At 67.4% G+C, this 111,215-nt stretch carries 105 protein-coding genes (2 of these 105 running past the window's edge); 62 read left to right on the top strand and 43 right to left on the bottom strand.

Features of this window, described 5'->3' with window-relative positions; genetic code table 11:
- Positions 1-273: the final stretch of a glutathione S-transferase gene (locus ACAM55_RS07015; RefSeq protein WP_369655316.1), read on the top strand. 384 nt of this gene lie to the left of the window's left edge; the window shows 273 of its 657 coding nt (coding positions 385-657); the start codon falls outside the window, past its left edge; the stop codon is at positions 271-273.
- Here the strand turns inward: ACAM55_RS07015 and ACAM55_RS07010 are convergent, their stop codons facing one another.
- Genes ACAM55_RS07010 through ACAM55_RS07000 form a run of 3 tightly spaced genes read right to left on the bottom strand, consistent with a single transcriptional unit; the run spans position 274 to position 1,888 of the window.
- Positions 274-1,071 carry an enoyl-CoA hydratase/isomerase family protein gene (locus tag ACAM55_RS07010; protein WP_369655315.1) on the bottom strand — a complete coding sequence of 266 codons (798 nt, stop codon included), beginning with the start codon at positions 1,069-1,071 and terminating at the stop codon, positions 274-276.
- 60 nt (positions 1,072-1,131) lie between these two features.
- Positions 1,132-1,563, bottom strand: a complete 432-nt coding sequence (locus tag ACAM55_RS07005) for a hypothetical protein (protein WP_369655314.1) — start codon at positions 1,561-1,563, stop codon at positions 1,132-1,134.
- 52 nt (positions 1,564-1,615) lie between these two features.
- Positions 1,616-1,888 (bottom strand): DUF2164 domain-containing protein, encoded by a 273-nt coding sequence (locus ACAM55_RS07000; protein WP_369655313.1) that lies wholly within the window; start codon positions 1,886-1,888, stop codon positions 1,616-1,618.
- 98 nt (positions 1,889-1,986) lie between these two features.
- Here ACAM55_RS07000 and ACAM55_RS06995 point away from each other — a divergent pair, with 98 nt between their 5' ends.
- Complete coding sequence (locus ACAM55_RS06995) at positions 1,987-3,183, top strand: lactonase family protein (RefSeq protein WP_369655312.1); 1,197 nt, start codon at positions 1,987-1,989, stop codon at positions 3,181-3,183.
- 41 nt (positions 3,184-3,224) lie between these two features.
- A complete protein-coding gene (locus ACAM55_RS06990) occupies positions 3,225-3,428 on the top strand; it encodes a hypothetical protein (protein ID WP_369655311.1) in 204 nt (67 codons plus the stop codon).
- A 33-nt stretch (positions 3,429-3,461) separates the two neighbouring features.
- On the opposite strand, the gene ACAM55_RS06985 is transcribed toward ACAM55_RS06990, so the two are convergent.
- Complete coding sequence (locus tag ACAM55_RS06985) at positions 3,462-4,370, bottom strand: DUF808 domain-containing protein (RefSeq protein ID WP_369655310.1); 909 nt, start codon at positions 4,368-4,370, stop codon at positions 3,462-3,464.
- Between the two features lie 92 nt (positions 4,371-4,462).
- Positions 4,463-4,981, bottom strand: coding sequence for a GNAT family N-acetyltransferase (locus ACAM55_RS06980; RefSeq protein ID WP_021008309.1), 519 nt, complete (start codon positions 4,979-4,981; stop codon positions 4,463-4,465).
- A 94-nt stretch (positions 4,982-5,075) separates the two neighbouring features.
- Here ACAM55_RS06980 and ACAM55_RS06975 point away from each other — a divergent pair, with 94 nt between their 5' ends.
- Genes ACAM55_RS06975 through ACAM55_RS06965 form a run of 3 tightly spaced genes read left to right on the top strand, consistent with a single transcriptional unit; the run spans position 5,076 to position 5,808 of the window.
- Positions 5,076-5,225, top strand: coding sequence for a hypothetical protein (locus ACAM55_RS06975; protein ID WP_015866429.1), 150 nt, complete (start codon positions 5,076-5,078; stop codon positions 5,223-5,225).
- Entirely contained in the window at positions 5,222-5,530 is a 309-nt protein-coding gene (locus ACAM55_RS06970; protein WP_369655309.1) for a VF530 family DNA-binding protein, read from the top strand. The genes ACAM55_RS06975 and ACAM55_RS06970 overlap by 4 nt, the downstream gene beginning before the upstream one ends.
- Complete coding sequence (locus ACAM55_RS06965; protein ID WP_369655308.1) at positions 5,527-5,808, top strand: 2Fe-2S iron-sulfur cluster-binding protein; 282 nt, start codon at positions 5,527-5,529, stop codon at positions 5,806-5,808. Before ACAM55_RS06970 ends, ACAM55_RS06965 begins: the two co-directional genes overlap by 4 nt.
- Positions 5,809-5,830: 22 nt before the next feature.
- Here the strand turns inward: ACAM55_RS06965 and ACAM55_RS06960 are convergent, their stop codons facing one another.
- Positions 5,831-7,027, bottom strand: a complete 1,197-nt coding sequence (locus ACAM55_RS06960; RefSeq protein ID WP_369656349.1) for an MFS transporter — start codon at positions 7,025-7,027, stop codon at positions 5,831-5,833.
- A 139-nt stretch (positions 7,028-7,166) separates the two neighbouring features.
- Between ACAM55_RS06960 and ACAM55_RS06955 the strand changes: the two genes are divergently transcribed.
- Positions 7,167-7,835, top strand: a complete 669-nt coding sequence (locus ACAM55_RS06955) for an RluA family pseudouridine synthase (protein ID WP_369655307.1) — start codon at positions 7,167-7,169, stop codon at positions 7,833-7,835.
- On the opposite strand, the gene ACAM55_RS06950 is transcribed toward ACAM55_RS06955, so the two are convergent.
- From ACAM55_RS06950 to egtB, 5 genes are all read right to left on the bottom strand, one after another.
- Positions 7,822-8,262, bottom strand: coding sequence for a universal stress protein (locus ACAM55_RS06950; protein WP_055799091.1), 441 nt, complete (start codon positions 8,260-8,262; stop codon positions 7,822-7,824). The genes ACAM55_RS06955 and ACAM55_RS06950 overlap by 14 nt on opposite strands.
- A gap of 105 nt (positions 8,263-8,367) precedes the next feature.
- On the bottom strand, positions 8,368-9,117 hold the full coding sequence (locus ACAM55_RS06945) for a 2OG-Fe dioxygenase family protein (protein WP_369655306.1): 750 nt from the start codon (positions 9,115-9,117) through the stop codon (positions 8,368-8,370).
- A complete protein-coding gene (locus ACAM55_RS06940; protein WP_307576779.1) occupies positions 9,114-9,398 on the bottom strand; it encodes a DUF427 domain-containing protein in 285 nt (94 codons plus the stop codon). The genes ACAM55_RS06945 and ACAM55_RS06940 overlap by 4 nt, the downstream gene beginning before the upstream one ends.
- 183 nt (positions 9,399-9,581) lie before the next feature.
- Positions 9,582-10,592 carry an L-histidine N(alpha)-methyltransferase gene (egtD, locus tag ACAM55_RS06935; RefSeq protein WP_369655305.1) on the bottom strand — a complete coding sequence of 337 codons (1,011 nt, stop codon included), beginning with the start codon at positions 10,590-10,592 and terminating at the stop codon, positions 9,582-9,584.
- A gap of 3 nt (positions 10,593-10,595) precedes the next feature.
- Positions 10,596-11,852, bottom strand: coding sequence for an ergothioneine biosynthesis protein EgtB (gene egtB / locus ACAM55_RS06930; RefSeq protein WP_369655304.1), 1,257 nt, complete (start codon positions 11,850-11,852; stop codon positions 10,596-10,598).
- 165 nt (positions 11,853-12,017) lie between these two features.
- Here egtB and ACAM55_RS06925 point away from each other — a divergent pair, with 165 nt between their 5' ends.
- Positions 12,018-13,364 carry an NAD(P)/FAD-dependent oxidoreductase gene (locus ACAM55_RS06925; RefSeq protein WP_369655303.1) on the top strand — a complete coding sequence of 449 codons (1,347 nt, stop codon included), beginning with the start codon at positions 12,018-12,020 and terminating at the stop codon, positions 13,362-13,364.
- A 57-nt stretch (positions 13,365-13,421) separates the two neighbouring features.
- Here ACAM55_RS06925 and ACAM55_RS06920 read toward each other — a convergent pair whose 3' ends face one another.
- The 3 genes from ACAM55_RS06920 to ACAM55_RS06910 all read right to left on the bottom strand — a co-directional run bounded on the left by ACAM55_RS06920 (position 13,422) and on the right by ACAM55_RS06910 (position 17,721).
- Positions 13,422-15,347: a PhoX family phosphatase gene (locus ACAM55_RS06920; RefSeq protein ID WP_369655302.1), complete on the bottom strand. Its 1,926-nt coding sequence runs from the start codon at positions 15,345-15,347 to the stop codon at positions 13,422-13,424.
- A 78-nt stretch (positions 15,348-15,425) separates the two neighbouring features.
- Positions 15,426-15,944: a thermonuclease family protein gene (locus tag ACAM55_RS06915; protein WP_369656348.1), complete on the bottom strand. Its 519-nt coding sequence runs from the start codon at positions 15,942-15,944 to the stop codon at positions 15,426-15,428.
- Positions 15,945-16,020: 76 nt separating this feature from the next.
- The gene (locus tag ACAM55_RS06910; RefSeq protein ID WP_369655301.1) at positions 16,021-17,721 is read right to left on the bottom strand and encodes a long-chain fatty acid--CoA ligase; all 1,701 of its coding nucleotides are present in this window, start codon (positions 17,719-17,721) and stop codon (positions 16,021-16,023) included.
- A gap of 223 nt (positions 17,722-17,944) precedes the next feature.
- On the opposite strand from ACAM55_RS06910, the gene ACAM55_RS06905 reads away from it, so the two are divergent.
- The 11 genes from ACAM55_RS06905 to ACAM55_RS06855 all read left to right on the top strand — a co-directional run bounded on the left by ACAM55_RS06905 (position 17,945) and on the right by ACAM55_RS06855 (position 25,732).
- Entirely contained in the window at positions 17,945-18,385 is a 441-nt protein-coding gene (locus ACAM55_RS06905; RefSeq protein ID WP_369655300.1) for an OsmC family protein, read from the top strand.
- A gap of 41 nt (positions 18,386-18,426) precedes the next feature.
- On the top strand, positions 18,427-19,419 hold the full coding sequence (locus tag ACAM55_RS06900; protein WP_369655299.1) for a Bug family tripartite tricarboxylate transporter substrate binding protein: 993 nt from the start codon (positions 18,427-18,429) through the stop codon (positions 19,417-19,419).
- 183 nt (positions 19,420-19,602) lie between these two features.
- Complete coding sequence (locus tag ACAM55_RS06895) at positions 19,603-20,373, top strand: GntR family transcriptional regulator (RefSeq protein WP_369655298.1); 771 nt, start codon at positions 19,603-19,605, stop codon at positions 20,371-20,373.
- Positions 20,370-21,170, top strand: a complete 801-nt coding sequence (locus ACAM55_RS06890; RefSeq protein ID WP_369655297.1) for a transporter substrate-binding domain-containing protein — start codon at positions 20,370-20,372, stop codon at positions 21,168-21,170. The genes ACAM55_RS06895 and ACAM55_RS06890 overlap by 4 nt, the downstream gene beginning before the upstream one ends.
- A gap of 32 nt (positions 21,171-21,202) precedes the next feature.
- Positions 21,203-21,859 carry an amino acid ABC transporter permease gene (locus tag ACAM55_RS06885; RefSeq protein ID WP_369655296.1) on the top strand — a complete coding sequence of 219 codons (657 nt, stop codon included), beginning with the start codon at positions 21,203-21,205 and terminating at the stop codon, positions 21,857-21,859.
- A 17-nt stretch (positions 21,860-21,876) separates the two neighbouring features.
- Positions 21,877-22,530: an amino acid ABC transporter permease gene (locus tag ACAM55_RS06880; protein WP_369655295.1), complete on the top strand. Its 654-nt coding sequence runs from the start codon at positions 21,877-21,879 to the stop codon at positions 22,528-22,530.
- On the top strand, positions 22,514-23,281 hold the full coding sequence (locus ACAM55_RS06875; protein ID WP_369655294.1) for an amino acid ABC transporter ATP-binding protein: 768 nt from the start codon (positions 22,514-22,516) through the stop codon (positions 23,279-23,281). Before ACAM55_RS06880 ends, ACAM55_RS06875 begins: the two co-directional genes overlap by 17 nt.
- A 138-nt stretch (positions 23,282-23,419) precedes the next feature.
- Positions 23,420-23,986, top strand: coding sequence for a DUF1439 domain-containing protein (locus ACAM55_RS06870; protein ID WP_369655293.1), 567 nt, complete (start codon positions 23,420-23,422; stop codon positions 23,984-23,986).
- Entirely contained in the window at positions 23,983-24,975 is a 993-nt protein-coding gene (locus tag ACAM55_RS06865) for a glycerophosphodiester phosphodiesterase (RefSeq protein WP_369655292.1), read from the top strand. The genes ACAM55_RS06870 and ACAM55_RS06865 overlap by 4 nt, the downstream gene beginning before the upstream one ends.
- Positions 24,972-25,253: a hypothetical protein gene (locus ACAM55_RS06860; RefSeq protein ID WP_369655291.1), complete on the top strand. Its 282-nt coding sequence runs from the start codon at positions 24,972-24,974 to the stop codon at positions 25,251-25,253. Before ACAM55_RS06865 ends, ACAM55_RS06860 begins: the two co-directional genes overlap by 4 nt.
- An 11-nt stretch (positions 25,254-25,264) precedes the next feature.
- The gene (locus ACAM55_RS06855; protein ID WP_369655290.1) at positions 25,265-25,732 is read left to right on the top strand and encodes a DUF411 domain-containing protein; all 468 of its coding nucleotides are present in this window, start codon (positions 25,265-25,267) and stop codon (positions 25,730-25,732) included.
- Positions 25,733-25,753: 21 nt separating this feature from the next.
- Here ACAM55_RS06855 and ACAM55_RS06850 read toward each other — a convergent pair whose 3' ends face one another.
- Positions 25,754-27,052, bottom strand: a complete 1,299-nt coding sequence (locus ACAM55_RS06850) for an NAD(P)/FAD-dependent oxidoreductase (RefSeq protein ID WP_369655289.1) — start codon at positions 27,050-27,052, stop codon at positions 25,754-25,756.
- A 40-nt stretch (positions 27,053-27,092) separates the two neighbouring features.
- Between ACAM55_RS06850 and ACAM55_RS06845 the strand changes: the two genes are divergently transcribed.
- From ACAM55_RS06845 to ACAM55_RS06820, 6 genes are read left to right on the top strand one after another with little or no spacing between them, the layout of a single operon-like run.
- Positions 27,093-28,130, top strand: coding sequence for a P1 family peptidase (locus ACAM55_RS06845; RefSeq protein WP_369655288.1), 1,038 nt, complete (start codon positions 27,093-27,095; stop codon positions 28,128-28,130).
- Positions 28,131-28,140: 10 nt separating this feature from the next.
- Complete coding sequence (locus ACAM55_RS06840; protein ID WP_369655287.1) at positions 28,141-29,535, top strand: TAXI family TRAP transporter solute-binding subunit; 1,395 nt, start codon at positions 28,141-28,143, stop codon at positions 29,533-29,535.
- A 34-nt stretch (positions 29,536-29,569) separates the two neighbouring features.
- On the top strand, positions 29,570-30,064 hold the full coding sequence (locus ACAM55_RS06835; RefSeq protein ID WP_369655286.1) for a MerR family transcriptional regulator: 495 nt from the start codon (positions 29,570-29,572) through the stop codon (positions 30,062-30,064).
- Positions 29,979-30,401: a carboxymuconolactone decarboxylase family protein gene (locus ACAM55_RS06830; protein ID WP_369655285.1), complete on the top strand. Its 423-nt coding sequence runs from the start codon at positions 29,979-29,981 to the stop codon at positions 30,399-30,401. Before ACAM55_RS06835 ends, ACAM55_RS06830 begins: the two co-directional genes overlap by 86 nt.
- Positions 30,398-30,931: a hypothetical protein gene (locus tag ACAM55_RS06825; protein WP_369655284.1), complete on the top strand. Its 534-nt coding sequence runs from the start codon at positions 30,398-30,400 to the stop codon at positions 30,929-30,931. The genes ACAM55_RS06830 and ACAM55_RS06825 overlap by 4 nt, the downstream gene beginning before the upstream one ends.
- Positions 30,931-31,227 carry a hypothetical protein gene (locus ACAM55_RS06820; RefSeq protein ID WP_369655283.1) on the top strand — a complete coding sequence of 99 codons (297 nt, stop codon included), beginning with the start codon at positions 30,931-30,933 and terminating at the stop codon, positions 31,225-31,227. Before ACAM55_RS06825 ends, ACAM55_RS06820 begins: the two co-directional genes overlap by 1 nt.
- A gap of 85 nt (positions 31,228-31,312) precedes the next feature.
- On the opposite strand, the gene ettA is transcribed toward ACAM55_RS06820, so the two are convergent.
- The gene (gene ettA, locus ACAM55_RS06815) at positions 31,313-32,974 is read right to left on the bottom strand and encodes an energy-dependent translational throttle protein EttA (protein ID WP_369655282.1); all 1,662 of its coding nucleotides are present in this window, start codon (positions 32,972-32,974) and stop codon (positions 31,313-31,315) included.
- Positions 32,975-33,273: 299 nt separating this feature from the next.
- On the opposite strand from ettA, the gene ACAM55_RS06810 reads away from it, so the two are divergent.
- Positions 33,274-35,079, top strand: coding sequence for a DEAD/DEAH box helicase (locus ACAM55_RS06810; RefSeq protein ID WP_369655281.1), 1,806 nt, complete (start codon positions 33,274-33,276; stop codon positions 35,077-35,079).
- A gap of 170 nt (positions 35,080-35,249) precedes the next feature.
- Positions 35,250-36,263, top strand: coding sequence for an endonuclease/exonuclease/phosphatase family protein (locus ACAM55_RS06805; RefSeq protein WP_369655280.1), 1,014 nt, complete (start codon positions 35,250-35,252; stop codon positions 36,261-36,263).
- A 16-nt stretch (positions 36,264-36,279) separates the two neighbouring features.
- Here ACAM55_RS06805 and ACAM55_RS06800 read toward each other — a convergent pair whose 3' ends face one another.
- From ACAM55_RS06800 to ACAM55_RS06780, 5 genes are all read right to left on the bottom strand, one after another.
- Positions 36,280-37,347, bottom strand: a complete 1,068-nt coding sequence (locus ACAM55_RS06800; protein ID WP_369655279.1) for an ABC transporter ATP-binding protein — start codon at positions 37,345-37,347, stop codon at positions 36,280-36,282.
- Between the two features lie 19 nt (positions 37,348-37,366).
- Positions 37,367-38,218, bottom strand: coding sequence for a carbohydrate ABC transporter permease (locus tag ACAM55_RS06795; RefSeq protein ID WP_369655278.1), 852 nt, complete (start codon positions 38,216-38,218; stop codon positions 37,367-37,369).
- An 82-nt stretch (positions 38,219-38,300) separates the two neighbouring features.
- Positions 38,301-39,176 carry a carbohydrate ABC transporter permease gene (locus ACAM55_RS06790; protein ID WP_369655277.1) on the bottom strand — a complete coding sequence of 292 codons (876 nt, stop codon included), beginning with the start codon at positions 39,174-39,176 and terminating at the stop codon, positions 38,301-38,303.
- Between the two features lie 36 nt (positions 39,177-39,212).
- Positions 39,213-40,598 (bottom strand): ABC transporter substrate-binding protein, encoded by a 1,386-nt coding sequence (locus ACAM55_RS06785; RefSeq protein WP_369655276.1) that lies wholly within the window; start codon positions 40,596-40,598, stop codon positions 39,213-39,215.
- A 76-nt stretch (positions 40,599-40,674) separates the two neighbouring features.
- Positions 40,675-41,418: a FadR/GntR family transcriptional regulator gene (locus ACAM55_RS06780; protein ID WP_369655275.1), complete on the bottom strand. Its 744-nt coding sequence runs from the start codon at positions 41,416-41,418 to the stop codon at positions 40,675-40,677.
- A gap of 150 nt (positions 41,419-41,568) precedes the next feature.
- On the opposite strand from ACAM55_RS06780, the gene ACAM55_RS06775 reads away from it, so the two are divergent.
- The 5 genes from ACAM55_RS06775 to ACAM55_RS06755 all read left to right on the top strand — a co-directional run bounded on the left by ACAM55_RS06775 (position 41,569) and on the right by ACAM55_RS06755 (position 46,172).
- A complete protein-coding gene (locus ACAM55_RS06775) occupies positions 41,569-43,305 on the top strand; it encodes an IlvD/Edd family dehydratase (protein WP_369655274.1) in 1,737 nt (578 codons plus the stop codon).
- Between the two features lie 42 nt (positions 43,306-43,347).
- A complete protein-coding gene (locus ACAM55_RS06770; protein WP_369655273.1) occupies positions 43,348-44,256 on the top strand; it encodes a 2-dehydro-3-deoxygalactonokinase in 909 nt (302 codons plus the stop codon).
- Positions 44,253-44,894 (top strand): 2-dehydro-3-deoxy-6-phosphogalactonate aldolase, encoded by a 642-nt coding sequence (locus tag ACAM55_RS06765; RefSeq protein WP_369655272.1) that lies wholly within the window; start codon positions 44,253-44,255, stop codon positions 44,892-44,894. The genes ACAM55_RS06770 and ACAM55_RS06765 overlap by 4 nt, the downstream gene beginning before the upstream one ends.
- A 47-nt stretch (positions 44,895-44,941) precedes the next feature.
- Positions 44,942-45,679: an aldolase gene (locus ACAM55_RS06760; RefSeq protein WP_369655271.1), complete on the top strand. Its 738-nt coding sequence runs from the start codon at positions 44,942-44,944 to the stop codon at positions 45,677-45,679.
- 169 nt (positions 45,680-45,848) lie between these two features.
- Entirely contained in the window at positions 45,849-46,172 is a 324-nt protein-coding gene (locus ACAM55_RS06755; protein WP_369655270.1) for a hypothetical protein, read from the top strand.
- A gap of 83 nt (positions 46,173-46,255) precedes the next feature.
- Here the strand turns inward: ACAM55_RS06755 and ACAM55_RS06750 are convergent, their stop codons facing one another.
- The 3 genes from ACAM55_RS06750 to ACAM55_RS06740 are packed head-to-tail and all read right to left on the bottom strand — an operon-like array spanning position 46,256 to position 49,420.
- Positions 46,256-47,662 (bottom strand): MATE family efflux transporter, encoded by a 1,407-nt coding sequence (locus tag ACAM55_RS06750; RefSeq protein ID WP_369655269.1) that lies wholly within the window; start codon positions 47,660-47,662, stop codon positions 46,256-46,258.
- Between the two features lie 35 nt (positions 47,663-47,697).
- On the bottom strand, positions 47,698-48,933 hold the full coding sequence (locus ACAM55_RS06745; RefSeq protein WP_369655268.1) for an MFS transporter: 1,236 nt from the start codon (positions 48,931-48,933) through the stop codon (positions 47,698-47,700).
- Positions 48,926-49,420 carry a MarR family winged helix-turn-helix transcriptional regulator gene (locus tag ACAM55_RS06740; RefSeq protein ID WP_369655267.1) on the bottom strand — a complete coding sequence of 165 codons (495 nt, stop codon included), beginning with the start codon at positions 49,418-49,420 and terminating at the stop codon, positions 48,926-48,928. Before ACAM55_RS06740 ends, ACAM55_RS06745 begins: the two co-directional genes overlap by 8 nt.
- A 52-nt stretch (positions 49,421-49,472) precedes the next feature.
- On the opposite strand from ACAM55_RS06740, the gene ACAM55_RS06735 reads away from it, so the two are divergent.
- From ACAM55_RS06735 to ACAM55_RS06695, 9 genes are all read left to right on the top strand, one after another.
- Positions 49,473-50,018: a PaaI family thioesterase gene (locus ACAM55_RS06735; protein ID WP_369655266.1), complete on the top strand. Its 546-nt coding sequence runs from the start codon at positions 49,473-49,475 to the stop codon at positions 50,016-50,018.
- Positions 50,019-50,032: 14 nt separating this feature from the next.
- A complete protein-coding gene (locus tag ACAM55_RS06730; protein ID WP_369656347.1) occupies positions 50,033-50,728 on the top strand; it encodes a nitroreductase in 696 nt (231 codons plus the stop codon).
- Between the two features lie 147 nt (positions 50,729-50,875).
- Positions 50,876-51,937: a Fe(3+) ABC transporter substrate-binding protein gene (locus ACAM55_RS06725; RefSeq protein WP_369655265.1), complete on the top strand. Its 1,062-nt coding sequence runs from the start codon at positions 50,876-50,878 to the stop codon at positions 51,935-51,937.
- A gap of 136 nt (positions 51,938-52,073) precedes the next feature.
- On the top strand, positions 52,074-53,738 hold the full coding sequence (locus tag ACAM55_RS06720) for an ABC transporter permease (RefSeq protein ID WP_369655264.1): 1,665 nt from the start codon (positions 52,074-52,076) through the stop codon (positions 53,736-53,738).
- Positions 53,735-54,418: an ABC transporter ATP-binding protein gene (locus ACAM55_RS06715; RefSeq protein WP_369655263.1), complete on the top strand. Its 684-nt coding sequence runs from the start codon at positions 53,735-53,737 to the stop codon at positions 54,416-54,418. Before ACAM55_RS06720 ends, ACAM55_RS06715 begins: the two co-directional genes overlap by 4 nt.
- A 104-nt stretch (positions 54,419-54,522) precedes the next feature.
- A complete protein-coding gene (locus tag ACAM55_RS06710; RefSeq protein ID WP_369655262.1) occupies positions 54,523-55,200 on the top strand; it encodes a glutathione S-transferase family protein in 678 nt (225 codons plus the stop codon).
- Positions 55,201-55,243: 43 nt separating this feature from the next.
- Entirely contained in the window at positions 55,244-55,681 is a 438-nt protein-coding gene (gene gloA / locus ACAM55_RS06705) for a lactoylglutathione lyase (RefSeq protein ID WP_369655261.1), read from the top strand.
- Positions 55,682-55,983: 302 nt separating this feature from the next.
- Positions 55,984-57,150 carry a hypothetical protein gene (locus tag ACAM55_RS06700; RefSeq protein WP_369655260.1) on the top strand — a complete coding sequence of 389 codons (1,167 nt, stop codon included), beginning with the start codon at positions 55,984-55,986 and terminating at the stop codon, positions 57,148-57,150.
- Positions 57,147-58,208, top strand: a complete 1,062-nt coding sequence (locus ACAM55_RS06695) for an acyltransferase family protein (RefSeq protein WP_369655259.1) — start codon at positions 57,147-57,149, stop codon at positions 58,206-58,208. The genes ACAM55_RS06700 and ACAM55_RS06695 overlap by 4 nt, the downstream gene beginning before the upstream one ends.
- 9 nt (positions 58,209-58,217) lie before the next feature.
- On the opposite strand, the gene ACAM55_RS06690 is transcribed toward ACAM55_RS06695, so the two are convergent.
- The 4 genes from ACAM55_RS06690 to ACAM55_RS06675 all read right to left on the bottom strand — a co-directional run bounded on the left by ACAM55_RS06690 (position 58,218) and on the right by ACAM55_RS06675 (position 62,129).
- Complete coding sequence (locus tag ACAM55_RS06690) at positions 58,218-58,946, bottom strand: haloacid dehalogenase type II (RefSeq protein ID WP_369655258.1); 729 nt, start codon at positions 58,944-58,946, stop codon at positions 58,218-58,220.
- A gap of 2 nt (positions 58,947-58,948) precedes the next feature.
- Positions 58,949-59,593 (bottom strand): bifunctional 4-hydroxy-2-oxoglutarate aldolase/2-dehydro-3-deoxy-phosphogluconate aldolase, encoded by a 645-nt coding sequence (eda, locus tag ACAM55_RS06685; protein WP_369655257.1) that lies wholly within the window; start codon positions 59,591-59,593, stop codon positions 58,949-58,951.
- Positions 59,584-61,410, bottom strand: a complete 1,827-nt coding sequence (edd, locus tag ACAM55_RS06680; protein ID WP_369655256.1) for a phosphogluconate dehydratase — start codon at positions 61,408-61,410, stop codon at positions 59,584-59,586. The genes eda and edd overlap by 10 nt, the downstream gene beginning before the upstream one ends.
- Positions 61,411-61,577: 167 nt before the next feature.
- A complete protein-coding gene (locus tag ACAM55_RS06675) occupies positions 61,578-62,129 on the bottom strand; it encodes an OmpA family protein (protein WP_369655255.1) in 552 nt (183 codons plus the stop codon).
- Positions 62,130-62,252: 123 nt separating this feature from the next.
- On the opposite strand from ACAM55_RS06675, the gene ACAM55_RS06670 reads away from it, so the two are divergent.
- A complete protein-coding gene (locus tag ACAM55_RS06670) occupies positions 62,253-62,957 on the top strand; it encodes a gamma-glutamylcyclotransferase (protein WP_369655254.1) in 705 nt (234 codons plus the stop codon).
- Entirely contained in the window at positions 62,954-63,496 is a 543-nt protein-coding gene (locus ACAM55_RS06665; RefSeq protein ID WP_369655253.1) for a superoxide dismutase family protein, read from the top strand. The genes ACAM55_RS06670 and ACAM55_RS06665 overlap by 4 nt, the downstream gene beginning before the upstream one ends.
- 4 nt (positions 63,497-63,500) lie before the next feature.
- Here the strand turns inward: ACAM55_RS06665 and ACAM55_RS06660 are convergent, their stop codons facing one another.
- Positions 63,501-64,073, bottom strand: a complete 573-nt coding sequence (locus ACAM55_RS06660) for an NTP transferase domain-containing protein (protein WP_369655252.1) — start codon at positions 64,071-64,073, stop codon at positions 63,501-63,503.
- A gap of 64 nt (positions 64,074-64,137) precedes the next feature.
- On the opposite strand from ACAM55_RS06660, the gene pdxH reads away from it, so the two are divergent.
- Positions 64,138-64,791: a pyridoxamine 5'-phosphate oxidase gene (gene pdxH, locus ACAM55_RS06655; protein ID WP_369655251.1), complete on the top strand. Its 654-nt coding sequence runs from the start codon at positions 64,138-64,140 to the stop codon at positions 64,789-64,791.
- A 107-nt stretch (positions 64,792-64,898) separates the two neighbouring features.
- Here the strand turns inward: pdxH and ACAM55_RS06650 are convergent, their stop codons facing one another.
- Positions 64,899-66,107, bottom strand: coding sequence for an OmpA family protein (locus ACAM55_RS06650; RefSeq protein WP_369655250.1), 1,209 nt, complete (start codon positions 66,105-66,107; stop codon positions 64,899-64,901).
- A gap of 18 nt (positions 66,108-66,125) precedes the next feature.
- Here ACAM55_RS06650 and ACAM55_RS06645 point away from each other — a divergent pair, with 18 nt between their 5' ends.
- Positions 66,126-66,509, top strand: coding sequence for a hypothetical protein (locus ACAM55_RS06645; protein ID WP_369655249.1), 384 nt, complete (start codon positions 66,126-66,128; stop codon positions 66,507-66,509).
- Between the two features lie 130 nt (positions 66,510-66,639).
- Here the strand turns inward: ACAM55_RS06645 and ACAM55_RS06640 are convergent, their stop codons facing one another.
- From ACAM55_RS06640 to msrA, 4 genes are all read right to left on the bottom strand, one after another.
- Positions 66,640-67,590: an AEC family transporter gene (locus ACAM55_RS06640; RefSeq protein WP_369655248.1), complete on the bottom strand. Its 951-nt coding sequence runs from the start codon at positions 67,588-67,590 to the stop codon at positions 66,640-66,642.
- Between the two features lie 72 nt (positions 67,591-67,662).
- Entirely contained in the window at positions 67,663-69,765 is a 2,103-nt protein-coding gene (locus ACAM55_RS06635; RefSeq protein WP_369655247.1) for a TonB-dependent receptor, read from the bottom strand.
- Positions 69,766-69,846: 81 nt separating this feature from the next.
- Positions 69,847-70,254: a hypothetical protein gene (locus ACAM55_RS06630; RefSeq protein WP_369655246.1), complete on the bottom strand. Its 408-nt coding sequence runs from the start codon at positions 70,252-70,254 to the stop codon at positions 69,847-69,849.
- 24 nt (positions 70,255-70,278) lie between these two features.
- Positions 70,279-70,830: a peptide-methionine (S)-S-oxide reductase MsrA gene (gene msrA, locus ACAM55_RS06625; RefSeq protein WP_369655245.1), complete on the bottom strand. Its 552-nt coding sequence runs from the start codon at positions 70,828-70,830 to the stop codon at positions 70,279-70,281.
- 101 nt (positions 70,831-70,931) lie between these two features.
- Here msrA and ACAM55_RS06620 point away from each other — a divergent pair, with 101 nt between their 5' ends.
- From ACAM55_RS06620 to ACAM55_RS06605, 4 genes are all read left to right on the top strand, one after another.
- The gene (locus ACAM55_RS06620; RefSeq protein ID WP_369655244.1) at positions 70,932-71,609 is read left to right on the top strand and encodes a TetR/AcrR family transcriptional regulator; all 678 of its coding nucleotides are present in this window, start codon (positions 70,932-70,934) and stop codon (positions 71,607-71,609) included.
- Between the two features lie 89 nt (positions 71,610-71,698).
- Positions 71,699-72,376, top strand: a complete 678-nt coding sequence (locus ACAM55_RS06615) for a protein-L-isoaspartate O-methyltransferase (RefSeq protein WP_369655243.1) — start codon at positions 71,699-71,701, stop codon at positions 72,374-72,376.
- Positions 72,377-72,390: 14 nt separating this feature from the next.
- Positions 72,391-72,729, top strand: coding sequence for a rhodanese-like domain-containing protein (locus ACAM55_RS06610; RefSeq protein ID WP_369655242.1), 339 nt, complete (start codon positions 72,391-72,393; stop codon positions 72,727-72,729).
- Between the two features lie 21 nt (positions 72,730-72,750).
- Positions 72,751-74,295, top strand: coding sequence for a TolC family outer membrane protein (locus tag ACAM55_RS06605; RefSeq protein ID WP_369655241.1), 1,545 nt, complete (start codon positions 72,751-72,753; stop codon positions 74,293-74,295).
- A gap of 33 nt (positions 74,296-74,328) precedes the next feature.
- Here the strand turns inward: ACAM55_RS06605 and ACAM55_RS06600 are convergent, their stop codons facing one another.
- Both ACAM55_RS06600 and ACAM55_RS06595 read right to left on the bottom strand, forming a co-directional pair.
- On the bottom strand, positions 74,329-75,705 hold the full coding sequence (locus tag ACAM55_RS06600) for a 3-deoxy-D-manno-octulosonic acid transferase (protein ID WP_369655240.1): 1,377 nt from the start codon (positions 75,703-75,705) through the stop codon (positions 74,329-74,331).
- Positions 75,706-75,710: 5 nt separating this feature from the next.
- On the bottom strand, positions 75,711-77,093 hold the full coding sequence (locus ACAM55_RS06595) for a phosphomannomutase/phosphoglucomutase (RefSeq protein WP_369655239.1): 1,383 nt from the start codon (positions 77,091-77,093) through the stop codon (positions 75,711-75,713).
- Between the two features lie 112 nt (positions 77,094-77,205).
- Between ACAM55_RS06595 and ACAM55_RS06590 the strand changes: the two genes are divergently transcribed.
- The 3 genes from ACAM55_RS06590 to ACAM55_RS06580 are packed head-to-tail and all read left to right on the top strand — an operon-like array spanning position 77,206 to position 80,309.
- On the top strand, positions 77,206-78,810 hold the full coding sequence (locus ACAM55_RS06590) for a DNA-3-methyladenine glycosylase 2 family protein (protein WP_369655238.1): 1,605 nt from the start codon (positions 77,206-77,208) through the stop codon (positions 78,808-78,810).
- Positions 78,807-79,301, top strand: coding sequence for a methylated-DNA--[protein]-cysteine S-methyltransferase (locus ACAM55_RS06585; RefSeq protein ID WP_369655237.1), 495 nt, complete (start codon positions 78,807-78,809; stop codon positions 79,299-79,301). Before ACAM55_RS06590 ends, ACAM55_RS06585 begins: the two co-directional genes overlap by 4 nt.
- Before the next feature lie 36 nt (positions 79,302-79,337).
- Positions 79,338-80,309 carry a DMT family transporter gene (locus ACAM55_RS06580; protein WP_369655236.1) on the top strand — a complete coding sequence of 324 codons (972 nt, stop codon included), beginning with the start codon at positions 79,338-79,340 and terminating at the stop codon, positions 80,307-80,309.
- Here the strand turns inward: ACAM55_RS06580 and ACAM55_RS06575 are convergent.
- Entirely contained in the window at positions 80,284-80,937 is a 654-nt protein-coding gene (locus ACAM55_RS06575; protein WP_369655235.1) for a DUF1345 domain-containing protein, read from the bottom strand. The two genes, ACAM55_RS06580 and ACAM55_RS06575, sit on opposite strands and share 26 nt — an antisense overlap.
- Before the next feature lie 221 nt (positions 80,938-81,158).
- On the opposite strand from ACAM55_RS06575, the gene ACAM55_RS06570 reads away from it, so the two are divergent.
- From ACAM55_RS06570 to ACAM55_RS06550, 5 genes are all read left to right on the top strand, one after another.
- Entirely contained in the window at positions 81,159-81,998 is an 840-nt protein-coding gene (locus tag ACAM55_RS06570; protein WP_369655234.1) for a hypothetical protein, read from the top strand.
- A gap of 98 nt (positions 81,999-82,096) precedes the next feature.
- Positions 82,097-82,984: a phosphate/phosphite/phosphonate ABC transporter substrate-binding protein gene (locus tag ACAM55_RS06565; protein WP_369655233.1), complete on the top strand. Its 888-nt coding sequence runs from the start codon at positions 82,097-82,099 to the stop codon at positions 82,982-82,984.
- A 46-nt stretch (positions 82,985-83,030) separates the two neighbouring features.
- Positions 83,031-83,735, top strand: a complete 705-nt coding sequence (locus ACAM55_RS06560) for a glutathione S-transferase N-terminal domain-containing protein (protein ID WP_369655232.1) — start codon at positions 83,031-83,033, stop codon at positions 83,733-83,735.
- Positions 83,736-83,986: 251 nt separating this feature from the next.
- Positions 83,987-84,601 carry an RNA polymerase sigma factor gene (locus tag ACAM55_RS06555; RefSeq protein WP_369655231.1) on the top strand — a complete coding sequence of 205 codons (615 nt, stop codon included), beginning with the start codon at positions 83,987-83,989 and terminating at the stop codon, positions 84,599-84,601.
- A gap of 10 nt (positions 84,602-84,611) precedes the next feature.
- Positions 84,612-84,827, top strand: a complete 216-nt coding sequence (locus ACAM55_RS06550) for an iron dicitrate transport regulator FecR (RefSeq protein ID WP_369655230.1) — start codon at positions 84,612-84,614, stop codon at positions 84,825-84,827.
- Between the two features lie 11 nt (positions 84,828-84,838).
- Here ACAM55_RS06550 and ACAM55_RS06545 read toward each other — a convergent pair whose 3' ends face one another.
- Entirely contained in the window at positions 84,839-85,078 is a 240-nt protein-coding gene (locus ACAM55_RS06545; protein ID WP_369655229.1) for a hypothetical protein, read from the bottom strand.
- Between the two features lie 9 nt (positions 85,079-85,087).
- Positions 85,088-86,779, bottom strand: a complete 1,692-nt coding sequence (locus ACAM55_RS06540; protein WP_369655228.1) for a cyclic peptide export ABC transporter — start codon at positions 86,777-86,779, stop codon at positions 85,088-85,090.
- Positions 86,780-86,963: 184 nt separating this feature from the next.
- Here ACAM55_RS06540 and fhuF point away from each other — a divergent pair, with 184 nt between their 5' ends.
- From fhuF to ACAM55_RS06515, 5 genes are all read left to right on the top strand, one after another.
- Positions 86,964-87,692, top strand: coding sequence for a siderophore-iron reductase FhuF (gene fhuF, locus ACAM55_RS06535; RefSeq protein WP_369655227.1), 729 nt, complete (start codon positions 86,964-86,966; stop codon positions 87,690-87,692).
- A gap of 49 nt (positions 87,693-87,741) precedes the next feature.
- Positions 87,742-88,593: a formyltransferase family protein gene (locus ACAM55_RS06530; RefSeq protein WP_369655226.1), complete on the top strand. Its 852-nt coding sequence runs from the start codon at positions 87,742-87,744 to the stop codon at positions 88,591-88,593.
- Entirely contained in the window at positions 88,590-89,624 is a 1,035-nt protein-coding gene (locus ACAM55_RS06525) for a GNAT family N-acetyltransferase (protein ID WP_369655225.1), read from the top strand. Before ACAM55_RS06530 ends, ACAM55_RS06525 begins: the two co-directional genes overlap by 4 nt.
- Before the next feature lie 13 nt (positions 89,625-89,637).
- On the top strand, positions 89,638-90,963 hold the full coding sequence (locus ACAM55_RS06520) for a lysine N(6)-hydroxylase/L-ornithine N(5)-oxygenase family protein (RefSeq protein ID WP_369655224.1): 1,326 nt from the start codon (positions 89,638-89,640) through the stop codon (positions 90,961-90,963).
- Between the two features lie 197 nt (positions 90,964-91,160).
- Complete coding sequence (locus tag ACAM55_RS06515) at positions 91,161-93,335, top strand: TonB-dependent siderophore receptor (RefSeq protein ID WP_369655223.1); 2,175 nt, start codon at positions 91,161-91,163, stop codon at positions 93,333-93,335.
- Between the two features lie 78 nt (positions 93,336-93,413).
- On the opposite strand, the gene ACAM55_RS06510 is transcribed toward ACAM55_RS06515, so the two are convergent.
- The 4 genes in view from ACAM55_RS06510 to ACAM55_RS06495 are tightly spaced (each overlapping or abutting the next) and all read right to left on the bottom strand, a layout consistent with a single transcriptional unit that may run on beyond the window.
- Positions 93,414-97,502 carry an amino acid adenylation domain-containing protein gene (locus ACAM55_RS06510; RefSeq protein ID WP_369655222.1) on the bottom strand — a complete coding sequence of 1,363 codons (4,089 nt, stop codon included), beginning with the start codon at positions 97,500-97,502 and terminating at the stop codon, positions 93,414-93,416.
- On the bottom strand, positions 97,502-105,367 hold the full coding sequence (locus ACAM55_RS06505; protein WP_369655221.1) for an amino acid adenylation domain-containing protein: 7,866 nt from the start codon (positions 105,365-105,367) through the stop codon (positions 97,502-97,504). The genes ACAM55_RS06510 and ACAM55_RS06505 overlap by 1 nt, the downstream gene beginning before the upstream one ends.
- Complete coding sequence (locus tag ACAM55_RS06500; RefSeq protein WP_369655220.1) at positions 105,367-108,705, bottom strand: amino acid adenylation domain-containing protein; 3,339 nt, start codon at positions 108,703-108,705, stop codon at positions 105,367-105,369. Before ACAM55_RS06500 ends, ACAM55_RS06505 begins: the two co-directional genes overlap by 1 nt.
- Positions 108,702-111,215 carry the 3' portion of an SDR family NAD(P)-dependent oxidoreductase gene (locus ACAM55_RS06495; RefSeq protein WP_369655219.1) on the bottom strand. The gene runs 2,070 nt beyond the window's last position, so 2,514 of the gene's 4,584 nt are visible here — the last part of the coding sequence; its start codon lies off the right edge, out of view; the stop codon is at positions 108,702-108,704. The genes ACAM55_RS06500 and ACAM55_RS06495 overlap by 4 nt, the downstream gene beginning before the upstream one ends.

Genomic DNA, 111,215 nt, shown 5'->3' with positions numbered 1-111,215 from the left:
GAGCGGGGCGCGCAGTTCCTGCTGCGGTTGGAGGCGCGGCTCGCCGGTTCCGGGCAGCTTTTCGGCGCACGGGCCTCGCTGGCGGATGCGGCCGTCATGCCCTTCGTGCGGCAGTTCGCAATGGTCGAGCCCGCATGGTTCGAAAGCCAGCCCTGGCCCTCGCTGCGCGCCTGGCTCGCGGGCTGGACCGCTTCGCCGCTGTTCGAGCGTGCGATGTGGAAGTACGCGCCGTGGGTCCCGGGCGAAATTGGCGCCGCCTACCCGCCGGCCTGATCAGCCGAAGTTCGGCGCCCGCCGCTCGCGCAGCGAGGCCACGCCTTCGCGCACGTCGGCGCCCGCGAAACCCATGAATTCGAGCGCCAGCGAAGCGTCGAAGGTCGGCCCGGCCTGGCGCAGCCAGTTGTTTAGCGCGTACTTGGTGAGGCGGATCGCGCTCTGGCTGCCGGCCGCGAGCCGGCCGGCCACTTCGTAGGCACGCGGCAGCAGATCGGCCTCGTCCACCGCGAGCGACACCAGGCCGATGCGCTCGGCTTCTTCGCCGCTCACTGGCTCGCACAGCAGCAGGTGGTACTTGGCCTTGGCCATGCCGCACAAGAGCGGCCAGACAATGGCTGCATGGTCGCCCGCGGCGACGCCCAGGCGCGTGTGGCCGTCGACGATCTTCGCGCCCTTGCTGGCAATGGAGATGTCGGCAAGCAGCCCCGCCACCAGCCCCGCGCCCACGGCCGGTCCATGCATGGCACTCACGATGGGCTTGTCGCAGTTGATCAGGTTGTAGACGAGGTCGCGCGCTTCTTTCCAGACGCGCTGGCGCACCGCATCGTCGGTGGTCATGTCCTGCACCATGGCCAGGTCGCCGCCGCCCGAGAAACCCAGCCCCTCGCCCCGCAGCACTGCGCAGCGCACCGTGTCGTCGGCCGACACGTCGCGCCAGATTTCGGCCAGTTCCCGATGGCCGTCATGGCCCGCCGTGGGCAGCTTGCCGTTGGCCGCGCGCATCTGGATGTCGAGCACCGTATCGTCGATGCCGCGGCGCGTGATGGCAAGGGTCTGGTAGCGGGTGTAGTCCATGGCGTGTCTCCACCTCGCAATACGTGCGAGGATTTTCTTTTTCGTCGAAAGACGGGACGCCTATTTTCGCGCGGCGACCTCGCGGCAGCGCTGCACGTTCGCCTCGAAGCGCGACGCCAGCCCGGGCTCGCACCCGTCGCCCGAGGGATTGAGCTTGCACATGCCGACCACCACGTAGTCCATCACCGCCTCGGTGCACATCGGGTACTTCGCAAGGTCGGGATTGGCCTGCGCCTTGAAGCCCCAGCGCTCCGAAAACTGCACCGTGCGGGCCATCGCGCCCTGGAAAAAGCTGCGATCCCTGGCGGCGATGGCCGCCTCCATGCGAGGCAGCTCCTCGTTCAGGTAGCCGACGGAGTCCAGCGGAAACCCGGACGGCTCCTGCTGCGCACTGGCGATGGACGCGGCGAGCATGAACAGCGGCAAGGCGACGAAGGTGCGCAGCCGCGAGGACGAAGGCGCGAAACGGTTGAGCGTGCGGTGTGGTTGCATGGCTTGGGATTTTGCAACGTCTGGAAGCATCTTTTCGTGGCGGGCGCCACGTCTACTTGCCTTTTTTCTGCCGGTCGAACTTGCGCCAGTACTGGAATTCGTCCTCGTGCACTTCGAGATCGACCTCCGAGATGCGCGACTGGAGGCGCTCCTGCACGTCGGCCACGGCCTTGTTGTAGACGATGGGGCCGACCTCTTCAAGAAAGAACCCGAGCAGCGCGCCGGCCGCGATGTTGCCGATCTTCTCTTCCATGTTCTCGTTGAAGTAGCGCTCGATCGAGGCGATGGCCTGCTGGCGCGCTTCCTTGGATATCTCGATGGTCATGGGGCTGCTCTCGATGGTGGGTTGATCGATTGTGCCGCTACCATGCGCTGCGGCCGCAGGGCCGGCACGACAACAACGCACAACACGGAGACCGACCCATGAAGTTTCGCCCCGCCGCGCTGGCCACCCTTGCCCTGGCCGCTCTCGCCGCCATTTCGGGCTGCACCAACCTCACCCCCACCGTGCCGCAGCGCCAGCTGATGCTGGTGGCGAACGACGAAAAGCAGTCGTGGAGCGACGCCGGCGCCGTGATCCTCGGGCCGATGGGGCGCGACACGGTGCAGGTGCTCGACATCGGCACCGACCCGCTCGCACCGAAGCTCGTCGGCACGCTGCAACTCGACAACACCATTGCCGGCCCGCCGACCAACCTCGCGATCACGCCGGGCGAAACGCTGGCGCTGGTCGCCAACTCGCTCAACGTGGTGGAAGAGAACGGCGTGCGCAAGCAGGTGCCCGACAACCGCCTCTTCGTGATCGACCTGACCACCACGCCGCCCAAGCTGATCGACACGCTCACCGTGGGCAAGCAGCCTTCGGGCCTGTCGATCAACCGGACGGGAAACCTCGCACTGGTGGCGAATCGCGCCGACAACTCGGTCAGCGTGCTGCGCATCGCGGGCAAGAAGGTCACGCTGATCGACACCGTCGCCATGAACGATTCGGTGGCGCACGTGCGCTTCACGCCCGACGGCAAGCGCGCGCTCGCAGCCAAGTTCCCGACCCACAAGATTGCGCTGCTCGAGGTGAACGGCGAGAAGGTGAGCTACAGCAAGGTGGACCTTGCGGCCGGCCTCTGGCCCTACAACGTCGACGTGACGCCCGACGGCAAGCTCGCGCTCACGGCCGACAACGGCAACTCGGGCGCATCGGACGGGCAGATCGACACGGTCAGCGTGATCGATCTGGAGGCCACGCCGCCGCGCGTGGTCGACAAGGTGGTGGTGGGCGACGGCCCCGAGGGCCTGGCGGTGAGCCCGACCGGCCGGCATGCGGCGGCCGTGCTCCTGCGCGGCAGCAACGCGGCGAAGAACGCCTACTTCTACAACCGCAACGGCTCGGTAGTGCTGCTGAAGATCGAGGGCAAGAAGGTGACGCTCGCCAACGAGGTGGTGGTGCGCGGCCTGCCCGAAGGCGCCGTATGGAGCGCGGACGGCAAATACCTGTACGTGGGCAACTTCATCGATCAGGACATCACGATCCTGCGCGTGGACGGCGACACGCTGGTGCCGACGGGCAAGTCGTTCCCGCTGCAGGGGCATCCGGCGGCGATGCGCGGGACAATGTCGCACTGACCGAACAAACGATCAACGCAAACTGACCTGAACGCAACGCCATGGCGCAACCCAAACGACAACTCCGCACGCTCGAACGCGGCATTCTCTGCCTCGCAATCGGTGCCGCCGTTCTGCTGGCGCCGCGCTTCCTGCAAGGCACGCGCTGGTTCGACATGGTGGCCGGCGCCTACGTGGTCGGCTGGTTTGCGCTGGCGCTTGGCGTGGCGCTGGTGGCGGTCGGCCTCTTTCAGCGCGGCAGATAACCGGGCAAGAACCGGCCCGCAGCCCGCGAGGACTCAGGCCTTCTTGCCGCGCAGCTTGCCCACGAGTTCCACGCCCGCCAGCACGATGGCGCCCGCCACGATGCCGATGCCTGCGTTCACCCCCATCGAGCCGAGCGCACCGACCACACCGCCCGCGGCCTTGGCCCAGTCCTCGACCGCATGGCCGAACGCGGGCACGCCGTGCACCAGGATGCCGCCGCCGACCAGGAACATGGCCGCGGTGCCCGCAACCGACAGCCCCTTCATGAGCCACGGCGCCGCAGCGAGAATGCCACGGCCCAGGGCCTGCGCGGCCTTGCTGGCTTGCTGGCTCAGGTACAGGCCCGCGTCGTCGAGCTTCACGATGCCGGCGACCAGGCCGTAGACGCCGACGGTCATGATCAGCGCAATGCCCACGAGCACCGCGAGCTGCGTGGTGAAGGGCTGGCCCTGCACGGTGCCCAGCGTGATGGCGATGATTTCGGCCGAAAGGATGAAGTCGGTGCGCACCGCGCCCTTGATCTTGTCCTTCTCGACCGCCACCACGTCGACGCTCTCGTCGGCCACGGCGCGCTCGTGGCGCGCGGTGTCGGCCTCGTGCTCCTTCTTGTGCAGGAACTTGTGCGCGAGTTTTTCGAAGCCTTCGAAGCAGAGAAAGGCGCCGCCGATCATGAGCAGCGGCGTCACCAGCCAGGGCAGCCACGTGCCGATGGCCAGCGCCGCCGGAACCAGGATGGCCTTGTTGATGAATGAGCCCTTGCACACCGCCCATACCACCGGCAGCTCACGGTCGGCCTTGACGCCCGAGACCTGCTGCGCATTGAGCGCGAGGTCGTCGCCGAGCACACCGGCCGTCTTCTTGGCGGCGACCTTGGTGAGGATCGAGACGTCGTCCAGGACGGTCGCGATGTCGTCGAGCAGCAGAAGCAGGCTGGTGGCCATGGCAAGGGTCGGTATGAAAAAGAACCGGCGAGCTTAGCCGCAAGCGCCGCCCGCGCCGGCAATACCCGTACGCGGTGGGCGCGTCGTTGGCGTCAGGCGACGCTGCGCTTGAGGCGGATTTCTTCGACCCGCACGGTGCCGAGCGCGGTGGTCTTGGCGGTTTTCATTTCGCGCTTGAAGCCGGCCAGCTCGTGGAAGCGCATGGCGCGGTCGTTGCGAATGGGCACCCACACGGTGACCGTGGTGCAGCCCTCTTCCTCGAGGCCTTCGCGCGCGGCGTCCCAGAGAGCGACGCCGATGCCCTTGCCCCAATGCTCGGGCTTGACGTAGATGGCCCAGATCTCGCCCGTGGTGGACGGCGTCTTGGGATCGCGCGAGCGGTCGAAACCGACGAAGCCGACGATCTCGCCGTCAAGCACCGCCACCTGCACCTGCGGCTCGCTGAACTCGATGGCTTCGCGCCACTTGGCTTCGCGCGAGGCGGGAGCCAGCACGCGCAGCTCTTCTTCGGGCAGGATGCCTTCGTAGGCAGCCTTGGCGGCCAGGGCGTGGACTTCGGCGACGGCCTTGGCGTCGCGCATGGTGGCGGGGCGAACTTCGTAATCTGACATGGATGCGGGGGAATCAAATGGAACCGCGTATTGTCGCCGCACCGCTAAACTTCCCATTACATACGCCGCATACGCAGCATCAAAAGGAGTCGATATGGCAAAAGGTCAACAACGCGCGAACAAGGAAGCCAAGAAACCGAAGAAGGACACCTCACCGCCCAAGCCGGTAGGCACCGGTGGCATCGAACCCGTCCGCACGATCACCACGGCGGTGATTCCGCGCGGCAAGCTCAAGAACAAGTGACCGACGAGGCACCCGCCGGGCCGGCAGCGGCACCCGCCAAGCCGGCCCAGCCCCGCAACCCGCTGCACGGGCTCACGCTGGAGGCCATCGTGACGGCGCTGGCCGATCACTACGGCTGGGAGCAGCTCGGCGAGCTGGTTCCCATCCGCTGCTTCGCGATCGACCCGAGCGTGGGCTCCAGCCTCAAGTTCCTGCGCAAGACGCCATGGGCGCGCGAGAAGGTCGAGAGCCTTTATCTCTTCATGCTGCGCGAACAGCGCCGCGAGCAGCAACAGCAACAGCAGCAGCAGCAGCCCCAGCGATGAGGGTTCGACTCGAGCCGTCGGGCCTCGGTTTCGAGGCCGAGGCCGGCACCACCCTTTTGAACTCGGCCGAGGCGGCCGGCATCGAGATGCCGAGTTCCTGCCGCAACGGCACCTGCCGCACCTGCATCTGCCAGCTGGTGTCGGGCGCCATCCGCCACAACATCGAATGGCCGGGCCTGAGCGCCGACGAAAAGGCCGAGGGGTGGATCCTGCCCTGCGTGGCCGAGGCGCTAGGCGACCTGACGATCGATGCGCCCAAGGCGTTTTCGGTCTTCTGAGAAAAGACCGCGCTGTTCCGCCCTATTTGATGGCCCCCGCCGGCATCGCGACCACCAGCCGGTCGCGCTGCGCCAGCGACGGAAACAGCTTGAACCAGCCCAGCGCCACCATCATGGTGCCCACGCCGCCCACCACCACCGAACCCACCGGCCCCAGGAGCGCCGCGGTGGCGCCCGATTCGAACTCGCCCAACTGGTTGCTCGCGCCGATGAAGATCGAATTGACCGCACTCACGCGGCCGCGCATGGCGTCGGGCGTCTCGAGCTGGACCAGGGTCTGGCGGATCACCACGTTGACCATGTCGGCGCCGCCCGACACCACCAGCGCGATCAGCGAGACGATGAAGCTGCGAGAAATTCCGAACACCACCATGCACAGCCCGAAGAGCCCCACGGCCATCAGCAGCGTGCGGCCGATGTTGCGCTCGATGGGCCGGCGCGTGAGCGCGATCGACATCACCAGCGCCCCCACCGCCGGCGCCCCGCGCAGCAGGCCGAGCCCCCAGGGCCCCGTGTGCAGGATGTCCTTGGCGTAGATCGGCAGCAGCGCCACCGCACCGCCCAAGAGCACCGCGAAAAGATCCAGCGAGACGGCGCCAAGCACGGGCTTGCGCTTCCAGATGAAATCGACGCCGGCGAACACGGTGGCCAGCGTGACCGGCTCGCGCGCGGCTGGCGTATGGGCGTAGCGCAGCCGCAGTACGAGCGCGCAGGCCACCGCGAAGCACAGCACGCTGGCGCCGTACACCACCTGCATGCCGGCCACGAAAAGAAGGCCGCCGAGCGCCGGCCCGCCGATGATCGCGCCCTGCATGCCGGCCGAGCTGAAGGCCATGGCACGCGGCAGCATGGTGGGCGGCACCAGCAGCGGCGTCAGCGCCTGCTGCGCGGGCATCTGGAACGCCCGCACCGCACCCAGCACCAGCGAGAGGCCCAGCAGCAGGCCGCGCGTGTCGAAGCGCTGCAACACCGCGAGCAGCAGCACCAGCGCCACCAGCCCCTGCACCGCAAAGCAGGCCGCCACGATGCGGCCCCGGTGATGGCGGTCGACCACGTGGCCGGCCAGCAGCGCGAGCAGCAGCGCGGGAACGAATTGGTAAAGGCCCACGAGCCCGAGGTCCCAGGCACTGCTGGTGAGCTCGTACATGTGCCAGCCGATGGCCACCAGGAGCATCTGCGAGGCCGCGGTGCCGAAGAGGCGCGCCACCCACATCCGCATGAAGGGGCGCTCGCGCGTGAGTTCGGAAAAGCTCGGGGGTGGGGAGACGGAAACGGGGGCGGGGCCGGACATTCGTTCGAGGATAGCCGAGGCATCATGAGCCGCGCATGAGCGTGGGCTCTCTACACTCTCGACACCCATGCCGGACACCGACCCCATCGACCTCATCTACCAGGACGCGCACCTGCTCGTGCTGAACAAGCCCGCCGGCCTGCTCTGCGTGCCCGGACGCGGCGAAGACAAGCAGGATTGTTTGAGCGCGCGCGCCATGCGGCAATGGCCCGACGCGCTGATCGTCCACCGGCTCGACATGGCCACCAGCGGACTCGTGCTGATGGCACGCGGCGCCGCCATGCAGCGTGCGCTGGGCGACGCCTTTGCCAACCGCCTGGTGCACAAGCGCTACGAGGCCATCGTGGATGGCGCGATGCCTCTGCGGGACGAATGGTCGGTCATCGATGCGCCGCTGATGGCCGACTGGCCACGGCGCCCGCTGCAGAAGGTCGACGCGGCGGGCAAGCCCAGCCTCACACGCTGGCGGGCATTGCATTCATCGCCGCCCGGCGAGCCCGCCGCTGCCACGCACGTGCTGCTGGAGCCGCTCACGGGCCGGTCGCATCAGCTGCGGGTGCATCTGCTCTCGATCGGCCATCCGATCCTGGGCGATGCGCTCTACGGCAGTGCCGAGATTCAGGCGCGCGCGCCGCGCCTGCTGCTGCATGCGAGCGAGCTGGGCTTCATGCATCCGGCGACGCAGCAGACCCTTCGATTCGAAAGCCCTCCGGACTTCTCGCTCAGCCGCCTTTGACCACCAGCACGGGCATGGGCGCATCCTGCAGCACGCGCTGCGTGACGCTGCCGAGCAGCAGCTTCTCGATGCCGCTGCGGCCATGCGAACCCATGACGATCAGGTCGGCCGCGATGGCAATGGCTGTGTCGACGATGCCTTCGTGCACCACGTGGCCGTCGATCACGCGCTGGTCGCTGTGCAGGCCCTCGGCCGCAAGTGCCGCAACGCCGCGCGCCAGGGCCGCATTCGCGCTTGCGGTGGCCGCCGCCAGGTATTCGTTCTGGCCGAGCGCGTAGTCCGCGCCCACGCCGATGAAGGGATAGTTGTCGATCACGTGAATCAACGTGATGCGGCTCCCGAAAGCCAGCGCCAGGCCGCTGGCCTTGCTGACCGCGAGCATGGAAGTTTCGGAGCCGTCGATCGGAACCAGGATGTGATTGAACATGGCGGACCTCACTTTCGTTCGCAGACAGGCGCGGCTCGAAACCGAACCGGCCCTCGAATTTAACCCCTGCGCGGAGGCGTGACTGTAGGACTCAAGCCAGCGGGCTCAATCCCCCTGGAAACCCTGAGCGCGGCAAGTGACCACAAGGGTATCGCGCCAGCCGGCGGTACCCTCTTCGAGCGGCTGGATGGGCGTGGACTCGTGGATCACGCGCGCATCGTCGAGCAACAGCAGCGTCCACGGCTCGGTCATGGTGAAGCGCTCGCCGCGCCGCCCATTGGCTTCGAACACGCGCGTCTCGCCGCCCTTGACGCCGCTGCGCCCGACCAGCGCCACCGCCACCAGGTCGACGCCGTCGCGGTGCGCGCCTTCGGGCGTGGGCCGGCCGATGCCGCCCGCCGTGTCGATGCGGAACTGATGCGCTTCGACGAACCATGGCTGCGCCGAGGTGCCGCGCATGTTGCTGGACGCTTCGCCCAGGCGTTGCAGCAGGCGCTGCCACACCGGCTGCCCCACGGTGGCCTCATGCATGGGCGCAAACCAGCGCTGCATGCCGCCGTGCAGCGCGTTGTATTCGACCGGCTGCCAGTGCGCACGGTGCGGCACTTGGGAGATCGCCTCGCCCTCGACCGTGAAGCACGCGTGGCGCCTCGTGCGGTAGCGGCCACCGTCCTTCAGGTATTCGTCCGGTGGAAGATCGTTCCAATCGGCATGCAGTGCCTCGAGCTGCGCGAGCGGCACGCCGAGCCAGTCGCTCACGCCTTGCGGGCTCAGTACTGCATAGCCTTGTTCGCGCAGGGCGGCCGGCAGTTCGGCCGGCTGGATGAACGGCGGTGCGAACGCGGCCGTGGTCACGACGCGCTGACTTTCACGTCTTTCCAGAACGCCACGCGGTCGCGGATTTCCTCGGCTTCGGGCTTCGGGTCGGCGTAGTACCAGGCCGCGTCGGTGTGGAGCTCGCCGTTGACCAGCAGCGAGTAGTAGCTGGCTGTGCCCTTCCAGTGGCAGGTGGTCTTGTGGTTGCTGAAGGTGACGTGGTCGCGGTTGAGCGAGCTCATCGGGAAATAGTGGTTGCCTTCGACGAGCACGGTGTCGTCGCTTTCGGCGATGGTGACGCCGTTCCAGGTTGCTTTCATGTCTTGCTCTCTCCAAGGGAGGATGCGGGGGGCGCTTGGCTGTATTGCGGCTGCCGCACGGGGAAGGGATATTGTGCCCTCTGCCCTTGGCGTGTTTTTTGTCCGGGTTACTTGGGGCTTTGTTTGGTTTCCGAGGCCGGGTCTCGCCCCGGCCTCGGGAAGCAAAACAACCCAACCAACAAATCAGGCCCCCAGCCAATGCACGCTGAAAAGCCTCTCCGGATCCGTCCAAACCGCCAAAGGCCGGAACCCCGCCTTCACAGCCAAGGCTCGCAACCCCTCCACAGTGAACTTGTGCGAGTACTCGGTATGAATCGTCTCACCTTCCTCGAACCCGAACCGCTCGCCATTCAATGAAACCATCTGGTCCCGCAGGCTCACCAGGTGCATCTCGATGCGCTGCTTCGGCGCGTTGTAGAACGCCGCGTGTGCAAAGCCGTCGAGGTCGAAATCGGTGTCCAGTTCGGCATTTGCACGCCGCAACAGATTGAGGTTGAACGCCGAGGTTACGCCTTGCGCGTCGTTGTATGCCGCATGCAGGCGATCCGGGTCCTTCACCAGATCGACGCCGATCAGGAGCCCTCCGCCGCGCAGCATCCGCGCTGCCAGCTGCAGAAACGCCAAGGCTTCGTCGGGTTCGAAGTTTCCGATCGTGGAGCCAGGAAAAAACCCGACGCGCTTGCCAGCGCCGGGCAATGGCGCGGGCAGCACCAGGGGCATCGTGTAATCAGCCGCAATCGGCTGCACCGCGAGCCTGGGGTAGTCGGCCTTCAGCCGCTCGGCGGCCGCCTCGAGGTGTTCGCCCGAGATGTCGATGGGCAGGTAGCGCCGGGGCGAATCGAGCGCATCGAGCAGCAGCCGCACCTTGGTGAGGGAGCCGGCGCCGAACTCCACGATTTCCGCACCGGGACCGATCTGCCCGGCGATCTCCCCGGCGCATTCGCCGAGGATGCGCAGCTCGGTGCGCGTGGGGTAGTACTCGGGCAATTCGCAGATGCGGTCGAACAGCTGCGAGCCCGCCGCGTCATAAAAATACTTGGGCGAAATCCGGCGCGGCTTGCGCGCAAGGCCCGCTTGCATTTCGCGGCCGAATTCGGAGAGCGGCACGGCCGCGGCGGCGGGCGCCGCGGGCTGGCGCTGCTGGTGCTGCGCAGCGGCAAACGAAATGGAGGACGAAGATGTTGGATTGCGCATGATTCAGACGTCTTTCGCGAGCCGCAGCCCCGAGAACTGCCAGCGCGCGGCCGGCGGAAAGAAGTTGCGGTAGCTGGGCCGCGCGTGCCCGGCCGGAGTGGCCACGCTGCCACCGCGCAACACCAGTTGACCCACCATGAACTTGCCGTTGTATTCGGCCGCGATGCCCGGCATGGGCCGGAACCCGGGGTACGGGTCGTAGGAGGAACGCGTCCACTGCCAGACATGGCCGGCCATCTGCGAGATGCCGGGCGCGTCGAAGGCGGCCTCCCATTCGAACTCCGTGGGCAGCCGCGCGCCGGCCCATTCGGCGTACGCGGCGGCTTCGTAGAAACTGAGTTGCGACACCGGCGCATCGGCTTCCATGGGCCGCACGCCGTGCAGGCCGAACACCTGCCAGCCGCCCTGTTGCTGCTGGGCTCCGAGCCGCGGGTCGTCCGCCGCGAGCCAGTACGCCGGATGCCGCCAGCCCTGCGCCTGCACGGCGGCCCAGCCGTCGGACAGCCAGAGCTCGGGCCGCTGGTAGCCGCCATCGGCTATGAACTGCGCGTAGTCGCCGCAGTTCACCAGCCTGTCGGCAATGGCATAGGGCTGCAGCAGCGCCGCGTGGCGCGGGGTTTCGTTGTCGAAGGCGAAGCCCTGCTGCGGTCCTTCATGCCCCACCTGGACCACGCCGCCAGGCCGGGGCAGCCAGCGCATCGCCGGCGGCAGGGCGGCGAGCCGCAGCGCGGGCCCCGAGGCAGGCTTGTAGGCCGGCAGCAGCGGGTTGCATGACAGCGCATGAAGAATGTCGGTGAGCAGCAGCTCCTGGTGCTGCTGTTCGTGGTGCAGCCCGAGCGTGACGATGGGCCCGATGGCGGCCCAGTCCTGGTCGCCGATGTCGCCGTCGAGCAGGGCCAGCACCGCCTCGTCGACGTGGCTGCGGTAGGCATGCACCTCGTCCACCGACGGCCGCGTGAGCAGCCCCCGCTGCGGCCGCGGATGGCGCGGGCCGAGCGCCTCGTAGTACGAATTGAAGAGGTAATGAAAACGGGGATCGAAGGCCCGGTAGCCCACGGCGTGCGGCTGGAGCAGCACGGTCTCGAAGAACCACGTGGTGTGCGCCAGGTGCCATTTGGTCGGGCTCGCGTCGGGCATCGACTGGATGCACTGGTCTTCGGCGGAGAGCGGCGCGGCGAGTGCCAGGCTGGCGGCGCGCACTTCGCGGAACTTGTCGCGCAATGCGCTTGCCGCCTGGGTGATCGGCCGGGAAAGCGTCATGGTGTCTCCAGTCGGGTCAACCGCAATTTGTAGCCGATCGGTGTTGCCGCAGTACGTAGGACAAGTGCTCGCCCTGCCCTGTGTCGCGGGGCCGCCCGATCGGCGGGGGAGCCACTTTGGCACAAGATGGGCCGGCGTGCAGGGCGCCTGCGTATCATCCGCTCGATGCAAACGAACAACGCCTCCGCCCGCCCCCGTGTCGTCATCGTCGGCTGCGGATTCGGCGGGCTCGAAGCCGCCCGCAAGCTCGAAGGCGCCGACGTGGACGTGACGGTGATCGAGAAGACCAACCACCACCTGTTCCAGCCCTTGCTCTACCAGGTGGCGACCGCCGGGCTGGCCGCACCGTCGATTGCGGCGCCGGTGCGCGCCCTGTTCCGCCAGCAGCCGCGCATCACCACGCTGCTCGGCGAAGTGAGCGCCATCGATACCTCGGCGCGCGCGGTGCAGCTGGCCAACGGCAACCGCGTTCCGTACGACCACCTGATCGTCGCGGCGGGTGCCACCCACAGCTACTTCGGCCACGACGAATGGGCGCCCGTCGCGCCCGGCCTCAAGACGCTGGCCGACGCCTTCGAGATCCGCCGCCGCGTGCTGATGTCGTTCGAGGCGGCCGAAACCGCCACCGACCCGGCGCGCCGCCGCGCCCTGCTCACCTTCGCGGTCATCGGCGCCGGGCCGACCGGCGTCGAAATGGCCGGCACCCTGGCCGAAATTGCCAAGCACACGCTCTCCGGCGAGTTTCGCCACATCGACCCCGGGAGCGCGCAGGTGCTGCTGATCGAAGGCGGCCCGCGCGTGCTGCAGGCCATGCCCGAAAACCTGAGCCAGAAAGCACTGGAACAACTGGAAAAACTCGGCGTCGAGGTGCGGCTCAATGCGCGCGTCACGGCCATCGACGCCACCGGGCTCGAAGTGCAATCAGGCGGCGGTGCGGACGGCGCGCCGGCCACCGGCTACCGTATCGACACCAGCTGCGTGGTGTGGGCGGCGGGTGTCGCCGCGTCTCCGCTGGGCCGCATGCTGGGCGAAGCGACCGGTGTCGAGTGCGACCGCGCCGGCCGCATCAAGGTCGAGCCCGATCTGAGCCTGGCCGGCCGTCCCGAGATCAGCGTGGTGGGCGACCTTGCGGCGGCCCTGAGCCACGCGCCCGGCAAGCCGCCCAAGCCCGTGCCCGGCGTGTCGCCCGGCGCAAAGCAGATGGGCCGCGCGGCGGCCGCGAACATTCTGCGCCGCATCAAAGGCGAGCCGACCGTGCCCTTCCGCTACCGCGACTACGGCAACCTGGCCACCATCGGCCGCAACTCCGCCGTGGTGGACCTGGGCACGCCCTTCGGACCGCTGCGCTTCAGCGGCCGCCTGGCATGGCTCTTCTGGCTGTTCGCCCACGCCTACTTCCTCATCGGCTTCCGCAACCGCGTCGTGGTGATGATGGACTGGGCCAGCGCCTACTGGAGCTTCCAGCGCAATGCACGTGTGGTGGCCGACGTGCAGGGCAAGAGCGAGTCGTAGCGGCGGGCCGGGGGCGTCTCCAGAGCCGTCTTCCGAGCGCCCCCGCCCCTTCCCGCATCAGGTTCCGATCACGCCGCCGTCGTTCTTCGTGATGACCACGGTCGCCGAGCGCGGACGGCCCGCGCCGTCCGGCCACTTCGACACCGCGAGCGGACGGTCCGGATCGCTGCGCTCGTTGGCCGGCTCGCCCGGATGCTGGATGTTGATGAAGAGCGTGCGCAGGTCCGGCGTGGCCGTCAGGCCCGTGATCTCGCAGCCGGCCGGGCCGAGCAGGAAGCGGCGGATCTCGCCCTTGGTCGGGTCGCAGGCCAGCATCTGGTTGTTGGGCAGGTTGCCGTATTCGCCCTTGCCGAGCGTGGAGGTCGAGACGTCGGTCTCGATCCACAGCACGCCGCGCGCGTCGACCATCAGGCCATCGGGGCTGCCGAAGGCGTCCCCCTTGATATTGCCTTGCGCCTCGTAGCGCGTCTGCTTCGGATCGCCCGCGAGCACGAGATGGTTCCAGGCGAACCTGGTCGCATCGAGATCGCCGCTTTCCTTCCAACGGATGATCTGGCCCATCGTGTTGTTGGAGCGCGGATTGGCCGCGTCCATGAAAGGCTGGCCCGGCGCGCCGCGGTTGCTGTTGTTGGTGAGCGTGCAGTAGACCTCCTTCGTCAGCGGGTCGACGGTGGTCCACTCGGGGCGGTCCATCTTGGTCGCGCCCAGCAGGTCGCTGGCCTGGCGCGCCTTGATGAGCACGTCGCCCTGGCTCGCGAAGCCCTTGTCGGCGACGAGCCCGTTCCTGCCCTGCACCAGCGGCAGCCATTCGCCGGTGCCGTCCACGTCGAAGCGGCCCACATAGAGCGTGCCGTGGTCGAGCAGTTCGCGGTTCGCGGCGGCGCCGCCCGGCTGCACCTTGTCGCGGCTCACGAACTTGTAGATGTATTCGAAGCGCGAGTCCTCGCCCATGTAGATCACCGCGCGCCCGTCGCTGGTGAGCGCGGTGGCGGCGCCTTCGTGCGCGGCGCGGCCGAGCGCGGTGCGCTTGCGCGGTGTCGAGGCCGGGTCCTGCGGGTCGATCTCGACCACCCAGCCGTAGCGGTTCGATTCGTTCGGGTGCTTCGCCACGTCGAAGCGCTCCTCGTGCTCGTGCCAGCGGTACTTGGCGCCGTTGCCTTTCTTGATGCCCCAGCGCTTCTGGTGCGCGTCGGGCGTGTCGGTGCCTTCGAAGTAATCTGCGAAGTTTTCTTCGCAGGTCAGGTAGGTACCCCACGGCGTCTGGCCGTTCGAGCAGTTGTTGTAGGTGCCGAGCACCTGCGTGCCCGTCGGATCGCCCGCGGTGCGCAACATCGGGTGGCCTGCGGCGGGGCCGGTCAGCGTCATCGGCGTGAGCGCAGTGATGCGGCGCGCGAAGCGCGAAGGCAGCACCTGAGACCACCTGGCGCCTTCGCGCTGCAGTTCGATCACCGAGACGCCGTGCGCGTTCATGGACTTGCGCACCTTCTCGGGGGTCCACGTCTTCATGCCGTCGGTGTGCAGCAGGCCGTCGTCCACGTATTCGTGGTTCAGCACCAGCAGGCCGCGGTTCGATCCGTCGAGCGGAAAGAAGGCCATGCCATCGTGGTGCATGCCGGCCTGCAGGGCCTGTTCGTCCGCGGTGTTGGAGCCATCGGCCTTGAAGGCGGGCATGCGGCCCGCGATGCCGGTGGCGTCGCCCCAGCGGTAGATCACCTGCGTGCTGTAGCCCTCGGGCACGACGACCCGGTCGACAGCCGCCATGGGCACGCTCTTGAAGCCGATGGCCCGGCCCAGCGAACTCACCGAACTGCCGGTGGTGGCGCAACCGGCCAGCGTGCCGGCCGCCAGGGGACCGAAAAGGCCCGCCACGGCCGCCGCCAGGCCGCCCCGCACGAACACCCGGCGCGTGGGGTCGGACACCTCGTGGATCGTGGGGTTGGCGGAGGGGTTGGAGTCCTCCATCTGCTCGAAATCTTTGGCCATCTTCTTGTCGTCAGGGGTTGCGAGAACCCGCGATGGTCCCGCGTCCGCATGAATCCCCCATGACAGCGGACCGGAGGCTCAGAAGAAGGCGTCGCTCCAGTGGGGCTCGCGCCGCTCCCGCCGCCAGTCCCAGGGCGGTGTCGGCTTCGAATCGGCCCACAACCCCAGGCCCTGCCTGCGCGCGGCATCCTGCAGCTTGAAGAGCCCGCCGCCGCGCTTGGTCGCGATACCGTTGTAGTCGTACACCCAGGCCCAGCCCTCGGACACCATGCGGCTGCCCGCGTCCTCGCCGTTGCAACTCACGTCGGCCACGGTGCGGCCATAGCGGTCGGTGTCGCGCTCGGTGATGAGCGCCTTCTCGGCATGGCAGAGGCGGCTCAGGGCCTGCCGGCTGCGCTGGCCATAGGGCTGTTTCCTTTCAGGCGCATCGATGGCGGCGATGCGCACCTTGACCCGCTCGTAGGCGCCGGCGCGGCCGCAGCGCGCGGTGAGCGTGTCGCCGTCGCTGATGCCGACCACCAGGCAGGTTCGAGGGGCGGCCTGCGACAGCAGAGGCAGAAGCGCAAGACAGATGGCGGAGAGAATGCGCAGGCGCATGAGCGGAGAAACCGTGGCGGTCAAAGGCACGGATTCTCGGTGCGAAGTGCCCTGGCGCCGGGGCAGGAACCCGCTGTTACGCGGCGCTGCCGTTCTCGTCTTCCTGCAGCAGCCGCCACATCACCTTGCCGCTGCCGCTCTTGGGCAGCGCGTCGACGAATTGCACCTTGCGCGGGATCTTGTAGACCGCCATGTTCTCGCGGCACCAGTCGATGATGTCCTGTTCGGTGGTGTCCTTGTGCGTGGCGCGCAGCACCACCACGGCCTTGACCGATTCGCCGCGGTACTCGTCCTTGGTCGAGATGACGCAGGCTTCCTGGATGGCGGGGTGGCGGAACATCAGCAGCTCGACCTCGGCCGGCCACACCTTGAAGCCGCTCGCGTTGATCATGCGCTTGAGGCGGTCGGTGATGAAGAAATAACCGTCCTCATCCATGCGGCCCATGTCGCCCGAGCGGAAGAAGCGCTTGCCTTCGAATTCGACAAAAGCGGCACGGGTGGCGTCGGGGCGCTTCCAGTAGCCCTGGAACACCTCGGGGCCGTGGATGATGATCTCGCCCGATTCGCCGATGGGCATTTCGGCCAGCGTATCGGGATCGACCACGCGCGCATCGGTGCTCATGAACGGAATGCCCAGGCACTGCTGCTTGGGGTTGTCCGACGGGTTGGTGTGCGACGGCGCCGCGGTTTCGGTGAGGCCGTAGCCTTCCTGGTATTTGAGCCCGTATTGCTCGAAGAGGCGCTGCGCCACGGCCTGCGGCATGGCGGCGCCGCCGCCGCCGATATGCGTGATGCTCGACAGGTCGTAGCTCGCGAAGTTGGGGCTGGCCATCAGGTCGATCACCATGGTGGGAATGTTGGTCCAGCTGGTGACCTTCCAGCGCGAGATGAGCCGCCCGGCCACGTCGCGGTCCCAGCGCGGCATGATGACCAGCGTGCCCGCCGCGAGGATGGATGTGTGCATCATGCTCACCACGCCGGTGATGTGGAACATGGGCACCACGGCCAGCACCACCGCTTCGGACGTGGCCTGGCCCCAGAGCTGGCTGGCCACGGCGTTGTGCATGAGGCTCGAGTGATGGTGCACGCAGCCCTTGGGCAAGCCGGTGGTGCCGCTGGTGTAGGGCAGCAGCGCCATGTCGTTGGCGCCCACCACGTGCTCGGGCGCGGCATGGCCTGCGGCCAACGCGTCGGTCCAGGCCATGGCTTTGCCGCCGGCCAGCTCGGGCAGCGGATGACGCGTGGTGAGCCAGTCTTTCCATGCCGGTGCGGGAGCGTCGTCGCCGGTGGCATCGGCGTCGAAGGCATCGGTGAACTGGGTCACGATCATGTGGGCCAGCTGCTGCTCGGGCGGGAGCGCATTGCTGGCCTTGGCGAGTTCCCCGGCCAGGTCGCCGGTGGTGATGGCCACCTTGGCGTCGGGGTCGACGATGTAGTGCTTGAGCTCCTCGGCCCGGTTCATGGGGTTGACGGGCACCACCACCGCATTGGCGCGCAGGATCGCGAAATGCGCGATCACGAGCTGAGGGCAGTTCTGCATGTTCAGCACCACGCGGTCGCCGCGCTTCACGCCCATGGCATGCAGCGTGCCGGCCAGGCGCTCGGCCTGGGCGGCGAAATCGCGGTAGTTCACCACGCGGCCGAAAAACACCAGCGCGGCCTTGTCGGGGTAGCGCGCCGCCGATGTCGCAAGGTTGTGCCACAACGAGGTTGCGGGCACGGTGATCGAATGCGGGAGGCGCTTGGGCCAGAACTTGTGATGCGGGCGTTGTTGCATGGTGGGGGGGCGGTCGGTCGGAGGGGAGAAAAAGGGACAGTCCGCAGCCTAAGGCGACCCGTGCGCCGCTCCCATCGGGGAAGCCCCCGGGGGCGTCACCTTGGCGACGCCCTTTTGTTTCAACCCCGAGACCTTCATCGCACGCGCTCTGCGACTACAGACAAGCCCGGCGTTCCGCGCGAACCTTCGGCTCCCCACCGTCACCCGAATGAAGGAGAGTTTCATGGCAGCAGACAAGCACGCAAGCGTTCACTGGGAAGGCGCCGGCAAGACCGGCAAGGGCCAGGTCAGCACCGAGACCGGCGCCCTCAAGGACTACCCCTACGGCTTCGCGAGCCGTTTCGAGGACGACAAGCGCGGCACCAACCCCGAGGAGATCGTCGGTGCGGCCCATGCGGCCTGCTTGACGATGGCCTTTGCCTTCGCTCTTGAGAAAGAGGGCTTCACCGCCACCCGCATAGACACCAAGGCCGCGGTGCGCCTGGCCAAGGACGGCGAAGGCTTCAAGATCGACCGCATCGCGCTGGAGCTCGACGCCGCCGTGCCGAACCTCGACGAAGCCAAGTTCCACCAGATCGCGGCCGCCGCCAAGGCCGGCTGCCCGCTGTCGAAGGCGCTGGCCAGCGTGCCGGAGATCACGCTGAAGGCCACGCTGGCCGGCTGAGCGCTGCTTATGATCGTCTCCACTACAAGAGGAGACGATCCATGGCCCACCGCCGCCCGGTCCGCGCCGCCATCCTGGCGGCCTTTTCAATCGCGTCGTTCGCATTGTTCGGCATCGGCGGCCTTGCACAGGCCGCCTATCCCGACAAGCCCATCAAGGTCGTCATCGGCTTTCCGGCCGGGGGGCCGCTCGACCAGCATGCGCGCCTTCTGACCGACAAGCTGCAGGCCGTGCTCGGCCAGCCGCTGATCGTCGACTACAAGCCCGGCGCGGGCGGCTCGGTGGGCGCCGATGCGGTCGCCAAGAGCCCCGCCGACGGCTACACCCTGCTGCTGGCCAACACGGGCGTGGCCGTGATCAACGGCGCGCTCTACAGCAAGCTGCCCTACAACACGCAGCGCGACTTCGTGCCGATCGCGCGCACCGCCATGCAGCCCCTCGCCCTGCTGGTCACGCCGAAGCTGCCGGTGCAGAACCTCAGGCAATTCGTCGATTACGCCAAGGCGCGGCCCGGCCAGGTCAACTACGGCTCGGCCGGCAACGGCGGCATCAGCCACCTGGTGCCCGAGATGTTCAAGACCGCGACCGGCATCTTCATGGTGCACATCCCCTACCGAGGCAGCGCACCGGCCTTTACCGACCTGATGGCCGGGCAGGTGCAATTCATGGCCGAATCGATTCCCCAGGCCGCCAACTACCACAAGCAGGGCAAGGTGCGCGCCCTGGCCGTGACCAGCCGCGAGCGCAACCCCGCCCTGCCCGACGTGCCGACCGTGATCGAGTCGGGCATCAAGGGCTTCGAGGTGGTGGGCTTCTACGGCTTTCTCGCGCCGAAAGACACGCCCAGGGACGTGGTCGCCAAACTCAGCGAGGCATTCAAACAGGTGCTGACCAGCCCCGAGGTGCGCGAGCGCATGGTGAGCCAGGGCGCGGACCCGGCCTTCCTGGGCGGCGAAGACTTCGCGCGCTTCCTGGCGACGGAAACACCGCGCTGGGAGAAGGCGGTGAAGGCTTCGGGCGCCCGGATGGACTGACGCCCCAGGGGTCGGTTCAGCGCGGTGTGGCCGCGTGCCGCTCCAGCCGCTCGCGGTCGAGCAGTTCGATGCTGCGGCAGGCTTTTCGGCACCTGAATGGACTGAGCCCGACGCCGGCTTGACCCATTTCGGTGCACATCGCTTGCATACCAGTTGGCACAGAAGCTGCTGGTATGCAGGCCTATGGCCATTTCCGCATCCGAAATCAGTGCACGCATCGTCGAGGCGGTGATGGCGCAGAAGCTCGCGCCGGGTTCGCGCCTGGGCGAGCAGCAGCTCGCCATGCTGTTCGACTGCAGCCGCACCATCGTGCGGGAAGCGCTCACCCGCCTGGCCGCGCGCGGCATCGTCACCGTGAGCGCGCGCCGCGGCTGGTTCGTGATCGAACCCTCCCAGGACGAGGCGCGCGAAGCCTTCGAAGCCCGGCGCGTCATCGAGCTGGGCCTCATCCGCAGCGCGGGCAGCACCGGCAAGATCGACAAGACCGCACTGCGCCAGCTGAAGGCGCACCTCCAGCGTGAAAAAGCAGCGCTGAAGGAAAGCGACGTCGGCAACCGCAGCTTCCTGCTCGGCGACTTTCACGTGTGCCTGGCCGAATGCCTGGGCAACTCCCTGCTGGCGGACACGCTGCGCGACTTCACGGCGCGCACCACGCTGATCGCCATGCTCTACCAATCCACGCACGACGCCGTGCAGTCCTGCGAGGACCACGTGCAGATCGTTGCCGCACTCGAACGGGGCGACCACGCCACGGCCGAGGCATTGATGGCCGCGCACATCGGCACGGTGCAGTCGGCGCTGCGCGTGCAGGCGCCCACCGATCCGCTGGCGCAGCTGCGCGACGCCCTGGCACCGCTGCATCAGAACGCCGCGGCCAAGCCCAAGCGGCGCAAGGCGGCCGCAACCTCCCCCGACGACACCGATTCAACGACTTACCTAGGAGCCCTGCTATGACCTTCTCTTCGTCCAAACGCCACCTCGCGCTCGCGCTTGCTTCCGTCGCCATGCTGGCGGCGGCCGGCGCCGCCCAGGCCCAGAACGCACTCGAAAACGTGCTCAAGGCCAAGACCATCAAGATCGCCGTGCCGACCGACTATCCGCCCTACGGCTCGGTGGACAAGAACATGAAGCCGCAAGGCCTCGACATCGAAATGGCCGAGCTGATCGCCGCCAAGCTGGGCGTCAAGGTCGAGCTGGTGCCCGTGACCAGCGCCAACCGCATTCCCTACCTGCAGACCCGCAAGGCCGACCTCGTGATCTCCACGCTCGGCAAGAACGCCGAGCGCGAGAAGGTGATCGATTTCTCTTCGGCCTATGCACCCTTCTTCCAGGCCGTGTATGCGGCCAAGAGCATGAAGCTCGCCAGCTTTGCCGACATGGCCGGCAAGACCGTCGCCGTGACGCGCGGCGCCATGGAAGACCAGGAACTGAACAAGGTGGCGCCGCCGAACGTCGACTACCGCCGCTTCGAGGACAACAACGCAACCATCGCGGCCTTCGTGGCCGGCCAGACGCAAACCATCGCGACCAGCGCGGCGGTCGCCGGCGACATGCTCGCCAAGAATCCGAAGGTGAGCGCCGAGTTCAAGCTGCTGCTGAAAGACAGCCCCTGCTTCATCGGCGTCGCAAAGGGCGAAACCGCACTGAAGACCAAGGTCAACGAGATCATCGCCGCCGCCAAGAAGGACGGCACGCTCGATGCCATGTCCAAGAAGTGGCTCGGCAAGGCAGCCGGCGACCTGCCCGTCTGACCCCACGCTGAACCTCGAATAAAGGCGCCGCCATGGAATTCGACTTCGGTGCAGTTCTCGTCGACTGGCGGCTGCTCGCCAAGGGCATTGCCTGGACGATCGGCCTGACGGCCATTGCCACGGTCATCGGCATGGCCGTGGGCGTGGCCTGCGCCTGGGCGCGCGCCCACGGTCCGCTGTGGCTGCGCTGGGTGGCCGGCAGCTATGTGGAGCTGATCCGCAACACGCCCTTCATCGTCCAGCTCTTCTTCATCTTCTTCGGGCTGCCCGCGGCGGGCGTCAAGCTCACGCCGGAGACGGCATCGATCATCGCGATGGTGATGAACCTCGGGGCCTATTCCACCGAAATCATCCGCGCCGGCATCGAGGCCACGCCCAAGGGGCAGATCGAGGCGGCCGTGAGCCTGGCGCTCAACAAGGTGCAGGTGTTCACCCGCGTGGTGCTGCCGCCGGCACTCAAGAAGGTATGGCCCGCCATGGTGAGCCAGATCATCATCGTGATGCTGGGCTCGGCCGTGTGCGGACAGATCTCCACCGAAGAGCTGAGCTATGCGGCCAACCTCATCCAGAGCCGCAATTTCCGCGCTTTCGAGGCCTTCATCATCGCCACGCTGATCTACCTGGCGCTGGCGGTTGCGCTGCGCAGATTGCTCAACTGGGCCGGGCCGAAATTCTTCTTCGGCCGCTGAACGCAGAAAGCCACACCATGGTCGATTTTTCCCTCTGGGACATCCTGCGCAACCTCCTGATGGCGCTGCGCTGGACCGTCGTGCTGTCGTTCATCGCCTTCGTGGGCGGCGGGCTGGTCGGCGCCTTGCTGTTGTTCCTGCGCCTGCGGGGCGGCAGACTCATGGACCGCGCCGTCGGCCTTTATGTGCAGCTGTTCCAGGGCACGCCGCTCCTGATGCAGCTGTTTCTCGCCTACTTCGGCATCGCTCTGTTCGGCGTCGACGTGTCGGCGTGGGCCGCGGCCAGCGTGGCGCTCACGCTCTACACCAGCGCCTTCCTCACCGAGATCTGGCGCGGCTGCGTGGCCTCGATTCCCAAGGGCCAGTGGGAGGCGTCGGGCAGCCTGGCCCTGAGCTTCTCCGAACAGATGCGCCATGTGATCCTGCCGCAGGCCGTGAAGATCGCCATCGCGCCGACGGTCGGGTTCCTGGTGCAGGTCATCAAGGGCACGGCGCTCGCCTCGGTGATCGGCTTCGTCGAACTCACCAAGGCCGGCAGCATGATTTCGAATGCCACCTTCAAGCCCTTCGTGGTGTTCAGCTGCGTGGCGCTGCTTTACTTCGTGCTGTGCTTCCCGGTAAGCCTGTACGCCAAGAATCTAGAGAGGAAATCCCATGGCCGCCGTGCTTGAATCCCCCACCTCCGCCGCGCCCATCGTGCGCGTAACCGCGCTGCGCAAGTCGTACGGCGCGAACGAGGTGCTCAAGGGCATCGATCTCGACGTGAAACGCGGCGAGGTCATCGCCATCATCGGCAAGAGCGGCTCCGGCAAGAGCACGCTGCTGCGCTGCATCAACGGGCTCGAGGTGTTCCAGGAAGGCTCGCTCACGGTCGACGGCAAGCCGCTGCTGCACGAGAGCGCCATGGCCATGCGCGAGCTGCGCCAGCGCGTGGGCATGATCTTCCAGAGCTTCAACCTGTTTCCGCATCTCACCGTGGGCAAGAACGTGATGCTCGCGCCCACGCTGGTGAAGAAGCGCGGCGGCCTGGAGGCGGCATCGCAGGCGCGCAAGCTGCTCGAACGCGTGGGCCTGGCCGAGAAATTCGACGCCATGCCCGACCAGCTCTCCGGCGGACAGCAGCAACGCGTGGCCATTGCCCGCGCGCTGGCCATGGAGCCCGCCGTGCTGCTGTGCGACGAGATCACCTCGGCGCTCGACCCCGAACTGGTGGGCGAGGTGCTGCGCGTGGTGGAGTCGCTGGCCGACGAAGGCATGACGCTCCTGATGGTCACGCACGAGATGAGCTTTGCGCGCAAGGTGAGCGACCGAGTGATCTTCATGCACCAGGGACGCGTGCACGAGATGGGGCCGCCGGCCGAGCTGTTCGGCAACCCGCAGACGGCCGAGCTGAAGCAGTTTCTTTCGTCGCTGCACGACTGAGGCACGCCCGGCGGCGCCGCGGCGTAGGAAATATTCCCTTCCGCGTAGCGGCATGGGGAACTTGCAAGGCCGGTCGGCCCCGAGTGGCCGGAACCCTGCGGCCTGTGGCAAGCTCCGAGAAGTATGCAAATCCGCCCCATGCCTTTCACCTCCCGTCGCTGGATGCTGCGCGCGCTGCTTGGCGCCGCGGCCCTGCAGTCGCCGCTTTCGGCCCTGGCCGGTTTCAATTTCTTTACCAGCGAATACACCGCCACCCGCGACGAGTTGCAGGCGCAGATCGCCAAGCGCTTTCCGGTGGCCGAGCGCTATGCCGAGATCTTCATGGTCGGCCTGCGCGATCCGCAGCTGGGCCTCGACGCCCGCGGCAACCGCGCGGCCATCACGGCCACGCTGACCATTGCCAGCCCCCTGCTGGCCGCATCGCCGGTGCAGGGCGTGGTCTCGGTCAGCAGCGCGCTGCGCTACGACGCCCCCACGCGCGCGCTGCGGCTCGACCAGCCCAAGGCCGAGCGCCTCGAATTGCAAGGCGTGCAAGGCCGCGATGCCGAGCGGCTGCAACAGATCGGCGCGGTGGTCGCGCAGGAACTGCTGCAAGGCCAGGTGCTGCGCAGCTTCACCGCCGAAGAACTCACCGTCGGCCGCAAGACCTACGAAATCGGTGACATCACGGTGCAAGACGACGGCATCAAGGTGCAGCTCAAATGAAATACCCCCTGCTTGCCGCCGCATTGCTGATTGCAGGTTGTGCGGCCATTCTGCCCAAGGCAAAGCAGCACTTCGACCTGCAGGCCCACCGCGGCGGGCGCGGCCTCGCGCCCGAGAACACGCTGGCGGCCTTCTCCAAGGCCATCGACCTGGGCGTGAACACGCTTGAACTCGACATCGGACTCACGGCCGACGGCGTGGTCGTCATTTCGCACGATACGGCGCTCAACCCCGACCACACGCGGGACTCGAACGGCGCGTGGCTCGCACCGAAGAGCGGTGCCACCGTCCGCTCCCTCACATTGGCGCAGCTTCAAAGCTACGACGTGGGCCGGCTGAACCCCGCGAGCAACTACGGCAAGCAGTTCGCGCTGCAGCAGCCGCAAGACGGCGAACGAATTCCCACCCTGGCCGCCCTGTTCGACCACGTGCGTGCACGCGGCGCCGCAGCCGCCACGGTGCGGTTCAATATCGAGACCAAGATCGATCCGACCAAACCGGAGGAGACCGCCGCGCCCGAGCCGATGGTGCGCGCCCTGCTCGCCGAAATCGACAAGGCGCAGATGGGCAGCCGGGTCACCGTCCAGAGCTTCGACTGGCGCACGCTCGCGTTGGTCGGTCAACTGGCGCCCCAGTTGCCGCGTGCCTACCTCAGCTCCGCGCGCACGCTCAAGGACAGCCGCTGGACGGCCGGGCTCGACGCCGCCGATTTCGCTTCGACGCCGCAACTGGTCAAGGCTGCAGCCGGCAAGACCGGAGGCCCCGTGACCTGGTCGCCGGCCTACAACGACCTGACCCAAGCGGCCATCAAGGAGGCGCAAGGCCTCGGCTTCAAGGTGCTGCCCTGGACCGTGAACCAGCGCGCCGACATGCTGCGGCTGATGGACTGGGGCGTGGACGGCCTCATTACCGACTACCCCGATGTGCTGCGCGACCTGGTGCGCGAGCGCGGCCTGTCGCTGCCGCCGCCCGGAAAGGCCGCGCCATGAACGCCGCCGCACGGCAACTCGAGGCCCTCGGCGGCCGCATCGCGGCGCTGCAAAAAAGCGGCGGCGGCTCGGCCGCTGCGCTGTCGAACGAGGCCCGCGCCAGCACGGACCTGCTCGGCGCCCTGCCGCCGCGCTACGGCGAGGTGCTGCTGAACCTGCTCGACCGGCTGGAATCGAGCGCGCTGTTCAGCGAGGAGAGCTGCTCGTTCAGCCAGAAAGACCTGCTCGACAACCTGCAAGTGTGGGTCGACAAGGCCCGCGCGCAGTTGTCGTCCTGAGGAGAACCCGCATGCACAGACGCACCCTTCTTCTGCGCGCAGCCCCCGTGCTGGCGCTCGCATCGACGGCGGCATGGCCGCTGGCCGCGTCGGCTGCCGCGCCGATGGTCGAGATCTGGAAAGACCCGAATTGCGGGTGCTGCCAGGATTGGGTGAAGCACCTCAACGCGAACGGCTTCGCAAGCCGCGTGCACGACGACGGCAACGATGCCGCGCGCGCCCGGCTCGGCGTTCCAGCCAAGCTGGGCTCGTGCCACACCGGCATGGTCGGCGGCTATGCCCTCGAAGGCCACGTGCCCGCACGCGAGGTGCGCCGTCTGCTGCAGGAAAAGCCGAAGGCGATAGGCCTTGCCGTGCCAGGCATGCCCGTCGGTTCGCCCGGCATGGACGGCGCGGCCTACGGGAACCGGCGCGACCCCTACGACGTCTTGCTGGTGCTGGCCGACGGCGGCACTCGCGTCTACCAAAGCTACCGCTGATCCGAACACGAAACCGGCCGGTCAGCTGAAGCGGCCGGGATCGAACGGGGCAAGCGCCGTATCGGGCGTGCTGCCCGCGAGCAATTGCGCCGCAAGCCTGCCGGTGCGCGCCGAGCCGCACAGGCCGACATGGCCGTGCCCGAAGGCCAGCACGATGTCCGCGCTGGCCGCGGCCGCGCCGATGCAGGGCAGCCCATCGGGCAGGCTGGGCCGGTGGCCGAGCCAATGCTTCACCGCCACCGCATCCGGCGCCTGGCCGGCCAGGCCTGGAAACATCGATTGCAGATGGCGGTGCAGGATCTCGGCACGCCGCCAGTCCGGCGCGGCCTCGAGCCCGCCGATCTCGACCTGGCCGGCCGCGCGCAGGCCGCCGTCCATCCAGTGCGCGATGAGCTTGCCGTCGGCCACCATCGTCGGCGTGCGCGGCCCCACCGCAGCGCCTTCGACCACCACGTGGTAGCCGCGCTCCGATTCGAGCGGCACCGCAGAGCCGGCCGCAGCGGCGAGAGGGGCCGAGCGCGCGCCGGTGCAGATGGCGGCAGCGTCGCAGGCGATCTCGCCGGCCTCCGTCTGCACCGCGCGCAGCCGTCCGCCTTCGATGCGAAAGCCCGTGGCGCGCGCCGCCACGCGCTGCGCACCGGCCTCCAGCGCATGGCGCGCCAGCGCGGCCACATAGGCGCCAGGGTTGCGGCAGTGGCCGGCCTCGGGCACGAAGATGCCGAGCGTGTAGCGCGCGTCGAGATCGGGCTCGCGCTGCCGAAGTTCCGGCTCCGGCCATTCGTCCCACTGCACGCCGGTGCGCCGGCGCACGCGCCAGCCGAGTGCGTCGCCTTCGAACTCCTCGCGCGAGCGGTAGGCATGCAGCAGCCCGCGCTGCTCGATGAGTTGCGGCACGCCGGCCTCGGCGGCCAGCCGGGCATGCAGGGCCGGCGCATCGGCAAGCAGCGTGCGCAGTGCGTCGGCCGTGCGCTGCACGCGCGCTTCGGTCCAGCCCGAGGCCAGGTAGCGCAGCAGCCAGGGCAAGGCCCTCGGCAGATAGCGCCAGCGCAGCGCAAGCGGCCCCAGCGGATCGGCCAGCCAGCCGGGCACCTTGCGCCAGGCACCGGGCAGCGCGGGCGGCACCACGGAATGCGACGACAACCAACCCGCATTGCCGTAGCTCGTGGCCTGCGGGCCGCCCGGCTCGCCGGGCTCCACCACCGTCACGCGCAGGCCGGCGCGCAAGGCCTCGATGGCGGTTGCGCTGCCCACGGCACCCGCGCCGATCACGACCGCGTGGCGTCCGGTGCCGCCCGCAGAGAAACTTCTTGCAACTGTCATGGGGCCTATCGTAGAGGGCGCGGTCCCATAATCGGCCGCCATGCCCGCTCCGTCTTCTGCCTTCTCTTCTCCTTCGCCGTCTTCAGGCGCCATTACCGATGTCGCCGGCATCGAAGTCGGCCATTTTTCCGACACGCGCAGGCCCACTGGCTGCACCGTGATCCTTGCGCGCGAAGGCGCCGTGGCCGGCGTCGACGTGCGCGGCGCCGCGCCCGGCACGCGCGAAACCGACCTGCTCTCGCCCGGCAACCTGGTGCAGCAGGTGCACGGCATCATGCTGGCAGGTGGCAGCGCCTGGGGCCTGGCCGCGGCCGAGGGCGCGATGCGCTGGCTCGAGGAGCGGAACATCGGCATGGACGTGCGCTTCGGCATCCTGCCCATCGTGCCGGCCGCCGTGCTGTTCGACCTGCCCGTGGGCGATGCGCGCATCCGCCCCGACGCCGCAGCCGGCTATGCGGCCTGCGACGCGGCAAGCAATGCAGCCCCGGCCGAAGGCAACGTGGGCGCCGGCAGCGGTGCGCTCGTGGGCAAGCTCTTCGGCGTGCATCGCGCCATGAAGGGCGGCATCGGCACGGCTTCGGTCACCGTGGGCGGCGTGACGGTGGGCGCGCTGATCGCGGTCAACGCGCTGGGCGACGTGATCGACCCCGACACCGCGCAGCCGGTGGCCGGTGCGCGCACCGAAGACGGGCTTGCACTGCTCGACACCCGCCGCGCCCTGCTGCGCGGGGAGCCGCCCAAGCCCCTGCTTGCGGGCACCAACACCACGCTGGGCGTGATCGCGACCGACGCGGTATTGACGAAGGTGCAGGCCAACCGCCTCGCCAGCGTGGCACACGACGGCCTTGCGCGCGCCATCAATCCGGTGCACACGATGAGCGACGGCGACACGCTCTTTGCGTTGGCCACGGGCCAGGTGCCGCTCGAGGGCGATGCCCCGGGCATGACCGTGCTCGGCACCATGGCCGCCGAAGTGGTGGCGCGCGCCACCTTGCGCGCGGTGCTGGCGGCGCGTTCCGTCACCGTGGGCGAGCTGCACGTGCCGTGCGCGTCCGACCTCGCCGCAACCAAAGCTTGAATTGATCCCCATGTCCATGCCCAAGACGCTGAAGCTGATCCTGCTGTCGATCCGCGACCTGATCGCCTCGGCGGGCCCGATCGTGTTCCTCGTGATCGGTCTGCTGATTGCCGCCTACTGGTGGCTGCAGCCGCAGCCGCCCAAGCATGTGACGCTGGCCACCGGCCCCACCGGCAGCGCCTATTCGCAGTTCGGCAAGCGCTATGCCGAGCTGCTCAAGAGCAGCGGCATCGAGGTGGAGCTCAAGGCCACCACGGGATCGTCCGAGAACCTGGAACTGCTTCGCAGCGGCGGCGCCGACGTGGGCTTCGTGCGCGGCGGCAGCGCCGACCCGGTGTCCGACGAGGAAGCCGGCCTCACCTCCCTCGGCAGCCTGTTCTTCGAACCGATCTGGCTCTTCTACCGCGCCGACAGCGCGCAGAAGATCGACCGCAAGACAAGCACCCTGACCTCGCTCGCCCAGCTGCGCGGCTTGCGCGTGAACGTCGACCTGGCGGGCAGCGGCCTGCCCGAGATCATGGAAAGGCTCTTCAAGGCCAACCACCTGGACTCCAACGCGCTGCAGCTTTCCAACCTCGAGCAGGCGGCCGCGGCCGAAGCGCTCCAGGCCGGGCTGCTCGACGCCATCGTGCTGGCCTCCGCGCCGCAGTCGCCGCAGGTGCAGCGCCTGCTGCGTGCTCCTGACATCAGGCTGATGAACTTCGGCCAGGCCGATGCCTATACGCGGCGCTTCCCGTTCCTCTCGGCGGTCACGCTGCCGCGCGGCGTGGTCGATCTGTCGCGGGACCTGCCGCCCTCCGACGTGTCGCTGCTCGCGGCCACCACCTCGCTGCTCTCACGCGACGAGACGCACCCGGCACTGCGGCAGCTCTTTGCGCAAGCCGCGCAAGGCGTGCACAGCGACGCCGGCTGGTTCAACCGCGCGCGCGACTTCCCCAACACGCGCACCAGCGAACTGCCCGTGAGCCCCGAGGGCGACCGCGCAATCAACGGCACGCCGCCGTTCTGGCAGCGCTACCTGCCGTTCTGGGCCAGCAATCTGATCGAGCGCATGTGGCTGGTACTCGGTGGCCTGCTGGTGCTGATGCTGCCGCTGAGCCGCGTGGTGCCGCCGCTCTACCAGTTCCGCGTGCGGCGGCGTGTGTTCCGCTGGTATGCGCGGCTGCGCGACATCGAGGCCAAGGTCGATGCACGGCAGGGCGGGCGCGACGAGTTGCTCGACGAACTCGACGAGCTCGACCGCGTGGTGAACAAGGTGGCCGTTCCGCTGTCGTATGCCGACGAGCTCTATGCGCTGCGCAACAACATCCACGCGGTGCAAAAGCGCGTGCAGATGCGCTGGCCGCAGCCGGGCGATTTCGCGCCTCGAACGCCGCTGCCGACAGAAGCCACAGAAAGCGCTTGACTTGGAGCGCGCTCCAACTTCGAGAATTCCCGCCATGGAAGCCAGCTTGACCATTGCGGAAGTCGCGCAGCGCACCGGCCTCACGGCCCACACGCTGCGTTACTACGAGCGCATCGGACTGATCGCCGCAGTGCCCCGGGCACCGGGTGGCCAGCGCCGTTACGCGCGAGCCGACATGGACTGGTTGGCCTTCCTGTTGCGCCTGCGCGAAACCGGCATGCCCATCCAGGGCATGCAGGCCTTCGCCAGGCTTCGAAGCCAGGGGGACGCCAGTGTCGGGGAGCGGCGCAAGATGCTCGAACAGCATCTTGCCGAGGTCCAGGCCAAAGTGGTGGCGCTGCAGCAATCCATGCACGCGCTTTCGCTGAAGATCGAGCACTACCGTGCCATCGACAAGAAGCGTCCCTCGTCACCGGGCACTGCCCCGGAAAGGAAGACGAGCGATGATCAACACACAAGCAAGCCAAGACGGCAACGACAACCTGCGCTACGAGCGCGGGCTGGCCAGGCTGCAGCAAATCGACGGTGAAGGCGGCATCAAGGTCGTCGAAAGCCTGGCCGGCATCGCCCCCGATTTCGCCCGCCTCCTGATCGAGTTCCCGTTCGGCGACATCTACTCGCGCCCCGGCCTCGACCTGCGTTCACGCGAGATCGCGGTGGTTGCCGCGCTCACGGCCATGGGCAATGCGGCACCGCAGCTCAAGGTGCATATCCAGGGCGCGCTCAATGTCGGCGTCACGCGCACCGAAATCGTCGAGGTCATCATGCAGATGGCCGTGTACGCGGGCTTTCCGGCAGCACTCAACGGCCTGACGGCGGCGCGCGAGGTGTTTGCCGCGGACGCCCCGCAGGGAGAGCCCGCATGAAGCACCGCAGTTTTCGCATCCGCCTGCCGCTGCTCGGCCTGGCGCTGCTTGCGGCTGCGATGAATGCGCCCGCCTCGCCCGCCTTGCCGAGCTGGACGGTGGAGAAACGCGCCGTGCATGACGACCTCTCCTCACCGGTCGGCATGGCCTACGACGCAGCCGGCCATCTCTATGTCGCCAACTGGTCGGCCGGGACCGTCCTGCGCTTTGCGCCAGATGGGGCCCGCTCGGTGTTCGCATCGGGCCTGAACGGCCCCAGCGGGCTGGCGATCGGCGCTTCCGGCGACATCTTCGTCGCGTCCTACAGCCAAGACCTGGTGTGGCGCTTCACGCCCGACGGCAGGCAGAGCGTGTTCGTGCGCGGCCTGGCAACGCCGGCGGGCCTGAGCTTCGATCGCAAGGGCCGATTGCTGATCGCCAACCGACGAACCAATCAGATCCTCGCCGCGCATCCCGACGGCAGGATCGAAGTCGCCGCGCAGGGACTGCAAACACCGTCGGCGCGGTCGAACTGGCGGGCGGCGAGCTGATGGTCAGCAACATCGCAGGCGGCATCTCGCTGGTCGGACAGGATGGACGCGCGCGAAACATCCACGGCGGGCTGCGCAGCCCAGGCCCCGGCATCGTCGCGGATCCGGAGGGTGCAGCCGCCTATGTGGTCGACTACGGCGGCACGACAGTCAGCCGCATCGACCGCGAAGGAGGCCGCGTCGTGGTGGCGGACGGCCTGTCCAGCCCGGTCGGACTCGTCCGCACACCCGACGGGAACCTGCTGGTCGCCACATGGGGGGCGAATGCGGCCTTTCGGCTGGTGCGGGCGCGTTGAAACGCCGGCCTGCCGCCCATGAAAAAAGCGCGCCGCCCTCCAAGGGTCGGCGCGCCGTTCGCGTTCCGGAAGAACCGGTTCAGGCTTACTTGAGGGCCTTGTAGCGCATGCGTTTCGGCTTGGCGCCTTCTTCGCCCAGGCGCTTCTTCTTGTCGGCTTCGTACTCCTGGTAGTTGCCGTCGAAGAAGGTCCATTGGCTGTCGCCTTCGGCGGCGAGGATGTGCGTGGCAATGCGGTCGAGGAACCAGCGGTCGTGGCTGATGACCATGACGGTGCCGGCGAACTCGAGCAGCGCGTCTTCGAGCGCACGCAGCGTTTCCACGTCGAGGTCGTTCGACGGTTCGTCCAGCAGCAGCACGTTGCCGCCCGCGATCAGCGTCTTGGCCAGGTGCAGCCGGCCGCGCTCGCCGCCCGACAGCGTGCCGACCTTCTTCTGCTGGTCCGCGCCATTGAAGTTGAAGCGGCCCGCATACGCGCGGCTCGCCATCTGGAACTTGCCGACATTGATGATGTCCAGGCCGTTCGAGATGTCTTCCCACACGGTCTTGTTGTTGGCGAGTTCGTCGCGGTGCTGGTCGACGAAGGCCATCTTCACGGTCTGGCCGATGATGACCTCGCCCGAATCCGGCTTTTCCTTGCCCGCGAGCAGCTTGAAGAGCGTCGACTTGCCGGCGCCGTTCGGGCCGATGATGCCGACGATCGCGCCCGGCGGCACGGTGAAGCTCAGATTGTCGATCAGCATGCGGTCGCCGAAGGACTTGCTGACGCCGTGGAACTCGAACACCTGCTGACCCAGCCGCTCCGCCACCGGAATGAAGATCTCCTGCGTCTCGTTGCGCTTCTGGTATTCCATGTCGCTCAGCTCTTCGAAGCGGGCCAGGCGGGATTTGCTCTTGGCCTGGCGTGCCTTCGGGTTCTGGCGCGACCACTCCAGTTCCTTCTTCAGCGCCTTGGCGTGGGCCTCTTCGCTCTTCTGTTCCTGCGCCAGGCGTTCGCCCTTCTGCTCGAGCCAGGTGCTGTAGTTGCCCTTCCAGGGAATGCCGCGACCGCGGTCCATTTCCAGGATCCACTCGGCCGCGTTGTCGAGGAAGTAGCGATCGTGGGTGATGGCCACCACGGTGCCCGTGAAGCGCTGCAGGAACACTTCGAGCCACTCCACCGATTCGGCGTCCAGGTGGTTGGTCGGCTCATCGAGCAGCAGCATGTCGGGCTTGGACAGCAAGAGGCGGCACAGCGCCACGCGCCGCTTTTCGCCGCCTGACAGCAGGCCGATCTTCGCGTCCCACGGCGGAAGGCGCAATGCGTCGGCGGCGATTTCCAGTTGATGTTCGGAATCGGTGCCGGCGGTGGCGATGATGGCTTCGAGCTGGGCCTGCTCGGCCGCCAGCGCGTCGAAGTCGGCGTCTTCGGCACCATAGGCGATGTACACCTCTTCGAGGCGCGCCTTGGCCGCAAACACCGCGCCCATGGACTCTTCGACCGATTCGCGCACCGTGTGCTCGGTGTTGAGCTTGGGTTCCTGCTCCAGATAGCCGATCGTCATCCCCGGCATGGGCAGCGCCTCGCCCTCGAACTCCTTGTCCACACCCGCCATGATCTTGAGCAGCGTGGACTTGCCCGAGCCGTTCAGGCCGAGCACGCCGATCTTGGCGCCGGGGAAGAAAGAGAGCGAAATGTCTTTCAAGAGCTGCCGCTTGGGCGGCACGGTCTTGCTGACACGGTTCATCGAATAGACGTATTGAGCCATCTCTGGATAGTTACCTTGGGTAGCGGAAATTGGGGGAAAAGCGCGGGCGCCGAATGAATCATTCGGGCGCGGCAAACCACAGATTATCGACTCATGCGACAATAGCCACCGTTGCCGGGTCCAGTTGCCCGCAACACCGGCTCTCTGCCGGGGACGAAGAAAGCCCTTTTCAACCCTTTTGCGAGGGCGGACTTTCCGGCTCCCACCCCTGACCTTCATCTGCCTTGACTGGCTCGGCGTTGCCAAAAACGCCAAGCGGGCCGATGCCACTGCGCCGTGTATGGCGCTTATTGTTTCCAATGAATTTTGACGAACTGAAGCTGGCTCCCGCCATCTTGAAGGCTGTGCACGAGCACGGTTACGACACCCCCACCCCCATCCAGGCGCAAGCCATTCCCGCGGTTCTCGAAGGCCACGACCTGCTCGGCGGTGCCCAGACCGGCACCGGCAAGACGGCCGCCTTCACGCTGCCGATGCTGCACAAGCTCAGCACGGGCGCGAGCGCCACCAACAAGTTCGGCGGCATCGGCATCCGTGCCCTGGTGCTCACGCCCACGCGCGAACTCGCGGCCCAGGTCGAAGAGTCGGTCCGCACCTACGGCAAGTACCTGGAGCTCGACTCCACCGTGATCTTCGGCGGCGTGGGCATGAATCCGCAGATCAGCAAGCTCAAGAAGGGCGTCGACATTCTCGTGGCCACCCCCGGCCGCCTGCTCGACCTGCAGCAGCAAGGCATGCTCGACCTGAGCCAGGTCCAGATGCTGATCCTGGACGAAGCCGACCGCATGCTCGACATGGGCTTCATCCACGACGTGAAGAAGATCCTCGCCCTGGTGCCCAGGGAAAAGCAGAGCCTGCTGTTCTCGGCCACCTTCAGCGACGAAATCCGCGACCTCGCGGCCACGCTGCTCAAGAACCCGCAGAGCATCCAGGTCACGCCGCGCAACACCACGGTGCAGCGCATCACCCAGGTGATCCACCCCGTGGGCCGCGGCAAGAAGAAGGCACTGCTCGCGCACATCATCAACGAGAACAAGTGGAGCCAGGTGCTCGTGTTCACGCGCACCAAGTTCGGCGCCAACAGCGTGGCCGAATTCCTGACCAAGAACGGCATCCAGGCGATGGCGCTGCACGGCAACAAGAGCCAGAGCGCGCGTACGCAGGCGCTGGCCGGCTTCAAGAGCGGCGACATCCGCGCGCTGGTGGCCACCGACATCGCGGCCCGCGGCATCGACATCGACGAGCTGCCGCACGTCGTGAACTACGAAATCCCGAACGTCAGCGAAGACTACGTGCACCGCATCGGCCGCACCGGCCGCGCCGGCTCGAGCGGCGAAGCCGTGAGCTTCGTCTGCCTGGACGAAGAAGGCTTCATGCAGGAAATCGAACGCTTCACGAAGCAGACGATTCCGGTGCAGTTCGTCGAGGGCTTCGGCCCTGAAGACGGCGAACGCGCCGAACCGATCGCCATGGGTCGCCAGACGATCTGGGGCGGCGCCGGCCGTCCGCCGAGCCGCGACGTGATGCAGGCGGCCGCCAAGGCTGCCCGCACCGAGATGCTGCAACGCATTCGCGAGAACAAGGCCGGCCAGGGCGGTGAACGCGCTGGCGGCGGCGGCGGCAACGGCGGCGGTCAACGCCGTGGTGGCGGCCAGGGCGGTGGCGGTCAAGGCCGCAATGCCAATGGCGGCGGCCAGGGCCAGGGCCCGCGTGGCCAGGGCGCCCGCCCGGCCCAAGGCCGCGGACCGCAAGGCCCGGCACGCACGCCGCACCATGCGCCCCAGCATCATCAGCAAAATCACCTGCCGCACGATGAGCGCCAGCCGCGCCATCACGGCAACAGCCACAGCCCGACGCAAGCCAACCAGGTGGCACACCTGCGCGCCGAAGCGGTCGCAGGCGGCGACGGCCAGCCGGATCCGTTGCGCACGAGCGTCGACCACATGGGTGGCGGCCGCGGACGCGGACGTCCCGGCGGCGGTGGTGGTGGCGGCTACGGCGGCAACCGTTCGGGCGGCGGTGGCCGTTCGGGTGGCGGTGGTGGCTACGGCGGCGGCGGCAACCGTTCCGGCGGTGGCGGCGGTGGCCGCTCGTTCGGTCGCTGAGCGACACCACGGGTAGAGCACCTACCCGCAAATGAACAAGGGCACTTCGGTGCCCTTTTGTTTTTTTCCGGGTCGTCCCACCGTGCAACACAACGGCATCGAAGCCTTTTCGTCGATGCGTGCCAAGGCATCATTCCGTGCTGCACGCCGCCCGGACACAATCGCGAGTCATGCAATACATCCCGCCCAACTACGCCACGCTCTTCGTCGCCACCTGCAACCTGCTGAATCTCGCGAACCCGCACCGCGTGTACTACGAGAACCAGGACCCGTACGACGAACGCGAATACGAGCGCAAGATCGACTGGACCGGCGAGCGCTTTCGTGCACTCAATGCCGACGTGCTCGCGGTGCAGGAAGTCTGGGACGAAAGCGCGCTGAAAGCCGCCATTGCGCGCAGCGGCTTGCGCTACGACTTCGTCGCGGTGCCCGGTGCCGAGAACACGCCGCCGCACAACGGCGCAGAGGGCACGCCGCGGGTCGGCATTGCCACGCGGCTGCAGGTGGACCGCGTGCAATCGTTTGTCGACTTTCCGCCTGGCTTCGGGGTCGAGGTGCCGGGCCTCGGCCCGCATTCGCGCTTCGAGCGCCCGCCGCTTCTGGTCACGCTGCGCATGAAGCACGGGCAGCAAGTGCACGTGCTCACGGTGCACCTCAAGTCGAAGCGGCCCAAGTTCCTGCAGGATGCGCAAGGCAATGCCTTGGAAGACCGCGAGGACCGGAAAGTCGGCGTGATGGCGTCGCTGCGCTCGCTCGTCATGCGCGGCGCCGAGGCAGCTGCCCTGCGCTGCATCGTGCTCGATCTGCTGCAGGGCACGAACACGCCGCTGGTGGTGATGGGCGACTTCAACGACGACCCGCACAGCGTCACCACGCAACTGGTGGCCGCCACCTCCGAAGTGGCCTACGACAAGGCCGCGCGCGACGTGGCGCTTTTCAACGCCTACGAGATGCAGGGCGAATCGGCGCTCAAGAAAGACGTGGCCTACTCGCACATCCACCAGGGCTTTCCGGCCGTGCTCGACCAGATCTTCGTGAGCGAAGAGTTCGTGACCACGAGCCGCAACAGCCTGGGCGACGTGCGCAGGGTCGACTATTTCAACGACCACCTGCACGAAGGGCGCGACCGCTCGCGCTCGGACCACGGCTTTGTGCGCGCCCTGCTCCGGCTGCGCACGGACTGAGCCGAAAGCCGAAAGCTCAGGGCATGCGCCGGCCGCTCTGGCGATCGAACAGATGCACGCGGTCGGCATCGATTGCCAGGCCCACGGTCTGGTCGGGCAGCGCGTCGACGCGGCCATGCACCGCCAGCACCAGCTTTGCCTCGCCCACCTGCACCAGCAGTTCGGTCTCGGCGCCCGTGGGCTCGACCACGATCACCTGCGCATTGACGCCGCTGCCGCCGCCGAGTGTGATGTCGCCGGGGCGGATGCCGTAGTGCACCGGCTGGCCGTCGGGTGCCGAGGTGCCCGGGGGCACGGGCCAGCGCGCGCCATGCGCCTCGACGTAGCATTCAGCGCCCGAGCGCCGCACGGTGCCTTCGATCACGTTCATCGACGGCGAGCCGATGAACTGCGCGACGAACAGGTTGTCGGGGCGGTCGTACAGGTCGAGCGGCGTGCCGATCTGCTCGACGATGCCGTCGTGCATCACCACGATGCGATCGGCCATGGTCATGGCCTCGATCTGGTCGTGCGTCACGTAGACGGTGGTGGTCTTCAGGCGCTGGTGCAGCGCCTTGATCTCGGCGCGCATCGCCACGCGCAGCTTGGCGTCGAGGTTGGAGAGCGGCTCGTCGAACAAAAACACCTTCGGGTCGCGCACGATGGCGCGTCCCATGGCCACGCGCTGGCGCTGGCCGCCCGACAGCTCGCGCGGATAGCGTCCGAGCAGTGCATCGAGATTGAGGATCTTCGCGGCCCGCGACACGCGCTCGTCGGTCACCGACTTCTCGGCGTTGCGCAGTCGCAGGCTGAAGCCCATGTTCTCGCCCACCGTCATGTGCGGATAGAGCGCATAGCTCTGGAACACCATGGCGATGTCGCGGTCCTTCGACTCGAGGTCGTTGACCACGCGGCTGTCGATCATGATCTCGCCGCCGCTGATGTCTTCGAGGCCCGCGAGCATGCGCAGCAAGGTCGACTTGCCGCAGCCCGAAGGCCCGACCAGCACCACGAACTCGCCGTCGGTGATGTCGAAGCTCAGGCCCTGGATGATCTGGACCTTGCCGAAGGATTTCTGGATATTGCGAAAGGATACGGAAGCCATTTTTATTCCCAGGGTTCGCTCAACTCTTGACGGCACCAGCGGTGAGCCCGCCCACCATGTAGCGCTTGAAGGCGTAATAGATCGCCGCAGGCGGCAATGCGTAGATGAGGCCGGTGGCCATCAGCAGCTCCCACGGCGAATCGTCGGCCGAGAGGAAGTTGCCGAGCGCCACCGCCAGCGTCACGCTCCTGTCGTTGGACAGCAGCAGGAAGGCGTAGAGGTATTCGTTCCACGCCAGCAGCAGCGAATAGGTGCCCACCGCCACCAGCGACGGCACCATCAGCGGCAGGTACACCAGGCGGAACAGCTGCAGCGGCGAGGCGCCGTCCATGCGCGCGGCCTCGTCGAGCTCGTAGGGCAGCTTGTCCGACGCCTGCTTCAGCACCCAGATGCAGTACGGCGAGGCGATGGTCACCATCGCGAGGATCAGTGCCCACTGGCTGTTGAGCAGGCCATAGTTGCCCATGGTCTTGTACATCGGCACCGCGAGGAAGGCCGCGGGAATGAAGTAGGTGAAGAGCGCCAGATTCATCACCGTGCGCCCGCCCCGGACGCGCAGCCGGCTGATCGCGAACGCGGCCGTGGTCGCGACGAACAGCGTGAGCGCGCCGACCGACAGCGCGATCAGCAGCGAATTCCAGAGCTGCAGCCAGAAGTGGTCAAGGTAGAAATGCTTCTGCTGGAACACGATGCGGAAGTTGTCCAGCGTCGCATTCTTGGGCCACAGGTGGCCCGAGGTCGCGGAGTCCTTCGACGAGATGGCGAAGAGCACCATGTGGTAGACCGGGATCAGCGTCCACAGCAGCACCGGAATGCCGATGAGCAACAGCTTGGCCTCGGTCGCTATGGCCTTGGGGGTCCAGCGTTTCATATCGTCCTCCGACGAGCCGCCTCTAGGGGGGCGAGCGCCCCCGCGGGGGGCAGCGAACACACGAAGTGGTGAGCGTGGGGGCTCATTTCGAGAGCCTCTTCATCATGAAGTACACAAGGGGCAGCACGAGAGGCAATGCCACCACGATGGAAGCCATCGACAGATCGACCTGGTCGAGCCGCAGATAGCGGATGCCCAAGGTTGCGAGCACGTGCGTCAAGTCGGCAGGTCCGCCGCCGGTCAGCAGGTAGACGCTGTTGAAGTCGCCCAGCGTCCAGATCATCGAAAGAATGAGGGAGGTGACGTAGAGCGTCTTCAGCGCAGGCCAGCTCACGAAGCGGAACTTCTGCCACGAGGAGGCGCCGTCGACCGAAGCGGCTTCATACTGTTCGGTGGGAATGGCCAGCCGGCCCGCCACCAGGATCAGCGTCCAGAACGGCAGCGACTTCCATACATGCACCACCATCGCGAAGGCCAGCGCAAGAGTGGGATCGTTGAGCCAATTGGGACCGTCCGCGCCGGTCAGGCGGAAGATGGTGCTGTTGATCACGCCCCACTCGGGGTTGAGCATGAAGCGGATCGACAGGATGGTGGGAATCGACGGCATCGCCCATGGCAGGATGAAGATCGCCGAGACGATCTTGATCCACCATCGCGATGTCACGAAGAAGCCCGAGAGCACGAGGGCCACGAGCATCTTGATGTTGATCGCCACGACCAGGAAGATGGCCGTGTTGATCACCGAGCGGAAGAAGATCGGATCTTCGACCAGCTTGACGTAGCTTTGCGGATGGCGCGCGAGCCACAGCCCGTACCCCACCGGATAGAGCACGAATACCACGAACACCAGCAGGTAGGGCACGACCATGACCGCGCCCCAGAACTGCCAGCGCGCGTGCCGCGCCCCGAGATTGACGACAGGCGCCAGGGATGGCGCGGCGGTGGCAGTGGAGCTCATGCGAGTCAGCCCGGTGAAAGTGGTTCCGAATACGGCTTACTGCGCCGCGACCGTCTTGATGCGCGCGATCATCTCGTCCACCGCCTTGTCCACCGGCACCTTGTCGGTGACGACGCGGCTCATGGCCTTGGCCCAGACGTTCTCGTTGTTGAGCACGGTGAACTTGTAGTTCTTGGTGAACTCGAAGGTCACGGTGCCGGCGGCGTATTGGTTGAAGACCGAGAGGCGGTGCGGATCAGCCTTCCAGAAGTCGCGCTGCTGCGCGGCCTTGGTCACCGGGAACCAGCGGCCCAGCGAACCCTCGACGTACGGCGTGAGGTTTTCTTCCTGCAGCAGGAAGGCGACGAACTCCTTGGCACGGGCCTTGTTCTTGGCGTCCTTGAACACCACGCCGGTCTTCACCGCGGTGCGGTAGACCATCTTGCTGCCGTCAGGCTTGCTCGGGAAACCTGCCGTGCGGATGCGCTCGGTGTAGTTCTTGCGCGCTTCCTCGCGCTGCTCCGGCGTGAGCGACGCGTTGTTCGAATCGTCGAGCCACTTGGCGGCGATGGAGATGGTCGCGTTGTGCGTCATCAGTGTCGTCTTGTTGTGGAACGCGACGTTGTTGTCCGGGTCCTTCCAGCTCGTCGACGAGGGCGGCGTGCAGCCCTTGGTGTAGGGCGTGGTGTAGTCGGTCAGCGCGCCGATCAGGCCGGTGCGAACCTTCGGGTCGTCGACCAGCAACTTGCCGTTGTCGTCCACCAGCTTGACGTTGTGCGCGTCCATGAAGGTCAGGAACGAATAGAACGAGTCACTCGAGTCCACGCCCATGGGCATGCCGATGCCGAAGGTGCGCTTGCCGCTCTTCTGGCGGCTGGCGGTTTGCGCCTTCTCGCACCAGAAGGTCCAGTAGTCCTTCCAAGTGGTGGGAATGTCGGTTTCCTTGAGCCCGGCCTCGGTGAGCATGTCGAGCCAGTACTCGACGTGCATCGTCTGCTGCTTGATCGGGAAGGCGTAGTAGGCCTTGGCCTTGCTCTGCTCGTTGTAGAGGTACGTGGTCTCCAGCGTGTTGGGCGCGAAGCGGTCCTTCATGGGCGCGAGCACGCTGCTGAGGTCTTCGAGCTTGCCGTCATAGGCCCACTTGCCCGTGACCTGGAAGTCGTACACGTCGGCGTACGCCACGTCGGGCGGGCTGCCCGAGTCGAGCGCGGACACGGTCTTGGGGATCATGTCCTGGATCGGGTACTGCGACAGTTCGATCTTCACGTTCTTGTTCTTGTCCTCGAACTTCTTGATCGCGGCGAACAGCGCATCGTCCTCGGCCTTGTAGAAGCCCTTGACCCACCAGACGGTGAGCTTTTCCTGCGCGGCAGCGGGGCCTGCCGCCGCCAACAATCCCAGTGCGAATAACGTCGGCGCTATCAGCGATTTCACGACTTTCATGGTGTCTCCTCTTCTTCGGTGGAAATGCTCGAAACACGAGCGTGGTGAAAAATCCGTTGCAACCTGCACCGAGCGGCTAGCTCGCCTTGAGCCGAGGCGGTGGCCGGCTGAGCCGCGGCAGCCGCCGGCGCGAACCGAGCACGTCGTCGATGTCCTGCCGCGCGCCGTCGATGAGGCGGATGACCGCACGCTCGGCCTTGGCCGGATCGCGCGCAATCACCGCGTCGAGCACCGCGCGGTGCAGCGGCAGCGAAAGCGCGGGACCGTCGGGCTTGGCGGTCGAGATCTCGAAACTGGTGCGCAGCAGCGCGTTGAGCGCCTTGCTCATCTGCGCCAGCATGCGGTTGCGCGCCGCGTTCAGCAGGCCGTTGTGAAAGCGCAGGTCGAAGGTGACGTAGTCGCCGCCGTTCTCCACGGCCTCTTTCATGCCGGCGTAGGCGCGCTCTATCTCTTCGATGTCCTCCGGGCTGGCGCGTTCGGCCGCGAGGCGCACGGCCGCCGGCTCGACCACGCGCCGCAAGTCCTGCAGATCGCGCAGGAACTCGGGCGTGAGCCCGGCGCGCGACTGCCAGGTGATGACATCCGGGTCAAACCAGTTCCACTTGTCCTGCGGCAGCACCCGCGTGCCCACCTTCGGCCCGGTCACGATCAGGCCCTTGGCCGCGAGCGACTTGATGGCCTCTCGCACCACCGTGCGGCTCACGCCGAGCTCTTCGCCCAGAATGGGTTCGGCCGGGATCGACGCACCGATCGCATAACGGCCGGCCACGACAGCTTCGCCGAGCAGCTCGAGCGTGCGACCGTGGATGTTCTTGATCATGTGCGTGATGTGAAATTTGATATGCCGACGCTCGAAAACACTAAGGGTCCGGCAGGTTCTTCGCACTTATCATATGATGATTGAAATGGCCGATCGGCAGGACAAACCCTGAGGTTTGGGGCTGTAAGCGGTCGTAAACGGAGACAACCGATGAGCACTTCCCCCAAGAAAAAAGCCAGTGAACTGCGCAGCCAGCAATGGTTCGGCCGCAATGACCGAGACGGTTTCATCTACCGAAGCTGGGTGAAGGGCAAGGGCGTGCCGCACGACCAGTTCGACGGGCGCCCCGTCATCGGCATCTGCAACACCTTCAGCGAGCTCACGCCCTGCAACTCGCACTTCCGCACACTGGCCGAGCAGGTCAAGATCGGCGTCTACGAAGCCGGAGGTTTTCCGCTCGAGTTCCCGGTGATGTCGCTCGGCGAAACGCTGCTGCGCCCCACCGCCATGCTGTATCGCAACCTCGCGAGCATGGACGTGGAAGAAAGCATTCGCGGCAATCCGCTCGACGGGGTGGTGCTGCTCATGGGCTGCGACAAGACCACGCCCGCGCTCATGATGGGCGCGGCCAGCGTCGATCTGCCGACCATTGGCGTGTCGGGCGGTCCGATGCTCTCTGGCAAATGGCGCGGCCAGGAACTGGGCTCGGGCACCGGCGTGTGGCAGATGAGCGAGCAGGTGCGTGCCGGCACGCTCAAGCTGCAAGACTTCTTCGAAGCCGAAAGCTGCATGCACCGCAGCCATGGCCACTGCATGACGATGGGCACCGCGAGCACCATGGCCAGCATGGTCGAATCGCTCGGCATCGGCCTGCCCGGCAATGCGGCGTATCCGGCCGTGGACGGGCGGCGCAACGTGCTGGCGCGCATGGCCGGCCGGCGCATCGTCGACATGGTCCATGAGGACCTCCATATGTCGAAGATCCTCACACGCGAGGCGATCGAGAACGCCATCAAGGTGAACGCGGCCATCGGCGGCTCCACCAACCTCGTCATCCACCTGCTGGCCATCGCGGGGCGCATCGGCGTCGACCTCACACTCGACGACTTCGACCGGCTGGCCTCCGACCTGCCCTGCCTGGTCGACCTGCAGCCCTCCGGCCGCTTCCTGATGGAAGACTTCTGCTACGCGGGCGGCCTGCCGGTGGTCATCAAGGAGATCGCGCAGTACCTGCACAAGGACGTCATCACGGCCAACGGCCAGACGCTGTGGGACAACGTGAAGGACGCCGAAAACTACAACCCGCAGGTGATACGCCCGCTGGCCGAGCCCTTCAAGGAGAAGGCCGGCATCTGCGTGCTGCGCGGCAACCTCGCGCCCAACGGCGCCATCATCAAGCCCAGTGCCGCGACGCCGGAACTGCTGGTGCACAAGGGCCGCGCGGTGGTGTTCGAAAGCGCCGACGACCTGCACAAGCGCATCGACGACGAGAACCTCGACATCGACGAGCACTGCGTCATGGTGCTGAAGAACTGCGGCCCGCGCGGCTACCCGGGCATGGCCGAGTCGGGCAACATGCCGTTGCCGCCGAAGGTGCTGCGCAAGGGCATCACCGACATGGTCCGCATCAGCGACGCGCGCATGAGCGGCACCGCCTACGGCACCGTGGTGCTGCACACCGCGCCCGAGGCTGCCGCCGGTGGGCCGCTGGCGCTGGTGCAAGACGGCGACATCGTCGAGCTCGACGTGCCCAACCGCAGGCTGCACCTGCACGTGAGCGACGAAGAACTCGCGCGCCGCCTGGAGAAATGGGTCGCCCCCAAGGCGCCGCTCGATTCCGGCTACTGGAAGCTCTATGTCGACACCGTGCTGCAGGCCGACCAGGGCGCCGACCTGGCCTTCCTGCGCGGCCGGCGCGGCGCCTTCGTTCCAAGGGACAATCACTGACGTTGGGCGCTTTCCCTGGCTTGCCCGTGGAGTCGCATTGATATGAGCAGATTGGTGGCAGTCGACTGGGGCACGAGCTCCCTGCGCGGCGCGCTGCTCGATGCCGGCGGCGCGGTGCTCGAGGAGCGCAGCGATGCGCGCGGCATTCTCAAGGTGCCGGCGGGCGGCTTTCCCGCGGTGTTCGAGTCGCTGTTCGCCGACTGGATGCAGCCAGCGGGCACGCGCTGCCTGATCTCCGGCATGGCCGGCAGCAAGCAGGGATGGGTCGAGGCGCCGTATTGCGCCTGCCCCGCGGGCCGCGTCGAAGTGGGCCGCCAGATCATCGACATCGACGTGCTGCCGGGTTCGCGCATTTCCATCGTGCCGGGCCTGCGCGACGAGCACGACGGGGTTCCCGATGTCATGCGCGGCGAAGAGGTCCAGATCTTCGGCGCCATGGCGCTCATGGATGTCGACGAAGGCGTCTTCGTGCTGCCGGGTACGCACAACAAGTGGGCCACGGTCAAGAAGGGCCGCGTCAAGGGCTTTCGCACCTTCATGACCGGGGAGTTCTATGCGTTGCTGAGCCAGCACTCGATTCTTGCGCGCACCCTCGATGTCGATGCGCCGCTGGACGAGGCCGCCTTCGTGGAGGGCGTCGCGCGGGCCGACAACGGCCAGGGCCTGCTGCACAACGCCTTCGGCGCGCGCACGCTGGCGCTGTTCGAACGCATGCCCACGCAGGAACTCGCCAGCTACCTCTCGGGCCTCCTGATCGGAGAAGAACTGCGCACGCAATCGCTGCACGCCTCCGGCGAAGTGGTGCTGATCGGCTCCCCTGCGCTCACGCAGCGCTACACGCTGGCGCTGCGCGCCACCGGCATCGCCACGCGCACGATGGGCGCCGAAGCCACCTGGGCCGGGCTGCATGCGCTGTCCGGTTTTCTCGACGCAGACAGAACTCCCCCATGATGACTCCCCAAGAAAAATTCAAGGCCGCGATGCGCGAGCTGCCGCTGGTCGCCATCCTGCGCGGGCTCACGCCGCCCGAGGCCGCCGACGTGGGCGACGCCATCGTCGAGTCCGGCTTCCGGCTGCTCGAAGTGCCGCTCAATTCGCCCAAGCCCTACGCCAGCATCACGCTGATGCGCACGCGCTTTCCCGAGGCCCTGGTGGGCGCCGGCACGGTGCTCGACGTGCAGCAGGTGCGCTATGTGCATTCGGCCGGCGGCGAACTGATCGTGTCGCCCAACTTCAACGCCGAGGCGGTCGCCGAAGCCGTGCGGCTCGGCATGGTCTGCCTGCCCGGCGTGATGACACCGACCGAAGCCTTCGGCGCACTGGCCGCGGGCGCGACCGGGCTCAAGCTGTTTCCGGCCGAGCTGGCATCGCCCGCGGTGGTGAAGGCATTGCTTGCGGTGCTGCCTGCCGGCACGCCGCTGATGCCCGTGGGCGGCATCACGCCCACCAACATGGCCGAATGGCGCGCGGCCGGCGCATCGGGTTTCGGCATCGGCTCGGCGCTCTACAAGCCCGGCAAGCCGGCGTCTGACGTGCGTGCCGATGCCCAGAGATTCGCCTCCGCCTGCACGGGCGCAATCCACGCCTGACCCCCCTTCTTCGCCGTTCTTCTTTCCACATCCACGAGGCCCCGTCGATGTCCGCAGATTCAGACTACGCCAGCCCTGCCGTGCGCAAGTTGCGCGAAGACCTTTCGCTCGCATTGCGCGCGGCCGCCCACCATGGCCTCTCGGAAGGCGTCTGCAACCACTTCAGCGTGGTGCTCCCCGGCGCGCAAGACCGCTACCTGATCAACCCGCGCGGCCTGCACTGGAGCGAGATTGGCCCCGACGACATCGTGCTGATCGACGTGCGCGGCGAAGTGCTTGCCGGCCGCCACAGGGTGGAACCGACCGCCCTTTTCATCCACGGCGCGGTGCACCGGCTGACCGGCCATGCGGTCGTTCTGCACTGCCACATGCCCTACGCCACCGCGCTCACGCTCACGGCCGATCGCGCGCTCGATCCCACGCTGAGCCAGAACGCCATGCGCTACATGAACCGCATTGCGATCGACGCGGTCTACAACGGCCTGGCCCTCGACGATGCCGAGGGCGAGCGCATCGCGCGCGCCATGGAAGGAAAGGACGTGGCTTTCCTGGCCAACCACGGCGTGATCGTGGCGGGCGCCACCGTTGCGCATGCCTACGACGATCTCTACTATCTGGAACGCGCCAGCCTGCACCAGGTGATCGCGCAATCGACCGGGCGACCGCTGGTCCCGGTCGATGCGAAGCTGGCTGCGCATGCCGCGGCGCAGATCCAGGGCGAACGCGAGCAATCCGACCTGTTCTTCGAGGCGCTCCGGCGCATGCTGCCCCCGCCACACGGCTGACGTCCGTTCGGCCGGTTTCTCGTCGGAATTGGGGCGCCTAGGATGGCCGTGGCGTCTTGTACTGGCCGCGCAGCGGCTTACAGCTCTTCATCCGATTTCGCTCCAGCCTTACACGACGTTCACATGGAGCCACGACGATAGGGCTTCCAACCACTCCATTGGAGTTGCCATGAAAAAGCTCACTCTCGCATTCGGCGCCGCGGCACTGCTGTCGCTGGCGGCACTCAGCGCACCGGCCCAGGCACAGACCGGCGGCCGCTTCATCCAGACCCAGGTGTATGTGGTGCCAGCACCTCCTCCGCCGCCGCGCCACCAGTACTACGTGGCACCGCCCCCGCCGCACCACTACTACGGCCCGCGCTATCACGATCACGACCGCTATGAGCATCGGCATCGCCGCTGGGAAGAGCGCCGCTACGGCCGCAGGGACGATGACGGTGACGGCGTGCCCAACCGCTACGATCGCCGGCCCGAGAATCCCTACCGCTACTGATTCTGCGGACTGGGCGGCCTCGCCCCACGCCTATGCAGCGGCACACGCCGCCGCATAGCTCGCAGAAGAAGAAGCAAGTCCGCTCAGGCTTGCGCCACGCGCCGCAGCAGCCCTGTGGGCGTGCGCGGCCAGCCCACGCGGCCGAACCATGCGCCGCCGGCAATCGCCGACGCGATGACGACGCCGTACACCACCAGCGCCACGCCCTGCGCCGCAAAGACGCCGGTCAGCCCGCCGCCCCAGCGAAAGGCGAGCCAGCCGCCAATGCCCGCCACGGAAAGACGCGCGATGTTGCCGATCACCGGCCACAGCAGGCGCCCGGCCCCTTGCGAGGCGAAATACAGCACCAGCCCGACGCCGAAGAAGCCATAGAGCGGCCCCACCAGCCGCAGGTAGTGCGTGCCGGTTTCGAGCATGGCGGGGTCGTTCCCGAACAGCAGCAGCCAGGGCCGCGGAAACAACGCCGCCGCCACGCCGATGCTTTCAGTGAGCACGAAGGCCACGGCCGCGCCGGCCCAGGTGGCGCGCAGCGCGCGCTCGCGCTGGCCGGCCCCCATGCAGGTGCCGACCATTGCGACGAGCGGCGCGCCCAGGCCGAACACCAGCGGCACCAGCAGATATTCGAGCCGCGACGCGGTGCCATATCCCGCCAATGCACCCGGCCCGAAATGGCCGGTCAGTGCGGTGGCCGTGCCGATCGACAGGTTGGTGGCCACGGTCGCCACAGCGGCCACGAGGCCGACGCGCAGGATCTCGCGGAACAGCGGCCAGCGCAGCTTCAGCGCCGCGAGCGTGGGGCGCAGCAGGCTGCGCGGCGACCGCAGATAGACGATGAGCGCCGCCGAGCCCAACAGGTAGTACAGCAGCAGCGCCATCGCGCCGCCCGCGATGCCCATGCCCGGCAGCGGGCCCCAGCCGAAGATCAGGAGCGGGGACGCCGGGATGAGGAACAGCACGCCGATCACCGTCACGTTCGCCGGCACCGACATGTTGCCGGTGCCGCGGATGACGGCCGAGAGCGAGTTGAAGAGCCACACCAGCACCGCGCCCGCGAACACCCAGTTCGAATAGGTCAGGGCCGCGTCCAATGCCGCGCCGGTGCCGCCCATGATGCCGTACAGCCGGCGTCCGCCGAGCAGCAGCGCGAGCGAAAAGCACAGGCCGAACCCGAGCGCGATGACCACCGCGTGCCACACCAGCGCATCGGCATCGCCGCGGCGGCGCGCACCCAGCGCACGCGCGATCGAAGAGGCGATACCGCCGCCCATGGCGCCGCTCGAGGTCATCTGCATCAGCATGACGATGGGGAACACCAGTGCCATGCCCGCCAGCGCGTTGGTGCCCAGCTTGCCGACGAAGTAGGTTTCGATGAGCCCCACGGAGGCCTGCGCTATCATCACGAGCACATTGGGTGCGGCCAGGCGCAACAGCGTGGGCACGATGGGCGCTTCGAGCATGCGGCGCGTGCGCGGATCCAGTTCTTGGCTCATTCATTGACCTCCGTGCTGTGCACCGTGGTCCACGGTCATGCCGCCGCCAGCTTCGAACGCACGAGCCGCGCTTCGCGGATCGGCAGATGCACCAGCGCGGCGCCGGCCGCAAACGCAATGTCGATGTACCAGACGATGTCGTAGTTGCCAGTGGCCTGGAAAACATAGCCGCCCAGGAACGCGCCCAGGAAGCCGCCGATCTGGTGCGCCAGCATCACGATGCCGAACAGCATCGCCATGTTGGCCGGCCCGAACATCTTGGCGACCAGGCCGGCGGTCGGCGGCACGGTCGACAGGAAGGTCACACCCATCACGGCGGCGAACACCAGCATGACCAAGGTCGTCTTCGGCGCCAGCAGGAACACCAGCACGGCGATGGCGCGCGTGGCATAGACCAGCGATAGCAGCGACTTCATGCGCCAGCGCCCCACGGCCCAGCCTATCGCAAGGCTGCCGACGATGTTGAAGAGCCCGATCATTGCGAGCGCCCAGCCGCCGACTTCCGCCGGCAGCCCGCAGGCCGCAACGACGCCGGGCAGGTGCGTGGCCAAGAAGGCGACGTGAAAACCACAGACCAGGAAGCCCAGGCTCAGGTAGCGGAAGCTGGGCGTCGCGAGCGCCTGGCCGATGGCTTGGCCCGCACTCAGCGGCTTTGTGCCCGATGCGGCCGCCGACGCCGCGGCCATTGCGTTCGAATTGCCCTTGAGCACCCATGCGGCCGGCAGCGCCAGCAACACCAGCACGCCGAGCCACTGCATGGCGCCGGCCCAGCCCACGGCCGCCGTCAGGCCAACGGCGATCGGCGCCATCGCGAATTGTCCGAAGGAACCGCCGGCATTCACCAAGCCGGTGGCCAGGCCTCGCTTGTTCGCCGGCACAAGGCGCGTGGTCGCGGCCATTAGCACCGAAGGGCCCGCCATGCCGGCGCCGCCGGCCGCGAGCACGCCGATGGCGAAGATCAGGCCTGCCGTGCTCGTCATGAGCGGCGTGATGAGCGTGCCGACGGCCACCAGCAGCACGCCGATGAACACCACGCGGCCCGTTCCGATGCGGTCGGCCACGGCGCCCGCAAAAGGTTGGGTGAGTCCCCACCAGAGCTGCCCGAACGCGAACGCGAGGCTGATGCTGCCGATGCCGAGCGCGGTCGAAGTGTTGAGCGCCGAGAGGAACAGCCCCATCGTCTGGCGCACGCCCATCGTGAGCGCAAAAGCGCCCGCGGCTGCCAGCAGCACGAGCCAGAGCGCATGGCGCCGAAAAGAGGTTTCATTCATCGCGGGCTCCTGTTTGGTCTTCGGGCTGTCCATCGCCCAGCCCTGCGCGCTGCAGCAGCTCCAGGCTCTCATCGAGAAGGGCATGCAGCGCCAGCACGCGCTCCGTGCCGAGGATGTCGTTGAGCGCCAGCTGCGCGCCGTGCCACAGGCGCTGCGCCTCGGCTCGCTTAGCGCGGCCTGCGTCGGTGATCGCCAGCATGCGGCTGCGCGCATCGGGACCCTCGGTCTGCACCAGGAAGCCCGCCGCCAGCAGAGGCTTGAGATTGCGCGTGAGCGTCGAGGCGTCGACGTTCATCTCGCGCGCCAGGTCGACCGGGCGCAGCGGCCCAAAATGCAGCACGTGCGAGAGCAGTGAATACTGCGTGGTCTTGAGCCCGCTGGGCGCAACGTGCGCGTCATAGAGGCGCGACGCCAGCCGGGAGAGCCGGCGCAGGCGGAAATTGGTACATCCTTGGGGCCTCAGCTGAGGCTTCAGAGCGGTGTTCATGTTTTCATTGTAACTACAATGATTGTATATGCAACTATCAAGGATTTTTTTCATGAGCGAGCCCCACTCCATCGACGCCTGGATCGCCCAAGAGGCAGAGGTCGTCCAGCGTCTCGAAGCTGGACCCGGCCCTGGCTTGGCACGGCCTGAGCAGATCGCAGGCAAGACCGGGCTCGAAATGATGCAGGCCATGCTGAAGGGCGAGATCCCCTTTGCGGCCATTGCCAAGACGCTGGACTTCACGCTGCTTTCTGTAGGCCCAGGCGTGGCGGTGTTCCAGGGCACGCCGCTGGCGCAGCACCTGAACCCGCTCGGCACCATCCACGGCGGCTGGATTGCCACGGTGCTCGATTCCGCGCTGGGCTGCGCGATCCACACCATGATGCCGGTGGGCCGCAGCTACACGACGGCCGAGCTGAGCGTGAACTACGTGAGAGGCGTCACGCCCAAGGTGCAGCGGGTCCGCGCCGAAGGCAAGGTGATCCATTGCGGCCGGCAGCTCGCCACCGCCGAAGCGCGGCTCGTCGGGCCCGACGGCACGCTGTACGCGCACGCCACCACCACCTGCCTGGTGTTCGAGATGCCCTCGCCGCGATGAGCCAGTCCGCCGCCATGCCCTCCACTCCTCCCCACGACCCCTCGCTGGCACCGGCTTTCAAGGCCCTTCTCGCCGCGCGCTACAGCTGCCGGGGCTACCTTGCCGACCCGGTTCCGCGCGAAACGATCGATGCCATCCTGCAGCTGGCGCAGCGCACCGCTTCATGGTGCAACTCGCAGCCATGGCAGGTGATCGTGACCAGCGCCGCGGCCACCGAGCGGCTGCGCCAGGCCTTCGATTCGGACGAGGCCGCAGCCGATGCCGCGTTCGACATTGCGCCTCCCGCCGAATACCGCGGCGTGTACCGCGAGCGCCGCCGCGAATGCGGCTTCCAGCTGTACGAGAGCGTCGGCATCGCGCGCGGCGACCGCGAGGCGTCGGAACGGCAGGCGCGGGAAAACTTCAGGTTCTTCGGCGCGCCGCACGTGGCCCTCGTCACCACCGAAGCACCGCTCGGCACCTACGGCGCCGTGGACTGCGGCGCCTACGTCAACAACTTCGTGCTGGCGGCCCGCAGCTTCGGCGTGGCCAGCATCGCCCAGGCGGCTGTGGCCTCGCGCTCGAAATTCCTGCATCGCTGGTTCGAGATTCCGGACGACCGCCAGGTGGTGTGCGGCATTGCGTTCGGCTATGAGGATCCCTCGCATCCGGCCAATCGCTTCCGTACGACGCGCGCAGGGCTGGACCAGGCCTGCCGATGGGTGGATTAGCCGTTGACCGGCGCGTCCCGATAATCCCTCGCCGTGTAAGCGCAAGGATATAAAACCACCCCCAAGGGCAGTGATAATGATTCTCATCGTCAGCCGCGTGGCTGCGATGCTTTTTCAAAACACGTCTCTGCACCTGGAGGATCCTTCATGACCGACCGCTTCGGCGTCCAAGGCCGCGCCGCCCGCGCACTGATCGGCGTCTGCGCCGCCTGGCTGGCCGCTGCCGCCCTGCCCGCCTACGCCGCCAACGACGAACTCACGCTCTACACGACGCGCGAGCCCGCGTTGATCCAGCCGCTGATCACCGCCTTCAGCACGCAGAGCAACATCAAGGTCAACACCGTGTTCGTGAAGGACGGCCTGCTGGAGCGCGTCAAGGCCGAGGGCGCGCGCTCCCCGGCCGACGTGCTGATGACGGTGGATATCGGCAACCTGATGGACCTGGTCGACGGCGGCGTGACGCAGCCGGTGAAGTCGGCCGCGCTCGAATCGGCCGTGCCCGCCAACCTGCGCGGTGCCGACGGGCAGTGGTTTGCCCTTTCGCTGCGCGCGCGCGTGCTCTACGCCGACAAGAACCAGCCGCTCACCCGCTTCAGCTATGAAGACCTCGCCAATCCGAAGTGGAAGGGCAAGGTCTGCATCCGCGCGGGCCAGCATCCCTACAACACGGCACTGGTCGCGGCGATGATCGCACACGACGGCGAGGCCAAGACCGAACAGTGGCTGCGCGGCGTCAAGGCCAACCTGGCCCGCAAGGCCACGGGTGGCGACCGCGACGTGGCGCGCGACATCCTCGGCGGCATCTGCGATGTCGGCCTGGCCAACTCGTACTACGTCGGCCAGATGAAGAGCTCCAAGGAAGGCACCGACGCGCGCAAGTGGGGCGATGCGATCAAGGTCGTTCGCCCGACCTTCGCCAGCACCAAGAGCGGCGGCACCCACGTCAATATCAGCGGCGCGGCCGTGGCCAGGAATGCGCCGCAGCGCGCCAACGCGGTCAAGCTGCTCGAGTTCCTGGTGTCGGAGCCGGCTCAGTCCCTCTACGCGCAAGCCAACTACGAATACCCGGTGCGCAAGGGCGTGGCACTCGACCCGATCATCGGCGAGACCATCGGCGAGCTGAAAGTCGATCCGCTGCCGCTCACCGAGATCGCCAAGTACCGCAAGCAAGCCAGCGCCCTGGTCGACAAGGTCGGCTTCGACTTGTAATGTTGCTCGCCCCCTGGCTTCGCGCACTTCGTGTCGCTTCTCCCTCCCCCTACCGGGGGCAACACCAGTGGCCCGGCAGAGCCGGTTCCACGGTGTTTCCCGAAGGAGCGGGAGCAATGGAAGGCCAGTGTTCCGCATGAGCTTCGCTGGCCTGCACGCGGCAGGCCCGCTCTGGCGCTCGGCCTCGTTCGCCATCGCCATCGGCGTGCTGGCGCCGGTGCTCACGCTGGCGTGGCTCGCGTTCGGCTCCGGCGTGGGGCACTGGGGGCCGCTGTTCGCGCACGTGTTGCCGCGGGCCGCACTCAACACGGCCGTGCTGCTGGCGGGCGTCGGCACGCTGGTGCTGGTGATCGGCACCGGCTGCGCCTGGCTGGTCACGGCCTGCGACTTTCCGGGCCGGCGCGTGCTGCACTGGGCCCTGCTGCTGCCGCTCGCAATGCCGACTTACATCGTCGCTTTCGCCTACCTCGATCTGCTGCATCCGATCGGCCCGGTGCAAGGCGCGATCCGCTGGGCACTGGGCTTCGACAGCCCGCGCCAATTCCGCCTGCCCGACCTGCGCTCGATGCCGGGCGCGATCTTCGTGCTCGGCTTCGTGCTCTACCCCTACGTCTACATGACCGCGCGCGCCATGTTCATGACGCAGCCCGCGCATCTGATGGAGGCCGCCCGCACCTTGGGCGAAAGCCGGCGCGGCGCGTTCTTTCGCGTGGCGCTGCCGCTGGCACGGCCGGCGCTTGCCGTGGGCCTGAGCCTCGCGCTGCTCGAGACGCTGAACGACATCGGCGCTTCGGAATTTCTGGGCATCAACACGCTCACGGTCGCGGTCTACACCACGTGGATCACCCGCTCCGACCTGGCCGGTGCGGCGCAGATCGCCTGCGCCATGCTGTTCGTGGTGGTGGCACTGGTCTGGCTCGAACGCAATGGCCGCCAGCACCAGCGCTTCGGTTCGGCACAACGCATGCGAGCCATGCAGCCCCGCCGCCTGCACGGCGGTGCCGCATGGCTCGCCACCGCCATCGCCACGCTGCCGGTGCTGATCGGCTTCGTGGCGCCGGCCCTCTACCTGGTCTGGGAGAGCGCCAAGCGGCTGCACCAGGGCGGCGGCGTATCGCACGGCCTGCTCGCAAGCCTTGGCAACACGCTGGCCCTGGCCGCCGGCGTGACGCTGGTGGCGGTGGTCGCGGGATTGGTCGTCGCATGGGCGGCGCGCAGCCAGGGCTCGCGCCCCAACCGCGCGCGCTGGCAGGCACGCGTGGCCACGCTGGGCTATGCGGTGCCGGGCACGGTGCTCGCCATCGGCCTGCTCACGCCGGCGCTTGCAGTCGATGCGGCGCTGGCCAGCGTGCTCGGCCTGCAGGGCCTGCCGCTCATGGGTGCAGGCATCGTGCTGGTGGTCGCCTGCGCGATCCGCTTCCTCGCCATGCCGGTCGGCGGCATCGAAGCCGGGCTGGCGCGCATTCCGCCCGCCATCGAACAGGCCTCGCGGCTGCTGGGCGAGACCAGCGGCGGCACGCTGCGGCGCGTGCACCTGCCGCTTCTGCAGCCCGCCATTGCGACCGGTGCGCTGCTGGTTTTTGTCGACGCCATGAAGGAGCTGCCCGCCACGCTGCTGCTGCGGCCCGCCAATTTCGACACCCTGGCCACCTGGCTCTATGCCGAGGCCGCTCGCGGCACGTATGAAGAAGGCGCCATTGCCGCACTCGCCATCGTCGCTGTAGGCCTCCTGCCAGTGATGCTGCTGGCGCGCAATCAACTGGGCACGCCATCGGCCCTGCCGGGTCCGGACACGACATGAGTTCCTCTCTTTTCATCGAATCGATCCAGCTCGCCTACGAAACACCGCGCGGCCTGCACACCGTGGTGAGCGACTTCTCGCTGTCGCTGCCCACAGGTGAAATCGGATGCCTCTTCGGCCCTTCGGGCTGCGGCAAGACCACGGTGCTGCGCGCGATTGCGGGCTTCGAGCCGCTGCGTGCCGGAACCATCCGGCTCGGCGATGTGCTGCTCTCTTCGACGGAGGTGCACCTGCCGCCCGAGCAACGGCGAGTGGGCATGATGTTCCAGGAATACGCGCTGTTTCCTCATCTGTCGGCGGGCCAGAACGTGGCCTTCGGCCTGCGCCGCTCGAGCCGTGCGCTGCAGCAGGCGCGCGTGGCCGAAATGCTGGCGCTGGTTGGCCTGGCCGATGCCGGCGAGCGCTTTCCGCATGAGCTTTCGGGCGGCCAGCAGCAGCGCATTGCGCTGGCCCGCGCGTTGGCACCGTCACCCGCGCTGCTGTTGCTCGACGAGCCTTTTTCGAACCTCGACGGCGGCACGCGCGAGCGCCTGACGGCGGAGGTGCGCAGCATCCTCAAGCGCGCCGGCCAGACCGCCATCCTGGTCACCCACAACGAGGCCGAGGCCCATGCCATGGCCGACCGCGTCGGGGTGATGCACGGGGGCCGGATCACGCACTGGATGGATACCGCTCCATAGCACAAGGCGCCGATCTGGCGAATGGGCTTTTCGGGAAAAGGTTGTTCGGGGCCGCAAGAATCGCGGCGCTCCCCTTCATTTTTTCTTCCTGAAACGCAACCGCCATGTCCAAGCCACTCACCCTCGTCAGCCACCTGCTGTGCCCTTATGTGCAGCGCGCGGCCATCGCCCTGGCCGAAAAGAACGTGCCGTTCGAGCGCGTCGTGATCGACCTTGCCCACAAGCCCGATTGGTTCGTCGCGATCTCGCCGCTCGGCAAGGTGCCGCTGCTGCGGCTTCAGCGGCCCGACGGCAGCGAAGCGGTGCTGTTCGAGAGCAACGTGATCTGCGAATACCTGGAAGAAACGCAGCCGGGTCCATGCTTGCATCCCGAAGACCCGCTCACCCGTGCCGAACACCGTGCGTGGATGGAATTCGGCTCGGCCATCCTCGGCGACCTGTGGGGCTACGAAACCACGCGCGACGCCGAGGTGTTCGAACAGAAGCGCCTGGCGCTGGCCGCCAAGTTCGAGCGCGTCGAAGCCGCGCTGGGCGCGGGGCCCTTCTTCGCGGGCATCCACTTCAGCCTGGTGGACGCCGTCTTTGCGCCGATCTTTCGCTACTTCGAAGTGTTCGACGAGATCAGCGACTCGCACATCTTCGATGCCTTGCCGAAGGTGGACGCCTGGCGGCGTGCGCTGGCGGCACGGCCCAGCGTGCGCAGCGCCGTGGTGCCGGAGTATCCGCTGCACCTGCGCGAGTTTCTGCGCAAGCACGAGGCGCATTTGCTCGAGCTCGCGTAATGCCGACAATCGGCGTTCTTCCCCAAACGACAGACACCACGAGATGCGACTCCTCCACACCATGCTGCGCGTCGGCAACCTCCAGCGTTCGATCGACTTCTACACCCAGGTGCTTGGCATGAACCTGTTGCGCACGTCGAAAAACCCCGAGTACAAATACAGCCTCGCCTTCATCGGCTACGGCAACGGCAACCCCGACCAGGCCGAGATCGAACTGACCTACAACTGGGGCACCGAAAGCTACGAGCTCGGGACCGCCTACGGCCACATTGCGTTGGGCGTGCCCGACGCCTATGCGGCCTGCGAAAAGATCAAGGCCGCCGGCGGCAACGTCACGCGCGAAGCCGGCCCGGTCAAAGGCGGCACCACCGTGATCGCCTTCGTGACCGATCCCGATGGCTACAAGGTCGAGTTGATACAAGACAAATCGAAGGCCCAGGGCACGCCCGGGTCCAGCGCCGACGCCTTGCGCGCCCCCTAGCCGGGCGCTGCGGCCTGCGGCCGCTTCCTCGCCCGCGAAGCGGCCCCCGGGAGGGGTGCCGTTTAAAGTGAAAGCGCGGCGAATTGAGGATACAAATGATCACCTTTTCGCGGGCGATCGGCATATTCTTTGCTGGTATTTTCTCAGGGTACGCCGGTGGGGCTAAATGCCTCCCGCGCCGTTACCTTAAATCGCAATCAAGCACCTTTACAGTTCGGCAAGGCCGTCCATTCGGATGAAGCGTCCGGCGGCATGCCTTTGAACTATTTTCTACATATGCGCTTCTTCCAAGCGGCCAGAAATTGACCATTCTCAGCATCCGCGGCAGGGCCATCGATCCGGCAATATCGCTCATCATATTTTTATTTGCCGCTCTGATTGTGGGAGCTATTCCGTTTGCGTACCACGACACGGCGGCGCAGAATTTCCCGGACGAAGAAACGCTTTTGAGTTTCTTCGGGGCGGACTCCTGCCAGATTGCCTCGACTTCGGTGGAGGAAAGAAACTCCTACGCCTGCAGCGCATTCCTGCTGGAATCGGTGGGGCTGAGTGCCAAGACAGCCCCGATCGCGGGCGCCCTGCTGAGCGTCACGCTCACCCTGATCCCGATATTTCAATTCAGCCGGATATCCCTTGGCGTTTTTCTCGTGTCGCTTGGATGGGGTTTCATCAGGGCCATTTTCCTGTCGGTCCTTTCAAAGGACATGCTCTCCGCCTGCGTCGTGCTCCTTTCGATCATGGCGGCGCAACAAAGCTGGTTCGGGTTCACGTGGTTTTTGTCTTCGACGATCTACGGATGGGTAGTACGAAAATATTGGCTGCTGGTCAGCGCCACCTGGCTCGGATTGAGACTGGTAAGAAATCAGCTCACCGTATTCAGGCTGTTCGTCATCATCGTCTTGATTTACATCGCGCTCTCACTGACATTCCAAATCGCATTGGGCGCAACGCTGGACTTTGCCAGAGCCGCAGTGAACGAGAACAGAGACGTAGGCGCGGAAGGGTCGCGAACGGTCATCGATGCCGTGATCGCTTCCGACAATGCCATGCTCCAGGCACTCAACGCGACGATCACCTTCTTCAGGCTGGCGTTTCCTCTTGAGCTTTTGCGTTTTGGATCGATCAGCCAGCTGGCGTTCATTTCGATCATGCCTTTCACCTTCATATGGATGGTGAAGGCCATCGTCAAGGGCGTGAAGTCGGACAACAAGAACTTGATCCAGGCCAGCAAGGTGGCGCTGGCCCCGCTGTCTTTTCTCATTATCGAGGGCGTGTTCGAGCCTGACTTCGGTTCATTTGCCCGCCATTTCGCCATCGTCAGCCCGCTCGTTTTTTCCGCCCTGGCGCTGGTGCAGAAAGGCGAACTGGCCCAGGACAAGCTTCTGAGGCGCAGGCAAGCCGCCGCTCCCGCTGCAGCGCCCACCGCTCCCACTTTTGTTCGCCCCCTTCCTCAGGATCGCGCCTCGTGAAGTCCCAATCCATTGCGGTCGATCAGCCCCAGTACGTCGAATCCATCCAGGCCGGACGAGGCATTGCCGCATTGCTGGTTGTCATTCATCACGCAGCGCAAAAGGCACATGCACTGTCTGGCGGCGCGATTCCCCTGTTCGATTTCGGGATCATCGGGGTGGACGTGTTCTTCATGATCAGCGGCTTCATCATCTACTTTGTCACCGCCAACAAGACGATGACGCACGTGGAGTTCATGGAAAAGCGGATCGTGAGAGTGTTCCCGCTTTACTGGGGGCTCTCGCTGCTGGCGCTGCTTGTTTTCATCTTTGCGCCCAAGCTGATCAACAGCAACTCGCAAGAAGCGACGGACGTCGCCGCGTCGTTCTTTTTGTGGCCCACCTCCGCGCCGTACCTGGTCAACAACGGGTGGACGCTGACGTACGAGATCATCTTCTACGGACTGTGGGCGCTTGTCGCACTGCCCGTGGCAAAGCCAAGGAGCGCCTACATCGCCTGCCTGGTACTGGCCGCCGCATCGTTCATTGGGGTGCTCTGCGGCATCGACTACAAGGTAATGAATTTTTCATTGTTTGTAGAGTTCGCGTTCGGCGTCGCCATTGGCGTGGCATTCAAGAAGGGATTGCTCCGGCAGAGCATTCCTTTGTCGATTGTCTTGACCACCGCCGGGGCTTTTCTTGCCTACCTGGCAATTTCGCGAGGCTTTGGAAGCAGCGAGCTCAGGGGGTTTGCGCTTGCAATCCCTTCCGCAATGATATTTGTCGGAATAATCTTGCTCGGATCGGTCTGGGGCAAGGCCCGCACGATCCTGGCCATTGGGGACAGCTCCTACTCGCTGTATCTTTTCCACCCGTTCATCCTGGTGGCCATTCCCCTCACGGTGAAGTCGCTCGGCCTCGCCTCGCCGTCCCAAATTCTTGCCATTGCCGCCGCGGTGTGCGTCGCGTCGTTCTGGGCTTCGCACATGGTCTACAGGTACGTGGAATTCCCGCTCACCCAGATGATGCGCGGGATGATCAAGTCCGCGAAATCCCTGGGCGCGGCCAGGGCAAGGTGATCATCGCGCTCAGCAGCCCAGCAGGTCGGCCAGCTGGTTGATGTCGCGTGCGTGCAGGTTGTTCTCGGGGTTGGGCGAAACGTCTTTCGGCTGGGCGCGGCCGAATTCGCAGGGCCGCTCGATGTAGGCGGTCTTGAGGCCGCACACGCGCGCTGCGGCCAGGTCTTCGTGGTGCGCCGCGGCCAGCATGACCTGCCCGGGCGTTGCGTCGAACACGCCGGCCACGCCCAGGTAGGTGCGCGGGTCGGGCTTGTAGGCCTTGAACACCTCGGCCGACAGCACGCAGTCCCAGGGCAGGCCGGCCCGCTTGGCCATTTCAGTGAGCAGGCCGATGTTGCCGTTGGAGAGCGTGCAGATGGTGAACTTCTTTTTCAGGCGCGTGAGCCCTTCGACCGCATCGGGCCAGGCCGGCAGCCGGTGCCAGGCGCGGCTCAGCTGGCGCTTGGCGGCGGTATCGAGCCGTCCCGCCATGCCGAAATCGTGCAGCACCTGTTCGAGCATGCTCAGGTGCAGTTCGTCGAGCAGCGTGAAGCCGCCCTCGCCTGCCGCAATGCGTTCCATCACCGCTTTCATGGCCGGCTGGTAGCCCGCCCGCCAGGCCAGCGCAAAGGTTGCGCCGTCCACGCCCGGCAACGCAAGCTCGGCCTCGGCGGCAATGCCGCTGTGCCAGTCGACCACGGTGCCGAAAACGTCGAACGCGATGACCTTCAGGTCGCTCGCGTCGAAGTCCGCGCGCATGGTCAGCGCGGCAGCTGGCTCGCCGCGCGTGCCAGTTGCTCGATCAGCGCCCAGTTGCCGCCCTGGATCGCGTCGGTCGGCACGATCCAGGAGCCGCCCACGCATGCCACGTTGGAGAGCGCGAGAAACTCGGCCGCGTTGCCCGCGTGGATGCCGCCGGTGGGGCAGAAGGTGACATCGCCGAACGGCCCTTGCCACGCCTTGAGCATGGGCAGGCCGCCGGCCTGCAGCGCGGGAAAGAACTTGAGCTCGGTGTAGCCGTCCTCCTGGGCCATCATGATCTCGCTGCCGGTGGCCACCCCTGGCAGCAGCGGCAGGCCGAGGTCGTGGCAGGCCTTGCCGACCGCGCGCGTGTAGCCCGGGCTCACGCCGAACCTGGCACCGGCGAGCGCCGAGGCCTGTGCATCGGCGGCGCTGCGGATGGTGCCCGCGCCGGCCACGGCATCAGGCACGTCGCGCGCAATGGCCTCGATGCATTCGAGTGCCTGCGGCGTGCGCAGCGTGACTTCGAGCATGCGGATGCCGCCGGCCACCAGCGCGCGCGCCAGCGGAACGGCATGTTTCACGTCGTGCAACACAATGACCGGGATGACCGGTGCATCACGCATGACGTCGAGCGCGGTGAGTTTGTTGTTTTCTATAGCCATGAGCAGGCTCCTTCTTCGGCAGTCAATGCATTGCGGCGCATGCCGGCGAACAGTTCGCGGCCGAGGCCGTGGCCGTCGGCGATGCGCTTTGCGTCGGGAAGCGCGGCTGTCTCGCGCTCGGCCCATTCGTCGTCGGGCACCAGCACGGCCAGCGTACCCGCCACGGCGTCGAGGCGTATCACATCGCCGTCGCGCACCTTGGCGAGCGGCCCGCCCGCGGCGGCTTCGGGCGAAACATGGATGGCGGCCGGCACCTTGCCCGAGGCGCCGCTCATGCGGCCGTCGGTGACCAGCGCCACGCGAAAGCCCTTGCCCTGCAGCACCGAAAGCGGCGGCGTGAGCTTGTGCAGCTCGGGCATGCCGTTGGCGCGCGGGCCCTGCCAGCGCACCACGCACACCACGTCGCGCTCGAGCTCGCCGGCGGTGAAGGCCTGGTGCAGCGCGGCCTGCGAATCGAACACCCGCGCCGGCGCCTCGATCACGTGGCGGTCGTCGGGCACCGATGACACCTTGATCACGCTGCGCCCCAGGTTGCCGTTGAGCAGCTTCAGCCCGCCGGTAGCGCTGAAGGGGCTCTCGACGGGCCGCGCCACGGCTTCGTCCTTCGACGGCGCGGCGGAATTCCAGACCAGGCGCTTGTCGTCCACCAGGGATGGAACGTTCGCAAATTCGCGGATGCCGCCGGCACGCACGGTCAGCACGTCGGCGTGCATCAGGCCGGCGTCGAGCAGCTCGCCGATCACGAAGCCCGGGCCGCCCGCGGCCTGGAACGCGTTCACGTCGGCGCTGCCGTTGGGGTAGACGCGCGTCAACAGCGGAATCACGTCGGAAAGGCGCGAGAAGTCGTCCCAGTCGATCACGATGCCCGCCGAGCGCGCGACAGCCACCCAGTGGATCAGGTGGTTGGTGGAACCGCCTGTGGCCAGCAGCGCCGCCATGGCGTTGACGATGCAACGCTCGTCGACCATCTCCCCGATGGGAGGGCAATTGAATTTCGCCTCGCTGGCGCGGCCCAGCACCGTGCGAACGGCTTCGCGCGTGAGCGTTTCGCGCATCGCGTCGCCGGGCTGGATGAAGGCGGTGCCGGGCACGTGCAGGCCCATGGCCTCGAGCAGCATCTGGTTGCTGTTGGCGGTGCCGTAGAAGGTGCAGGTGCCGACCGTGTGATAGGCCGCCATCTCGGCATCGAGCAGGCCCTGCCGGCCCACCAGGCCTTGCGCCGCCTGCTCGCGCACCTTGGATTTCTCGCCGTTCGAAAGACCCGAGGGCATGGGGCCGGCGGGCACGAACACCGTCGGCAGGTGCCCGAAGTGCAGCGCGCCGATCAAGAGGCCCGGCACGATCTTGTCGCACACGCCCAAGAGCAGCGCGCCGTCGAACATGTCGTGCGTGAGCGCCACCGCGGTGCCCATGGCGATCACGTCGCGGCTGAACAGGCTCAGCTCCATGCCGGGCGTGCCCTGGGTCACGCCGTCGCACATGGCCGGCACGCCGCCGGCGACCTGCGCGGAGGCGCCGAGGCTGCGCGCCTCCTGCTTGATGATGTCCGGGTAGCCCTGGTACGGCGCATGGGCCGAGAGCATGTCGTTGTAGGCGGTGACGATGCCGATGTTGGGCGCGCGCTCGGTCACCACCTTGAACTTGTCGTTGGCGGGGATGCCGGCCACGGCGTGCGCGACGTTGGCGCAGCCCATGCGGTCGGAGCCCCGGTCGCGGTTGCGGATTTCGGTCAGGCGCTCGAGGTACGCGCTGCGCGGCCCCCGGCTGCGTTCGCGAATGCGATCGGTAACGTCAAGGACGGTGGGATGTGTGCTCATGGGGATGTTTTCGGTCGCGTGGCCGGCATGTCGGCACTGTCGCTTTCGCGACCTTCGACTCGGAAGTCGATAGTACCAAGACAGCAGGAACGGGGCCGATGGAAATCCACCACCCCGGCGATACGGATTTACCATCCGCGTCAATCGAGCGGCACGAGCGAGGCTCGTCAGTCGACCAGCTTGACTTCGACGCGGCGCGCCTCGGCGTTGTTGCCCGACCCCGCGGTGACCGCCGGCTTCTGCAGGTCGACCTTGCCGGCCGGCACGCCCAGGCCTACCAGCACGTCGCGCACCGTGTCGGCGCGTTTCTTGGCAAGCTGCTCGTTGGTGGCCGCATCGCCCGTGGTGTCGTGAAAGCCGGAGACCACCGCCTTGCGGCCGCTCTCCACGCCCTTGATGACGGCCGCCAGCGCCTCGGCCGCCCCGGGCGCGAGATCGGCGCTGCCGGTGGCGAAATAGAAGTTCACCACGCCGTTGGCCACCCGGATGCTCGCGCCGTCGGGGATCACGACCGTCACCGTCTCGGTCACTTCGGCCACCGTGGTGGTGGGACCGGGCGCCGCTGCGGCAGCTGCCGCCACCGCGGGCCTGGCATGGGCCGGTGCCGCAGCGTGCCCCTTGTGCCAGACCGCGATACCCAGGACGAAGAAGATCACCAGCGCAATCAATGCCAGGAGAAATCCGAGGATGAAATTTTGCTGGCTGTCGTCGTCACTCATGAGGGGGCGTACTCCGTAAGAAAGAGGTCGGTAAATAATGGTGCGGTGAACCATGATCGCGAAATTGTAGGCGCCACCCCCTCGGGCCCCGCGCCAGACCCGGGTCCACCGGGCCTGGACCCCATGCCCAAGCCCCTGCGCGACCCGCTGCCCATGCTCGAACAGGCCATTGCCGATTGGGGTGGCCACGAAGACCTGTGGCTCTTCGGCTACGGCTCGCTCATCTGGCGCCCCGAGTTCGACTTCGTCGAGCGGCGGCCCGCATGGGTGCACGGCTGGCATCGGGCGTTGAAGATGTGGAGCCGCATCAACCGCGGCAGCGTCCAGACGCCGGGCCTCGTCTTCGGCCTGCTGTCGGGTGGCAGTTGCCGCGGCATGGTGTTCCGGGTGCCTTCGGCCCACGGCCTCGAAACGCTTCGCAGGCTCTGGCTGCGCGAGATGCCGACCGGCGTGTACGACCCCCGATGGCTGAAGTGCAACACGCCGGAGGGCTCGGTGCGCGCGCTGGCCTTCACGCTCTCGAGGCGCAGCCCCAACTTCACCGGCGAGCTCAGCGATGACCGCTACCGCCACATCTTCACCCACGCGGTCGGCCGCTACGGCAGCTCGCTCGACTACGCGCGCCAGACCTTGCTGGAGCTGCGCCGGCATTCGATCCACGACGCGGCCCTGGCGCGGCTGGTCGCGCTGGCGCACGAGAAGCAGGAGCAAGAGGCGCAAGAGGAGCTGCAAAAGCAGTCCGAGGCGGCCGCCGATTGCGGTACGCGGCCAGGTCCGGTATATGTTCCGGGGTCTCCAGACCCATCTTCCAAGAAGGAAAAACCATGAACCATCGCCTTTTCGTCGCCACCGGCACCGCCCTTCTCGCCAGCGCCCTGCTCTCTGCCTGCGGCAGCATGATGGGCGGCAAGCCGAGCGCGGCCGCCGAACTGATGCCCACCGCGGCGATCTCGCCCAATCCGACACGGGGCACGGTGACCTTCACCGCCCTGGACCACGGCGTGCGTGTGGCCGGCGAAGTGCGCGGCCTGGCACCGGGCAGCGAGCATGGTTTCCACATCCATGAAAAGGGCGACTGCGGCGACAACGGCAACGCCTCTGGCGGCCACTTCAACCCCACTGGCGGCACGCATGGCAAGTTCGGCGCGCCGGGCAGCCATGCCGGCGAACTGCCGAGCCTGGTGGCCGACGCCAGCGGCGTGGCGCGCTTCAGCGTCGACGACCACACCATCTCGCTGACCGAAGGCGCCGCCAACAACGTGGTGGGCCGCGCGCTCGTGGTGCACCGCGACCGCGACGATTTCACGACCCAGCCGGCCGGCAACTCCGGCCCGCGCACCGCCTGCGCGGTGATCGCGCGGCGCTGATCGGCTAGCCAGCGCCCGCCGAGCGCTCCCGCCACAGGACCTCGGCGCGCGCCAGGGCCTCGGGCGTGTCGATGTCGGTCACGATGCCGACGTCGTCGACCACCAGGTCGGCCACCGCATCGATGGCGCGCATCGCCTTCAGGACCGGTGCCGCGCCGAAGTTTCCCCGCAGCGCCGCGAGCTGGGCCCGGCATCCCGGCGCGAAGCCGACCGGATGCCCCCGCTCGCCCCTGTATTGCGGCTGCGCCGCGCAGATACGGCCGGTGAGCGCCGCGGCCACGGCGCGCAATGTCTCGGGACGCACCAGCGGCAGGTCGCCCGGCAGGATCAGCCAGCCCGCGGCATCGGGCGTGGCGCGCACCGCGGCGGCAATCGAATCGCCCATGCCCGGATGCCCGGCGTCTTCGAGCCGCCACGGCAGGCCGCTGGCGCGCACGGCATCGAGCGTGCGCTCGATCAGCGGCTTGCCCGCGAGCGGCGCCTGCAGCTTGGAGCCGGTGCCGCCGGCCGCGATGAAACGCTCGCCGCGGCCTGAGGCCAGCACGATCACCAAGGGGGAATTCGCCTTTGCCGCCATGGGCCGAGTATGTCCGCGGAATGACCGCAATGCCGTGCGGTGGCGCATGCGCAACAATGCCGCCATGACTTCTTCTCCCACCAACGAAACGTTGGCCGCGCTGCGCAAGAGCTACGAGCGCGCCGAACTCGGCGAAACCCACAGCGCGGACGACCCGCTGAAGCAGTTCGAGCGCTGGCTCGGCGAAGCCATCGACTCCCAGGTGCCCGAGCCCAACGCGATGACGCTGTCCACCGTGTCCAGCGACCTTCGGCCTTCGAGCCGCATCGTGCTCATCAAGGGCTGCGACGCGCGCGGCATCGTCTGGTACACCAACTATGAAAGCCGCAAGGGCCGCGAGCTCTCGGGCAATCCGTATGCGGCCTTGCAGTTTCACTGGGTCGAACTCGAGCGGGTGGTGCGCATCGAGGGCCGCGTGGAAAAAACCAGCGCCGAGGAGAGCGATGCCTACTTTGCGAGCCGCCCGCTCGATTCACGCATCGGCGCCTGGGCCAGCCCGCAGAGCGAAGTGATCAGCGGCCGCGACGTGCTGGTCAAGAACGCGGCCGTGGCGGCTGCGAGGCACCTGCTCTCGCCCCCGCGCCCGCCGCACTGGGGCGGCTATCGCCTCGTGCCTGATCGCTGGGAGTTCTGGCAAGGCCGCAAGAGCCGGCTGCACGACCGGCTGCGCTACAGGCTCGAAGGCAGCAACTGGGTGCGCGAGCGCCTGGCGCCCTGAACCTCCCCGCCTTCTTCGCGGACACCGCGGAACCGGCTTTGACGGGCCGCAGGTGTTGCCCCCTTGAGGGGAAGCGGCTACACGAAGTGAGCAGCAACGGGGGTGGGTCAAGCCTCGCAGGCCGCAACCTTGAACTCGACACGGCGGTCCAGCGCATCGCTGGCATCGTCGGCCCCTGTACCCACAATGTTCTCGCGGAACCCCATGCCGGATTCGCGCAGCTTCTTCGAGAGCGGCGGCGCCTCGCCCACCAGCCGGCTCTTCACGCTGACCGCGCGCTGCAGCGACAGGCGCTCATTGACCGATTCCGAACCGGTGCGGCTCGTGTGGCCCGTGACCACCACGCAAGAATCGATCTGCGCGGCCTGGCGCGCGATCTGGCGCAGCCACATCGGATAGGCGGCGCTGATCTTCGGGTCGGCCAGGAAGTCGGTCGAACCGGGCTTGAACAGGAACTTCACGCTCAGGTTGTTGGTTTCCAGTCCGAGCCTCGCGATGGTGCCGAAGGTCTTCTCCGCATCTGCGGTGCGTCCGAGCTGGGCCTGCGTGAGATACAGGCCGCTGTAGATGCGCAGCTGCTGGCCGTCGGGCCGGCGCGAGGCGGCTTCGTAGCGGCTGAGCGCTTCGCTCATGCGGCCGGCCTCGTAGGCCGCGGTGGCTTCCTGCAGCACGGTCGAAGTGGGCAGGCGTTCCAGGTACAGCGCGTCGGCCGCCTGGCCCGGCTGCGTTTCGGCGGTGCGGATGTAGCCTTCCACGCCGCGGTCCTTGCCGTTCACGGGGCTGTCGCGAAAGAAGGCCGTCGGCCGCGTGTCCAACGTTGCATCGCTGATGCGCGCCACCGATTGCGCAATGACCACGCCGCTCTTGATTTCGGTCAGCGCCAGGTTCAGGCGATAACGCCCATCGGCCGCGTCCTTGTCGCGCACCAGCGTGCCGTTGAGCACGTATTGCGCGCGCTCGATCTCGGCGTTGTTGAACGGCGTCACGGTGAACTGCTTGAACTGCGACTGCATGCGCTGGACGATGCGCTGCTCGGCCACGCGCGTGACTTCGGTCTGCTGGCCGCTCGAGCCCTCGAGCAGCGGATCGATCACGATGCGGCTCTGCTTGATCGACGACTCCACCTTGGCCAGGAAGGCCGGCAGCTTCTGGGTCTGCACGATCAGGTCGTCCACCGCCTGGTTGACGGCCTGCTCGAAGGGCATGGCATTGCCCGGGACCGGACGATGCGCGCACGCGGCGGAAAGCACGGCGACGCACAGTGCCAGCACGCGCAGCGCCGTGCGGATGGGGCGGGTGGTATTCATCATCAGCATTGACTCCTCAATATCTTCATGTCTTCGTCCGACAGCGGCTCGCCGACCGCCGCGCGCATGTTGATTTCGGTGCAGCGCCTGGAGGGCGGCGGCCGTTTCGGCGCGGCAGCCTTCTCCACCTCCTGTGCCATTGGGGCCGGGGGAGGTGCAGCCACGGCAACGGCCTGCGGCTTCGGCCTGGCACTCGGCCGCGATGTCGCGACAGGTGCAGGTTTGGCTTCTGCCTCCGTTGGCTTCGCGGCTGCTGGCGGGGTTGGCGTCGACTCGCGCGGCACGGCAGCCGAAAGGCAGGGCGTGCGGCACGGCTTGGTATCGGCCGCCGCCGGCAGGGCAGCACAGCACAGCGCGATCACCATCGCAATCGGCGCCATGACGGAAAACGGCGAAGACCGCGCCTGGTAAATCATCAGCGGGCAAATGTAGAACGGCAGCCGCCGCTCGCCATCTCGCCAAATGGCCACCCTGCCGAACGGCATAGGCGCCCGCCGTGCGGGGCTGCCGGTGCTTCAGTAGTTCGAAAGACTACGAAGATTCAGGGAAGCCACTGCACCAGGGTCATCACCAAGGTCAGCGTGGCCAGCGCGAGCACCGTCGACATCGCGACGCTGGCCGTGACCAGGTCTTCGGCCGTGCGGTAGCGCTGCGAAAAGAGAAAGACGTTGGCGCCGATGGGCAGCGCCGCCGCCACCACCATCACGGTAAGCGGAATGCCGCGCACGCCCAGCAGCCAGCCGATGCCGGCCACCAGCAGCGGATGCAGCAGGTTCTTCACCAGCGACTGCACCATGGCGCCGCGCCAGTGCCGGCCGATGGGCGTGAGCGCAAGCGTGATGCCCACCATCACGAGCGCCACCGGACCGAAGGCCTGCCCGAGCAGCATGATCGGCTTGTCGATGGATTCGGGCATCACGAGCCCCGTCTGCGCAAACAGCAGCCCCGCGATGATCGGCAGCGGCACCGGGTGGATGATGGCGTTGCGCAGTGCGCGCAGCACGGTGCGCGCCATGGGGCGCTTCTCCTGGCCGCTCACCGTCGCATGCTCGCGTGCCACTGCAAGCTCCAGCACCACCGTGGCGCTGGTCAGAAGCACCAGCGAGTGCAGCGAGATCAGCGTGAGCAGCACCACCATGCCCTGCTCGCCATAGGCGAGGCCGACCAGCACGATGCCGATCATCACGGTGTTGCTGTAGGTGTTGGCCAATGCAATGACAGCCGCCGTGCGGTTGAAGCCGCGCAGCGCCAGCGTGGCCGCGAACAGCAGGCCCGAGGCAATGAAGTATGCCGCCACTGGCTTCAGGTGGAGCTCCTGCACGTGCACCGTGCTCATGGCGCGAAACAGCAGCGCGGGCGCCAGCAGGAGGAAGATCAGGTTGGAAAGATCCTTGACGGCGTTGCCGCCGATCCAGCGGCGCCGGCCGGCCAGGTAGCCCGCAGCAATCAGAAAGACGACGGGAAGCAGGGAAGAGATGACGATCGAATTCACCCGCCGAGGATAGCCTCTTGCCCGCTTCTCCTCCCGCTCGCAAAGACGGAAGGAAGAAGCAGTACCGGTGCCTTAGAAAGTCACGCGCAGGCCCACCTTCAGCGAACGCCCCGGCAGCGGCGCGTTCGGGTACACCGTGGTCGTCAGGATCGAGGTCGGGCTGTAGGCCAACTTGTTCGTGATGTTGTCGACGCGCGCATACCAGGTGAGATTGGCGCGCTGCACCTTCATGCGGTAGGAAATCGAGGCGTTCCACAGCGTGTAGGCATCGGTCTCGCGCGCGCCGACGCTCGGCACATGGCGCTGCGCCGCGTTGTAGTCGAAGCCGAAGCGCGCGCTCCACGGGCCGTTGCCATACGCCAGCGTCGCGCCCGCGCGAAACGGTGCGATGCGCGGCAGCGGCTCGCCGGTGTCGAGGTTCTTCGCACGCACCACGTCGCCGCGCCATTCCAGGTCGAGCGTCGAGGCATCGGCCATACGCGCGAAGCCGTCGGCGCCCAAGAGGCGCAGGTTGCCGCTGGCCTCGATGCCGGTGAAGCGCGCGCGCACGCCGCTGTAGAGGTACTCGGCCAGCGTGTCGGTCGCTTCGGGATCGGTCACCACCTGGCCTTCTTCATCGAGCGTGCGGCCCGAAGCCGTCAGGCCGATGTAGTTGCGAAAGCGCGTGACATAGGCGTTGACGCGGGCCGTGTTGGGGCCCGACTTCCATTGCGCGCCGACATCGAAGCCGGTCGACTTTTCTTTCTGCAGGTCCGGATTGCCGACTTCCCAGGCGGCCGTTGCCACGTGGGGGCCGTTGGCGAGCAGCTCGTAGTCTTTCGGTGCCCGCTCGGTGTAAGCCAGGTTCGAGGTGAGCTGCCACTGCGGCGTCAGGTTGACCAGCGCGCCAAGGGCCGCGCTGTGGGGGTTGAAGGTGCGCTCGCCAATGGCAAAGCGCGTCACCGTCGGATCGTCGGGATAGCCGAGCGACGTCACGCGGACTTTCTCGGTGCGCGCGCCGAAGCTCAACCGGCCCCACGAGGTGCCGAGCTCTTCATACATGAACAGCGCGTTGGAGCGCGTGCGGCTGTGCGGCGCAAAGGCTTCCTCGCCATCGGCGGCAAAGCGGTTGCTTTCGCTCGAGAAACCGACCAGGCCTTCGAAGTTGCCGATCTTCCGGTGGCGCGCCTCGATGCGCAGGTCGTTGCTCATGTTCGAGAACGTGGTGCCGGCCTCGCCGCCTTCGTACTCGGTGTGGCGGTAGTTGGTGTGGCTCGCCTTGGCATGGATGCTCGAAATGAAGCCGCCCGGGCGCCACTCGCCTTCGAGCGCATAGCGGTCGGACTTCATGCCGATGGTCACGTCGTCTTCGGCCACGGTGCCGTAGTTGCTGCGGTAGGTGCTGGCCGAGGCGCCGATGAAGCCCTGGTCGAAGAACAGCGTGCCGCCCACCGCCCCGCCGTGCGCCTCGTTGGCCGAATTGCAGATCTTGCGCGCCAGCCAGGGCCGCCCGGGCTTGCTGCATTCCAGGTCGATGGGCACCGAGACATCCTTGGAGTCGCGGTTGAACGCATCGACGTGCAGCGCGAAGCGGTCGTTGCCGCCTTCCAGCACCACGCCGCCGTTCTTCTCCTTGCTGCCGGTGGAAAATCCCAGGTCGGCGCGCCCGCCGAAACCGTTGATCGGCTCGGTGGGAATGCGGTTGTCGATCACGTTGACCACGCCGCCCACCGCGCTGCCGCCGTACTGCAGCGCGGACGGCCCCCGCAACACCTCGACGCGCTCGGTGACCAGCGCATCCACCGGAACGGCGTGGTCGTAGCTCAGCGCGGAAGCGTCAGGGGCGCCGCCGCCGTTCTGCAGGATGCGGATGCGGTCGCCGTCCTGGCCGCGGATGATCGGCCGGCTCGCATTGGGGCCGAAATAGCTGCTGCTCACGCCCGGCAGGTTGTTGAGCGTTTCGCCAAGGGTCGATTCGGAGCGCATCAGCAGCTTGTCGCCCGAGAGCGTGGTAGTGGGCGCAATCAGTTCGCTGGCGCCCAGCGGATTGCCAGTGACGGCGATCTCCGGCAGGCTGGCCGCAGCCGCCTCGGCCGGTTGCGCCTGGGGTGCCGGCTGGGCCTGGGCCATGGCTGCGAAAGAGGCGAGCGAAAGAACGGCAGCGCCGATGGCGTTGCGACGGAAATTGGGAATCATGAATGAGCACTCGTTGAATCAAGGGACGATCTGCCGCCACCCGCAGAGGCGCGGGTGCAGCAACCGGAACACAGGGAAGATTCAGCGAGTGGAAGGCGGGCCGCGCGCGTCGAACAGCGCAACCCAGCGGGCGATGGCTTCGCCCTGCAGATAGGCAAAGGTGGCGGACGGCAGCAGCACCGGCAGCGCCACCATCGGAACGCCCAACGCGCCCGAGCCGTGCGACAACTGGTCGTACAGCCGGCATTCGGCATCGGAGTGGTCGCCGAACAGGCCGCCGATGCCGCGGGCCGCATGCTCCTGCGCGCCCTCCGGTTGATCGGCCTGGACTGTGGCAGCCGCATGGGCGTGCCCCAGGCCGGGCACGTGCATCGTCCGGTGCATGAGCCCCAGCGTGCCCGCGAACCACAGCGCGACCACCAGCGCGATGGCGATCGCGCGGGTCGACAGGATCGACCGGTTCGGCGTTGGACTGAGCGCGATGTGCACGGGAAGCAGGGCCTTGATGAGCGATCAGCCCTTGACCCGGGACGCGAAGGTCTTCTGGAACTTCTCGACCTTGGGGCCGACCACGAAGGCGCAGTAGCCCTGGTTGGGGTTGTTCAGGAAATAGTCCTGGTGATAGGCCTCGGCCGTCGAGTAGTTGGCGAGCGGCGCCACCTCGGTCACGATGGGCGAGCCGTAGGTCTTGCTCGCATCGATCTCGCGGATGACCTCCTGAGCCACCTGCTTTTGCGCATCGCTCGTGAAATAGATGCCGCTGCGGTATTGCGTGCCGGCGTCGTTGCCCTGGCGGTTCAAGGTCGTGGGATCGTGCACCACGAAAAAGATCTCGAGAATTTCGCGCAGGCTGATGATGGCGGGGTCGAATTCGACCTTCACCACTTCCGCATGCCCGGTGCGGCCGGTGCAGACCTGCTCGTAGCTGGGGTTGACGGTCTGGCCATTGCAGTAGCCTGATTCGACGTCCACCACGCCTTGCACGCGGTCGAACACGGCCTCGGTGCACCAGAAGCAGCCCCCGCCGAGCACGATGGTTTCGGTTGGCGACGGTGAGGAAGTCATGGGCTGCTCCGGCAGGTGGGGAAAAGGCGAACCCGATATTGTCGCGGCTTGACGGCTCCGATGCCGGTCACTATATTACTAACCCATCAGTCATTAATTTCATGCCCACGCCCCGCTTCCTTGCCGACAAGCTCTGCCCGGTGCGCTCCAAACGCGAGCGCCGCAAGGAGGCGCGTCCCGGCGAGCTGCTGGCGGCGGCGCTCGACCTGTTCGTCGAAAAAGGCTTTGCCGCCACCCGCTCGGAGGAAGTCGCGGCCCGCGCGGGGGTCTCCAAAGGCACCCTCTTTCTTTATTTTCCAAGCAAGGAAGAGCTCTTCAAGGCCGTGGTGGTCGAGAACCTCAGCGGCCGGTTCACCGAGTGGAACGACGAGTTCGAGGCCTTCGAGGGCACCACGGCCGACATGCTGCGCTATTGCATGCGCATCTGGTGGGAGCGGGTCGGCATGACCAAGGCGTCGGGCCTGACCAAGCTCATGATGAGCGAAGGCGCCAATTTTCCCGAGTTGGCCGAGTTCTATCGCCAGGAGGTGGTCCGTCCCGGCCACACGCTGCTGCGGCGCATCCTGCAGCGCGGCATCGACCGGGGCGAATTCGCGCCAGTCGACGTCGACCATGCCATCTACGCCGTGGTCGCGCCCATGATCTTCCTCATGCTGTGGAAGCACTCGGCCATGGTCTGCGTCGACGGGCAAGCCTCGCTCGACCCTGAAAAATTCCTTGCCACGCAGGCCGAGACGGTGCTGTACGGCCTTACACGGCGGCCCGGAGCAGCGGCATGACATGCAAATGGATGGCAAGTCTCCCGCGGGCCGGGGCCGGGCAACCTAAAATTGAAGGTTTGTCCTGAGCCCCACAAGGAAAAGCCCCCATGAACCCGACCCCCACCCTCGAGCGCTTGCGCTTCAACATGATCGAACAGCAGATCCGGCCCTGGGATGTGCTGGACCTGGAAGTTCTCGACCTGCTGGCCCACATCCGGCGCGAGGACTACGTGCCGCCCGCGCATCGCGGCCTGGCATTCTTCGACATGGAAATTCCGCTCGGCGACGGCTCCGTTCCCGGCCAGGTGATGCTCTCGCCCAAGGTCGAGGCACGCATGCTGCAGGACCTGCACGTGCAAAAGCACGAGTCGGTGCTCGAGATCGGCACCGGGTCGGGCTTCATGGCCGCCCTGCTCGCCCATCGCGCGGCCCAGGTGCTGTCGCTCGAAATCGACCCTGTGCTGGCCGCCCGCGCCGCCGAAACGCTGCGCCAGAACGGCGTGGCCAATGTCGAGGTGCGCAATGCCGACGGCGCCGTGCCGCTGCCGAGCGGCCCGAGCTTCGACGTGATCGTGCTCAGCGGCTCCGTGGCGCGCATTCCGCAGAACCTGCTCGGCTCGCTCAAGGTGGGCGGCCGGCTGGCCGCCATCGTGGGCGACGAACCGATGATGCGCGCCCACTTCGTCACCCGCACCAGCGAAAGCAAGTGGGACACCATCCAGCCGTGGGACACCGTGGCACCGCGGCTGCTCAATTTCCCCGAGCCTTCGCGCTTCTCGTTCTGAACGGGTACCACCGCATGATCGATCAAGTCCGCCCCGCCGACCTGGCCGCCTGGTATGCGCAGAACCCCGGCGCGGCGCCCGTCCTGCTCGACGTGCGCGAACCCTGGGAGCTGCAGACGGCGAGCGTCGCCCCCCAGGGCTTCACGCTGGTCGCCATTCCGATGAACGAGATCCCGGCGCGCCTTTCGGAGCTCGGCGAAGGCCAGCGCATCGCGTGCCTTTGCCATCACGGCGCGCGCAGCCAGCGGGTGGCGGCCTTCCTGAGCCAGAACGGCTTTGCCGAGCTGGCCAACGTGGCCGGCGGCATCGACGCCTGGTCCGCGCAGCACGACCCCACCGTGCCGCGCTACTGATTCTTTCTTCAAGGACGTTCAATGCCTTCCAGGCCCAGGCTTATGCCTCTTTCCGCAGCGCTCGCAAGTCTCTTTGCCACCCTGCTCGCGCTGCCGGCCCAAGGCCAGACACTGAACGAACTCTACGATTCCGCACGCGGCTTCGATGCCACCTACCAGGGCGCCCGGGCCCAGTACGACGCAAGCGTGGCGCGCGCCGCGCAGGCCAAGGCCGGCATCCTTCCGGCCGTGGGGCTCACGGCCGGCGCGACGCGCAACACCCTGGACATCGACACTCTCACCGGCGCCGGCCGCGGAACGACGACGCCGCGCGACTTCACCACGCAGAACGTCGGCGTCAACGCCACGCAGCCGCTCTACCGGCCCGCCAATTGGGCCGCTTACGAGCAGGGCAAGCGCCAGGCCGAAATCGCCGAGGCGGTGCTCACCACGGCCGAGCAGGACCTGATCGTCCGCGTGAGCCAGGCGTACTTCGACGTGCTCGCGAGCCAGGACAGCCTGACGCTGGTGCGCGCGCAGAAGGTGGCCGTGGCCGAGCAGCTCGCATCGGCCAAGCGCAACTTCGAGGTCGGCACCTCCACCATCACCGACACGCGCGAAGCACAGGCCCGCTACGACCTCGTCATTGCGCAGGAAATTGCGGCCGAGAACGACCTGCAGGTGAAGAAGGTGGTGCTCGACCAGCTGGTCGGCCGCCCCGGCAGCGTGCCGGTGCCGCTGGCACAGCCCGTGGTGTTGCCCATGGCCCTGCCGGCCAACATCGAAGCCTGGGTTGCGCAAGCCGACGAAGTGCACCCCGCCATCCGCCAGGCGCGACTCGGCCTGGACGTTGCGGGGCTGGAAATACGCAAGGCCGAAGCCGGCCACAAGCCCACGCTCGACGCCAACCTGGGCTACAACATCACGCGCAATCCCAACGGCACCAGCACCAGCACCGTCGGCACGCGCGTCAACGCCGCGTCCGTGGGCGTGGTGTTCAACCTGCCGCTGTTCGCGGGCTTTGCCACCGAGAACCGAATCAAGGAAACGCTCGCGCTCGAAGACCAGTCGCGCAGCGTGCTCGAAGGCACCCGCCGCAGCGTGGCGCAGGCCACGCGCGCGGCCTACCTCGGGCTGGTCTCCGGCGCGGGTCAGGTGAAGGCACTCGAAGCGGCCGAGGCCTCGAGCCAGAGCGCGCTCGATGCCAACCGGCTCGGCTACCAGGTGGGCGTGCGCATCAACATCGACGTGCTCAATTCGCAGAGCCAGTTGTTCCAGACCAAGCGCGATCTCGCGCAGGCGCGCTACAACGTGCTGCTCGGCAACCTGAAGCTGCGCCAGGCCAACGGCACGCTCACCGTTGAAGACATGAACGCGATCAATGCGACGCTGGCGAAGAATGGAAGCACCCCATCGCCATCGCCATCGCCATCGCCATCGCCCGGCGAGCGGCCGCAGGCCGTGCCGGTCACGCCACCCAGCATTCCGGTCGTGCCGCCGGTCGCGGTACCGCCATTCAACCCGCCGGCACCGACGATGCCTTCGGCACCGCCGCCGCCGGTCATCCTGAACCCGCCGGTGCGCTAGGGATCTGGCTCGCCACCAGGCTCAGGGGCGAGACTATTCGAGCGTTGGCTCCGCCCTCGAATCGTCGAGCGGTGCGGCCTCGGTCGCCACGGGGTCCGCGGCCTGCGCAATGGCCAGCACTGCCGCCGCCGTACGTTCGGCCGCGCCGCGGTTCGACGACGAGAATGCCAGCGCAGCCTGCGCCATGACGGCGCGGCGTTCGGGGTTCTCCACCAGCTTGAGCGCCGCGGTCACGGCCTGCTCCATGTTCTCGACGCGCAAGGAGGCTCCGGCCGCGAGCGACAGCTGCGCCGCCTCGGCAAAGTTGAAGGTCGATGGGCCCATGACCACCGGGCAACCGCACGCGGCGGGCTCGATGAGGTTCTGACCGCCCAGCGGCTCGAAGCTTCCGCCGAGCAGCGCGACATCGGCCAGGCCGTAGTAAAGCGCCATTTCGCCAAGTGAGTCGCCGAGCCAGATCTCGGCTTCGGCCGGTTCGCCCGCGGCGCTGCGGCGCGCGACCGCAAAGCCCTGCGATTCGATCAGCGCGGCCACTTCGTCGAAGCGCTGAGGGTGGCGCGGCACGATCATCCATTGCACGTCGTGCACGCGCTTGGAAATCGAACGGATCGCACCCTGCTCGGGCGGCACGGGCGAAGTGGCGCCAAAGCGCTTGAGCACCTCGAGCAGCATGCGCTCCTCGCCATCGCGCGAACTCGCAAGCACCACCATGGGCCGCGGCAGGCGTTCGCGCAGCGCCACGGCGGTGGAGAGCTGGCGCGCATCGGGCGAGGCATCGAACTTGAGGTTGCCGTAGATGCCGGCCACCTTGGCGCCGAGCGACACCAGCCGGTGCGCATCGGCTTCGGTCTGAGCCCACACGGCGGCGAGCGCCGAGTACGCAGGCCGCGCCAGCCAGCCGAGGCGTTCGGCCGCGGCCAGCGATTTCTCGTTGAGCCGCGCATTGGCCAGCACCAGCGGAATGCGGCGCTCGGCGCAGGCGGCGGCCATCTCGGGCCAGACTTCGGTTTCCATCAGCACGCCGATGCGCGGCTGGAAGCGATCGAGAAAGCGCGCCACGGCGCCCGGCGTGTCCCACGGCTGCCAGACCTGCGTATCGCCGGGTTCGAGCAGCTTGGCGCCCTCTTCCCGGCCCGTGGCCGTGCCATGCGTGAGCAGGATCGGGATGCCCGGATACTGCCTGCGCAGTTCCGCAATCAGGATGGCGGCCGCGCGGGTCTCGCCGAGCGACACCGCATGCACCCAGCACTGGCCCTCGCCGGTGGTTGCATCGTCGTAATGGCCGAAGCGCTCCTCGACGGCCACGGCGTAGCCGGGCTCGGCCACCGCGCGGCGCCGCAGCTTGCGGCGAACCAGCGGTTGCACAACGGTGGTGAAGGCGCCGTAGAGGCGCAGCAGCAGCGAACGCACGGGGCTCAGTGCGACGCTTCGGCCAGCGTCGCGTCGGCTTTGACGGTTCGAAGGAGCGCGAGCATTTCGGCTTCGATGCGCTTCAGGGCCGCATCGGTCTGGCCCTCGAAGCGCAGCACCAGCACCGGCGTGGTGTTGGAAGCGCGAATGAGCCCGAAGCCGTCGGGCCAGTCGACGCGCAGGCCGTCGATGGTCGAGACCACCGCGGGTGCCGCGAAGCTCGCGCCGGCAACGAGTTTTTCGACCACCGCGTGCGGTTCGCCTTCGGCGCACTTCACGTTGAGTTCGGGCGTCGAGAAGCTCGTGGGCAGTGCGTTGAGCGTGTCGCTCGCGTTCGGCGTCTTGCTCAGGATCTCGAGCAGTCGGCAGCCGGCATAGGTGCCATCGTCGAAGCCGAACCAGCGTTCCTTGAAGAAGATGTGGCCGCTCATCTCGCCGCCGAGCGGCGAATCGATTTCCTTCATCTTGGCCTTGATCAGCGAATGGCCGGTCTTGAAGATCATGGGCTTGCCGCCCGCGGCCTCGATGGCCGGCGCCAGGCGCTGCGAGCACTTGACGTCGTACACGATGGTGCCGCCCGGCACGCGCGAGAGCACGTCCTGCGCAAAGAGCTGCATCTGGCGGTCGGGGAAGATGTTCTGCCCGTCCTTGGTGACGATGCCCAGGCGGTCGCCGTCGCCGTCGAAGGCCAGGCCCAGTTCGGCATCGCCCGCGGCCAGCGCGGCCATCAGGTCCTTGAGGTTCTCGGGCTTGCTCGGGTCGGGGTGGTGATTGGGGAAGTCGCCGTCGACCTCGCTGAACAGCTCGGTCACTTCGCAGCCGATGGCGCGGAAGATGGCCGGTGCCGTTGCGCCCGCGATGCCGTTGCCGGAATCGACCACGATCTTGAGCGGACGCGCCAGCTTGATGTCGCCGACGATGCGCTGCACGTAGGCATCGGTCACGTCGACCTTGCGCACGCTGCCGCCGGGTGCGAGCCTGGCGGTGCCTTCTTCCATCACCTTGCGCAGGCCCTGGATCTCCTCGCCGTAGATGGCGCGCCCCGCCAGCACCATCTTGAAGCCGTTGTAGTCCTTGGGGTTGTGGCTGCCCGTGACCTGGATGCCGCTCGAGCACAGCGTGTGGGCCGCAAAGTAAAGCATGGGCGTGGTCACCGCCCCCACGTCGATCACCTCGACGCCGGTGGCGACCAGGCCGCTGATCAATGCCTCGACGAGCGCGGGGCCGGACAGGCGGCCGTCGCGACCCACGGCCACGGTCTTTTCACCGGCCGCGCGGGCAGCGCTGCCAAAGGCCCGGCCGAGCGCTTCTGCGACCTCTGCATCGAGCGTGACGGGTACCACGCCTCGAATGTCATAGGCCTTGAAAATCGATGCACTGAGTTGCATGAAGTGGCATTCCCTGTAGGTTCTGGAGACCGGGCCATTGTAGGCAAGCGTTCCGGTGCCCACATGTCCGAAAACGGCTAGTTGAAACGAGTCGAAACCGTATCATTTGCCCATGCCTACCCCTCATGCCTCCACCGAAGTGCTCGAGAGCGACGCCTGCTACCTGGCGATGAAGACGCACGATGCGCGCTTCGACGGGTCGTTCTTCACCGCGGTGACCTCCACCGGCATCTACTGCCGGCCGGTCTGCCGCGTGAAGCTGCCGCGTCGCGAGAACTGCAGGTTCTTCCGCCATGCGGCGCAGGCCGAGGCCGAGGGCTTTCGCCCCTGCCTGCGCTGCCGTCCCGAACTGGCGCCGCGCGCTGCAAGCTGGTCGACCGAAGACGCTTCGCGCATCCTCGCATTGCAGGCCGCGCGGCTCATCGACGAACCCGATGCCTGGGCCGAAGAAGGCCCGGGCGCGGCGCAGATCGCGGCGCGGCTCGGCGTGAGCGACCGTCATCTGCGGCGCATTTTCGAAGCGCAGTTCGGCGTCTCTCCGCTGCAATATCTGCAGACGCGGCGCCTGCTGGCCGCCAAGCAGTTGATTGCCGACACGCGGCTGCCGATGACGCAGGTGGCACTGGCCAGCGGCTTCGCGAGCGTGCGCCGCTTCAACGCGGCCTTCGTGGAGCACTACGGCCTCAACCCCAGTGCGCTGCGGCGCGCCGGCGGCGCAGGGGGCGGCGAAGGCAAGGCCATCGAAGTGCGGCTGGGCTTTCGCCCACCCTATGACGCGGACGCGATGCTCGGCTTCTTTGCACGGCGCGCACTGCGCGGTGTCGAGGTGGCAAGCACGGCCGACGGCAAGGCGCCCGCCAAGGGCAGCACGCCCACCTTCGTTCGCCTGGCCCGCACGCTGCGCGTGCAGCAAGGCGGACAGACGCATACCGGCTGGCTGCAACTGCGCTTCGACATGGAGCGCGAGCAGATGCTGCTCTCGGTGAGCGATTCGCTGGCCGCGGCGCTGCCGATCGTGATCAGCCGCGCACGCGCCATGCTCGATCTCGATGCCGAGCCGATGGCCATCAACGCGGCGCTGCACGAGGCTTTTCCGCATGGAGACGGGCTGCGCGTGCCCGGCACGGTCGACGGCTTCGAGCTTGCGGTGCGCGCGGTACTGGGCCAGCAGATCACGGTGGCCGCAGCGCGCACGCTGGGCTCGCGGCTGGTCGAGGCTTTCGGCGAGCCGATTGCCACGCCGATCGGCGGCCTGGACCGGTTGTTTCCCACGCCCGCGGCGCTGGCCGCGGCGAGCGGCGATGCGCTCGGGCAGCTTGGCATCGTGCGGCAGCGGCAGGCTGCATTGCAGGCCATTGCCCGCGAAGTCGCAGCCGGCAAGCTGGCATTGCATGCGGGTGCCGACGTGCCCTCGACCATCGCTGCGCTGCAGGAGCTCCCCGGCATCGGTGCCTGGACGGCGCAATACATCGCGATGCGCGCGCTGCGTTGGCCCGATGCGTTTCCCGCGGGCGACGTCGCGCTGCAGAAGGCACTGGGCGTGACCACCGCGCGCGCGGCTGGCGAGGCATCGCAGGCGTGGCGGCCCTGGCGCAGCTATGCGGTGCTGCGTGCCTGGCATGCGCCGTCGCCCACCGCGGCTGCGGCCTCGTCCGCCGCGCAGAGCCTTCTTTCAACAACCTCACAGCGGCAGGCGTCGCAGCCTGAAATGTCATGAAGTTCAAGAGCAAAGTCATCTATACATCGCACATCGAAACGCCGCTCGGCGGCATCACGATGGCGGCCACCGACGAAGGCCTGGCGGGCGTCTGGTTCGACCAGCAACGCCACTGGCCCGACACCGCCGGCTGGCAGACCCGGGACGACCATCCTGCGCTGGTCGAAGCCGGCGCACAGCTGCGCGATTACTTCGCCGGCAAGCGCGACAGCTTCGACGTGAAGCTCGATCTCTCGCACGGCACCGCGTTCCAGCAGAGTGTGTGGCAGGCGCTGCTCGCCATACCGGCGGGCAAGACCATGACCTACGGCGCGCTGAGCGCCAACGTGGGCAACCCGGCCGCGGTGCGCGCCGTGGGCGCGGCCGTGGGTCGCAATCCGATCAGCGTGATCGTGCCCTGCCACCGCGTGCTCGGCGCCGACGGGTCGCTGACCGGTTACGCTGGCGGGCTTCATCGCAAGACCGCGCTCCTGGAGCTTGAATCGAAGTAGAGCCGCTTCCAAGGCGACGCGCACCATCGAGAACGTATGAGCACGACAACAAAAGACAACACTCCTGCCACCACGCCTTCCACCAAGCCCAAGGCGTGGCTCCTCGACCTCGTACTGCTAGGCGCGCTCTGGGGCGCGTCCTTTCTCTTCATGCGCATCGGCGCAGCCGAGTTCGGTGCCCTGCCGGCGGCCGCGGTGCGCGTTGCGGTGGCCACGCTCTTCCTGCTGCCGCTCTTGTTTCTGCGCGGCCACGGCGCGGCGCTGGGGCAACACTGGAAAGCATCGATGGCGATCGGCGTGCTCAATTCCGGCATACCGTTCGCGCTCTTCTGCTTCGCGCTCTTGACCATCAACAGCGGGCTGGCGGCGGTGCTCAACGCCACGGTGCCGATGTTCGGCGCGCTGGTGGCGTGGGCCTGGTTTCGCGACCGGCCCGATGGCTCGCGCATCGTCGGCCTCATCATCGGCTTTGCGGGCGTGGCCATGCTGGCAAGCCGCAGTGCGGGCCTGCACGCCGATGCGGACGGCAACGCCGCGCTGTGGGCCGTGCTCGCCTGCCTGGGCGCCTGCGCGAGCTACGGCGTGGCGGCCAGCGCCACGCGGCGCTACCTGGGCGGCGTGCCTGCGTTGGCCACCGCCACCGGCAGCCAGATCGGCGCCACGCTGTTCCTCGCGCTGCCTGCGCTGTGGTTCTGGCCCACGCAGATGCCCAGCCTGCGCGCATGGCTGGCCTTGCTGGCGCTGGGCGTGGCGTGCACCGGCCTTGCGTACATCCTGTTCTTCCGGCTCATCGCTAATGCGGGTCCGGCGCGCGCGCTCACGGTGACTTTCCTGGTGCCCGTGTTTGCGGTGTTCTACGGCGCGGTGTTTCTCGGCGAGAACATCACGCAATGGATGCTGATCTGCGCAGCTGTCATCGTCTGCGGCGTGGCCCTGTCCACCGGCCTCGTGAAGCTGTGGCCTGGCGCGGGCTCGCCGGCCGCTACATCGCCGCCGCGACCACGTTGACGGACAGCGCGAGCACCAGCATGTTGAAGGCGAAGGCCAGCACGCTGTGCACCAGCGTGATGCGGCGCATCTCCCGCGAAGTGGCCTGCACGTCGGACACCTGCGTGGTCATGCCGACCACGTAGGCGTAGTAGAGAAAGTCGAAATAGTCCGGCTCCTGCTCGCCCGGAAAATCAAGCCCGCCATCGGGCGAGCCGTCGCGCCGGTCGATGTAGTAGCGGTGCGCGTAGTGAAAGGCATAGATCGTGTGCATCATGAGCCATGAGCCCACCAGCGCCACCAGCCCCAGCGCGATATGCCCTGCGCGCACCGGCCCGCTCATCAGCTTGACCTGCTGAAGCAGCATCGCGATGGCCACGACGCTCGCACCAATGACCACCAGCATCGATACCAATATCACCACATTGGGTTGATCGAGCGATTGCGCGCGCTTGCGGGTCTGCTGTGCATCGAAAGTATTGGCCAGCCACCATGTGAGCACGAGGAACACCACGCAGTTGGTGCACCAGCCCGCAAGTCCGCGTGCCATGACGTCGAGCGGCCAAGCGATGGCCGCGACGGCGACACCCGCCACGCCGGCATAGAGAAGACGCTGCGGACCAGTGGTCGCGGAAAGATGTTTGCGCATGTTCAAAGCTTAGCTTGAATACTTTTTCAGGCTTGCCAATGCATGCTTCAACATCGTCTTACACGCGAAGCGGCAAATCGACGCATGGACGTTTTAAAGCTGCGCTATAACTTGTCGGTCATCAAAAAGGGAGCCGCCGCCTGGCGCTTTGCGCGCATAAAAATTGCGTGTCGAGCCCGAGGCTTTTTTGTCCTCTTCTCTTCTCTCGTAAGGACCTCCTCATGCTGTTGCTCCGCTCCCGCCCGCTCGCCAACCCCTCACGGTTGACGAAGCTGGGCGCACTGGCCGGTGTCGGGTTTTGCATTGCGCCCGCATTGGCCTTCGCCGAACCGTCGCCCGCGCTCGATCGTTTCAGCTTTTCGGTGGGAGCCTACAGCGCCGATCCCAAATTCAATGCGACGGTCAGCTCGCCGTATGGTGCGCTGCGCACACGCGACCTCGAGCCCGGCCGCGTGACCATGCCGCGCGTCACGGCCGACCTGCTCATCGGCGACAGCCACGGCCTCTCGTTCGACTACTACCGCTACAAGCGCGACTACTTCGGTCAGGCCGGAGGCAACGAATCCTTCGGCGGCTTCGGCACCGTCAGCGCGGTGGGCAATGCCAACCTCAACGTGAAGCTCGACTTCGCGAAGCTCTCGTACAAGTGGTGGCTCGGCTCTGGCAACACGGTGTTCGGCCTGGGTGCAGGCGCTGCCTACTACAGCATCGACGTCGGCACCAACGCCAATGTCGCGGTGAACGGACGCATCCGCACATTGAACGAGGACTCGAGCGACAACGCCGTTGCGCCATTGCTCGAGGTCGGCGTGCGGCATGCCATCAGTCCCGACCTGCGTCTTTTCGCCGACTTCTCTGGTGTTCGCAAGGGGGGCGGCCGCTTTCACGGCAGCATCTACAACGCCTCTGCCGGCGTGGAGTGGTTCCCCGTAAAGAACGTCGGCCTGGTGCTGGCCTATGGCGCCACTCATATCGACATGGCGCGTGAAACCAGTACGGCGGAAACCCGCGTCAAGGTCAAGCTGAACGGGCCGTCGGCCTTCGTCAAGGCAAGGTTCTGAATTTCTGGCGGCGCGGCGGCCCTGCCATGCGCGGGGAGCAGTGCGCATAGGTGCTTGCGATCATCGGCGGCCGCGCCATGGCCCCGTATGATCTTTCGATGTACATCCCCGCCCCACCCCGCTCCGACAAATTCGATGGGTGCGCCGCCAGCGCGCGCCGCACCCGCAAGCCGAGCTCGCCCGGCCTTGCCGTCTCTGCGGCGGCGCTGCTGCTGGCCGCGGCCACACCGGCGCACGCACTGGTCATCGGCGTGACGGAGGGCGTGAGCTACCAGGTCACCGAAAGCCAGATCGCGCCGCGCTTCGAGCCCATTGCCGAGGTGCTGAGCAAGGCACTGAAGCAGCCCGTGACCATCAAGGTGTTCATTACGTACAACAGTGCGCGCGAGGCCTTGAAGGAACAGCAGGTCGACATCGCGTTCATCCACCCGGCCCACGTGGCGCTCGAAGCGGTCAAGAGCGGCCGCTACCAGGCGCTGGCCTGGACCAACGGATTCACCGCGTACAAGGTGTCGCTGCTGTGCAAGGACCCGCAGCCCATCTCCGACTGGAAGAGCGTTGCCGGCAAGGGCCTCGTGATGCCCGATGCCGACTCGATCACCTCGGTGATCACACGCGCCATGCTGCGCGAACAAGGCGTGCAGCCTGCCGCGCTCAAGCTCACCAACACGCGCTACCAGGACGCGGTTCCGTTCTACGTGCAGAACGGCTTCGCGGCCTATGGCGCCACGGCGGCATCGGGCGTGATCAAGACCTGGAAGGACGGAGGCGGCAACGTGTGCGCGGAGTCGCGCCCGGTTCCCATCAAGCAATGGGTGGCGTCGCGCAAGCTCGATGCCGCCACGGCAAGCGCCGCGCGCGAAGCCCTGCTGGGGCTGGCACAAAGCGATGCCGGCAAGCGCGCGCTCGCCACATCGACCTACACTGGCTTTGTCGCACCCTCCCCCGAAGCCGAGACAGCCCTGATGACCTGGCTCGGTATCTGAAGATCGGCGGGCGCGGCGCCCCAACTCCGCTTTTCATGAACCGCCCATGACCGACCTGTCCCGCTTCCCCATCACCCAGAAATGGCCCGCACTCCACCCTGACCGGCTGCAGCTTTACTCGCTGCCCACGCCCAACGGGGTGAAGGTGTCGATCATGCTGGAAGAAACCGGCCTGCCCTACGAGCCGCACCTGGTGAGCTTCGAGACCCACGACCAGATGTCGCCGGAGTTTCTGTCGCTCAGTCCGAACAACAAGATTCCCGCCATCCTCGATCCCGACGGACCCGGCGGCAAGCCGCTCGCGCTTTTCGAATCGGGCGCCATTCTTCTCTACCTGGCCGACAAGACCGGCCGGTTCATTCCGAAGGATGCCGCGGGCCGCTACGAAACCATCCAGTGGCTGATGTTCCAGATGGGCGGCATCGGCCCGATGTTCGGCCAGCTCGGCTTCTTCAACAAATTTGCCGGCAAGGACTACGAGGACAAGCGTCCGCGCGACCGCTACGTCGCCGAATCGAAGCGGCTGCTCGGCGTGCTCGACAAGCAGCTCGAAGGCCGTAACTGGGTGACGGGCGACAGCTACACCATCGCGGACATCGCCATCTTCCCGTGGGTGCGCAACCTGATCGGCTTCTACGAAGCGGGGGACCTGGTGGGCTTCAATGGCTTCAAGAACGTGGCGCGCACGCTCGAAGCCTTCGCGGCGCGGCCCGCCGTCGTGAAGGGTCTGGGCATCCCCAAGCGGGGCTGATCTCCGGCCGAACTTTTCGGTGCGGAAGGCTCCGCCGCCAAGCCGAAAACAGAACTACTCATTTTCCGGCCGAGTGTCTTTTTCAGGGCACGCGCTGGCGGTTCCCGCATCCTTTCCCGCCTCTTTCAGGCGCGGTTAAGGTTACACTTCAATAAGAATAATTCTTATTCAATGATCCGAGTCGCCCCGCAGATTGCGCCGGCGACCGGCCCGGGAATCACCACTGCGAAAGCTTGCAAGAAGGCGATCGGATGCGCGACCTCGTCCAGGAACTCGTGGCTCACTATGCGGACTTGCGCCGTCAGCTGACGCGCGACCTGCGGGACCCGCACTACGCGGCGGACATCGCGCAATCGAGCTTCGAGCGGGTGTATGCGCACGCGCTCAAGATGAACGACGACATCCGCATCGATGCGGCATCGGACTGCACGCCGGGCGGCGGCATCGAGTCGCCGCGCGCCCTGCTGTTTCGCGTGGCGCGCAACCTGTGCGTGGACGACGCCCGCCGGCGCAAGGTGGCGCAGGACTGGGTCAGCACGCATTTCAGCGTCGGCTCGCGCCAGACGGTGCCATCTTGCGAATTCATCGCGTCGCAGCAGCAGGTGCTGGCACGCGTGGTCGAGACGCTGGAGACGCTGCCGCCCCGGCGGCGCGAAGTGTTCCTGCTGTTTCGCGCCTACGGACACACGCGCGCCGAGATCGCCCAGCAACTAAACATCACCGAGATGGCCGTGGCCAAGCATTTGCTGCGCGCGGCCATCGACTGCTCGCGCGTGTTCGCCCGGCTTCGCTCGGAACTGATCGAACAGACGACCGTCTCCAACCGCACGGGCTTCGACGCGAAGCTGGCTGAAGACTTCGCCTGAGCGGCGCATCGTGGCAAGCGCGCCGGACGAAAAACTCATCGAACGCGCGCTCGCGCTCATCGTCGAGAGTGAGAGCGCGCCGCACGACGCCGCGGTGGCCGCGCGCCTGGCCTTGGCCCGGTGGCGCAGCAGGTCGACGGACCATGCGGACGCCGCCCAGGAGGCGCGGCGGCGCTGGGATGCGCTCGGCGGCATCGCGGCAGAGTTGCGCGATCGGCGAAAGTAGCGCACCGCCTTTCACTGCAGGCGCTTCTCTTCATGCCGCGCCTCCTCCAGCGCGGGCTTCATGAGCGCGGCCCCGGTCAGCGCCCACAGGGTCAGCACGTCGTCGAGCGCACAGATGTTTTCGGGATCGTCGCCGAGCCAGCGGATCAGTTTCTCCGCGCGTTCCTGCGAGGGCTCGTCATGCAGCGTGCAAAAGAGCGTCCACGCGACGTTGAAGGCGGGGCCGTCGGGCGACCGGGTCTTGTCTTTCATTCCCCTCCTTCACGCAGCGAGGCTTTCCCGCGATTCGCGCACCCTGTCTTCCGCGATCTTGCCCGCCTGCATCGTGATGACGCGGTCGGCCAGGTGAAAGTAGCGGTCGTCGTGCGAGATCACCACCAGCAGATGCCCCTTGGCGCGCAGCTCGGGCAAGAGCTCGGTGTAGAAGAGATGGCGGAAGGTCGGGTCCTGGTCGGCCGCCCATTCGTCGAACACCAGCACCGGGCGGCCTTCGAGATAAGCGTGCACCAGCGCCAGCCGCTTGCGCTGGCCGGTCGAGAGGTCGGTGGTGCTGAACGCGCCGTTCTTCAGGCTCACCTTGTGGGCGATCTCCAGCCGTTCGAGATAAGGCAGCGCCGTTTCGGGCAGCACCTCCATGCCGGCGCCGCCCTCGCTCTCTTCGCCCGCCACCAGATCTTCGAACAGGTAGAAGTCCGAGAACACCGTGGTGAAAAGCTGGCGGTAGTCGTCGCGGCCCTCGGGCTTCACGACCGAACCGTCGATCAGCACTTCGCCCGCCTGCGGCGCATAGAGGCCCAGCAGCAGCTTGATCAGCGTGGTCTTGCCGGAGCCGTTGTCGCCCACCACGAACACCATCTCGCCGCGGCGCAGCTTCAGGTCGATCGGTCCGAGTGTGAAGGCCTCGCCGCCCTCGGGCGCATCGAAGGCATAGCGCACGCCGCGCATGCCGATCTCGTTCTTCAGGATCACGCCGTTGGACGCGCGTTCCAGGTGCAGGTGCGGCTCCGGCGTGGCAAAGCGCGCCGACAGGTCGCCGATACGCTGGAAGGCGACCTTGGCGCGGCCCACGCCGGGCAAGGTGAGCGCGATCTGGTCGAGCGGCCCCTTGAGGAACAGCAGCACCAGCACGAAGCCGCTGACCACCGCGGGCTCGGTCGTGCGGAACGCCGCCCAGCCCAGGATCAGCGCAATCAGCAGAAAGAACAACGCCGAGCCGAAGGCAGTGGCAATCACATAGGTGTTGATCGCACGCCCGTTGACCACGCGGATGGTGTCGACGATGCGTTCGATCTGGCCCGCGAACATGCGCGTGCGGCGCGTGCGGTGCATGCGCAGTTCCTTCGCGCCTTCGCTGATGGCGCGATAGGCCTTGTGCAGCTGGTCTTCCTGTTCGCGTGCCTTCCAGAAACCGGCCTCGCCGCGGATCTGCGCCATCAGCTGCACGGTGATGCCGATCACCAGCGCCACCAGCATCAGGCCGAACAGCGGCAGTGAAAGGAACGCGAGATAGCTCAGGCAGCCCAGCGCCACGGCCAGCGCAATCAGCGTTCCCGACAATGCAAACGCCACGTCGCTGATCATGTCCACGTCCTGCGACAGCACCGGCATGAGGCGGTGCGTGCGGTAGCGCTCCAGCGCATCGATGGGCGCCGAGAGAATCTTCTGCGCCAGGCTCTTGCGCACCTGGGCCACCAGGCGCTGGCCGACGAAGTTGGTCGACACGTCCGACGCCATGCGCCCGAACAGCGCCACGCCGCACAGGCCGATGAAGGTCAGCAACAGGCCGCCCGCCAGCCCGCCCGGCTGGTTGAGCACCCGGTTGATGGTGCCGAGCAAGGCGACCGTGGCGGCACCGGCGCCGACGCCCGTGACCGCGGACAGCACGATCCATGGAAGAAATGGTTTCAGCAGGCGCCCGATTTCGGCGCCGTTGCCTGTGGTGGTAGTTGTCATGCAAAGGCTCTTTCCGCCCGGGGGCGACAGCTGGGGAACGACCATGCCTCCGTGGCACGGCTCCAATGGCTTCGTGCCACCTACTGCCTAGACGGCTCAGGCGCGGCAATGTTCAGCGTCGCGCCGGATGAACAGCCGCCGCGCCAATCCGTCTTGAAGGGATGACCCCGCCGAACGCCGACCCATGATCCCGCTGCTGGAGCCCTTGTTCCAGGGCGAGCTGTCCGTGCACGGCGAGAAGCTGCAATGCGCGGACACGGTGCCCACCGGTGCAGTGCGTGTGGCGGAACTCACGCAGTCGCCCGCGCTGCTCGCCGACGTGCTGCGACGCAATGCGCGCTACAAAGGTGTCAGTGGCGCCGATTGGCGCCCCGTCGCATCCGCGTGGAGCCTCGAATACATCGCGATGCTGTTGCCGCCCGTGATGGCCGCGGCCAGCATGCTGCAGCATGTGTTCCCCATTGCGGCGGAACACACCTGGGTGCGGCTGGACGCGCACGGCGGTCCGCTCGGCTTTCATATCCGACACCTGGGCCTGTCGCGGCACGGCGCCGATGCCGCGGATCGCTATGAACCGCTGCTGTGGCAGCACCTCGCGCCACTCTTCACAGCCCTCTGCGGGCTGACACGGCTCGCGCCCAAGATTCTCTGGAGCAACACCGTGCGGCTCATGGAACCGGTGTTCGACGTGGCGCTGGCCGCAACAGGCGGCGCGCCGTCGATTGCACAGGACCGGCAGCTGCTGCTGCACAGCGCGACATGGCCGCGCGATCTTCGCGCCAACCCGCTGCACGGCCGCCAGCGCAATGCGCCCGTCAAGCTGCACCGGGAGTGCTGCCTCAACTACCTGCTGCCGCACGAGCACCACTGCAACGCATGCCCGCTGGCGCCGGAGCACCGCGGCTTCGGGTGAACAGATTGCGGGCCATTCCGTCTTCCATCTATCCATCCATTCCACACCTATGTCCAAGGCCAAGCTCGTCTACATCCTGTCTTTGAGAAACGCCGCGGCCGACAAGGCCGGCCAGCACATTGCGTACAAGGGCGAGCAGCGCTACATGGCGTCCCCGCTCGAGTACCTGGCCAGGGCACTCGACGAAACCCCGCTGGGGGATGCCTATTCGCTCGAAGGCATCGTCATCGACGACGACCCGGGCTCGCCGCGCGACCAGGCCGCGCTGCAGGACTACGGCTTCTCTTGCCAGCCCGGCAAGAAATGGATCTTTCCGAGCGGGCTCAAGACGCAGGGCAAGGCGCTCACCGACATCTTTCATTCGGTGCCTTCCGAATACCGGCGTCTGCCGCTCGATGCGGCCGATCGCGTGGCCGGCAAGAGCCGCTTCGAACGCACGCTGCTCGACAAGCTGCTGATGCTGCAGGCCGACATCGTCGTGCTCGACGGGCTGCTCGTGATCCTCGACGAGCTGGTGCGGCCCGGCGCGCCGCTTCACCGCAAGATCGTCAACATCCATCCGGGCATCACGCGCATCGAGTCTCCCTACGAACGCCGCGGCGCCTACGCCACGCTCGATGCGCTGCACGGCGCGCAGGGCCGCAAGATCGTCAACTGGGAAACGATGGAAAGCGTGGCCGTCGCGCCGCTGTTCAAGACCGGCGCCTCGCTGCACTACGTGGACAACGGCATCGACTCCGGCGAGGTGATCCACGACGCGCTGCGCACCGCCATCGACCCCGAGGACACGATCCTCGAGCTGCGCTGGAACAACTTCAACCACAGCCTCTTCCCCGCCCTCCACGAGGGCCTGGCCCTGCTTGCAGAGCAACGGCAACCGCTCACCGAAAGAATCGCATGACGTCCACTCCCCATGTTTCCTATGCGGACGGCATGCCGCACGCGATCACGCGCGAGGGCGGGATGCTCGGCGTGCGCAACACGCAGGACGGCACGCGCTCGCTCTGGAAGGTCGGCCAGTGCGCCACGCTCGACTGGGTGGACGGCAGCAATGCCTCCACGGCCCATCTGCTGGCGGCGCTCGAAGGCGCGTTCGAATGCCACCCGACAAGCAAGACCTTCACCGTTGCCCCGAGCCAACCGGCCGCGGTGCTCATGCAGGCCGGCGTGCTGCTGCCGGCTGAAGGCGGCAAGGCCCTCGCCTGCCGCGACATGCTGTGGCAGCAGCCCTCTCTCTGGCTGCCCACCGTGCACGCGCCCATGGCGCTGCAATACGCGCTGACCAACGGCAAGCGCCACCCCGTACGCCCGCCCAAGCCGCGCGGCGTGCTCTACCAGCGCTTCATTCCCTGGCTCGGCAAGACCTTCTCGTTTCGCAGCTTCGACTTCGAGGCCGACCTCGCGATGTTCAACCGCTGGATGAACGACCCCGACGTGGCCGTGATCTGGGAGGAAGAAGGCGACCTCGACAAGCACCGCCAGTATCTTTCGGCCATCGACCGCGACCCGCACATGTACTCGATGATCGCCTGCCTGGACGACGAGCCCTTCGGCTACTTCGAGATGTACTGGGCCAAGGAGAGCCGCATCGCGCCCTTCTACGACGTGGACGACCACGACCGAGGCTGGCACGTGCTGATCGGCGAGCCCGCGTTCCGCGGCAAGGCCTTCGCCACCGCATGGCTCACCTCGATCTCGCACTACATCTTCCTGTGCGACCCGCGCACCCAGCGTGCCGTGGGCGAGCCGCGCATCGACCACCTGCAGCAGATCCGAAACCTCGACAAGTCCGGCTACGCCAAGGTGAAGGAGTTCGACCTGCCGCACAAGCGCGCGCTGCTCGTGGTGATGCTGCGCGAACGCTATTTCACCGACGCCCTGTGGCTGCCCCGCAGCGACGGCGCCGCCACGCCTGCCCAACACTCTGCGTAAAGGAAAAACCGCCATGGTGATTCATGACCTCATCGGCATCGGCTTCGGCCCTTCGAACATCGCGCTGGCCATTGCGCTGGACGAGAAACGCCGCGACGGCCGCCGCGTCGATGCGATGTTCATCGAGAAGCAGGCCGGCTTCGCCTGGCACAAGGACATGATGCTGGACCAGGCGCACATGCAGATCTCGTTCATGAAGGACCTGGCGACGCTGCGCAACCCGACCAGCCGCTTCACCTTCATCAACTACCTGCACGAGAAGAAGCGCCTGCAGGACTTCATCAACCTGAAGACCTTCTTCCCCAGCCGCCACGAGTTCAACGACTACCTGGGCTGGGCCGCGGCCCAGTTCGAGGATGCCTGCGTCTACGGCGAGGAAGTCTTCGAGGTGCTGCCCGAAAAAGAAACGCATGGCGGCGAAGTCTCATTGCTGCGCGTGCGCTCTCGCGACGGCGCCGGCCACGTGACCGAACGGCTCGCGCGCAACCTGGTCGTCAGCATCGGCGGCATGCCCAACATTCCGGAAGGCTTTGGCCCGCTCAGGGACGACCCGCGCGTGTTCCATTCGAGCAGCTACCTGCGGGACATGGCCCGCCTGCCCGAGGCCGCAAGAATCGCCATCGTCGGCGCCGGCCAGAGCGCGGCCGAGATCTTCATGGACCTGCAGGGCCGGCCGCACGCGCCGCAGGTCGACCTGATCATGCGGGCCCGCTCGATCCGCCCGTCCGACGACAGCCCCTTCGTGAACGAGGTGTTCAACGTCGAGTTCACCGACTACATCTACAGCCGGGCCGAGGACGAGCGCGCCGCGCTGATCGACGAGTTCGGCCACACCAACTACGCGGTGGCCGATCTCGACCTGATCCAGCAGATATTCAAGATGTTCTACGAGCAGAAAGTGCGCGGAGAGGAGCGCATGCGCTTCCTGCGCCGGCACGAGATCCGCGGCGTGCATGCCACGGTCGACGGCATCCACCTCACCCTGTCGGACCAGGACACCGGCCGCGACAGCACCTCGCGCTACGACGCCGTGGTGCTGGCCACCGGCTATGCCCGCGAACAGCACAAGGCGCTGCTGGCGCCGCTCGCCCCGTACCTCGGCGATTTCCCGGTCGACCGCCACTACCGTGTCGGCAGCACGCCGGACTTCCATCCCGCCATCTTCCTGCAGGGCGCCTGCGAGTCCTCGCACGGGCTGAGCGACACGCTGCTGTCGGTCACCTCGGTGCGCACAGGCGAGATCGGCAATGCGCTGCTCAAGGCGATTCCGGCGGGCACGCCGACGGCGGCCAATGCCGCAAACAGCGCCCTCCGCGAGCGCCAGCCGGTCCGCGCGTAGGCAAGACCTGCCCCCGGGGAGGGTAGGCAAAAAGAAAGGAGACAGCCCGCTGTCTCCTTTTTTTTAAGTCAAACGTCTCATGTATGGAAGCACCAGGGCGCCGGAATCGGCCGCCTTGGGCGCCGAAACGTGAACACGTCGTATTCAAGCACCCTGGAGTCATCAACCTTATGCGTCCCCTGCCCCGTCAACGTCTATTGAATACCGCGCTCGCCGCGGCTTTCGGCACAGCCTTTTCACTTTGCAGCGCGAGCGCCTCGGCGCAAGCCACGGGACAGCAGCCGCGTGCCGCCGACCCGACGCTGCCCGCGATCACCGTGAACGCCACCACGGAAGAATCCGCCACCGGCCACGTCAACGGCTACCTCGCCAAGCGCAGCACGGCCGGCAGCAAGACCGACACGCCGATCGTGGAGACGCCGCAGTCGATCTCGGTCATCACGGCCGACCGCATGGACGCCATCGGCGCCACCAACGTCAAGGAAGCGCTCGGCTACACGCCGGGCGTCAACATCGCCCCCTTCGGCGCCGATTCGCGCTACGACTGGATCACGATCCGCGGCTTCGACGGCTATGCGCCGGGCTTCTACCTGGACGGCATGCCGCTGCGCAACAACGGTACCTGGGGCGTCTGGAAGACCGAGAACTACGGCACCGAACGCATCGAAGTGCTGCGCGGACCGGCCTCGGTGCTCTACGGCATGGCAAGTCCGGGCGGCGTGGTCAACATCGCGAGCAAGCTGCCCACGGCGGAACCCCTGCGTGAAATCCAGCTGCAGTACGGCAACGACGCCCGCCGCCAGGTGGCCGGCGACTTCTCCGGCGCGCTCGATGCGGAAGGCAAGGTGCTCTACCGCATCACCGGCGTGCTGCGCGATGCCCAGCTGCCCGGCGGCAGCTCGCGCGACGACCGCACCTACATCGCACCTTCGATCACCTGGAAGCCTTCGAGCGACACCACCTTCACGCTGCTGGCCCAGTACCAGAAGAACCGTGCGGGCGCCTACAGCCGCATCCGCCCTGCGGAAGGTTCGCTGACGCCGACGCGCATCGGCACCTTCATTCCCAGCGACCTGAACGTCGCCGACCCGACTTTCGATCACTTCAACCAAGACCAGAAGATGATCGGCTACCAGCTCGAGCATCGCTTCAACGACACCTTCACCGTGCGCCAGAAGCTGCGCTACGGCAAGCTCGAAGTCGACTACCGGACCCTGCAGTCGCCAAGCTTCGCCACCATGGACGCTGCCAATGCGCTGAACCCGATCAACTACCAGTACCTGAACCGCGGCGTCTTCGGCAGCCAGGAAAGCACGACGTCCCTCACCATGGACAACCAGCTGCAGGCCGACCTGCGTTCGGGCGACTGGCAGCACAAGGTTCTGTTGGGCCTGGACTACCAGCGCACCCGCATCGACCAGTACACCTACAGCAGCGTCGTCGGCGCGCCGCTGCTCGACATCTACGCACCCGTGTACGGCAGCGCCATCGACATCCCCAGCCCCTACGTCAACGGCGTGAGCCGCCTGGCGCAGACCGGCATCTACCTGCAGGACCAGATCAAGTGGGGCGACCGCTGGTCGCTCACGCTCGGTGGCCGCTACGACACGGCCCAGAGCAGCGCCTACAGCCGGTTCGACGGCACGACCCAGCGCATCTCCGAAAACAAGTTCACCAAGCGCGCGGGCCTGGTCTACCTGGCACCGAACGGCTTGGCACCCTACCTGAGCTACGCGGAATCGTTCGCGCCGACCGGCACCATCGATCCGACCACGAAGACGCCCTTCAAGCCGGAAAGCGGCCGCCAGTACGAGGCCGGCATCCGCTACCAGCCGCCGGGCGGCAAGTCGCTCTACAGCGCGGCCATTTTCGACCTGCGCCGCAAGAACTACATCACCTACGACGCGACGTTCATGCCGAAGCAGACCGGCGAGATCTCGGTGCGCGGCCTCGAACTCGAGGCCACCACCGAACTCATGCCGCGCCTGAACCTCACGGCCTCCTACGCCTACACGCCGCGCGCCATCGTCACGGCCAGCAGCAGGGTCGCGGAAATCGGCAAGCAGGCAACGTCCGTGCCGCGCAACCGCCTGTCGGTGTGGGCGGACTACCGCTTCAGCAACGGCCTGAAGGTGGGCGTAGGCGCGCGCTTCAACGGCTCGACCCATGGCGACGGGGAAATCGTGGCGCCGGCCAAGGTGCCGTCGTACACGCTGCTCGACGCCATGATCGGCTACGACATCGATCGCTGGACGCTGGCACTGAACCTGCGCAACCTGACCAACAAGACCTACATCGCCAACTGCGCCTACGGCTATTGCTACCTGGGCACGCAGCGCACGGCGGTGGCGACGGCCACCTACCGCTGGTAAGCCCGGCGCTCCAGAACAAAGGCCGGATGCCCTCGCGGGCATCCGGCCTTTTTTTTGCGTGGAGCCGCGGCCTTGCCGCTAGGCGGGATCGAGCGCCAGCAGGCGGCTCTTCACGGTGGCGCCGAACTGCGCGTCGCGAATGATGTCCAGGTGGCCGGTGCGCGCCACGACCTCGGTCGAGAGCACGCGCGCGCGGTCCGGCCAGCGGCGCAGGGCACCCGGCGCCCGCAGCGAGCGCTCGGCATGGAACACCTGCACCGGCAGTTCCGTCCTGGCCTCCTGGTAGCGCGCGGACTGCACGCGGCTGTCGAGCGTGGCCCACAGCAGGTATTCGTAGGCCTCGTCACCCGCACCATCGAGCGGCGACACCCAGGCCGGGGCCAGCAGTTGCTCGGCCACCCAGGTCCGCTCGGCCTCGGTCATGCGGGCGAACAGCTCTTTCCATTGAGCCGCCATGTCCGACTTGGCAAGCCATGCGGCCAGCACCTCGTCGGCCCGCAGGCGCTGCGCCGGCGCCAACGTGCCCGCCGGAACCATCGGTTCCGACTCGAACACATCGACCGCGCCGAAGAACATGATCTCGATGCGCCCCTGCAGCTGCCGCGCCACCTCGAAAGCCAGGTCGCCGCCCAGCGACCAGCCCAGCAGTGCGCAGCGGCCCCCGGTGGCGGTTGCGACGATGAAGTCCGCGTATTCGGCCGCGAGCTCCCGAATGGCAAAGCCGCGCCAGCGCTTGCGCGTGTAGACGTGGCTCACGAAGGCATACACCGGCCGGTCACCCTGCACCGCGCGAGCCAGCGGCTGGAACTCGCGCGTGTTGACGATCAGGCCGGGCAGGCAGAACAGCGGCACGCCCGTGCCGCCCGCATGCAGGCACACCGCATCGTTGGCGCTGTCGGCCCGTTGGTGCACGCGCGCGGCCAGCTCGCGGAGGCTGCTGGCCTGCATCACATCGGCCAGGCTCAGGTGGCTGCCGCCGGGCAGCTGCTTGCGGACGAGCGCGATCAGCTTCAGGCTCAGGAGGGAATCGCCGCCCAGCTCGAAGAAGTTGTCGTTGCGCCCCACGCGTGCCACGCCCAGCACCTCGCGCCAGACTCCGGCCAATGCCTCTTCGACATCGCCTTCTGGTGCCTCGTGGGCGCGTTCGCTGCCCAGCCCTTCCGGCTCCGGCAGCGCCTTGCGGTCCACCTTGCCATTGGCGTTCAGCGGCAGGCCGTCGAGCACGGCGAAGGCGCGCGGCACCATGTAGTCGGGCAGCACCTGTGCGAGGCGTTCCTTGAGCACCGCGCTGTCGACGGCCCGGCCCGCATGCGCCGCGAGGTAGGCCACCAGGCGTGCGCCCGCCGGGCCGTCCTTCGCCACGACGACGGCCTCGCGCACTTCGGGCTGCGCCAGCAGTTGCGCCTCGATCTCCCCCAGCTCGATGCGCAGCCCTCGGATCTTCACCTGGTGGTCGATGCGGCCCAGGTATTCGAGCTGCCCCTCGGCGTTCCAGCGCACCAGGTCGCCGGTGCGGTACAGCCGGCCTCCACCTTCGCTGTCGAACGGATCGGCCACGAAGCGCTCGGCGCTCAGGCCCGGCCGGTTCAGGTAGCCGCGGGCCAGGCTCACGCCGCCGAGGTACAGCTCGCCCGCGACCCCCTGGGGCACGAGGTTGAGTTCGGCATCCAGCACATGGGCGCTGGTGTGGCTGATCGGCTGGCCGATGGGCACGAGGCTCTGGCCATCGTCCCGGCAGGTCCAGCGCGTGACGTGGATGGTGGTCTCGGTCGGCCCGTAGAGGTTCTGCAGCGTGGCGCCCCTGAGGCGCTGCAGCGTCTCCTTCTGCGTCTCGGCCGGCATCGCCTCGCCGCCGCAGATGATGTGGCGCAGCCGCGTGCTGGCCTCGATGCCTTCGTGCGCGAGGAAGGCCTGCAGCATCGAGGGCACGAAGTTGAGCGTGGTGACCTGGTGGCGCTGGATCAGTTCGACCAGCCGGGCCGGATCGCGGTGGTCGCCAGGATTCGCAACCACCAGCCGCGCGCCCGCGGTCATCGGCCAGAACAGCTCCCACACCGAGACGTCGAAGCCGAACGGCGCCTTGTGCAGCACGGTGTCGCCCTGGGTGAGCCCGTAGGTGCGCTGCATCCAGGCCATGCAGCTGTGCAAGGCATGGTGGCGGATGGCGGCGCCCTTGGGCTGGCCGGTGGAGCCGGAGGTGTAGATGACGTAGGCGAGGTTCTCGCCGTGCAGTGCGACCTGGGGATCGGCGTCGGATTCGCCGCCGAAATCGAGGCTGTCGATTTCCAGCGTGGCCAGGCGGCTGCGGTCGTGCAGGCAGGCGTGCGTGGCGCGGTGGGCCAGCAGCAGTTCGATGCCACTGTCCTGCACCATGTAGGCCAGGCGCTCGGCCGGGTAGTCCGGGTCCAGCGGCAGGTAGGCGCCACCGGCTTTCAGAATGCCGAGCAGGCCCACCACCAGTTCGACCGAGCGCTCCATCGCGATGCCCACCAGTGCGTCGGGCTTGACGCCCAGGGCGATCAGGCGGTGCGCCAGGCGGTTGGCGCGGCGGTTGAGCTCCGAGAAGCTCAATGCCTCGTCGGCGAAGAGCAGCGCGGTGGCGTCCGGCTGCAGTCGGGCCTGCCGCTCGATCATGCGGTGCACGGGCTCGGCCTCTGGCTCGCGCTGCGTGTTCATGCTCCATGCCGCGAGTTGCGCCTGCTCGGATGCGCCGAGGAGTTCGATGTCGCCCACGGCATGCCCGTCATCTCCGGCCAGCGCACCAAGCATCGCGACGTAGTGCGCGGTCATGCGTTCGATGGTGGCGGGCTCGAACAGCTCCGACGCATAAATGAAGCTCGCATGCAGCCGCCCGTCCACATCCTCGCTGGTGCTCAGCACCAGTTCGAACTGCGCCACCGGTGCCGCGAGCGGATACTCTTCCAGTTCAAGGCCGGGCAGTTGCTTCAACGTGCGGGAGTCGGTCCGCTCGTGGCTGAACATCACCTGGAACAGCGGGCTCACGCTCAGGCTGCGCTCGGGCTGCAGCGCCTCCACCAGTTGCTCGAACGGCAGGTCCTGGTGCGCGTGCGCGCCCATTGCGGCCTCCTTCGCCTGCGCCAGCACCTTCGCGAGGCTCATGCGGCTTTCGACCGCGCTGCGCATGACCTGCGTGTTGACGAAGAGCCCGATGACGCCTTCCGTTTCCGCGCGATGGCGGTTCGCTACCGAGACGCCCACGCGGATGTCCTGCTGCCCGGTGTAGCGGTGCAGCAGGGCCTGGAACGCGGCCAGCAGCACCATGAAGAGCGTCGCGCCCTGAACGCGCGCGCGCTTGTGAAGGCCTTGCACCAGCTCGGGCGGCAGGTCGACGCCGTGCCGGGCAGCGGTGTAGTGCCCACTCGGCCGCCGGCTGTGGTCCGTAGCCAGCTGCAGCGCCGGGTTGCCGGTGCCGAGGCGTTCGGTCCAGTAGGCGAGCTGCCTGTCCTTCTCGCCCGCTTCCAGCCAGTTGCGCTGCCATGCCGCGTAGTCGATGTAGCGGACCGGCAGCGGCGGAAGTTCCAACCCATCGCCACGCACCCGCGCGCGGTACTGCGCCACGAACTCTCCGACCAGCAGGTGCAGCGAGCTTCCGTCGGCAACGATGTGGTGCATCACCAGCACCAGCACATGCACCTGCGGCGCGAGCCGGATGACGCCCACCCGCATCAGCGGGCCTGTCGTGAGGTCGAAGGGCGTGGCGCTCAGGCGGCGGGCTTCCTCGCGCGCACGCGCTTCCACATCACCCTGCGCACCAGCCAGGTCGATCACCGGGATGCCGAGATCGGCGTGGTCCTGCACGATCTGTTCGCACAGCCCCTGCGCGTCCGCCTGGAACACCGTGCGCAGCGACGCATGGCGTTCGACCAGCGCCGCAAAACTTTTCTTCAGCGCCTCGATGTCCAGCGACCCATGTAGCTTCAGCGCGCCCGAGATGTGGTACGCCGTGCTCTTCGGGTCCAACTGCCACAGGAACCACTGGCGCAACTGCGCGTAGGAAAGTTCGGCCTTGGTTTCAGGCGGCAGGGCCACGATGGGCAGCTTGGCGAAGTCCACGCCCTGCTTCTGCAAGAGACCGAGAAAGGCCTTCTGCTTGCCCCGCGGCAGGCGCGCGAACCGGTCCGCGATGCTGTGCTTGTCGATCTCCATCAATCCTCCAGGAGGTCGAGCAGTGCGGCCATCTGCGCGAGGTCTTCAGAACCTCCCGCCGCCGCTGTGCCCACCTCTTCCTGCACGGCGCCGGCCATCGCGGCCAGCGTCGGGTTTTCGAAATAGCGCTTGAGGGGCAGCCGCACCGCGAACTGCTTCTGCACCTTGGTCTGCACGGCCAAGAGACTCAGCGAGTGGCCACCCAGCTCGAAGAAGTTGTCGTTGCGGCCGACGCGCTCCGCTTCGAGCACTTCGGCCCAGATGGCGGCAAGTGCTCTCTCCACCTCTCCCATGGGCGGCGCGTACGCACTGCCGCCCGCAAGCTCCGGATCGGGCAGCGCCTTGCGATCGACCTTGCCGTTCGAATTCAGCGGCACGGCATCGAGCACCATGAGAGCCGCCGGCACCATGTAGTCCGGCAGCTTCTGCAGCAGCCGCTCGCGCAGCACCGCGGCATCCACCGTCTGCCCTGCCCGCGCGGACACATAGGCCACCAGCCGCGTGCCGCCCGCGCCCTCTTTCGCCAGCACGACCGCTTCGCGCACCTCGGGCTGCGCGAGCAGCTGCGCCTCGATCTCGCCGAGCTCGATGCGGAAGCCGCGGATCTTCACCTGGTGGTCGATGCGCCCCAGGTAGTCGAGCTGCCCGTCGCCGCGCCAGCGCACCAGGTCTCCGGTGCGGTACAGACGCCCACCCGCCGCACCGAAGGGGGCGGCAACGAAACGCTCCGCGCTCAGGCCGGCCCGGCTCAGGTAGCCGCGCGCCAGACCCGCGCCCGAGACATGAAGCTCGCCCGCCACGCCGACGGGCAACGGGTTGAGGTCGCTGTCGAGCACCCACAGGCCGAGGTCCGGAATACAGGCGCCCACCGGGCTGCTCTGTTCGTCGAGGTCGGCGCGCACGATCGGCCTGTAGGTCACGTGCACCGTCGTCTCGGTGATGCCGTACATGTTGACCAGCTGCGGCTGCTGGTCGCCGAAGCGATCGATCCATGGGCGCAGGCTCTCGGGTTCGAGCGCCTCGCCGCCGAAGATCACGCAGCGCAGCGGCAGGCGATCGCCCGCGGCCAGCGCCGCGCTGTGAATCAATTGACGGAAGGCCGATGGCGTCTGGTTCAACACGGTGACCCGCTGCTCGCGCAGCAGCGCCACGAAATCGTCGGGCGAACGGCTGACCCAGAACGGCACGACCACCAGCTTGCCGCCGGTGCACAGCGCGCCGAAGATCTCCCACACCGAGAAGTCGAAGGCATAGGAGTGGAAGTTCGTCCACACGTCCTGCGCGCCGAAGCCGAACCAGGGCTGCGTCGATTCCAGCAACCGCGTCACGTTGCGGTGGGTCAGCTGCGTTCCCTTGGGACGGCCCGTGGAGCCCGAGGTGTAGATGACGTAGACCAGGTGATCGCCATACACCGCCACCTCGGGCGCATGCGAGGGCTCCGCGCTCAGGTCGGCCGTGTCGAGCGCCAGCACGCGCACGTCGTCCTGCAGCGGAAGCTTGGGCGTCACATGGCTTTGCGTCAGCAGCAGGCGGATGCCGCTGTCCGCGATCATGTAGGCCAGGCGATCGGCGGGGTACTCGGGATCGAGCGGCACATAGGCGCCGCCGGCTTTCAGGATGCCGAGCAGGCCCACCACCATCTCGATGGAGCGCTCCACCGCGATGCCCACCTTCACCTCCGGCCCCACGCCAAGGCCGATCAGCCGGTGCGCGAGCCGGTTGGCGCGTGCGTCGAGTTCGGCGTAGCTCAGGCTTTCATTGCCGAAGACCACCGCCGTTGCATTCGCATGCAATGCGGCCTGCCGTTCGAACCAGCGATGCACGGGCAGTTCGGTGTCGCCGGAGTGCAGCTCTTTCACTGGCTCGGGTTGCGGTGAATCGTCCTCGTCCTGCAGCCCGATGTCGCCCACCCGTGCACCCGGTGCGGCGTGCGCAAGCGCTTCGAGCAGCGCTTCCATCCGGCGCGCCAGCGTCCGAACCATCGCCTCATCGAACTGGCTGCGCGCATGGCTGTAGCTCAGCACCAGTGTCTCGCCCTGGTTCACCGAGAGGGTCATCGGGTAGTTCGTCTCTTCGCGATTCCATACCTCGCCGAAGCGCAGCCGATCCGGCGCGCCCTGCGTCAGCGCCTGGTCCAGCGGATAGTTCTCGAACACCACGATGCTGTCGAACAGGTCTTGGCCGCCCTGCCCCGCCCAGCGCTGGATCTCGTAGAGAGGCGTGTGCTCATGCGCCTGCGCACCGAGGTTCCGGGCCTGCAGCGCGCGCAGCCAATCGCCCACGCGCTGTGCCGGCTGCAGCGTGGCGATCACCGGCAGCGTATTGATGAAAAGGCCCAGCATCTGCTGGGCACCGGGCAGCTCCACGGGCCTGCCCGCCACGGTGGCGCCGAAGCTCACCGTGCGCTGCCCCGTGTGGCGCGCGAGCAGCAAGGCCCATGCGGCCTGCACCAGTGTGTTGAGGGTCACGCGTTCGCGCTTCGCCGCTTCCATCAGCGCGCACGTGCGCTGCGCTCCGATCTCGCAGCGCTGCATGCCATGACCCGCCTGCGCATCGCGCGGCTTGGGCAGGGCGTTGGCGAGCCACGTAGGGCCTTCGATGCGGCCCAGCTGTTCGCGCCAGTAGCGCTCGTCGGCCTCGCCGTCGCGCTGCTGCAGCCACGCGATGTAGTCCGCGTAGCGCCCGCCCTGGGATGCGAGGGCTTCGCCGGCATAGTGCCGCAGCATCTCGCCCATCAGCTGCGAGGTGCTCCAGCCGTCCAGCAGCAGGTGGTGCATGGTCCAGATGAATTGATGCTTGCCGCCCTGCGCGTGCACCAGCACGAGCCGCATCAACGGTGGCTGCGCAAGGTCGAATCCCTGCGCGAGCTGTGCCTGCGCCAGGTCGTCGAGCGCATGAGCCACGTCGGCACGGTCTCGCCAGTCGTGCTCGGCCATCGGCAACTCGATCTGCCGGGCCACCCATTGCAAGGCAGGCTCACCCACGAGAAAGCCGGTGCGCAGCACCTCGTGGCGCTCCAGCAGCGCGCGCCATGCGGCCTTGAAGCGCGCGACGTCGAGCCCGTCGATGTCGACGCGCAGCTGGTTCACGTAGGCGCTGCCGCCGGGCGCATACAGGCTGTGGAACAGCATGCCGGCCTGCATCGGCGAAAGCGGGTACAGGTCCGCGAGGTTCGCTGCCGGAACCGGCAAGGCATCGAGCTGCTGCGGGCCGATGCGCGCCAGCGGAAAGTCCGACGGCGTCACGCCCTCTGCGCCGCTGGTGCAATGCGCCACCAGCGCCTCGAGCTCCCGCTGGAAGCGCTGCACCCAGCCTTCCACGGCGCTGCGGTCGTGGCGCGCCTGGCTGTAGCTCACGCGCAGTGCCAGCACGCCTTCGTGGACCTGGCCGTTGACCGCGAACTCGTGCGTCAGCGGTGCGCCGGCATCCACCGGCGCGCCGCTCGGTTCCTGGGCCAGCACCCATTGCGCGCGCTCGTCGAAACCGGCGTCGAACTGGCCGAGGTAGTTGAAGACCACCTGTGCACGGGGCAACGCGCGCAGCGCCTGTTGGTGCGCGGCGCTACCGAGGTACCTGAGCACGCCGTGCCCCAGCCCCTTGTCGGGAATGCGGCGCAGGCTTTCCTTCACCCGCTTGATGGCTTCGCCCGGTTCGTCCAGTGGATCGAGCGCAACCGGGAACAACGTGGTGAACCAGCCCACGGTACGCGACAGGTCGATGTGGTCGAACAGGTCTTCGCGGCCATGCCCCTCCAGATCGACCAGCACCTTGGCGTGGCCCGCCCATGCGCACAGTGCACGGCCCAGCGCGGTCAACAGCAAGTCGTTGGCCTGCGTGCGATAGGCCGCGGGTGCGTCCTTCAGCAGCGCCTGTGTCGTCGCCCTGTCCAGCCGGAGTTCGACGGTCTGCTGATCGGCGACGGTGTTCGATCCCTCGGGGCGGGCGCACGGCAGGCTGGCGGGAACGTCCGCCAAGGCCTGCCAATGGCCGACCCCGTCGGCATGGCTCTGAGCGTAGCCCTGCAGCGCGGTGGTCCAGTCCTTGTAGCTGCTGCTCTTGGCCGGCAGCACGATGGCCTGGCCCGCGAGGCGCTGGCGGTAGGCGTCCTGCAGATCTTCCAGCAGGATGCGCCAGGACACGCCATCGACCACCATGTGGTGAATGGCCACCAGCAGCCGCGATTCGCCGCCCGGCAGTTCGACAGCGAGCGCGCGCAGCAGCGGTCCGCGCGCGAGATCGAGGCTGCGCTGCGCTTCGTCGCAGAGCGCTTCGAGTTGCGCCGCGTCGCGGGCCTTGCGCACCCACAGCAGTTCGGCGAGTTCGCTTTCCGGCATCGCAGTGTAGTGCTGGTGCCATGCGCCTTCGGCGTCCTGGTCGTAGCGCAGGCCCAGGCTGTCATGGTGCTGCACCACTGCGCGCAATGCCTGCCCGAAGGCCGGCAGCTGCAAGGGCTCGCGGCATTTCAGCAGCACTGCCTGGTTCCAGTGGTTGCGCACCGGCATCTGCATTTCGAAGAACGCATGCTGGAACGGCAGCAGCGGCGCCTCGCCCTCTGCATCGCCGGCAGCCGTGCGCTTCGCATCGCCCACCGGTTCGGCCGCGCCCGCAAGCTGGGCCACGGTCTGGCGTTCGAAGATCTGCCTGGGGCTCACCTTCCAGCCCGCGAGGCGCAGCCGCGCCACGATCTGCAGGCTCAGGATGGAATCGCCGCCCAGCTCGAAGAAGTTGTCGTTCCGGCCCACGCGCGCGAGGCCGAGCACGCCGGTCCAGACCTTCGCGATGGCCTGTTCGGCCTCGCCCTGCGGCGCTTCGTACGCCTTCTCGTCCTGCAGGAGTTCGGGCTCCGGCAGGGCCTGCCGGTCGACCTTGCCGCTCGGACTCAGCGGCAGCGCGCCGAGCACCACGATGGCCGAGGGCACCATGTAGTCGGGCAACGCCCGCGCGAGCCGATCCTTCAGTGCCGCCACGTCGACGGATTGCCCCGCCTTCAGCGACACATAGGCTGCGAGCCGCGCGCCGGTCGGCCCATGGCGCGCAATCACCACGGCTTCGCGCACTTCGGGCTGGGCCAGCAGCTGCGCCTCGATCTCGCCCAGCTCGATGCGGAAACCACGGACCTTCACCTGGTGGTCGATGCGGCCCAGGTATTCGAGCTGGCCGTCGTCGCGCCAGCGCACCCAGTCGCCCGTCCGATACAGCCGCCCGCCGTCCGCGCCGAAGGGATCCGCCACGAAACGCTCGGCCGTGAGCGCGGCGCGATGCAGGTAGCCGCGCGCCAGGCCCGCGCCGCCGAGGTACAGCTCGCCCGCGACGTTGCGCGGCACGAGGTTGAGGTCGGCATCGAGCACGCGCGCACTGCGGTCGCCCACGGGTTGTCCGATGGGTGCGTAGCCTTCTTCGAAACTCGCCGCCCCATCGACCTTCCACAGCATCGGCGTCACCACCGCTTCGGTGGGGCCGTAGCCGTTGATCAGAAGCTCGGGCTTCAAGTGCCGGCGCACCGCGTCGAAGCCTTCGCGCGACATCGCCTCGCCGCCGAAGGAATACAGCTGCACCGGCGGGCAACGACCGGTGTCGCGTGCCCAGTCTGCGAGCTGCCGCAGGTAGGCCGGGGGAAAGCCGGCATTGGTCACCCCGTGGCGCTGCATCGCGTCCAGCGTCTGCTCGGCGGTCCACAGTGATGCATCGCGCAGCAGCAGCGAGGCGCCGCAGCACAGGGCCGTGAAGAGGCGCTCGTGCGCACCGTCGAAGGAGAACGAGAGAAAGTGCAGCTCGCAGGACTGCGGCCCCATCTCGTACAGCACGGCCGTTTCCACGCAATGCGCGGCAAAGGGTCCGTGCGACACCATCACGCCCTTGGGCATGCCTGTCGAGCCCGAGGTGTAGATGATGTAGGCCAGGTTGCCCGCATGCACCGGGATGCCGGGCGAATGCACCGGCTCGGCGGACAGGTCGAGCGTGTCGAGCTGCAGAACGCGCACATGCTCGCCGCAGGGAATGCGCGCCTTCACATGGCTTTGCGTCACGAGCAGGTCGATGCCGCTGTCCGCAACCATGTAGGCCAGCCTGTCCGCGGGATACTCCGGGTCCAGCGGCACGTAGGCGCCACCGGCCTTCAGGATGCCGAGCAGGCTGATCACCACGTCGAAGGACCGCTCCACCGCAATGCCGACGCGCGTGTCCGGGCTCACGCCGAGCGCGACCAGCCGATGGGCCAGGCGGTTGGCGCGGCGGTCGAGTTCGCCGTAGCTCAGCCCCTCGTCGCCGAACAGCAGGGCCGTGGCTTCGGGGCGCTCGCGGGCCTGCCGTTCCATCAGGCGATGCGCGGGCTCGCTGCCCTGGCCGGCCGGTGCATTGACGCCCCACTGCGCGAGCCGTTCCTTCTCGGCGGGTGCGAGCAGGTCGACGTCGCCGACCGCCTGAGCGGGGCTCTCGGCCAGTGCACCGAGCACCGCCAGGTAGTGCCCCGCCATCTGCGCGATGGTCCCCGCGTCGAACAGCTCCTGCGCATAGTGGAAGCTGGCCTGCGCATGGCCCTGCGCGTCTTCGAGAACGCTCAGCGTGAGTTCGAACTGAGCGGCCTGGCCGCCCAGCTCATGATCCTGCAAGGTCAGGCCGGGCAGGTTCTCCAGCGCGCGCAGGTCGCGCCGCTGGTGGTTGAACATCACCTGGAACAACGGGGCGGTGCCCAGGCTGCGCTCGGGCTGGAGGGCCTCCACCAGTTGTTCGAAAGGCAAGTCCTGGTGCGACTGCGCACCCAGTGCGGCATCGCGCGTGGCTTCCAGCGCCTGCAGCAACGTCGTGCGGCTGGTCAACACATTGCGCAGGACCTGCGTGTTGACGAAGAATCCGATGACCTTTTCGGCCTCCACGCGATGGCGGTTGGCCACCGGCACGCCGACGCGGATGTCCTGTTGCGCGGTGTAGCGGTGCAGCAGCACCTGCAGCCCCGTGAGCAGCACCATGAAGAGCGTCGCGCCCTGGGCCTGCGCGCGCTTGTGCAGTGCATCCGCCACCTTCTGCGGCAGAGCGACGTCATGGCGGGCGGCGCGATACCGGCCGTCCGTGCGGCGCGGGTGGTCCGTCGGCAATTGCAGCACCGGGTGCTCGGCGCCGAGATGCGTTTTCCAGTAGTCGAGTTGCCGCTCTTTCTCGCCGGCCTCCAGCCAGTGCCGCTGCCAGACGGCGTAGTCGGCGTACTGGATCGGCAAGGGCGGCAGTCGCGACGGCTGCCCATTGGCCCGCGCGCGGTAGTGCGCCACGAACTCGTCCACGAGAATTTTCAGTGACCAGCCATCGGACACGATGTGATGCATCACGACGACGAGCAGGTGCGTCTGTTCATCCAGGCGGATGAGCGCGACCCGCAGCAATGGATCGGCCGTCAGGTCGAAAGGTGTTTCGGCAATGCGCCGGGCTTCTTCCTGCGCTCGCGCATCGCGCTCGCCATCCGCGAGCGCACCAAGGTCGATCAGCGGAATGTCCAGCCCCACGCGCTGCTGCACCACCTGCTCGACCAGGCCTTCGGCATTCGCGCGGAACACCGTGCGCAGCGATTCATGGCGTTCGACCAATGCGTCGAAACTCGCCTGCAGCGCATCGCGGTTCAGCGCGCCCTGAAGCCGCAGCGCACCCGAGATGTGATAAGCCGAGCTGCCTGGCTCCAGTTGCCAGAGGAACCACTGGCGCATCTGGGCATACGAGGGCGCGCAGGCGGCGCGCGCCGCCTCGTCGCGCGCCAGGATCGGAAACTGCCCGATGGTCAGCCCCTCGGCGCGGATCTTCTGGTACACCGCCCGGCGCTGCGCCGGGTTCAAGCGCGAGAAGCGCTTGCCGATCTGGTCATGGGTGGCCGCGATGTCCATCAGGCGATCTCCAGGCTGTCCATGAAGGCGTCGATGTCGGAGAGAGACTGGGCCACGGGTTTCCTTTCGCTGGCGTCTGCAATGAGTCGGGCCATGTCCATGAGGACGGGCTGCCTGAAAATGTCGGCGACGGTCAGGTCCGCATGCATCGCGCCCTGCGCCCGGGCGACCACCTGCACGGACATGAGCGAATGCCCGCCGAGCTCGAAGAAGTTGTCGTGGCGGCCCACGCGCGCCACACCGAGCACCTCGGCCCAGATCGCGGCGAGCGCTTCTTCCATGGCACCCTGCGGCGCCTCGTAGGCCTGGGCGCTCCCGCGCTCGGGCTCGGGCAATGCCTTGCGGTCGACCTTGCCGTTGGGATTGAGCGGCAAGGCCTCCAGCACCACGATGAGGCCGGGCACCATGTAGTCGGGCAGCGCCTGGCCGAGCCGTTCGCGCAAGCGCGCGGTGTCGACGACCTGCCCGGCCTGCGCCGAGACATAGGCCACGAGCCGCGCGCCGCCCGCGCCCTGGCTCGCGACGACGACGGCCTCGCGCACTTCGGGCTGAGCGAGCAATTGCGCCTCGATCTCGCCGAGCTCGATGCGGAAGCCCCGGATCTTCACCTGGTGATCGATGCGTCCCAGATAGTCGAGCTGGCCTTCGCTGTTCCAGCGCACCAGGTCGCCGGTGCGGTACAGCCTGCCGCCGCCTTCGCCGTCGAACGGATCGGCCACGAAGCGCTCGGCGGTCAGTGCCGCGCGCTGCACGTAGCCGCGCGCGAGCCCCGCGCCGCCCAGGTAGAGCTCGCCCGCGGCGCCCGGCGGCATGAGGTTCAGCTCGGCATCGAGCACATAGGTCTGCGTGTCGTCGATCGGCCGCCCGATCGGCACCTGGCTGCGCCCGTCGTCGCGGCAGGTCCAGTGCGTCACGTCGATGGCGGCTTCGGTGGGGCCATAGAGGTTGTAGAGCGCGGCCTGCGGCAGCCGCCGGAGCACCTCGTTCTGCGCTTCGGCCGGCAGTGCCTCGCCGCTGCAGACGATGCGCCGCAGGCTGGTGCAGGCGTCGACGCCCTGGTGCGCCAGAAAGGCCTGGAGCATCGAGGGCACGAAGTGCAGCGTCGTCACCTCATGCATGCGAATCAGCTGCGCAAGGCGCGCGGGTTCGCGGTGATCGCCGGGGTTGGCCACGGCCAGCCGGGCGCCGAACATGAGCGGCCAGAAGAATTCCCACACCGACACGTCGAAGCTGAACGGCGTCTTCTGCAGCACGGTGTCCGCTTCGCCGAGCTTGTAGGCCTGCTGCATCCACACCAGGCGGTTGTAGAGCGAACCATGGCGGTTGGCCGCGCCCTTGGGATGGCCTGTCGAGCCCGAGGTGTAGATCACATAGGCGAGGCTCTCGCTGTCGAGCGCCACCACCGGGTTGCTTTGCAGGCAGCCGCCGAGGTCCAGCGTGTCGAGCGCGAGCACCGGCACACCGGCCTGCGGCGGCAGGCGCTCTTTCAGGCGAGCTTGCGTCAGCACCAGGGCGAGCCCGCTGTCTTCCACCATGTAGGCGATGCGGTCCACCGGGTATTCCGGATCGAGCGGCACGTAGGCGCCGCCCGCCTTCAGGATCGCCAGCAGGCCGACCACCAGCTCGGCGCTGCGCTCCAGCGCCACGCCGACCTTCACCTCGGGGCGTACCCCCTCTTCGATCAGGCGGTGCGCGAGTTGATTGGCCCTGCGGTTGAGTTCGCCGTAGCTCAAGACTTCCGTGCCGAAGATCAGCGCGGTGGCATTCGGGCACTCCGCGGCCTGTTGCTCGATCAGGCGATGCACGCATTGCGCTTCGCCGCGGCGATGGGTGTTGACGCCCCATTGCGCGAGCCTGGCGCGCTCCGCATCGCCCAGCAGATCCAGTTCGCCGAGCTTCGATGCGGGCTGGCCCACCAGCGCTTCGAGCACGCGCTTGTAATGGCCAGCCATGCGCTCGACAGTCTCCGGCTCGAAAAGCTCGGCCGCATAGCGGAAGTTGGCGCGGATGCCGCCGTCTTCGCGTTCGATGGTTTCCAGCGTCAGCTCGAAGGGCGCCGCACGCTCCTCGAGATCGATGCGCCGCACCTGCAGACCGGGCCAGCCGCGCAGCGGGCGGTCGCCCTGCCCCAGGTGGTTGAACATCACCTGGAACAGCGGCGCAGCGGCGTGTCCTTGCTCCGCGCGCAGCGCCTGCACCACGCGTTCGAACGGCAGGTCCTGGTGCGCCTGGGCTTCGATCGAGGTATCGCGCACCTGCACCAGCAATTCGGCCAGGCTCGTTTGCGCATGCAGGCGCGCATCGAGCACGAGCGTGTTGATGAAGATGCCGATGACGCCCGAGGTCTCCGGACGGCTGCGGCCCGCCACCGGCACGCCGACGCGAATCTCGTTCTGGCCTGTGTAGCGGAACAGCAGGGCATGGAAGGCCGCGAGCAGCGCCATGAACAAGGTACCGCCCTGCGCACGCGACAGCTGCTTCAGTTCCCGCGCGAGGCCGGCCGGAATGTCGAGCGAATGCTGCGAAGCGCTGTAGCGGGCCTCGGCGGCGCGTGGCCGGTCGGTGGTCAGCACGAGCACCGGCTGGCTGGCGCCGAGGCGCTTGCGCCAGTAGGCCAGCTGCCGCTCGCCTTCGCCTTCACTGTTCCCAAGCCACTTGCGCTGCCACAGCGTGAAGTCGACGTAGCCGATCTCCGGCTGGGGCCGCGTGTCCTGCCGGCCCTGCGTTCGCAAGGCGTACGCCTGGGCAAGGTCGTCGAGCATGAGCTGGACCGACCAGGCATCGGAAATGATGTGATGCATCATGAGCAACAGCTGGTGCTCGCCATCGGCCATCTTCAGCAAGGCGCAGCGCAGCAAGGGGCCGGCCGTCAGGTCGAAGGGCGCACGGCAGACTTGGATCACCGCTTCGTCGTAGCGGGATTCGCGCGCATCGGCATCAAGCACGCTGAGATCGGCGAAGGGAATGTCGATGCGAACGTCTGCCTGAACGCGCTGCTCCGGCAGCCCTTCGGGGCCGGGGCCGAACACGGTGCGCAATGCTTCGTGGCGCCTGGCGAGCGACTGCATCGCATCCTGCAGCGCCGCCACATCGAGTGGCCCCGAAAAACCCAGTCCGCCACCGACGTGATAGGCCGTGTTCGCAGGATTCAGCTGCCACAGGAACCACTGGCCCTGCTGCGCAAAAGACACAGGCACGGGGCCGGCAACGTGGCCGCGCACGATGGCCTCGCGCGCAGGCGCCGCATTGCCGCCCTGTTTCAAGCGGCTCTGCAGCATGCTCAGCTGCGCGGGCGAGAGCCTGGCGCGCCGTTCGGAAAGAGGGGATGTTTCGCTCATGATGAAAAACTCGCGGTGATGCGATCCGCTGGCGGATGCGGGTCGTCGGCGGCCGGGGCTTCGCGCTCGATCTCCTCGATCAGCCGCAGCTCGACCAACGCGGCCAGCTCGGCCACCGTCGGTGCCTTGAAGAAATCGGCCGGTTGCAGCTCCACGCCGTAGGCCTTGCGCACGCGGGACAGCAGGCGGATCGCCAGCAGCGAATCGCCGCCCAGCTCGAACAGGTTGTCGTGCGCGCCCACGGGTGCGATGCCGAGGGCTTCGGTCCACAGCGCGGCCAGCCCTTCTTCCAGTTCGCCATCGGGCGCGGCATAGGGTGTGGGCAACGGGGGGCGCGCATGGCTGGCGCGGGCTTCGGTTGGCGTTTCAGCGCCCACCGCGTCGAGCAGGTTGCCGAGCGGACGCAGGCGCGGCGCCAGCGGCGACACGGAGACCACCGTCTGAGGCAGGTCGGGGCCGTTGACGATGCGCTCGAAGGCGAGCACGCCGGTGCGCTCGTCGAGGCCGACGCCTTCGGGCAGGTCCATGTCGGCCGCGGCGCCGACATCGCGCCAGGCATCCCAGTTCACCGAGAACACCGGCAGCGCCGACGTGCGGCGGTGGGCCGTTGCCAGTGCATCGAGATAGGCGTTGGCGGCGGCATAGTCGCTGCGGCCCAGGCCGCCGACGAGCGTGGCGATGGAGGAGCAGAAGAGCACGAAGTCCAGCGGCTCGCCGCGCAGCGCATCGAGCAATGTGCGCGCGCCCGCCACCTTGGGCGCGAAGGCTGCTTCCACCTGCGCCCGGGTGCGCTGCACGATCATGCCGAGCCCCGGGTCCATCACGGCGTGCACCACGCCGTTGACCGCGCCGAAGCGCGCATGCGCCGCCGCCAGGGCTTCGCGCAGCTGGGCGGCGTCGGTCACGTCCGCCGTCACCGTGAGCACTTGCGCGCCGGCGGTTTCGAGTTCGATCAGTTGGCGCAGCTTGCGGCGCAATGCCGCGGGCTGGTCGGTCGAGGCGGCGATGCGCTCCCAGTCGACGCGCGCGGGCAATCGCGTGCGGCCGAGCAGCACCAGCCGGGCCTTCCATGCGCGGCTCAGATGCCGCGCCAGCGCCAGGCCGACGCCGCCCATGCCGCCGGTGATGAGGTACACGCCGCCTTCACGGAGCCGCGGCGTGGCGGGCTGGGCAGGCAGCGGTTCGTAGTTCTTGATCCAGCGATGCGGTCCGCGATAAGCAACAACAAAGTCGTCCAGCGCGGACGCCGCCTCGTCGGCAACCCGGCGTGCCAGGTCGCTTTCGGCTGCGCTTTCCGGTGCGGGCAACACCACGTCGACGACGCGGCAGGCGATCGACGGATATTCCTGGCCCACGACCTTGGCGATGCCGAGCAGGGTTGCCTTCTCGGGTGCCAGCACCTCGGTGCCGGAGACGTCCTCGAGGCCGTCGGTGACGATGGTCAGCGCCATTGGCGTGCGGCCCGATCCGCCCAAGGCGTCGAGCGCATGCACGAGCGCGAGCAGGCTGAAGTACCCGGCTTCGGAGGCGCCTGCATGCGGCGGCGGCACGGACCGGCCGCCGTCGAGGCTCCACAGATGATGAATGCGATGGACAGCGCCCGCTTCGGCTTCCACTTCCCGCAGCAGGGCTTCGTGGTCGGCGCGTTCGCCTTGTCGAAGCGTGTATTGCCGCGGCGCGGTGCGCGCAAAGCGCGAGCCTCGCAGTGCCAGCACCACCTGTTCGCCGCGTTCCCGCAGCGTGCGGGCCAGCCGGTCGGTGAAGCTGTCGATATCGCCCAGGATCAGCGTGCAGCCCGTGCGGTCGGCCTGCTCTGCGGCGGGCGGCAACAACGGCGTGCTTCGCTGCCAGTTCGGTGCATAGAAAAGATCGGCGGCGGCAGCCGGCGACGACGGCCGTGCGGCGGCCCCGGCCTCGACCCAGAAGCGCTGGCGCTGGAAGGCATAAGTGGGCAGCGGCACGCGGCGCCTCTCGCCGCCTTCGTGGCATGCGGACCAGTCGATGTCGACGCCGGCGGTCCACAGGCCCGCGACGGCGTTCGCCAACTGCTGGGTGTTGCGCGCGGTCTGCTGTGCATGCGCCTGGCTGGCCCACAGGCCCGCGGCCGAGCTGCTGCCCGGATGCTGGCGCGCGAGCCCGGTCAGCGTTTCGCCGGGACCGACTTCGAGCACCACGCGGCCGGGCTTGCTGAAGATGTGACGCAGGCCATCGGCGAAGCGCACGGTGTTGCGCAGGTGCCGGCCCCAGTACGCGGGGCTGGTCGCCTCCTGCGCGGTGATCGGTTCACCGGTCAGGTTCGAAATGAAAGGAATGCGCGGCGCGCGACGCGGCACCGATGCGACCAGTTCCTCCAGCGCAGCCACCGCCGGATCGACCAGCCGCGAATGGAAGGCCACGGCGACATACAGGCGGCGCGGCAGATGCTGGCGCGCGCGCAATGCTTCCTCGGCATGCGCGATGGCTTCGGGCGTACCGGCCAGCACGCAGAGCTGCTCGCCGTTCACCGCCGC

Source organism: Variovorax sp. V213 (genome assembly GCF_041154455.1).
Classification (GTDB): Bacteria; Pseudomonadota; Gammaproteobacteria; order Burkholderiales; family Burkholderiaceae_C; genus Variovorax.
This window is presented reverse-complemented; position numbering and strand designations above follow the sequence as displayed.

Excerpts from the sequence above, each read along its gene's own strand:
- ACAM55_RS06675 (WP_369655255.1), bottom strand. The coding sequence starts at position 62,129 with ATGAGTGACGACGACAGCCAGCAAAATTTCATCCTCGGATTTCTCCTG.
- ACAM55_RS06800 (WP_369655279.1), bottom strand. The coding sequence starts at position 37,347 with ATGGCTTCCGTATCCTTTCGCAATATCCAGAAATCCTTCGGCAAGGTC.
- msrA (WP_369655245.1), bottom strand. The coding sequence starts at position 70,830 with ATGACTTCCTCACCGTCGCCAACCGAAACCATCGTGCTCGGCGGGGGC.
- ACAM55_RS06895 (WP_369655298.1), top strand. The coding sequence starts at position 19,603 with ATGGCCATTTCCGCATCCGAAATCAGTGCACGCATCGTCGAGGCGGTG.
- ACAM55_RS06510 (WP_369655222.1), bottom strand. The coding sequence starts at position 97,502 with ATGGAGATCGACAAGCACAGCATCGCGGACCGGTTCGCGCGCCTGCCG.
- ettA (WP_369655282.1), bottom strand. The coding sequence starts at position 32,974 with ATGGCTCAATACGTCTATTCGATGAACCGTGTCAGCAAGACCGTGCCG.
- ACAM55_RS06735 (WP_369655266.1), top strand. The coding sequence starts at position 49,473 with ATGAGCGAGCCCCACTCCATCGACGCCTGGATCGCCCAAGAGGCAGAG.
- pdxH (WP_369655251.1), top strand. The coding sequence starts at position 64,138 with ATGACTTCTTCTCCCACCAACGAAACGTTGGCCGCGCTGCGCAAGAGC.
- ACAM55_RS06580 (WP_369655236.1), top strand. The coding sequence starts at position 79,338 with ATGAGCACGACAACAAAAGACAACACTCCTGCCACCACGCCTTCCACC.
- ACAM55_RS06740 (WP_369655267.1), bottom strand. The coding sequence starts at position 49,420 with ATGAACACCGCTCTGAAGCCTCAGCTGAGGCCCCAAGGATGTACCAAT.
- ACAM55_RS06975 (WP_015866429.1), top strand. The coding sequence starts at position 5,076 with ATGGCAAAAGGTCAACAACGCGCGAACAAGGAAGCCAAGAAACCGAAG.
- ACAM55_RS06725 (WP_369655265.1), top strand. The coding sequence starts at position 50,876 with ATGACCGACCGCTTCGGCGTCCAAGGCCGCGCCGCCCGCGCACTGATC.
- ACAM55_RS06835 (WP_369655286.1), top strand. The coding sequence starts at position 29,570 with ATGGAAGCCAGCTTGACCATTGCGGAAGTCGCGCAGCGCACCGGCCTC.
- ACAM55_RS06710 (WP_369655262.1), top strand. The coding sequence starts at position 54,523 with ATGTCCAAGCCACTCACCCTCGTCAGCCACCTGCTGTGCCCTTATGTG.
- gloA (WP_369655261.1), top strand. The coding sequence starts at position 55,244 with ATGCGACTCCTCCACACCATGCTGCGCGTCGGCAACCTCCAGCGTTCG.
- ACAM55_RS06805 (WP_369655280.1), top strand. The coding sequence starts at position 35,250 with ATGCAATACATCCCGCCCAACTACGCCACGCTCTTCGTCGCCACCTGC.
- ACAM55_RS06940 (WP_307576779.1), bottom strand. The coding sequence starts at position 9,398 with ATGAAAGCAACCTGGAACGGCGTCACCATCGCCGAAAGCGACGACACC.
- ACAM55_RS06905 (WP_369655300.1), top strand. The coding sequence starts at position 17,945 with ATGGCAGCAGACAAGCACGCAAGCGTTCACTGGGAAGGCGCCGGCAAG.
- ACAM55_RS06760 (WP_369655271.1), top strand. The coding sequence starts at position 44,942 with ATGTCCGCAGATTCAGACTACGCCAGCCCTGCCGTGCGCAAGTTGCGC.
- ACAM55_RS06690 (WP_369655258.1), bottom strand. The coding sequence starts at position 58,946 with ATGCGCGCGGACTTCGACGCGAGCGACCTGAAGGTCATCGCGTTCGAC.
- ACAM55_RS06875 (WP_369655294.1), top strand. The coding sequence starts at position 22,514 with ATGGCCGCCGTGCTTGAATCCCCCACCTCCGCCGCGCCCATCGTGCGC.
- egtB (WP_369655304.1), bottom strand. The coding sequence starts at position 11,852 with ATGACGCTTTCCCGGCCGATCACCCAGGCGGCAAGCGCATTGCGCGAC.
- ACAM55_RS06750 (WP_369655269.1), bottom strand. The coding sequence starts at position 47,662 with ATGAGCCAAGAACTGGATCCGCGCACGCGCCGCATGCTCGAAGCGCCC.
- ACAM55_RS06500 (WP_369655220.1), bottom strand. The coding sequence starts at position 108,705 with ATGAGCGAAACATCCCCTCTTTCCGAACGGCGCGCCAGGCTCTCGCCC.
- ACAM55_RS06790 (WP_369655277.1), bottom strand. The coding sequence starts at position 39,176 with ATGAGCTCCACTGCCACCGCCGCGCCATCCCTGGCGCCTGTCGTCAAT.
- ACAM55_RS06955 (WP_369655307.1), top strand. The coding sequence starts at position 7,167 with ATGCCGGACACCGACCCCATCGACCTCATCTACCAGGACGCGCACCTG.
- ACAM55_RS06910 (WP_369655301.1), bottom strand. The coding sequence starts at position 17,721 with ATGCAACAACGCCCGCATCACAAGTTCTGGCCCAAGCGCCTCCCGCAT.
- ACAM55_RS06530 (WP_369655226.1), top strand. The coding sequence starts at position 87,742 with ATGTCCAAGGCCAAGCTCGTCTACATCCTGTCTTTGAGAAACGCCGCG.
- ACAM55_RS06590 (WP_369655238.1), top strand. The coding sequence starts at position 77,206 with ATGCCTACCCCTCATGCCTCCACCGAAGTGCTCGAGAGCGACGCCTGC.
- ACAM55_RS06665 (WP_369655253.1), top strand. The coding sequence starts at position 62,954 with ATGAACCATCGCCTTTTCGTCGCCACCGGCACCGCCCTTCTCGCCAGC.
- ACAM55_RS06995 (WP_369655312.1), top strand. The coding sequence starts at position 1,987 with ATGAAGTTTCGCCCCGCCGCGCTGGCCACCCTTGCCCTGGCCGCTCTC.
- ACAM55_RS06810 (WP_369655281.1), top strand. The coding sequence starts at position 33,274 with ATGAATTTTGACGAACTGAAGCTGGCTCCCGCCATCTTGAAGGCTGTG.
- ACAM55_RS06770 (WP_369655273.1), top strand. The coding sequence starts at position 43,348 with ATGAGCAGATTGGTGGCAGTCGACTGGGGCACGAGCTCCCTGCGCGGC.
- ACAM55_RS06820 (WP_369655283.1), top strand. The coding sequence starts at position 30,931 with ATGGTCAGCAACATCGCAGGCGGCATCTCGCTGGTCGGACAGGATGGA.
- ACAM55_RS06620 (WP_369655244.1), top strand. The coding sequence starts at position 70,932 with ATGCCCACGCCCCGCTTCCTTGCCGACAAGCTCTGCCCGGTGCGCTCC.
- ACAM55_RS06520 (WP_369655224.1), top strand. The coding sequence starts at position 89,638 with ATGGTGATTCATGACCTCATCGGCATCGGCTTCGGCCCTTCGAACATC.
- ACAM55_RS06950 (WP_055799091.1), bottom strand. The coding sequence starts at position 8,262 with ATGTTCAATCACATCCTGGTTCCGATCGACGGCTCCGAAACTTCCATG.
- ACAM55_RS06865 (WP_369655292.1), top strand. The coding sequence starts at position 23,983 with ATGAAATACCCCCTGCTTGCCGCCGCATTGCTGATTGCAGGTTGTGCG.
- ACAM55_RS06840 (WP_369655287.1), top strand. The coding sequence starts at position 28,141 with ATGTCCATGCCCAAGACGCTGAAGCTGATCCTGCTGTCGATCCGCGAC.
- ACAM55_RS06925 (WP_369655303.1), top strand. The coding sequence starts at position 12,018 with ATGCAAACGAACAACGCCTCCGCCCGCCCCCGTGTCGTCATCGTCGGC.
- ACAM55_RS06610 (WP_369655242.1), top strand. The coding sequence starts at position 72,391 with ATGATCGATCAAGTCCGCCCCGCCGACCTGGCCGCCTGGTATGCGCAG.
- ACAM55_RS06965 (WP_369655308.1), top strand. The coding sequence starts at position 5,527 with ATGAGGGTTCGACTCGAGCCGTCGGGCCTCGGTTTCGAGGCCGAGGCC.
- ACAM55_RS06825 (WP_369655284.1), top strand. The coding sequence starts at position 30,398 with ATGAAGCACCGCAGTTTTCGCATCCGCCTGCCGCTGCTCGGCCTGGCG.
- ACAM55_RS06775 (WP_369655274.1), top strand. The coding sequence starts at position 41,569 with ATGAGCACTTCCCCCAAGAAAAAAGCCAGTGAACTGCGCAGCCAGCAA.
- ACAM55_RS06780 (WP_369655275.1), bottom strand. The coding sequence starts at position 41,418 with ATGATCAAGAACATCCACGGTCGCACGCTCGAGCTGCTCGGCGAAGCT.
- eda (WP_369655257.1), bottom strand. The coding sequence starts at position 59,593 with ATGGCTATAGAAAACAACAAACTCACCGCGCTCGACGTCATGCGTGAT.
- ACAM55_RS06850 (WP_369655289.1), bottom strand. The coding sequence starts at position 27,052 with ATGACAGTTGCAAGAAGTTTCTCTGCGGGCGGCACCGGACGCCACGCG.
- ACAM55_RS06960 (WP_369656349.1), bottom strand. The coding sequence starts at position 7,027 with ATGCGGATGTGGGTGGCGCGCCTCTTCGGCACCGCGGCCTCGCAGATG.
- ACAM55_RS06765 (WP_369655272.1), top strand. The coding sequence starts at position 44,253 with ATGATGACTCCCCAAGAAAAATTCAAGGCCGCGATGCGCGAGCTGCCG.
- ACAM55_RS06795 (WP_369655278.1), bottom strand. The coding sequence starts at position 38,218 with ATGAAACGCTGGACCCCCAAGGCCATAGCGACCGAGGCCAAGCTGTTG.
- ACAM55_RS06525 (WP_369655225.1), top strand. The coding sequence starts at position 88,590 with ATGACGTCCACTCCCCATGTTTCCTATGCGGACGGCATGCCGCACGCG.
- ACAM55_RS06915 (WP_369656348.1), bottom strand. The coding sequence starts at position 15,944 with ATGCGCCTGCGCATTCTCTCCGCCATCTGTCTTGCGCTTCTGCCTCTG.
- ACAM55_RS06570 (WP_369655234.1), top strand. The coding sequence starts at position 81,159 with ATGCTGTTGCTCCGCTCCCGCCCGCTCGCCAACCCCTCACGGTTGACG.
- ACAM55_RS06555 (WP_369655231.1), top strand. The coding sequence starts at position 83,987 with ATGCGCGACCTCGTCCAGGAACTCGTGGCTCACTATGCGGACTTGCGC.
- ACAM55_RS06745 (WP_369655268.1), bottom strand. The coding sequence starts at position 48,933 with ATGAATGAAACCTCTTTTCGGCGCCATGCGCTCTGGCTCGTGCTGCTG.
- ACAM55_RS06635 (WP_369655247.1), bottom strand. The coding sequence starts at position 69,765 with ATGATTCCCAATTTCCGTCGCAACGCCATCGGCGCTGCCGTTCTTTCG.
- ACAM55_RS06645 (WP_369655249.1), top strand. The coding sequence starts at position 66,126 with ATGTCTTCGTCCGACAGCGGCTCGCCGACCGCCGCGCGCATGTTGATT.
- ACAM55_RS06845 (WP_369655288.1), top strand. The coding sequence starts at position 27,093 with ATGCCCGCTCCGTCTTCTGCCTTCTCTTCTCCTTCGCCGTCTTCAGGC.
- ACAM55_RS07005 (WP_369655314.1), bottom strand. The coding sequence starts at position 1,563 with ATGCAACCACACCGCACGCTCAACCGTTTCGCGCCTTCGTCCTCGCGG.
- fhuF (WP_369655227.1), top strand. The coding sequence starts at position 86,964 with ATGATCCCGCTGCTGGAGCCCTTGTTCCAGGGCGAGCTGTCCGTGCAC.
- ACAM55_RS06595 (WP_369655239.1), bottom strand. The coding sequence starts at position 77,093 with ATGCAACTCAGTGCATCGATTTTCAAGGCCTATGACATTCGAGGCGTG.
- ACAM55_RS06980 (WP_021008309.1), bottom strand. The coding sequence starts at position 4,981 with ATGTCAGATTACGAAGTTCGCCCCGCCACCATGCGCGACGCCAAGGCC.
- ACAM55_RS06505 (WP_369655221.1), bottom strand. The coding sequence starts at position 105,367 with ATGGACATCGCGGCCACCCATGACCAGATCGGCAAGCGCTTCTCGCGC.
- ACAM55_RS06650 (WP_369655250.1), bottom strand. The coding sequence starts at position 66,107 with ATGCTGATGATGAATACCACCCGCCCCATCCGCACGGCGCTGCGCGTG.
- ACAM55_RS06670 (WP_369655254.1), top strand. The coding sequence starts at position 62,253 with ATGCCCAAGCCCCTGCGCGACCCGCTGCCCATGCTCGAACAGGCCATT.
- ACAM55_RS06880 (WP_369655295.1), top strand. The coding sequence starts at position 21,877 with ATGGTCGATTTTTCCCTCTGGGACATCCTGCGCAACCTCCTGATGGCG.
- ACAM55_RS06715 (WP_369655263.1), top strand. The coding sequence starts at position 53,735 with ATGAGTTCCTCTCTTTTCATCGAATCGATCCAGCTCGCCTACGAAACA.
- ACAM55_RS06545 (WP_369655229.1), bottom strand. The coding sequence starts at position 85,078 with ATGAAAGACAAGACCCGGTCGCCCGACGGCCCCGCCTTCAACGTCGCG.
- ACAM55_RS06990 (WP_369655311.1), top strand. The coding sequence starts at position 3,225 with ATGGCGCAACCCAAACGACAACTCCGCACGCTCGAACGCGGCATTCTC.
- ACAM55_RS06860 (WP_369655291.1), top strand. The coding sequence starts at position 24,972 with ATGAACGCCGCCGCACGGCAACTCGAGGCCCTCGGCGGCCGCATCGCG.
- ACAM55_RS06785 (WP_369655276.1), bottom strand. The coding sequence starts at position 40,598 with ATGAAAGTCGTGAAATCGCTGATAGCGCCGACGTTATTCGCACTGGGA.
- ACAM55_RS06540 (WP_369655228.1), bottom strand. The coding sequence starts at position 86,779 with ATGACAACTACCACCACAGGCAACGGCGCCGAAATCGGGCGCCTGCTG.
- ACAM55_RS06755 (WP_369655270.1), top strand. The coding sequence starts at position 45,849 with ATGAAAAAGCTCACTCTCGCATTCGGCGCCGCGGCACTGCTGTCGCTG.
- ACAM55_RS06605 (WP_369655241.1), top strand. The coding sequence starts at position 72,751 with ATGCCTTCCAGGCCCAGGCTTATGCCTCTTTCCGCAGCGCTCGCAAGT.
- ACAM55_RS06855 (WP_369655290.1), top strand. The coding sequence starts at position 25,265 with ATGCACAGACGCACCCTTCTTCTGCGCGCAGCCCCCGTGCTGGCGCTC.
- ACAM55_RS07000 (WP_369655313.1), bottom strand. The coding sequence starts at position 1,888 with ATGACCATCGAGATATCCAAGGAAGCGCGCCAGCAGGCCATCGCCTCG.
- ACAM55_RS07010 (WP_369655315.1), bottom strand. The coding sequence starts at position 1,071 with ATGGACTACACCCGCTACCAGACCCTTGCCATCACGCGCCGCGGCATC.
- ACAM55_RS06885 (WP_369655296.1), top strand. The coding sequence starts at position 21,203 with ATGGAATTCGACTTCGGTGCAGTTCTCGTCGACTGGCGGCTGCTCGCC.
- egtD (WP_369655305.1), bottom strand. The coding sequence starts at position 10,592 with ATGCGCAATCCAACATCTTCGTCCTCCATTTCGTTTGCCGCTGCGCAG.
- edd (WP_369655256.1), bottom strand. The coding sequence starts at position 61,410 with ATGAGCACACATCCCACCGTCCTTGACGTTACCGATCGCATTCGCGAA.
- ACAM55_RS06560 (WP_369655232.1), top strand. The coding sequence starts at position 83,031 with ATGACCGACCTGTCCCGCTTCCCCATCACCCAGAAATGGCCCGCACTC.
- ACAM55_RS06660 (WP_369655252.1), bottom strand. The coding sequence starts at position 64,073 with ATGGCGGCAAAGGCGAATTCCCCCTTGGTGATCGTGCTGGCCTCAGGC.
- ACAM55_RS06575 (WP_369655235.1), bottom strand. The coding sequence starts at position 80,937 with ATGCGCAAACATCTTTCCGCGACCACTGGTCCGCAGCGTCTTCTCTAT.
- ACAM55_RS06870 (WP_369655293.1), top strand. The coding sequence starts at position 23,420 with ATGCCTTTCACCTCCCGTCGCTGGATGCTGCGCGCGCTGCTTGGCGCC.
- ACAM55_RS06615 (WP_369655243.1), top strand. The coding sequence starts at position 71,699 with ATGAACCCGACCCCCACCCTCGAGCGCTTGCGCTTCAACATGATCGAA.
- ACAM55_RS06900 (WP_369655299.1), top strand. The coding sequence starts at position 18,427 with ATGGCCCACCGCCGCCCGGTCCGCGCCGCCATCCTGGCGGCCTTTTCA.
- ACAM55_RS06830 (WP_369655285.1), top strand. The coding sequence starts at position 29,979 with ATGATCAACACACAAGCAAGCCAAGACGGCAACGACAACCTGCGCTAC.
- ACAM55_RS06585 (WP_369655237.1), top strand. The coding sequence starts at position 78,807 with ATGAAGTTCAAGAGCAAAGTCATCTATACATCGCACATCGAAACGCCG.
- ACAM55_RS06985 (WP_369655310.1), bottom strand. The coding sequence starts at position 4,370 with ATGGCCACCAGCCTGCTTCTGCTGCTCGACGACATCGCGACCGTCCTG.
- ACAM55_RS06890 (WP_369655297.1), top strand. The coding sequence starts at position 20,370 with ATGACCTTCTCTTCGTCCAAACGCCACCTCGCGCTCGCGCTTGCTTCC.
- ACAM55_RS06730 (WP_369656347.1), top strand. The coding sequence starts at position 50,033 with ATGCCCTCCACTCCTCCCCACGACCCCTCGCTGGCACCGGCTTTCAAG.
- ACAM55_RS06565 (WP_369655233.1), top strand. The coding sequence starts at position 82,097 with ATGTACATCCCCGCCCCACCCCGCTCCGACAAATTCGATGGGTGCGCC.
- ACAM55_RS06920 (WP_369655302.1), bottom strand. The coding sequence starts at position 15,347 with ATGGCCAAAGATTTCGAGCAGATGGAGGACTCCAACCCCTCCGCCAAC.
- ACAM55_RS06720 (WP_369655264.1), top strand. The coding sequence starts at position 52,074 with ATGAGCTTCGCTGGCCTGCACGCGGCAGGCCCGCTCTGGCGCTCGGCC.